The 115,343-nt window shown below is 64.7% G+C and carries 88 protein-coding genes and 1 pseudogene (2 of these 89 only partly in view); 59 read left to right on the plus strand and 30 right to left on the minus strand.

Annotated features, from left to right (window positions below):
• The 3 genes from ACFZAI_RS26565 to ACFZAI_RS26575 all read left to right on the plus strand — a co-directional run.
• On the plus strand, positions 1–322 hold the 3' portion of the coding sequence (locus ACFZAI_RS26565; protein ID WP_391570274.1) for a TetR/AcrR family transcriptional regulator. Its footprint begins 296 nt before the window's first position; only the last 322 of its 618 coding nucleotides appear in the window; its start codon lies beyond the left edge, outside the window; the stop codon is at positions 320–322.
• Positions 323–403: 81 nt separating this feature from the next.
• Positions 404–1,513 (plus strand): efflux RND transporter periplasmic adaptor subunit, encoded by a 1,110-nt coding sequence (locus ACFZAI_RS26570; protein ID WP_391569782.1) that lies wholly within the window; start codon positions 404–406, stop codon positions 1,511–1,513.
• The gene (locus tag ACFZAI_RS26575; protein WP_391569783.1) at positions 1,510–4,584 is read left to right on the plus strand and encodes an efflux RND transporter permease subunit; all 3,075 of its coding nucleotides are present in this window, start codon (positions 1,510–1,512) and stop codon (positions 4,582–4,584) included. The genes ACFZAI_RS26570 and ACFZAI_RS26575 overlap by 4 nt, the downstream gene beginning before the upstream one ends.
• A 41-nt stretch (positions 4,585–4,625) precedes the next feature.
• Here ACFZAI_RS26575 and ACFZAI_RS26580 read toward each other — a convergent pair whose 3' ends face one another.
• On the minus strand, positions 4,626–5,018 hold the full coding sequence (locus ACFZAI_RS26580) for a PRC-barrel domain-containing protein (protein ID WP_391569784.1): 393 nt from the start codon (positions 5,016–5,018) through the stop codon (positions 4,626–4,628).
• 219 nt (positions 5,019–5,237) lie between these two features.
• Here ACFZAI_RS26580 and ACFZAI_RS26585 point away from each other — a divergent pair, with 219 nt between their 5' ends.
• The 7 genes from ACFZAI_RS26585 (at position 5,238) to ACFZAI_RS26615 (ending at position 12,188) form a co-directional block, all read left to right on the plus strand.
• On the plus strand, positions 5,238–6,935 hold the full coding sequence (locus ACFZAI_RS26585) for a diguanylate cyclase (protein ID WP_391569785.1): 1,698 nt from the start codon (positions 5,238–5,240) through the stop codon (positions 6,933–6,935).
• Between the two features lie 283 nt (positions 6,936–7,218).
• Positions 7,219–7,968 (plus strand): transporter, encoded by a 750-nt coding sequence (locus tag ACFZAI_RS26590; protein ID WP_391569786.1) that lies wholly within the window; start codon positions 7,219–7,221, stop codon positions 7,966–7,968.
• 109 nt (positions 7,969–8,077) lie between these two features.
• Positions 8,078–8,599, plus strand: coding sequence for a YSC84-related protein (locus ACFZAI_RS26595; protein WP_391569787.1), 522 nt, complete (start codon positions 8,078–8,080; stop codon positions 8,597–8,599).
• 28 nt (positions 8,600–8,627) lie between these two features.
• A complete protein-coding gene (locus ACFZAI_RS26600) occupies positions 8,628–9,284 on the plus strand; it encodes a paraquat-inducible protein A (protein WP_391569788.1) in 657 nt (218 codons plus the stop codon).
• Between the two features lie 68 nt (positions 9,285–9,352).
• On the plus strand, positions 9,353–9,916 hold the full coding sequence (locus ACFZAI_RS26605; RefSeq protein WP_391569790.1) for a paraquat-inducible protein A: 564 nt from the start codon (positions 9,353–9,355) through the stop codon (positions 9,914–9,916).
• Positions 9,913–11,577, plus strand: a complete 1,665-nt coding sequence (locus ACFZAI_RS26610) for an intermembrane transport protein PqiB (RefSeq protein ID WP_391569792.1) — start codon at positions 9,913–9,915, stop codon at positions 11,575–11,577. The genes ACFZAI_RS26605 and ACFZAI_RS26610 overlap by 4 nt, the downstream gene beginning before the upstream one ends.
• Entirely contained in the window at positions 11,574–12,188 is a 615-nt protein-coding gene (locus tag ACFZAI_RS26615; protein WP_391569793.1) for a membrane integrity-associated transporter subunit PqiC, read from the plus strand. Before ACFZAI_RS26610 ends, ACFZAI_RS26615 begins: the two co-directional genes overlap by 4 nt.
• Before the next feature lie 45 nt (positions 12,189–12,233).
• On the opposite strand, the gene ACFZAI_RS26620 is transcribed toward ACFZAI_RS26615, so the two are convergent.
• Positions 12,234–13,127, minus strand: a complete 894-nt coding sequence (locus tag ACFZAI_RS26620) for a LysR family transcriptional regulator (RefSeq protein ID WP_391569794.1) — start codon at positions 13,125–13,127, stop codon at positions 12,234–12,236.
• A 143-nt stretch (positions 13,128–13,270) separates the two neighbouring features.
• On the opposite strand from ACFZAI_RS26620, the gene ACFZAI_RS26625 reads away from it, so the two are divergent.
• The 6 genes from ACFZAI_RS26625 to ACFZAI_RS26650 all read left to right on the plus strand — a co-directional run bounded on the left by ACFZAI_RS26625 (position 13,271) and on the right by ACFZAI_RS26650 (position 19,109).
• Complete coding sequence (locus ACFZAI_RS26625; RefSeq protein WP_391569795.1) at positions 13,271–14,206, plus strand: 3-hydroxyacyl-CoA dehydrogenase family protein; 936 nt, start codon at positions 13,271–13,273, stop codon at positions 14,204–14,206.
• A gap of 185 nt (positions 14,207–14,391) precedes the next feature.
• Positions 14,392–14,931 carry a TRAP transporter small permease gene (locus ACFZAI_RS26630; RefSeq protein ID WP_391569796.1) on the plus strand — a complete coding sequence of 180 codons (540 nt, stop codon included), beginning with the start codon at positions 14,392–14,394 and terminating at the stop codon, positions 14,929–14,931.
• Positions 14,928–16,199 (plus strand): TRAP transporter large permease, encoded by a 1,272-nt coding sequence (locus tag ACFZAI_RS26635; protein WP_391569797.1) that lies wholly within the window; start codon positions 14,928–14,930, stop codon positions 16,197–16,199. Before ACFZAI_RS26630 ends, ACFZAI_RS26635 begins: the two co-directional genes overlap by 4 nt.
• Positions 16,200–16,278: 79 nt before the next feature.
• A complete protein-coding gene (locus tag ACFZAI_RS26640) occupies positions 16,279–17,265 on the plus strand; it encodes a TRAP transporter substrate-binding protein (protein ID WP_391569798.1) in 987 nt (328 codons plus the stop codon).
• Positions 17,266–17,303: 38 nt separating this feature from the next.
• Positions 17,304–18,137 carry an NAD-dependent epimerase/dehydratase family protein gene (locus ACFZAI_RS26645; RefSeq protein WP_391569799.1) on the plus strand — a complete coding sequence of 278 codons (834 nt, stop codon included), beginning with the start codon at positions 17,304–17,306 and terminating at the stop codon, positions 18,135–18,137.
• A gap of 57 nt (positions 18,138–18,194) precedes the next feature.
• Positions 18,195–19,109 carry an SMP-30/gluconolactonase/LRE family protein gene (locus ACFZAI_RS26650; RefSeq protein WP_391569800.1) on the plus strand — a complete coding sequence of 305 codons (915 nt, stop codon included), beginning with the start codon at positions 18,195–18,197 and terminating at the stop codon, positions 19,107–19,109.
• A gap of 77 nt (positions 19,110–19,186) precedes the next feature.
• Here ACFZAI_RS26650 and ACFZAI_RS26655 read toward each other — a convergent pair whose 3' ends face one another.
• Together ACFZAI_RS26655 and ACFZAI_RS26660 are read right to left on the minus strand one after the other, a co-directional pair.
• Complete coding sequence (locus ACFZAI_RS26655; protein WP_391569801.1) at positions 19,187–19,555, minus strand: VOC family protein; 369 nt, start codon at positions 19,553–19,555, stop codon at positions 19,187–19,189.
• Between the two features lie 160 nt (positions 19,556–19,715).
• Entirely contained in the window at positions 19,716–20,246 is a 531-nt protein-coding gene (locus tag ACFZAI_RS26660; RefSeq protein ID WP_391569802.1) for a DUF2165 family protein, read from the minus strand.
• 156 nt (positions 20,247–20,402) lie between these two features.
• On the opposite strand from ACFZAI_RS26660, the gene ACFZAI_RS26665 reads away from it, so the two are divergent.
• A complete protein-coding gene (locus ACFZAI_RS26665) occupies positions 20,403–21,614 on the plus strand; it encodes a diguanylate phosphodiesterase (RefSeq protein WP_391569803.1) in 1,212 nt (403 codons plus the stop codon).
• A gap of 125 nt (positions 21,615–21,739) precedes the next feature.
• Here ACFZAI_RS26665 and ACFZAI_RS26670 read toward each other — a convergent pair whose 3' ends face one another.
• The 6 genes from ACFZAI_RS26670 to ACFZAI_RS26695 form a co-directional block, all read right to left on the minus strand.
• The gene (locus ACFZAI_RS26670; protein WP_391569804.1) at positions 21,740–23,737 is read right to left on the minus strand and encodes a phosphatase PAP2 family protein; all 1,998 of its coding nucleotides are present in this window, start codon (positions 23,735–23,737) and stop codon (positions 21,740–21,742) included.
• Between the two features lie 111 nt (positions 23,738–23,848).
• Complete coding sequence (gene msrA, locus ACFZAI_RS26675) at positions 23,849–24,541, minus strand: peptide-methionine (S)-S-oxide reductase MsrA (protein WP_391569805.1); 693 nt, start codon at positions 24,539–24,541, stop codon at positions 23,849–23,851.
• A 33-nt stretch (positions 24,542–24,574) separates the two neighbouring features.
• Positions 24,575–25,075 (minus strand): peptide-methionine (R)-S-oxide reductase MsrB, encoded by a 501-nt coding sequence (gene msrB, locus ACFZAI_RS26680; RefSeq protein ID WP_391569806.1) that lies wholly within the window; start codon positions 25,073–25,075, stop codon positions 24,575–24,577.
• 92 nt (positions 25,076–25,167) lie between these two features.
• Positions 25,168–25,524: a pentapeptide MXKDX repeat protein gene (locus ACFZAI_RS26685; RefSeq protein WP_391569807.1), complete on the minus strand. Its 357-nt coding sequence runs from the start codon at positions 25,522–25,524 to the stop codon at positions 25,168–25,170.
• Positions 25,525–25,565: 41 nt separating this feature from the next.
• Complete coding sequence (locus ACFZAI_RS26690; protein WP_391569808.1) at positions 25,566–26,357, minus strand: molybdopterin-binding protein; 792 nt, start codon at positions 26,355–26,357, stop codon at positions 25,566–25,568.
• Between the two features lie 10 nt (positions 26,358–26,367).
• On the minus strand, positions 26,368–27,000 hold the full coding sequence (locus ACFZAI_RS26695; protein ID WP_391569809.1) for a cytochrome b/b6 domain-containing protein: 633 nt from the start codon (positions 26,998–27,000) through the stop codon (positions 26,368–26,370).
• 150 nt (positions 27,001–27,150) lie between these two features.
• Here ACFZAI_RS26695 and ACFZAI_RS26700 point away from each other — a divergent pair, with 150 nt between their 5' ends.
• Positions 27,151–27,879 (plus strand): response regulator transcription factor, encoded by a 729-nt coding sequence (locus ACFZAI_RS26700; RefSeq protein WP_391569810.1) that lies wholly within the window; start codon positions 27,151–27,153, stop codon positions 27,877–27,879.
• Complete coding sequence (locus ACFZAI_RS26705; protein WP_391569811.1) at positions 27,876–29,348, plus strand: sensor histidine kinase; 1,473 nt, start codon at positions 27,876–27,878, stop codon at positions 29,346–29,348. Before ACFZAI_RS26700 ends, ACFZAI_RS26705 begins: the two co-directional genes overlap by 4 nt.
• Positions 29,349–29,401: 53 nt before the next feature.
• Here the strand turns inward: ACFZAI_RS26705 and ACFZAI_RS26710 are convergent, their stop codons facing one another.
• Both ACFZAI_RS26710 and ACFZAI_RS26715 read right to left on the minus strand, forming a co-directional pair.
• Positions 29,402–30,559 carry an NAD(P)H-dependent flavin oxidoreductase gene (locus ACFZAI_RS26710; protein WP_391569812.1) on the minus strand — a complete coding sequence of 386 codons (1,158 nt, stop codon included), beginning with the start codon at positions 30,557–30,559 and terminating at the stop codon, positions 29,402–29,404.
• A gap of 99 nt (positions 30,560–30,658) precedes the next feature.
• The gene (locus ACFZAI_RS26715; protein WP_391569813.1) at positions 30,659–31,387 is read right to left on the minus strand and encodes an IclR family transcriptional regulator; all 729 of its coding nucleotides are present in this window, start codon (positions 31,385–31,387) and stop codon (positions 30,659–30,661) included.
• Between the two features lie 179 nt (positions 31,388–31,566).
• On the opposite strand from ACFZAI_RS26715, the gene ACFZAI_RS26720 reads away from it, so the two are divergent.
• The 5 genes from ACFZAI_RS26720 (at position 31,567) to ACFZAI_RS26740 (ending at position 36,756) form a co-directional block, all read left to right on the plus strand.
• The gene (locus tag ACFZAI_RS26720) at positions 31,567–32,568 is read left to right on the plus strand and encodes a hydroxymethylglutaryl-CoA lyase (protein ID WP_391569814.1); all 1,002 of its coding nucleotides are present in this window, start codon (positions 31,567–31,569) and stop codon (positions 32,566–32,568) included.
• 1 nt (position 32,569) lies between these two features.
• Complete coding sequence (locus ACFZAI_RS26725) at positions 32,570–33,775, plus strand: CaiB/BaiF CoA transferase family protein (RefSeq protein WP_391569815.1); 1,206 nt, start codon at positions 32,570–32,572, stop codon at positions 33,773–33,775.
• The gene (locus ACFZAI_RS26730; protein WP_391569816.1) at positions 33,772–34,758 is read left to right on the plus strand and encodes a Bug family tripartite tricarboxylate transporter substrate binding protein; all 987 of its coding nucleotides are present in this window, start codon (positions 33,772–33,774) and stop codon (positions 34,756–34,758) included. The genes ACFZAI_RS26725 and ACFZAI_RS26730 overlap by 4 nt, the downstream gene beginning before the upstream one ends.
• Positions 34,759–34,820: 62 nt before the next feature.
• Positions 34,821–35,819, plus strand: a complete 999-nt coding sequence (locus ACFZAI_RS26735; protein ID WP_391569817.1) for a Bug family tripartite tricarboxylate transporter substrate binding protein — start codon at positions 34,821–34,823, stop codon at positions 35,817–35,819.
• A gap of 37 nt (positions 35,820–35,856) precedes the next feature.
• Positions 35,857–36,756, plus strand: a complete 900-nt coding sequence (locus ACFZAI_RS26740) for an SMP-30/gluconolactonase/LRE family protein (RefSeq protein ID WP_391569818.1) — start codon at positions 35,857–35,859, stop codon at positions 36,754–36,756.
• A 28-nt stretch (positions 36,757–36,784) separates the two neighbouring features.
• Here ACFZAI_RS26740 and ACFZAI_RS26745 read toward each other — a convergent pair whose 3' ends face one another.
• From ACFZAI_RS26745 to ACFZAI_RS26755, 3 genes are all read right to left on the minus strand, one after another.
• Positions 36,785–38,173: a tripartite tricarboxylate transporter permease gene (locus tag ACFZAI_RS26745; RefSeq protein ID WP_391569819.1), complete on the minus strand. Its 1,389-nt coding sequence runs from the start codon at positions 38,171–38,173 to the stop codon at positions 36,785–36,787.
• Positions 38,170–38,661 (minus strand): hypothetical protein, encoded by a 492-nt coding sequence (locus tag ACFZAI_RS26750; RefSeq protein ID WP_391569820.1) that lies wholly within the window; start codon positions 38,659–38,661, stop codon positions 38,170–38,172. Before ACFZAI_RS26750 ends, ACFZAI_RS26745 begins: the two co-directional genes overlap by 4 nt.
• Positions 38,662–38,753: 92 nt before the next feature.
• Positions 38,754–40,040, minus strand: coding sequence for a hydroxymethylglutaryl-CoA reductase, degradative (locus ACFZAI_RS26755; RefSeq protein WP_391570275.1), 1,287 nt, complete (start codon positions 40,038–40,040; stop codon positions 38,754–38,756).
• Between the two features lie 154 nt (positions 40,041–40,194).
• On the opposite strand from ACFZAI_RS26755, the gene ACFZAI_RS26760 reads away from it, so the two are divergent.
• Complete coding sequence (locus ACFZAI_RS26760) at positions 40,195–41,622, plus strand: PLP-dependent aminotransferase family protein (protein ID WP_391569821.1); 1,428 nt, start codon at positions 40,195–40,197, stop codon at positions 41,620–41,622.
• Between the two features lie 62 nt (positions 41,623–41,684).
• Here ACFZAI_RS26760 and ACFZAI_RS26765 read toward each other — a convergent pair whose 3' ends face one another.
• The 5 genes and pseudogenes from ACFZAI_RS26765 to ACFZAI_RS26785 form a co-directional block, all read right to left on the minus strand.
• On the minus strand, positions 41,685–42,485 hold the full coding sequence (locus tag ACFZAI_RS26765) for an anaerobic ribonucleoside-triphosphate reductase activating protein (RefSeq protein WP_391569822.1): 801 nt from the start codon (positions 42,483–42,485) through the stop codon (positions 41,685–41,687).
• On the minus strand, positions 42,451–42,636 hold the full coding sequence (gene nrdD / locus ACFZAI_RS26770) for an anaerobic ribonucleoside-triphosphate reductase (RefSeq protein WP_391569823.1): 186 nt from the start codon (positions 42,634–42,636) through the stop codon (positions 42,451–42,453). Before nrdD ends, ACFZAI_RS26765 begins: the two co-directional genes overlap by 35 nt.
• Positions 42,637–42,683: 47 nt before the next feature.
• Positions 42,684–44,408, minus strand: a pseudogene (locus ACFZAI_RS26775) (ribonucleoside triphosphate reductase); the annotation flags it as partial.
• A 174-nt stretch (positions 44,409–44,582) separates the two neighbouring features.
• Positions 44,583–44,927: a DUF3325 domain-containing protein gene (locus ACFZAI_RS26780; protein ID WP_391569824.1), complete on the minus strand. Its 345-nt coding sequence runs from the start codon at positions 44,925–44,927 to the stop codon at positions 44,583–44,585.
• 2 nt (positions 44,928–44,929) lie between these two features.
• Entirely contained in the window at positions 44,930–46,540 is a 1,611-nt protein-coding gene (locus ACFZAI_RS26785) for a PepSY-associated TM helix domain-containing protein (RefSeq protein ID WP_391569825.1), read from the minus strand.
• A 306-nt stretch (positions 46,541–46,846) separates the two neighbouring features.
• On the opposite strand from ACFZAI_RS26785, the gene ACFZAI_RS26790 reads away from it, so the two are divergent.
• The 5 genes from ACFZAI_RS26790 to ACFZAI_RS26810 all read left to right on the plus strand — a co-directional run bounded on the left by ACFZAI_RS26790 (position 46,847) and on the right by ACFZAI_RS26810 (position 54,070).
• Positions 46,847–47,461 carry a hypothetical protein gene (locus ACFZAI_RS26790; protein WP_391569826.1) on the plus strand — a complete coding sequence of 205 codons (615 nt, stop codon included), beginning with the start codon at positions 46,847–46,849 and terminating at the stop codon, positions 47,459–47,461.
• Between the two features lie 11 nt (positions 47,462–47,472).
• The gene (locus ACFZAI_RS26795) at positions 47,473–49,875 is read left to right on the plus strand and encodes a catalase (protein ID WP_391569827.1); all 2,403 of its coding nucleotides are present in this window, start codon (positions 47,473–47,475) and stop codon (positions 49,873–49,875) included.
• Between the two features lie 135 nt (positions 49,876–50,010).
• The gene (locus tag ACFZAI_RS26800; protein WP_391569828.1) at positions 50,011–50,538 is read left to right on the plus strand and encodes a sigma-70 family RNA polymerase sigma factor; all 528 of its coding nucleotides are present in this window, start codon (positions 50,011–50,013) and stop codon (positions 50,536–50,538) included.
• 6 nt (positions 50,539–50,544) lie between these two features.
• On the plus strand, positions 50,545–51,522 hold the full coding sequence (locus ACFZAI_RS26805; protein WP_391569829.1) for a FecR domain-containing protein: 978 nt from the start codon (positions 50,545–50,547) through the stop codon (positions 51,520–51,522).
• A 100-nt stretch (positions 51,523–51,622) separates the two neighbouring features.
• The gene (locus ACFZAI_RS26810) at positions 51,623–54,070 is read left to right on the plus strand and encodes a TonB-dependent siderophore receptor (RefSeq protein WP_391569830.1); all 2,448 of its coding nucleotides are present in this window, start codon (positions 51,623–51,625) and stop codon (positions 54,068–54,070) included.
• 42 nt (positions 54,071–54,112) lie between these two features.
• Here ACFZAI_RS26810 and ACFZAI_RS26815 read toward each other — a convergent pair whose 3' ends face one another.
• Complete coding sequence (locus tag ACFZAI_RS26815) at positions 54,113–55,093, minus strand: Bug family tripartite tricarboxylate transporter substrate binding protein (protein WP_391569831.1); 981 nt, start codon at positions 55,091–55,093, stop codon at positions 54,113–54,115.
• 42 nt (positions 55,094–55,135) lie between these two features.
• Positions 55,136–56,545, minus strand: a complete 1,410-nt coding sequence (locus ACFZAI_RS26820) for a M20 family metallopeptidase (RefSeq protein WP_391569832.1) — start codon at positions 56,543–56,545, stop codon at positions 55,136–55,138.
• A gap of 112 nt (positions 56,546–56,657) precedes the next feature.
• Here ACFZAI_RS26820 and ACFZAI_RS26825 point away from each other — a divergent pair, with 112 nt between their 5' ends.
• Positions 56,658–57,584, plus strand: a complete 927-nt coding sequence (locus ACFZAI_RS26825; protein WP_391569833.1) for a LysR family transcriptional regulator — start codon at positions 56,658–56,660, stop codon at positions 57,582–57,584.
• On the opposite strand, the gene ACFZAI_RS26830 is transcribed toward ACFZAI_RS26825, so the two are convergent.
• The 4 genes from ACFZAI_RS26830 to ACFZAI_RS26845 form a co-directional block, all read right to left on the minus strand.
• Positions 57,575–60,718, minus strand: coding sequence for a CheR family methyltransferase (locus tag ACFZAI_RS26830; protein ID WP_391569834.1), 3,144 nt, complete (start codon positions 60,716–60,718; stop codon positions 57,575–57,577). The two genes, ACFZAI_RS26825 and ACFZAI_RS26830, sit on opposite strands and share 10 nt — an antisense overlap.
• Before the next feature lie 301 nt (positions 60,719–61,019).
• Complete coding sequence (locus ACFZAI_RS26835; RefSeq protein WP_391569835.1) at positions 61,020–64,127, minus strand: efflux RND transporter permease subunit; 3,108 nt, start codon at positions 64,125–64,127, stop codon at positions 61,020–61,022.
• Positions 64,124–67,261, minus strand: coding sequence for a multidrug efflux RND transporter permease subunit (locus tag ACFZAI_RS26840; protein ID WP_391569836.1), 3,138 nt, complete (start codon positions 67,259–67,261; stop codon positions 64,124–64,126). Before ACFZAI_RS26840 ends, ACFZAI_RS26835 begins: the two co-directional genes overlap by 4 nt.
• Positions 67,262–67,281: 20 nt before the next feature.
• On the minus strand, positions 67,282–68,463 hold the full coding sequence (locus ACFZAI_RS26845; RefSeq protein WP_391569837.1) for an efflux RND transporter periplasmic adaptor subunit: 1,182 nt from the start codon (positions 68,461–68,463) through the stop codon (positions 67,282–67,284).
• Between the two features lie 150 nt (positions 68,464–68,613).
• Here ACFZAI_RS26845 and ACFZAI_RS26850 point away from each other — a divergent pair, with 150 nt between their 5' ends.
• Positions 68,614–69,561 carry a molecular chaperone DnaJ gene (locus ACFZAI_RS26850; protein WP_391569838.1) on the plus strand — a complete coding sequence of 316 codons (948 nt, stop codon included), beginning with the start codon at positions 68,614–68,616 and terminating at the stop codon, positions 69,559–69,561.
• A gap of 38 nt (positions 69,562–69,599) precedes the next feature.
• Here the strand turns inward: ACFZAI_RS26850 and ACFZAI_RS26855 are convergent, their stop codons facing one another.
• The gene (locus ACFZAI_RS26855; RefSeq protein WP_391569839.1) at positions 69,600–70,844 is read right to left on the minus strand and encodes an NnrS family protein; all 1,245 of its coding nucleotides are present in this window, start codon (positions 70,842–70,844) and stop codon (positions 69,600–69,602) included.
• Between the two features lie 248 nt (positions 70,845–71,092).
• Here ACFZAI_RS26855 and ACFZAI_RS26860 point away from each other — a divergent pair, with 248 nt between their 5' ends.
• The 20 genes from ACFZAI_RS26860 to ACFZAI_RS26955 all read left to right on the plus strand — a co-directional run bounded on the left by ACFZAI_RS26860 (position 71,093) and on the right by ACFZAI_RS26955 (position 104,211).
• The gene (locus ACFZAI_RS26860; RefSeq protein ID WP_391569841.1) at positions 71,093–72,355 is read left to right on the plus strand and encodes a nitrate/nitrite transporter; all 1,263 of its coding nucleotides are present in this window, start codon (positions 71,093–71,095) and stop codon (positions 72,353–72,355) included.
• A gap of 27 nt (positions 72,356–72,382) precedes the next feature.
• Positions 72,383–73,768, plus strand: coding sequence for a NarK family nitrate/nitrite MFS transporter (locus tag ACFZAI_RS26865; protein WP_391569842.1), 1,386 nt, complete (start codon positions 72,383–72,385; stop codon positions 73,766–73,768).
• Between the two features lie 136 nt (positions 73,769–73,904).
• Positions 73,905–77,666 (plus strand): nitrate reductase subunit alpha, encoded by a 3,762-nt coding sequence (locus ACFZAI_RS26870; RefSeq protein WP_391569843.1) that lies wholly within the window; start codon positions 73,905–73,907, stop codon positions 77,664–77,666.
• Positions 77,663–79,231 (plus strand): nitrate reductase subunit beta, encoded by a 1,569-nt coding sequence (gene narH / locus ACFZAI_RS26875; protein WP_391569844.1) that lies wholly within the window; start codon positions 77,663–77,665, stop codon positions 79,229–79,231. Before ACFZAI_RS26870 ends, narH begins: the two co-directional genes overlap by 4 nt.
• Before the next feature lie 14 nt (positions 79,232–79,245).
• Positions 79,246–79,893, plus strand: a complete 648-nt coding sequence (narJ, locus tag ACFZAI_RS26880) for a nitrate reductase molybdenum cofactor assembly chaperone (RefSeq protein ID WP_391569845.1) — start codon at positions 79,246–79,248, stop codon at positions 79,891–79,893.
• An 18-nt stretch (positions 79,894–79,911) separates the two neighbouring features.
• Positions 79,912–80,595: a respiratory nitrate reductase subunit gamma gene (gene narI / locus ACFZAI_RS26885; RefSeq protein WP_391569847.1), complete on the plus strand. Its 684-nt coding sequence runs from the start codon at positions 79,912–79,914 to the stop codon at positions 80,593–80,595.
• Between the two features lie 23 nt (positions 80,596–80,618).
• On the plus strand, positions 80,619–81,455 hold the full coding sequence (locus tag ACFZAI_RS26890; RefSeq protein ID WP_391569848.1) for a peptidylprolyl isomerase: 837 nt from the start codon (positions 80,619–80,621) through the stop codon (positions 81,453–81,455).
• A 131-nt stretch (positions 81,456–81,586) separates the two neighbouring features.
• Entirely contained in the window at positions 81,587–82,624 is a 1,038-nt protein-coding gene (gene moaA, locus ACFZAI_RS26895; RefSeq protein ID WP_391570277.1) for a GTP 3',8-cyclase MoaA, read from the plus strand.
• Position 82,625: 1 nt separating this feature from the next.
• Positions 82,626–83,285, plus strand: coding sequence for a carbonic anhydrase (locus ACFZAI_RS26900; RefSeq protein ID WP_391569849.1), 660 nt, complete (start codon positions 82,626–82,628; stop codon positions 83,283–83,285).
• Complete coding sequence (gene mobB, locus ACFZAI_RS26905; RefSeq protein ID WP_391569851.1) at positions 83,282–83,833, plus strand: molybdopterin-guanine dinucleotide biosynthesis protein B; 552 nt, start codon at positions 83,282–83,284, stop codon at positions 83,831–83,833. The genes ACFZAI_RS26900 and mobB overlap by 4 nt, the downstream gene beginning before the upstream one ends.
• 161 nt (positions 83,834–83,994) lie before the next feature.
• The gene (locus tag ACFZAI_RS26910; protein WP_391569852.1) at positions 83,995–85,932 is read left to right on the plus strand and encodes a type IV pili methyl-accepting chemotaxis transducer N-terminal domain-containing protein; all 1,938 of its coding nucleotides are present in this window, start codon (positions 83,995–83,997) and stop codon (positions 85,930–85,932) included.
• An 11-nt stretch (positions 85,933–85,943) separates the two neighbouring features.
• Positions 85,944–86,606: a response regulator gene (locus ACFZAI_RS26915; protein ID WP_391569854.1), complete on the plus strand. Its 663-nt coding sequence runs from the start codon at positions 85,944–85,946 to the stop codon at positions 86,604–86,606.
• 515 nt (positions 86,607–87,121) lie between these two features.
• Positions 87,122–97,696, plus strand: a complete 10,575-nt coding sequence (locus ACFZAI_RS26920; protein ID WP_391569855.1) for an ESPR-type extended signal peptide-containing protein — start codon at positions 87,122–87,124, stop codon at positions 97,694–97,696.
• Positions 97,697–97,780: 84 nt separating this feature from the next.
• Positions 97,781–98,245 (plus strand): DUF4019 domain-containing protein, encoded by a 465-nt coding sequence (locus tag ACFZAI_RS26925; RefSeq protein WP_391569856.1) that lies wholly within the window; start codon positions 97,781–97,783, stop codon positions 98,243–98,245.
• Between the two features lie 71 nt (positions 98,246–98,316).
• Positions 98,317–99,333 (plus strand): peptidase U32 family protein, encoded by a 1,017-nt coding sequence (locus ACFZAI_RS26930; protein ID WP_391569857.1) that lies wholly within the window; start codon positions 98,317–98,319, stop codon positions 99,331–99,333.
• Positions 99,324–100,241, plus strand: coding sequence for a U32 family peptidase (locus ACFZAI_RS26935; RefSeq protein WP_391569859.1), 918 nt, complete (start codon positions 99,324–99,326; stop codon positions 100,239–100,241). The genes ACFZAI_RS26930 and ACFZAI_RS26935 overlap by 10 nt, the downstream gene beginning before the upstream one ends.
• A complete protein-coding gene (locus ACFZAI_RS26940) occupies positions 100,238–100,657 on the plus strand; it encodes an SCP2 domain-containing protein (RefSeq protein ID WP_391569860.1) in 420 nt (139 codons plus the stop codon). Before ACFZAI_RS26935 ends, ACFZAI_RS26940 begins: the two co-directional genes overlap by 4 nt.
• Before the next feature lie 163 nt (positions 100,658–100,820).
• Positions 100,821–102,155 carry an MFS transporter gene (locus ACFZAI_RS26945; protein WP_391569861.1) on the plus strand — a complete coding sequence of 445 codons (1,335 nt, stop codon included), beginning with the start codon at positions 100,821–100,823 and terminating at the stop codon, positions 102,153–102,155.
• Positions 102,152–103,171 carry a histone deacetylase family protein gene (locus ACFZAI_RS26950; protein ID WP_391569862.1) on the plus strand — a complete coding sequence of 340 codons (1,020 nt, stop codon included), beginning with the start codon at positions 102,152–102,154 and terminating at the stop codon, positions 103,169–103,171. The genes ACFZAI_RS26945 and ACFZAI_RS26950 overlap by 4 nt, the downstream gene beginning before the upstream one ends.
• A 68-nt stretch (positions 103,172–103,239) precedes the next feature.
• Entirely contained in the window at positions 103,240–104,211 is a 972-nt protein-coding gene (locus ACFZAI_RS26955) for a LysR family transcriptional regulator (RefSeq protein WP_391569864.1), read from the plus strand.
• A gap of 178 nt (positions 104,212–104,389) precedes the next feature.
• Here the strand turns inward: ACFZAI_RS26955 and ACFZAI_RS26960 are convergent, their stop codons facing one another.
• Together ACFZAI_RS26960 and ACFZAI_RS26965 are read right to left on the minus strand one after the other, a co-directional pair.
• Complete coding sequence (locus ACFZAI_RS26960) at positions 104,390–106,561, minus strand: ABC transporter permease subunit (protein ID WP_391569865.1); 2,172 nt, start codon at positions 106,559–106,561, stop codon at positions 104,390–104,392.
• A 63-nt stretch (positions 106,562–106,624) separates the two neighbouring features.
• On the minus strand, positions 106,625–107,662 hold the full coding sequence (locus ACFZAI_RS26965; RefSeq protein ID WP_391569866.1) for an amino acid ABC transporter substrate-binding protein: 1,038 nt from the start codon (positions 107,660–107,662) through the stop codon (positions 106,625–106,627).
• 169 nt (positions 107,663–107,831) lie between these two features.
• Here ACFZAI_RS26965 and ACFZAI_RS26970 point away from each other — a divergent pair, with 169 nt between their 5' ends.
• Positions 107,832–108,971: an aminotransferase class V-fold PLP-dependent enzyme gene (locus tag ACFZAI_RS26970; RefSeq protein ID WP_391569867.1), complete on the plus strand. Its 1,140-nt coding sequence runs from the start codon at positions 107,832–107,834 to the stop codon at positions 108,969–108,971.
• 36 nt (positions 108,972–109,007) lie between these two features.
• Positions 109,008–110,303 carry an O-acetylhomoserine aminocarboxypropyltransferase/cysteine synthase family protein gene (locus ACFZAI_RS26975; RefSeq protein WP_391569868.1) on the plus strand — a complete coding sequence of 432 codons (1,296 nt, stop codon included), beginning with the start codon at positions 109,008–109,010 and terminating at the stop codon, positions 110,301–110,303.
• A gap of 73 nt (positions 110,304–110,376) precedes the next feature.
• On the opposite strand, the gene ACFZAI_RS26980 is transcribed toward ACFZAI_RS26975, so the two are convergent.
• Entirely contained in the window at positions 110,377–111,303 is a 927-nt protein-coding gene (locus tag ACFZAI_RS26980) for an AraC family transcriptional regulator (RefSeq protein WP_391569869.1), read from the minus strand.
• 222 nt (positions 111,304–111,525) lie between these two features.
• On the opposite strand from ACFZAI_RS26980, the gene ACFZAI_RS26985 reads away from it, so the two are divergent.
• The 5 genes in view from ACFZAI_RS26985 to ACFZAI_RS27005 are tightly spaced (at most 33 nt apart) and all read left to right on the plus strand, a layout consistent with a single transcriptional unit that may run on beyond the window.
• Positions 111,526–112,080, plus strand: a complete 555-nt coding sequence (locus ACFZAI_RS26985; RefSeq protein WP_054427708.1) for a carboxymuconolactone decarboxylase family protein — start codon at positions 111,526–111,528, stop codon at positions 112,078–112,080.
• A complete protein-coding gene (locus ACFZAI_RS26990) occupies positions 112,080–113,213 on the plus strand; it encodes an acyl-CoA dehydrogenase family protein (RefSeq protein WP_391570279.1) in 1,134 nt (377 codons plus the stop codon). The genes ACFZAI_RS26985 and ACFZAI_RS26990 overlap by 1 nt, the downstream gene beginning before the upstream one ends.
• Positions 113,210–114,007 (plus strand): ABC transporter ATP-binding protein, encoded by a 798-nt coding sequence (locus tag ACFZAI_RS26995; protein ID WP_391569870.1) that lies wholly within the window; start codon positions 113,210–113,212, stop codon positions 114,005–114,007. The genes ACFZAI_RS26990 and ACFZAI_RS26995 overlap by 4 nt, the downstream gene beginning before the upstream one ends.
• 33 nt (positions 114,008–114,040) lie before the next feature.
• Positions 114,041–115,231, plus strand: a complete 1,191-nt coding sequence (locus tag ACFZAI_RS27000; RefSeq protein ID WP_391569871.1) for an ABC transporter substrate-binding protein — start codon at positions 114,041–114,043, stop codon at positions 115,229–115,231.
• A protein-coding gene (locus ACFZAI_RS27005; protein ID WP_391569873.1) for an ABC transporter permease crosses the window boundary here: on the plus strand, positions 115,228–115,343 show its beginning. 724 nt of this gene lie beyond the right edge of the window; only the first 116 of its 840 coding nucleotides appear in the window; it begins with the start codon at positions 115,228–115,230; the stop codon falls past the right edge of the window. The genes ACFZAI_RS27000 and ACFZAI_RS27005 overlap by 4 nt, the downstream gene beginning before the upstream one ends.

The following is a 115,343-nucleotide window of genomic DNA, read 5'->3' on the forward strand; positions in this document are numbered from 1 at the left end:
TAAAGCCGTTGTGGAGGCGAGCCTGCGGCTGTTTTTCCGGGATCGCAAGCTCTACGAGATTGCAGCGTCTGCGGCCACCGAGAACTGGCAGTCGGCGGTTGCTTATGAAGACCGCATCCGCAAGCTGCTTCAAGACATCTTGCAGGAAGGGCGCCAGTCAGGCGATTTCGAGCGCAAAACCCCGCTGGACGAAACGTCGACGGCGATCTTCCTGGTCATGCGGCCGTACCTGAATCCGCTGATCTTGCAGCACAGCTTTGACTACACCGACGAAGCGCCTGCGCAACTGTCCAGCCTGATTCTTCGTAGCCTGTCGCCGTAAGAAATTTGGATAGTGACTGTTGACTAAGTTGGTCACTGGAACCAAAATGGGAGCCCTGTTCATTTCGTCGATGGGACTCCCATGCTCCGGCGCCTTTCTATTTCCACCGCCCTCTGCTCGCTGCCGCTTGTGCTGGCCGCGTGCGGTGATACCTCTCAAGCCGATCCGCGCACCGAAGCGCCGTTAGTACGGGTAGCCGTCGTTCAAGGGGCGGGGGCGGCGGAGCGCTCGTTCACGGGGGCCGTGGCGGCCCGGGTGCAGAGTGATTTGGGGTTTCGTGTCTCGGGCAAGGTGCTCGAACGGCTGGTCGATACGGGCCAAACCGTCAAACGCGGCCAGCCGCTGATGCGTATCGACCCGGTCGATTTGAAACTGGCCGCGCAAGCGCAGCAAGAAGCCGTGACGGCGGCGCGGGCACGGGCGCAGCAAACCGCCCAGGACGAACTTCGTTATCGCGATCTGCGGGGAACGGGCGCCATATCGGCCTCGGCCTACGACCAGATCAAAGCCGCGTCCGATTCCGCCAACGCGCAGCTCAAGGTGGCCCAAGCGCAGGCAGAAGTCGCCCGCAACGCGATGCGGTACACGGAGCTGTTGGCCGATGCGGACGGCGTCATCATCGACACGCTGGCCGAACCTGGCCAAGTGGTCAGCACCGGGCAGGTGGTGGTGCGCCTTGCGCATGCTGGCAGCCGCGAGGCCATTGTCCAGTTGCCGGAAACCCTGCGGCCCAGCGTCGGCTCCATCGGCCAGGCGACGCTTTTTGGCAAAGAGGGGTTGACGGCGCCGACGACGCTTCGGCAACTCTCTGACGCCGCAGACCGCCTGACCCGCACGTTCGAAGCCAGGTATGTGCTTGAAGGCGCGCTTGCCAACGCCCCGTTGGGAACGACCGTCACGATCCAGATATCGAATGGCGCTCCCGCTGCGCAAGGCGCGGTGCAGGTGCCCATGGGCGCCTTGTTCGATGCGGGCGCCAGCCCGGGGGTGTGGGCCATCACAGGCGAGCCTGCCAAAGTCACCTGGCGGCCCGTCACGGTGCAACGGCTGGAGGACGATAGCGCCCGGGTGACCGGCGAGCTCAAGCCAGGAGACAAGATCGTCGCGCTTGGCGCCCATCTGTTGCGCGAAGGCGAGTTGGTGCGGGTTGGGGGCCAGGCCACTGCCGCCGCTGCGGGAGCGCGTCCGTGAGCGAAGGCCGTTTCAACTTATCAGCGCTTGCCGTACGTGAACGCGCTGTCACGCTGTTTCTGATTTGCCTGATTTCGCTGGCGGGGCTTATTTCTTTCTTCAAACTGGGCCGGGCCGAAGACCCTGCGTTCACGGTCAAGGTGATGACCATCGTCACGGCCTGGCCGGGCGCCACGGCGCAAGAAATGCAGGATCAAGTCGCCGAAAAGATTGAAAAGCGCATGCAGGAATTGCGCTGGTATGAGCGCACCGAGACCTACACCAGGCCAGGGCTGGCATTCACGACGTTAACCCTGCTGGACAGCACGCCGCCGTCGGAAGTGCAGGAGCAGTTCTATCAGGCCCGCAAGAAGGTAGGGGACGAAGCCGGCAACCTTCCCCCAGGCGTGATCGGCCCCATGGTCAACGATGAATATTCAGACGTCACGTTTGCGCTGTTTGCGCTCAAGGCCAAGGGCGAGCCGCAACGCATGCTGGTACGCGAGGCCGAGACGATGCGCCAGCGGCTGCTGCACGTTGCCGGCGTGAAGAAAGTCAACATCATCGGCGAGCAGGCCGAACGCATCTATGTCGAGTTTTCGCATGAGCGGCTGGCCACATTGGGACTTAGTCCGCAAGATGTGTTTGCTGCGCTTAATAGCCAGAATGCCTTGACGCCTGCGGGCTCGGTGGAAACCAAAGGCCCGCAGATATTCATTCGGCTTGACGGCGCGTTCGACGAGCTGCAGAAGATCCGCGATACGCCGGTGATGGCCAATGGCCGCACGCTGAAACTGTCGGATATCGCTAACGTCGAACGCGGATATGAAGACCCGGCGACGTTCATGATTCGCAACGGTGGCGAACCCGCCTTGCTGTTGGGCATTGTCATGCGCGACGGGTGGAACGGATTGGATCTGGGCAAGGCGCTAGACCGTGAGGTAGGCGCCATCAATGCCGACATGCCGTTGGGAATGAGCCTGTCGAAGGTGACGGACCAGGCCGTGAACATCAGTTCGGCGGTCGACGAATTCATGGTCAAGTTCTTCGCCGCGCTGCTCGTGGTCATGCTGGTGTGCTTTGTCAGCATGGGGTGGCGCGTGGGGATTGTCGTCGCGGCCGCCGTGCCGCTGACGCTGGCGGCCGTTTTCATTGTGATGGCGGCAACGGGCAAGAACTTCGACCGCATTACGTTGGGTTCGCTGATCCTGGCGCTAGGTTTGCTGGTGGACGACGCCATCATCGCCATTGAAATGATGGTCGTGAAAATGGAGGAGGGCTTCAGCCGGCTGGCGGCCTCGGCCTATGCATGGAGCCATACTGCGGCGCCCATGCTGTCTGGAACGCTGGTCACTGCCGTAGGCTTCATGCCCAATGGTTTTGCTCCGTCAACCGCCGGGGAATACACCAGCAATATGTTTTGGATTGTCGGCATTGCGCTGATTGCATCCTGGGTGGTCGCGGTGGTGTTTACGCCATACTTGGGAGTCAAGCTGCTGCCCGAGATGAAAAAGGTGCAGGGCGGTCACGATGCGCTTTACAACACGCCGCGATACAACCGCTTTCGTCGCGTGCTTGCGCGCGTCATCGCCCGCAAATGGCTGGTCTCCGGGGCGGTGGTTGGGCTTTTCGTTGTATCGGTGCTGGGCATGGGTGTGGTGAAGAAGCAGTTCTTTCCGATTTCTGACCGCCCCGAAGTGCTGGTCGAGGTGCAGATGCCCTACGGCACATCCATCGCTCAGACCAGTGCCGCGGCCGCCAAGGTGGAAGCGTGGCTGGCTCAACAGGAAGAATCGAAGATCGTCACGGCCTACGTGGGCCAGGGGGCGCCCCGGTTCTATCTGGCCATGGGGCCGGAGCTGCCCGATCCTTCGTTCGCCAAGATCGTGATCCGTACGGAAAGCCAGGATGAGCGGGACGCACTGAAGATGCGCTTGCGCCAAGCCATTGCGGCGGGGCTCGCACCCGAGGCGCGCGTGCGTGTGACTCAACTCGTATTCGGTCCGTATTCGCCATTTCCGGTTGCCTATCGGGTGTCGGGTCCTGACGTCAATACGCTGCGTGGCATTGCGGCGCAAGTGCAGCAGGTGATGGCCGCCAGTCCGATGATGCGTACCGTGAACGCGGATTGGGGCGCGCGGACCCCCACCATGCACTTCACCTTGCAGCAAGACCGTTTGCAGGCGTTGGGCCTGACGTCCAGCGCGGTGGCGCAGCAGCTGCAATTCTTGTTAAGCGGGGTGACGGTGACCGCAGTCCGTGAAGACATCCGCTCGGTGCAGGTGGTGGCTCGCGCTGCCGGCGATATCCGGCTTGACCCGGCCAAAATCGCGGACTTCACCTTGGCGGGCGCCCATGGGCAGCGCGTGCCGTTGTCGCAAGTGGGGGTGGTTGATGTGCGCATGGAAGAACCGATCATGCGCCGCCGCGATCGCACGCCTACGATCACCGTGCGAGGCGATATTGCCGATGGCCTGCAACCGCCGGATGTGTCCGCTGCCATCACTCAGCAGCTACAGCCCATCATCGATAAACTGCCTGGCGGCTACCGCATTGAGCAGGCCGGGTCGATTGAAGAGTCGGGTAAAGCAACAAAAGCCATGCTGCCGCTGTTTCCCATCATGCTGGCGATCACCCTGATCATCATCATCTTTCAGGTGCGGTCGATTTCGGCAATGGTCATGGTGTTTCTGACCAGCCCGCTAGGCTTGATTGGCGTGGTGCCGACGTTGATTCTCTTTCAGCAGCCATTCGGCATCAATGCGCTGGTTGGCTTGGTGGCGCTGTCAGGCATTCTGATGCGCAACACCCTGATCCTGATTGGTCAGATTCACCACAACGAAGAAGAGGGCCTGGACCCCTTCCATGCGGTGGTCGAAGCCACGGTGCAGCGCGCCCGCCCGGTGGTCTTGACGGCGCTGGCGGCGATTCTGGCGTTCATTCCGCTGACGCATTCCGTCTTCTGGGGAACCCTGGCCTACACGCTGATTGGCGGCACGATGGCGGGAACCGTGCTGACGCTGGTGTTCCTGCCAGCCATGTACTCCATCTGGTTCAAAATCAGACCGGGCGGCGGCGCTGCGCCGCACTAGCCGCCCGATGGCCCATTAGCCCGATGGCCGCTTATCTCACCTTATTTCATGTACTTGAACTCGGGCAGCGCCTTCAGCGTGTCTTTGGTGGCCTCCGGCAGCACCAACTGATCGTCGGCGATCTGCATTTTTGACAAAGGCACCGTGACCAGATGATTGCCCAGCCCGAGTATGCCGCCCACTGAAAGCACGGCATACGGCACCCAGTCCGGGGGACCCAGGATCAGATCATCGACGGTGCCGATCTTTTCCTTATTGCTGTTGTAGACGGTGGAGCCGCTCATCTTCGATGCGCGGTATCCCGCGTCCACCTTGGCAACATCGACTCGGACTTCGGTGACCGACTGCGGCGCGCCCTGCGCCAGAGCGGCCGGCGCGGTTGAGAAGACGCCCAGCAGGACGGCCAAGCCTACCACTGCAGTTTTTTCGCTCATCGCGGATCTCCTGTGGGATGTTGCCTTTGGTCATTTGCTCAGCAAGCCTTGTGCCCAAGCTCACCAAGCCTTGTGCCCAAGCGCAGCGCCTGCCGGGGACAAGTGCGGCGTGGCGGCCACACCCTCCAAAAGGATGCAGTTCGGGCGCGAATCGTGACAAAATGTCAGCCACGTGCAGCCCGGCGGTACCGGTGCATGCCGTATTGATCAGGCCCTGAAATGCCCGCTACCGGTGATCCTTATCTACCCCTGACCCGAACCCCGGGCGATAGCGCGGACGGCGCGCCGGGTGAACCCGACGGCGCGCTTGCCCGGGTGGCGCGTCTGGCGCGGCGCTTGTTTAGCGTGGACATGGCCATCCTAGCCAGCACGGACGCCGACGCCGATGACGCCTGGCAGGCGGTGGACGGCGAGCCGCCCGAGGCCTCCCAACCCTGGTCCATCGAATGCCCGGTGCGCGCCGCCGATGGGCGGCTGTTGGGCGCTTTGCGGTTGCTGCATGGGCAAGCGCGCGAATTTACGGATGAAGACAGTCAGGCCTTGAAAGACCTGGCTGGCCTGGCGGCCACGGCGATTGCACATCGCCATGCGCCGTCCGGCGAGCGCGAGGGCGAAGACACCTGGCGCGAAGAGGCCCGAAAGTTGTCGCTGGCCATCGCGGGCAGTGGCACGGGCGTCTGGGACCGCAACGTGGTAACCGGCGAGATCCGCTATTCGCCCGGCTGGAAGGCCTTGCTTGGGTATTCCGAATCGGAACTGACCACGCGCATCGAGGACGCCTACACGCGCCTGCATCCTGACGACCTGGATTACGTGCGCGCCGTCATGCAAGACCATTTCGACGGCAAGACTGAAAGCTATGAAGTCGAGCACCGCATCCGTTGCAAGGACGGCAGCTACAAGTGGATTTGCAGCCGCGGCAAGGTGATCAGCCGGGACAGTGCGGGCAGGGCGCTGCGCATGATGGGCACGACCACCGACATCAGCGCGGTGCGGGCCATGTCTGACCGGCTCAAGCAGACGGCCGACCTAGTCGTCAACCTCACCGACGCCGTACCTGGCCTGGTCTTCCAATGCCGGCCGTTGCCCGAGGGCGGCTCGTTGTTTTCGTATGTCAGCGCTGGCATCTGGGACATGTTCGAGCTCACTGCCGACGACGTGCGCGCGAGCACCACGGCAATCGAACAGCGCATCCATCCCGAGGACCTGCCCGCCTATCGCACGTCGTTGCAGAAGGCGGCCGCCGCATTGACTCCGTGGCACCTGGAGTTCCGCGTCTGCCTGCCATTGCAGGGCGTGCGGTGGCGGCAGGGGGATGCCAGCCCGCGCCGCGATGCCGACAATCGCGTCGTGTGGCACGGGTTCGTCACGGACATCACCGACCGCAAGCGCGCCGAATTCGAACTGCGCGAGCTGGCCGCCACGGACGCGCTGACGACCTTGCCCAACCGCCGCCATTTCATGTCGCGCATCGCGGCGGAGCTTACGCGTATCAAGGGCGACGGCGGCCAGGGCTCGGCAGTGCTGATGTGCGACCTGGACCACTTCAAGCACATCAACGACACCTGGGGCCACGCCATCGGCGATGGGGTGCTCCAGCACTTTGCGAATACGTTGCGCGCCCAACTACGCGAAATAGATTTGGTGGGGCGCATCGGCGGCGAGGAGTTCGCCGTCGTGCTGCCCGATACCGACATCGAACACGCACATCTGTTCGCGCAAAACGTGCAACGTCAGATCGCCGATACGCCGTATTCATCGGGCGGGCGGTACATACCGCTGACGGTCAGCATCGGCATTTCCGCGCTGCACACGAAGGACGACGACGCAGAGCTGGCGCTCAGCCGCAGTGACCGCGCGCTGTATTACGCCAAGCAACGGGGGCGTAATCGGATTGAATCGGTGTCTGTCAGATAGAACAATCCGCCAGTCGCAGCGCAGCGAGCACCAAGAAAAAACGCGGAAGACCCGAAAGCGCGGAAGACCCGAAAACGCGGAAGACCCTTCATCGCAAGCGCGGTTTTGACCTTGCACAATCAGCTGGGCCACACACTCCTCATGTATGGCATCAAATGGCAAGCGTGCCGTGACACGTCTGTATAGAGTGCGGCGATCAGTCGTAGACGGACACGTGCGATGTCAGAAATCTTGAGGGAATATGCAATTTAGGTCTTTGGCGTGCTTTTGCGCAGCAGTTGGAATGTGCTCGATATCGAACGCCGAAGAGGTTGAGATCGCAAAGCAGCTCGCCAACCCGGTCGCCGCGCTGGTCAGCGTTCCATTTCAGTTTAATTACGATCGTGGCTATGGGTCTGCCGACGGCTACAAGGCCTACGTCAACATACAGCCCGTTATTCCGTTTTCGATAAGCGATTCCTGGAACGTGATTTCCCGGACGATCGTTCCTGTTGTCTCCCAACACAACGTGGCCGGTAAATCAGGCACGCAGTCAGGGCTGGGGGATATCACCCAGAGCTTCTTTTTTTCGCCAAAGAGTCCCACGTCGGATGGCCTTATCTGGGGAGCCGGGCCCGCTTTCTTGGTGCCTACCGCCACGGACTCGCTATTAGGGGCAAAAAAATGGGGCGCAGGGCCCTCTGCGGTCTTGTTGAAGCAAAAGGACAGTTTGACCTATGGGGTGTTGGCCAACCACATCTGGTCGCTGGCAGGGCAGAGTGACCGCAGAAACATCAGTGCCACCTTCCTGCAGCCTTTCTTCTCGTATACCAACAACAAGGCGTGGACGTTCGGGTTGGACACGGAGAGTTCATACGATTGGAAAGGGTCGCAGTGGAGTGTGCCGGTCAACCTGACTGTCTCCAAGGTCGTCAAAGTAGGCGCGCAGCCGGTGAGCTTCCAGGTTGGTGTGCGGTATTGGGCTGCCGCGCCTGAAAGTGGGCCCGATGGTTGGGGGCTTCGGGCCGGCGTGACTTTCCTGTTTCCAAAGTAAGGCGCGTCACAAGCGTCAATTCACTAAACCAGGGTATTCCAAGTTCATGGCAAGTCATAAAAATCTGAAATCTCTTCCGCAGCGGTTTGCGCCTTGCTTGCGGTCCGCCTTGTTCGTCTTCGCTTGCGTGCTGGTTCCGCCGAGCCTGGCCTTCGCCGATTCGGCACGTGCAATCCGCAACGACTCCGCCAATGCGCTGCAACACCTTTACGCGGTCGAGCCGAGCACGAAAGAACTGGGCGATAAAGCGGTGGCAGTCTTGGTTTTTCCCAAGATCTACAAAGCCGGCTTAGTGTTGGGCGGCGAGCATGGGCAAGGCGCGTTGTTCAAGGGTAAAGAGGCGGTGGGTTACTACGACATCTCCGCAGTGTCGTTGGGGCTTCAAGCCGGAGCCCAGACCTTTGGCTACGCGCTTTTCTTCATGAACCAGAAGTCGCTGAATTATCTGGAATCGAGCAATGGCTGGGCGCTGGGCAGTGGCCCCAGCGTGGTGGCGTGGGATAAATCCATCGCTTCCACCTTGTCCACCACGACCTTGTCACAGGAGGTCTTCGCCGTGCCGTTTGGCGCCCAAGGCTTGATGGCGGGTATGGGTCTTGAGGGTTCGAAGATTACCAGTATCACCCCCTGAGAGACTTCCCCAACACTGCGCAGTGACAATGCCCCGGTATGCCGCTAAAGAGATGAACATTTACCCACAGCTGGTGGCTTGCGAGCATTGCGACAGCGTGTACCGGCGTTGCACGCTGGCGGCAGGCGAGGTCGCGCGTTGCCGCCGATGCGACGCCGTCCTCGCGCGCGCCAACCCGCTGGATGTGGACCGATGGCTGGCATTGACCGTTACGACAGCGATCGTATTTCTGATCGCAAACGTTTGCCCCATCGTCCGCATCAGTCTGAATGGCATGCACCGGCAGGCAACGTTGTGGGAATTCGCATGGGCCCTGGCTCAAGGCAGCGTGGCGCCCCTTGCCATCGTTGCAGGCTTAGTGATGATCTTGGTGCCGCTGGCCCAGATCGTCTTGCTGTCATGGGTGCTGAGTTATGCGCGGGTTGGCCGTCGCGCACCGGGCTTTGCCCGGGCGCTGAGAACGCTTGCGTGCTTGCGTCCCTGGAGCATGGTCGAGGTGGCCATTTTTGGGATTCTGGTGGCGATCATCAAGCTGGTGAGTCTTGTGGAAGTCACGCTTGGCGCAGGCGTCTGGGCCACTGCCGCCCTGATGGTATTGCTCACTGTGATTGCTCACAGAGACCTGTCTGCCCTGTGGGATCAGACCGAAGAAGTATCCGCATTGCGGCGTGGCGGCGTAGCGTGAGCAGGCTGCCATTTGCAAGCGATTTGTCGGTAGTGGGCTGCCACACATGCGGCCTGGTTTGCGAACGCGTGGACACGCCCGGGCGAGAAGTTCAGTGCCCTCGCTGCGGCTCAACGCTACATCAACGGCGGCCCAACGGGTTGGCGCGCGCGTGGGCGCTGCTCGTGGCGGCCATCATCTGCTACATCCCGGCCAATGTGCTGCCTGTCATGTATTCCAGTCTGCTGGGCAGAGGCAGCAGCAGCACCATCATGGAGGGGGCCGTGGAGTTCTGGACGTCTGGCTCCTATGCCATCGCGTTCGTGATTTTCATCGCGAGCGTGGCGGTGCCTTGCGCGAAATTCCTGATTCTTGGGCTGTTGCTTGTGACCTCCCAGCGGCGTAGCCGATGGGCGACCCGTGAGCGCGCCAAGTTGTACCGCATCGTTGAGTTTGTGGGGTACTGGTCAATGCTGGATGTGCTGGTGGTGGCGGTGGTGGCTGCCTTGGTGCAATTCCAGGGGCTTACCGATATTTCGCCGCGTGTCGGCATCCTTTTCTTCGGCATGGTTGTGATTTTCACCATGCTTGCAGCCATGTCGTTCGACCCCAGACATATTTGGGATGGTGAAATCAATGGTGGTGATGAATGATTGAATCTTCCAAGGATCTCCACGGGCTTGACGCGCCTACGGTGATCCCTCGCAGAAAGTGGCGGATCTCGCTTGTCTGGCTGGTCCCTCTGATCGCCGCATTGATCGGCCTTTCCATGCTGGTGCAAACCTGGATCAGCGAAGGCCCGGTGATCACGATTACGTTTCATACCGCCGCCGGTTTGGAAGAGGGCAAGACCCTTGTGAAATACAAGGACGTGAATGTGGGCACCGTGACGGCAATCAACCTTAGCGAAGACGGTTCCCGTGTGGTGGCAACGGTGGCGCTGGATAAGGATGCGGCTAGCCTGGCGCGCGAAGACTCGCGGTTTTGGGTGGTGCGCCCGCGCATCGGCATCGATGGGGTTTCCGGCGTGGACACCTTGCTGTCGGGCGCATACATCGGTGTGGATCGGGGCCAATCGGCGGAACCTGCAAAAGCGTTCACTGGCCTGGAAAGTCCGCCCACGGTGATAGGCGACACGCCTGGCCGGTCGTTCATTCTGCATACCGAAGATCTTGGCTCGTTAGATGTCGGGTCTCCTGTCTACTACCGGCGCATTCAGGTTGGCCGCGTTGCGTCATACCAGTTGGGCGACGATGGCAAGGCGGTTGCGCTGCGGCTCTTCGTCAATGCGCCTTATGACCGCTTTGTGACCACGGCGACGCGTTTCTGGAACGCCAGCGGCGTGGATGTGTCGCTGGGCGCAGACGGATTCAAGCTGCAAACCCAGTCTATCGCCACCATTCTGGCGGGGGGCGTTTCTTTTGGCACGGCCTTAGGCATGACCGGTGAACCCGCTGAGGCGGATGCCACGTACGAACTGGCCAAGGATCAGCAGGCGGCGCTGGCGCCGCCTGACGGGCCATCGCAAACCGCTTATCTGGTCTTCGAGCAATCTCTGCGCGGGCTGGCCATTGGGGCGCCCGTGCAGTTCGACGGCATGGACCTGGGGAAGGTCATCTCGATCAAGCCGGATTACGATCCCGACAGGCGGCGCTTTCAATCCAAAGTCGGCATCGTGGTTTATCCGCAGCGGCTCAATGAAATCATGGAAAAAATGCCGCCGTCCGATGGGACCGAGGAAGACAGACTGGTACGCCTGCTGCAAGAAATGGTGGCCCACGGCTTGAGGGCGCAGGCCAGGACGGGAAATCTGCTGACCGGCCAGCTTTATATCGCCTTGGATTTCATACCGAACACGCCGAAGGTCGTATTCGATTCGCAACGACGTCCGATCACGCTGCCCACAGTCAGTGGCACGTTCGATCAATTGCAAGAGCGCGTCGCCAACATTGTGGGCAAGATTGACAAGATGCCCCTGGACAGCATCGCGCGCAATCTTGATGCGTCCTTCGCCAACTTGAATAAAGCGCTGCAGCAGGTGAACGGGCTTGTTTTGCCACAGGCCACGCAGACGCTGCGCCAGGCGCAACAAACCATAGGCGCCGCCCACGGCATGCTTGCCGAAGACGCGACGTTGCAGCAGAGCCTGGGACAGACCCTTCAGGAGATTCAGCGCGCCGCCCGTTCGGTGCGGACATTGACCGACCTGTTGAGCCGAAGCCCCGAGGCGCTGGTGCGAGGCCGCCCCAAGAACGCCCCGTTAGAGGCGTCCAGCACGCCGCCCGCAAGCACGATGGAGACGCTTCCGCGATGATCCGGTTTACTCGATTCAGCCTGCTTGTTCTGACCCTGGGCCTGGCGGCGTGCACCACGTCCGCGCCGGTGCGCTATTACACCTTGCTAAGCGCACAGGGGGATGTCCGGCCCCCGGAGGCGCCGGCGCGCTTCGTGTTCGAAGTGCTGCCTGTGACGGTGCCGGAGTATCTGAACCAGCCCCAGCTCGTCGTAAGACAAGACGACAGCGGCATGCTCGCCGTGCTGGATGACGAACGCTGGTTAGGGCCGTTGGACGAAGAGATACGCCATGCGCTGTCCGCGCAACTGGCCGATCGCCTGGGCGCCCAGGACGTTGCCGGCTTGTCGTGGCCAAGCGATGCGCAGGTGATCAAGGTGAAACTGCAAGTCCGCCGGTTGGACGCGTGGCCGGGACAGCGCGTGCAGCTTGAAGCGGGCTGGACCCTGAGGGATGCGCGTGACCCGGCCGGCGCTAGTCTTGTTTGCCAAGGACGCTTTGAGCAACCCGCCGCTGCGGGGTATCCCGCGCTAGTGCAAGCGCAGCAGCGCTTGATTGTTGCGTTGGCCCAGCAGGTGGGCCAGGACGCGACGGCGTGGATGGCGTCGCGCCACTCGAAATGTCGAAACTGAATTCAGGGGTCAGACTGCCTATTCCCCGAGGTTCAAGACAGCCCATCAATCCGCGCTTGCCGCTACGCGCAACGCGCTGATGAGCAACTCGGCGGGTCTGGATAGCGAGCGGCCCGACCGCCGCAAGATGCCGATGAATCGATACAGCGGGGGATCTTCGATCGAAATGCGCCGCAGGCGCGTGGTGTCTTCGCCTCGCACCACCAAGTCTGAAAGGATGGCCACCCCCAGCCCCTGCGCCGCCATCGCCGTGATGGTCGAGTTATAGACGGCCTCATAGGCCGCGGGCAGCGAGATCTTGTTCTTGTCGGCTGCGGCCTCAATGTGCATGCGGATGCTGCTTTCCCTGACCGGCAGAATTAGCGGCGGGCCGGCCAGGTCCTTGAACTTCACAGAATTCCGCTTCGTCCACGGGTAATCGGGCGCCACAAAGGCGCAGAAGCGGTCGGTCATCAACTTTTCCCAGACCAGTTCCGGATCGCGTTTAACCGGGCTGCCCACCCCAAAATCCACCTCGCCGTTTCGGATCATATAGGTCAGGCGAGCGGCCACGGTGTCTCGGATACGGACGGTAATGCGGGGATAGTCGCGATTCAGCCGATGAATCGCGCGGGGCAGCAGGCCCGCGGCCACTGACGGCAGGGCCGCCACCGTGACGGTGCCACGATCTGGATCGGTTGCCTCTCGGGCATGGGTGACCAGGTCTTCGATTTCGGCCACCAAGCGTTCGATGCGCGGGAACAGCTCCTGGCCATGCGGGGTCAACGTGACGTTTCTGCGATTGCGGTCGAACAGTTCCGTGCGCAAGTGCTTTTCAAGCTGCTGGATCTGGATGGTCAGCGCTGACTGAGAGATGTGCAGTTCGTAGGCGGCCCGGGTGAAATTTCCCAGGCGGGCGATCGCGAGGAAGGCGCGCAACTGCTTGAGATCACCCAGCATGACCGGTCTCCGTGTGGATACGCGAACTGACGAACTATTGATATTTTTGAAAACTCTATTCGTTTCTTTGAATTTTACCTATCGCTACCGGCTATGTAAATTGTGATGCAGCAGTTGACCAGGCACCTAACCAGGAACAAATGATGAGCAGCATCAAGAAAGTGGTGGTGGTGGGCGGTGGAACCATGGGATGCGCGGTTGCCGCCATGTTCAATGTGGCGGGGTGGCGCGTCCATGTTGTCGAACCGGATGCGGGGGCGCGGCTGGCCTTGCCCGGAAAAGTGGAGGCGGCCTCGCAGGCGTTGGGCGCCGATGGGCGTCAACCCCCGCCAGCCATTCATCGTGCGCTGATCGATGTGGACTGGGCCGGCGTCGACATCGTCATTGAATGCGTCTTCGAGGATCTCGCGCTCAAGCAGGCGGTGTTCGCCGAACTCGAAGCCCTGTGCCCAGCCCCGATTCCCTTGACCAGCAATTCATCGAGCTTTCCCATCAGCCAGATCGCACAAGGCTTGGCGACCCCGCGCCGGATGCTTGGACTGCACTTTTTCATGCCGGCCCATCTTGTGCCGGCGGTGGAGGTGGTTTGCAGCGAGGCCTCCGATGCATCAACCGCCGATGACGTCAGCGCCATCATGCGGGCAGTGGGAAAAAAGCCGATCCGCGTCAAGCGCGATATCCCGGGCTTTCTGGCCAACCGCATTCAGCATGCCTTGATGCGCGAGGCAATCGCCCTGGTCGAAGAGGGCTTCGCCTCGGCGCAAGACGTAGACGCTGCCGTGCGCTATGGGTTTGGTTTTCGGTACATCGCGGCCGGCCCGCTGCTGCAAAAAGATCTGGCGGGCATCGACATCCATTGCGCGGCGGCGACGACGATGTATCCGTACTTGCGCACCGACCAGGAGCCCAGCGCGTACATGCGCCAACTGGTCGCCAATGGCGACATCGGCGTGAAATCGCCGTCGTTGCGCGGCTTCTACCAATGGACGCCCGAGCAAGTGGCGGCCGAACAGAGACGATACGAAACAGCACTGCTGAAAGCCGCGCGAATTCTGTCGGACGAAGAGGTGGCTCACTGACACGCAATACCCAAGCAACACCCACGAAGCGCGGCATGCATAAACGCCGCCAACAATAAAAATCTGCAATGCAGTTCCCTGCCAAAACAAAGGGGAGAGGTGATGAGACAAGACAAGAAACACGGGGAGGCGCGATGAACGATCACTCTGCCTCCCACAGCACGTTCCGTTCGGTGCAACGAACCATGGAGTCCATCAACAACGCCGCAGAAAAGGTCGCCGGGCTTTTTCTTTTCGGCATGATCGTTGCCGTGTCCATTTCTGTTTTAGCCCGGCTGCTTTACACCTACACCGGCATCTCGGTTTCCACGCCATGGGCCGAAGAGCTTGCGCGGTTCCTGATGGTGGGAAGCGTCTTCATCGGCGGCGCGGTGGCCGCTTACCACCTGCGCTTGATCGGGGTCGACGTCTTCGCCAGCCTGGTCCCCGAGCGGATTGCCCGCTGGCTGCGGTTTGTGTCCCATTTGCTGACCCTGGCGCTGGCGGTCCTGCTGGTATGGAAATCCACGCGGCTGATTGAACTGGGCATGAAGCAATGGTCGCCCGCGATGGAAATGCCCATGGCCTATGTCTATGCATGTATGGCGATCGGCTGCCTGCTCATGTGTGCGAACACCCTCACCAATGCGGCCAAAGAGCTGCTGAACGTGGAATCGCCACAACGGGAATCGGCGGAAATGGAAGAGGCCATGGAAATCAAGAACAGTGTCGAGGGGGCAATATGATTCTGGTGCTTGGCTTGTCGTTTTTTCTGATCATGCTGATAGGCGCGCCCATCATGACCGCGCTGGGGCTGTCCGCGGCGATGGCATTGCAATCGGGTGACCGGTCGCTACTGATGGTGGTGCAGATGGCGTTTCAGGCGCTGGATTCATTCAGCCTGATGGCCGTGCCATTCTTCATTCTTGCGGGCCATCTGATGCAGTCGGGCGGCGTGGCGCGAAGGCTGGTTCAATTGGCCAATGCGTTCGTCGGCTGGATTCGAGGCGGCTTGGGCGCCGTCGCCGTGCTCACGTCCTTGCTGTTCGCCACGGTGTCCGGGTCGTCGTCGGCGACCACCGCGGCAATCGGCTCGGTGCTGATCCCCGAAATGGAGAAGAAGGGCTATCCGCGAGCCTTCGCCGCATCGATCGCAGCGTCGTCCGGGGAATTGGGGGCCATCATTCCGCCGTCCATTCCCATGGTGGTCTATGCGCTGACGGCCAATGTGTCGGTGGGCGCGCTGTTCATCGCGGGCATACTTCCGGGGCTCTTGATTGCCTTGTCGCTGATCCTGACGGTTTGCGTAATCGCCAGCGTCAAGGGCTTTGACGCCGTGCGTGTGATGAGCCTGAAGGACTGGACGACGGGCGTGCTGGTGGCGCTGCGGGACGCTATGTTGGCGCTGATGATGCCCGTCATTATTCTGGGCGGCATCTATGGCGGCTTGTTCACGCCTACCGAGGCATCCTGCGTTGCGGTGCTGTACGGCCTGGCGCTTGGGATGTTCGTCTACAAGGAAATCACGCTCAAGAATCTGCCCATCATCTTCGGCCGGGCCGCGGTGATGTCTGCAATCATCTTGCTGATCGTCGCGTTTGCCGCGGTGTTTGCCTACCTGCTGACCATCAACCAGGTGCCGCAGCGCGTTGCCGCCATGCTGGGTTCGGTGACCACCAACCCCATCGTTTTTCTGCTGCTGGTGAACATCATGTTGTTCGTCGTCGGCATGTTCATCGAAGCGCTGGCGGCAATCCTGATCATTGTGCCGATCCTGGCGCCCATCAGCGTGGCCTTTGGCATTGACCCGATCCATTTCGGCATGATCGTGATCACCAACTTGGCGGTGGGAATGGTGACGCCGCCCGTGGGTGTGAATCTGTTCGTGGTGTGCGAGGTGGCCCAGCTGAAGATGCATCAGTTGGCCCGATACCTGGTCCTCTTCCTGGCGGTGCTGGTCGTGGACATCCTGATCATCTCGTACGTGCCTGTTCTTAGTACGGCGTTTCTGTAGGCAGTCGCGCCGGGCCGCCGCCCGGCGCGAATTAAAAAAATCATAAATCTGGAAGTCACCCAGGAGACAAGACATGAGCATGCTCAAGAAGATCATTGGTACCGGCGCCATCAGCCTGGCGCTGCTGTCGGCGCCTAGTCATGCACTGAACATGGACGTGGGGCATACGCTGACCACAGACAGCCCGTTCCACGTCGGCACGCAAAAATTTGCCGACATCCTCAAAGAGAAATCGAACGGCAAGATCAACGTCACGGTGTTCCCGCATTCACAACTGGGCGGGGAATTGACCATGATTCAAGGCGCCGTGGCCGGCGCGACGGATCTGTTCGTTACCGGCCAACCAGCCCTGAACAATGTGGTGAAGGAATTTCTGGTTTTTGACACGCCGTTTCTGTTTGACAACGTCCAGCAAGCCAATGAAATTCTGGCCGGCCCCGTTGGCGACAAGTTCATGGCCATCCTTCCCAAGTACGGTCTCGTCGGCCTGGGCTGGTTTTCCGCCATTGAACGCAACGTCTTTGGCAACCGTGCCGTTAATTCCGCTGCTGACCTGAAGGGCATGAAAATCCGCGTCATCCAATCGCCGGGGTACGTTGAAAGCTACAAGACCCTGGGCGCACAGGCCACCCCGATGGCCTATTCCGAACTGTACTTGGCGCTACAGCAGAAAGTGATCGACGGCGGCGAGACCACGCCAGATCAATTCGTGTCTGACAAGTTCATCGAGGTGTCCAAGTACTTCAACATGACGCACATCAATATTCACCCGGCGCTGCTGGTCATGTCGAAGACGCGTTGGGATTCCCTTTCTGAGAGCGACCGCAAAATCGTTAAGGAGTCTGCCGATGAAGCCATGGCCTATGCCCGCGACTATTACAAGAAGGTCTACGACGACGGGATGAAGACCATGGCGGCAAAGGGCGTTACCGTTGTTTATCCGAGCGACATTGACTCCCTGGTGCAGGCGACCCGGCCCGTCGTGAAGAAGCTGGTGGGCGATGCGCCTGGCGGCCAGGCGCTTTATGACGCCGTAATCGAAGCCAAAGCCAATACCAAGAAATGATCCATCCCTCCGCCTAGCCGGAAAAGACAGGAAAATCGATGACGCATTTCAACCAACCTGAACACCTGCGGGTGCTGATCACGGGCGCGGCAGGGAACATCGGCAAATGCCTGCGCACGCATCTGCGCGGCCGCTATGCCTTGCTGCGCCTGGCCGACATCGCCGAACAGGAGCCCGCGCAAGCGGGCGAGGAAATCTGCAAGATCGATGTGCGCGACATCGATTCGGTCGCGCGTTGCATGGAAGGCATCGATTGCGTTGTGCACTTGGCCGGAATTCCCGGCGTGGACACGTGGGACAAAATTCTGCCGATGAATATCGACGGCTGCTACAACGTGTTCGAAGCCGCGCGCCGCCAACACGTGCCGCGTGTCATTTTTGCCAGTTCGAACCATGCCGTGGGCTACCACCGCAGGGAAAAATTTCTGGACAACACCGTGGAACCCCGGCCGGACTCGCTCTACGGGGTATCGAAAGTGTTTGGTGAAGCCCTGGGCAGGATGTATGCCGATAAATACGGCATGTCGGTGGCCTGCCTGCGCATCGGCACCTTCCGTACGCCCGACCGTCCGAGCGAAGCGCGCCAGCTTCTGACCTGGCTCAGCCACCGGGACATGGCGCAGTTGGCGCGCCGCTGCATCGAGCACGAGTCCTATCACTTCGTCGTGGTCTATGGCGCATCGAACAACCTGCGCAACCGGTGGGACAACTCCAACGTTAAATTCCTGGGGTACGCGCCGCAAGACGACTCCGAAGTGTTCGCCGCGGAAATACTTGCTCAGGACATACCCGAGGACCCCATCGCCGCCCAGTTTCATGGCGGCTTCTATTGCCCCATGGAGTTCGTCGGCACGACCGACCGCATTACGTGAAAGGCCCGTGTAGATATCGTTGCCGTCCACCCGCCATCAACCCGTTGCCAGGAAACCATGTACGCCGCACCGCCTGCCATTCAAGCCGAAGTCTTTGCCCGCCTGCCCGACATCTTCCGCAAGCCGGAAGGCACGTCCGAGTGGCATCGCTACCAGCCGGGCAATCAGCCACCCCATTCCCTGCTGGAGGGGCCATCGTTTGACGCGCAAGGGCGTCTGTATTGCGTGGATGTGCCGTGGGGCCGCGTGTTCCGGGTGGACACTCAGGGCGGCTTCGAATTGATCGCCGAGTACGACGGCGAGCCCAATGGCCTGAAGATCCACCGGGACGGGCGCATCTTCATTGCGGACTATGCGCGCGGCATCATGCAGCTTGATCCTGAAACGGGCAAGGTCACGCCTGTGCTTGAAAGGGTGCACCTTGAGCGTCTGAAGGCCGTGAACGACCTGGTGTTCGCGTCTAACGGCGATTTGTATTTCACCGACCAAGGGCTGACCGGCTGGCACGACCAGACGGGCCGGGTATTCCGGCGCCGGGCCGACGGCCGTGTCGATTGCCTGTTGGATAACATCCCCAGCCCCAACGGCCTGGTGCTGGACCCCAGCGAGTCGGTGCTTTATGTTGCCGTAACGCGGGCGAACGCCATCTGGCGCGTCCCGCTGACCCGCGAGGGTAATGTCACCAAAGTTGGCACCTTCATCCAGATGTCCGGCGGAGGCGGGCCTGACGGGCTGGCCATCGATGAAGACGGCAATCTGGCCGTGGCGCATGTGGGGCTGGGCGCGGTCTGGTTATTCAGCAACCGTGGCGAGCCCCTGTTGCGCATCAATTCGCCGCTCGGGGCATTGACGACCAATGTTGCGTTTGGCGGCGAAGACCGCAAAACGCTTTACATCACCGAGTCCGAGTCAGGGTCCATCCTGCGCGCCCCGATGCCCACTGCGGGCCGGGTCATGTATTCGGGGGTGTGAAGCGGGGCGGCGAATTGCAGTCTGACTGCCCCTGCTGAATTGCAGTCTGACTGCCCCTGCTGGCTCGCCATCGCCACTCAATTCTCTGGCTGATGGCACACCGCTTCCACGTTGTGGCCATCGGGGCCAAGGACGAATGCAGCGTAGTAGTTTGGGTGGTAGTGCGGGCGCAACCCCGGCGCGCCGTTATCTTTTCCGCCCGCGGCGATCGCGGCTTGGTAGAACGCGTCGACATCCGCGCGCGTGTGTGCGGCAATGGCAATGTGCAAGGGCGGCGTTACGGCAGAGGTGGCGTACAGCCACATTGACGGCTTGCCTTGCCGGCCCAAGCCGACGCTGTTGGGGCCCTCCATCGCCAGGCCCACGCCCAGAGGGGCCAGCGCCTGGAGAAAGAACTTGCGGCTTTCATCAATATCGCTAACGCCAAAACCCATGTGATCAAACATGACGCCTCTCCGTTGGGGACGGCGGGCTTGCCGTCCATGAACTTGGACCGCCATTATTTCGCGTTTTCGGTTTTGAAAAAGCGTTAGTCAGTCGATGCTTCGGTTCGCAAGCGATGGGTTGGATTGACCCGGCCCATGTCGTGACCAGGCCCCTGGCGTTTTACGGGATCAGATTCAAGCTTAAGAACGCAATGCCGGTCCAGAGCAGCAGGGCGACATGGGTCAGTTGCAGCGTGTCTTGGCGAATCCAGTATCCAAACCACAAGCCGGCAAGATGCATGGCGAAGAGGCAGGCAGACATGGCGGCTAGCGCGCCATTCAGCCACGGCCGCGCCAAGTGTAGATCCCCCTGAATCAACAACATGTAGCAGCCCGCCCAGGCCAGTGCGGCGCCTATTGTCTGGATCAACAGCAGCACACTAAGCGCCGCCCGATGCGCATAGGGCGCGGAAACGGCGCGGCTGAGCAAGGGCGTGGGAATGCGGGGCGGCTCTTTCAACGGCAACATGGCCATCGTTGCGCCGACGGCTGCGGCGGCCCCTACAAAATCGCGACGATTGTTCAGGGCGGCAAGCGTGAGCCAGAGCGCCAGACCGACAGCCTGAACGGACAGGAATAACCAAACGGCGGAAAAGGGAAGCAACGGCGGAATCAACAGGATGCTCTCTATTAAACAAGACTTGGCTTGCATAATAGGGGCGCGGCTTTTTTCTTACCCTAAAGCCCCCGTGCCGGCTGGGGGCATTTGGCTTCCGGTGCGAGGGCAACGCCGAGCAAGAGCGGACTTTTCCGGCCGTGATAGGCTTTTGCCGTAAAACCGATTCAATGGATGTGAGGGAGGACGCCCATGCTCTCGACCTTGATCTATCGCAGCCGCGCCGCAACGCCGCTTCAAGCGAATGATCTCAGCCGATTAATGCAGGACGCTCGACAACGGAATGCTGCGGCTTCAATTACGGGAATTTTGCTTTTCGATGGCGTGCATTTCGTGCAACTGCTGGAAGGCCCTCACGATGCCGTCGACGCACTGTTTGAAGTCATAAAACGCGATCGCCGGCACAGCAATGTGGTTCACCTTTTGCGGGATGAAGCGCCCGCGCGTCGATTCGATGGCGATGCGATGGCGTTGATCGACCTGCGAGACGGGGCGGATGAGCCCCGAAAGGCGATTCTCGCCAAGATGAAACTCAGGGCGCACCTTGCCAGCAGTGACGACCGGGTGATCAAGATCCTCTTGATGTACGCGAGCTCCAGCGGGATTGCACACATCGTCGAAGGCGATCCCGCATCAGATTGGACCTTCGCGCCAGTCGCTGACCCAAGCCATAGCGATGGTGAGCAACCGGCGCCCGGAAATCGCTATCAATTTGCGCTTCAGCCGATTGTCGATCCGATGCGGCGCAACATCACCTCGTTCGAATTTCTGATTCGCACGCCGTCCGGCGGATCGCCTGAGCAGCTTTTTTCATCGCTGCCCACTGATCTTCTTTATCAGACCGACCTTGAGTCCAAAGCGCTAGCCTTTGAACTGGCGCATCGGCTCGGTGAGCAACACATCAAGATTTCGGTCAACCTGTTCCCGATGTCGTTGATTGCCATCCCCAACGCCGTGGACTTGCTGGTGGATCAAATATTGGCAAGCGGCCTATCGCCCAGCCAGGTGTTCGTGGAGGTGACCGAGCAGGAGGCCATTTCGTGCTTAGGCTCGTTCAGAGGCGCCATCAAGCAATTGCGCAGTGCGGGCATCGGCGTGGCCATTGACGATTTCGGCGCGGGCTATGCCGGGCTGTCGCTGCTGGCGGAGTTTCAGCCAGACAAACTCAAGATCGACCGCAAGATCATTCAAGACATCCATACCGATGGGCCACGGCAAGCCATCGTGCTCGCCATCATCCAGGCCTGCAAGGCCATGGGCATTACGCCGGTAGCGGAAGGCGTTGAGTCAGTAGACGAGTGGTGCTGGCTGCAAGCCGCTGGCGTCGAGCGGTTTCAAGGCTATTTGTTCGCCAAGCCCGCCTTGAATCGCGTACCCGATATCTGGTGGCCGACGCATCGGTGACGGCCTCAGTGTGCCTGAGACGTACCGTCGTTCAATGCCAACTCAATGGGAGCAGCGAAAAAAATAGGCGAGGAAACCCTCGCCTATTTCTGACCCTATCCGGTCAAGAAAGGGGAAGCGCCGACTCAGCCAGCGGCGTCCAGACGAATTTGCACGCTGTTTGCGTTGTAGATCGCCGTTGCCTTGAAGCCCTTGACGGAGATGCCGGCAAACTGACCGTGCACCTTGTGTGCGCTCAACACGGTGATCGTCGAACCCGATACGGGCGAGTAGCCCGGGCGGAACTCGACGTTCAACTGGCCTGCCAGCGCGGCATCTGAACTCACGGCAAGTTGGCCGGCTTCATCATCGCCAATAAAGGCTTGCAGCGTGCCCGCTGAAGTCTGGGTATAGCTACCCTGGACCTGCACGGCTTCTTTTGCGTTCAGCGCCAGCACGCCTGCACTGATGTACACCGCGCCAGAGCCCAGCGCCTTGACCGAATCCGCGCGCAGCGTACCGGCCGCGACCACCGTGCCGCCGGTGTAGGCGTTCGCGCCAGCGACGGCCAAGGTGCCGGTGCCGCTCTTGGTCAGCTTTCCTGCTCCGCTGATGTCGTTGCGCCACACGTCCAACGCGTTAAAGCCCCCAAGGCTGGCGTTCATCGTGACATCCACGTCGCCATTAAACGCGCCATAGCCGTCTGCGGCCGCAAAAAGGTTCATGCGGCCAAAGCCTTCTGCATCGTCAAGAATGGGATAGCCAGAAGGCAATGCCGTGGTTTTCAGCACCACACGGCGTTGGTCATTGCTCAGGTACGGCAGACGGGTCTCCAGCAAGACCTCTGCACCCTTGGGCACGACGGCAGGCTTGCCCGTGTCGCCGATCTGCGTGAAGCTGAATGTCAGGCGGCGGCGATATTCGGCCTTGTTGGCGTCATGATCCGCAAACCGGTCCCGGGTGATGTCCTGCGAATGCGCAAACGCCAAGAACTGCTCGGGCGTACTGGCGCCTACTGCTGCCATGAGCGTTTGGCGGGCTTGCGCGTAAGCGACCGAACGAGTCCCTTCGCTAGCGGCAAAAATATTGCCTAGCGCTGAGGCTTGGCCAAGTATGCGGCCGCTCATGACATCCAGCGGCGAGTGCATGCCGGCAATGATTCGGCTCTCACCCAACTCAACGCCACGCGCTACGAGTTCCTGAAAGCGCTCCGGCACCAGGTAAGCCATGGCAATCGCGTTGCGCACCGATTCGGCGGTGTGGCCGCTAGGATAGCCGCCATCCGTGGGCGCGGTCAGGCTTTTGGCGGGCTCCAGCTCCGGCACGACTTGCACGCTACTGCTCCAGCGCCAAGGACGTGCATATTTGTAGAACCGCTTGCTCGGCTCTGTCGAAGCATTGTCGCCCATGCTCTGCACGAATGCGATGGCATCACCGAATGCGGGGTTCGCCGCACCCGCAACGCCCGTGTTGTTGCCGGTGTCGTCATACTTCACCGTGGTGGCGTCTGGGGGGACATCATTGATGCTGGTCGTCTGCTGGGCAGCCGCGCGCCATGCCGCCGTCAAAGGTCCCAAGCCGTCCGTGACGCTGTAATTTTTACCGCGGCGGTCATCCAGATACGCAGCCTTGGCCTGCTCGGGAGAGCGGCTGGCCGTCGTGCGAACAACAAAGTTGATGTTCTCATCGTGCACGGGTTTGTTCTTTACGCGTCCGTCAGTGGCGTCGCCGGGAATGCCGGTCCAGTCGGATGCGATGATGCCCGGAAAACCGTCTGCGCCGACGGCATTTACGCCAGCATCAACCAAACGCGTGCGGGGTTCCCAAATATCCAGAAAGCCGCCCAACACTCGAACGCCAGCGTTCGAGTCCAATGTCGCGTAGCGCGGATCGCCGCGTTGATTGGTATTGGCAAAGTCGACGAACGCAGGCGCATCAACGACCGGCGCGGTGTCAACTCGGCCGAGACCGGCGGGGGGAGAGGGAATGACATACGCAACTTCTCCGCCGCCGCTACCTGAGCCGGTGTCGTTGTCTCCGTCGTCGTCACCGCCGCAAGCGGACAGTGCGAGTACAACCGCCAACGACGTGACGCGCAGAGCGTAAATAGGGAGAGTTCGACGCAAGGATCGCGCTGAGTACATGAATATTTGCCATGTGGGTTAAAGAACGCAGCATGGTAAGGACCCATTGTTTAGTCGCGATGACATGTCCTCAAGTTCGAACGGGACGTCCCCCGTAGCGTTTATTCCCCGTTATCCGTTCACCAGCACCGGCTTATCCCGCCACTTATCCGGAAACGTTTTCGCCAGGTTTTCCACCTTCGGAATGTCGTTCACCACGATGTACATGCTGTTGGGATGGCGCACCAGATAGTCCTGGTGATAGCCCTCGGCCGGATAGAACGCTTGCAGCGGTTCCACCGTGGTGGCCAGCGCCTTGGGGTACACGCCGGTTTTGTTCAGCTGGGCGATGTACGCTTCGGCCACTTTGCGTTGGTCGTCGTTGGCGGGGAAGACTGCTGAGCGGTACTGCGTGCCGCTGTCGGGGCCTTGGCGGTTCAGCTGGGTGGGGTCATGCGCGACGGAAAAGTAGATTTGCAGCAGTTGACCGTAGCTGATCTGCTTGGGGTCGTAGGTGATTTCGACGGCTTCGGCGTGGCCGCTGCGGCCGCCGCTGACGGTGTCGTAGTTGGCGGTGTTTGCGTTGCCGCCTGCGTAGCCGGACACGGCGCCGGACACGCCCTTGACGTGTTGGAACACGGCTTGCACGCCCCAGAAGCAGCCGCCCGCGATCACGGCCTTTTGCTGGGCCGTGGCGTCAGCCGCCTGGTCAACGGCGGGCGGCGGAATGATGAAGGCGGACTCGGCGGCTTGCGTGGCGGCTGCGCCCAACAGGCCGGTGGCGGCGGCCAGGCTGGCGCAGAGTTTGCGGATCGTGAATGTCATGATGAGTCGGTCCTGAAAAGTCGCGTTTGGGGATCAGGCTTGCGGGGCGAATGTCATGGCCACGCCGTTCATGCAATAGCGCAGGCCGGTCGGGCGGGGGCCGTCGTCGAAGACGTGGCCCAAGTGGCCGCCGCAGTTGGCGCAGTGGACGGCGGTGCGGACCATGCCGAAGCTGCTGTCGCGGGTTTCGCCCACGGCGGCGGCCAGCGGTTGCCAGAAGCTGGGCCAGCCGGTGCCGCTATCGAATTTGGTGCTGGATGCAAACAGGCGCTGCTCGCAACCCGCGCATGAAAACGTGCCGGTGCGGTGTTCGTCGTTCAGCGGGCTGGTGTAGGGGCGTTCGGTGCCTTCGCGGCGCAGCACATCGAATTGTGCGGGCGTCAGGCGGGCGCGCCATTCGGCGTCGGTCAGCGTGTAGGGAAACGAGGCGGCCGCTTTGGGCGGCGCGCTGCGAGCGGCAAGCAAGGGGGCCATGCCGGCGGCCAGGGCCGCAACGCCGCCCAGGCTCAGGAAATGTCTGCGATTCAATGTCATGGCGGGGCTCCGTAAACGTGGCGGGGCGGGCGCGGGGCGGGCGAATGCAGCCCCCCGCGTGCCGGCGATTGTTCGGGCTGAAAGGCTCAGCCTTACTTCTTCATGTCGTCCTTGCCCATGCCGTCCTTCGACATGGAATCCTTCTTCATCCCATCGTGCGACATGCCATCCTTGGACATGCCGCCCTTGGACATCCCATCTTTGGACATCCCATCTTTGGACATCCCATCTTTGGACATCCCATCTTTGGCCATGCCATCCTTTGCCATGCCGTCCTTGGCCATCCCGTCCTTTGTCATTCCCCCCTTGGACATGCCGTCTTTCGACATGCTGTCCTTGGACATGGAGTCTTTCGACATGTTGTCTTTGCCCATGGTGTCGGCGGCATGAGCGGCCACGGCGCCAAAGGCCAGGCACAGGGAAAAAGCGGCGGTGGTAAGAGTCTTCATGATGCGTTCCTTTGAGGGAGAGGGACTATTGGAATTTCCACCTAGCTTCCGCCGAACCAGTTGTAGCCCTGGTCCTCCCAGTAACCGCCTGGGTAGGTGTTGGTGACAAAGATCGCCTGTATGTGCTTGGGGTTTTTGTAGCCAAGCTTGGTAGGCATGCGCAGCTTCATGGGGAAGCCGTACTCCGGGGGCAAGGTCTTGCCGTCATAGGTCAGCGCCAGAATCGTCTGCGGGTGCAGCGCGGTGGGCATGTCGATGCTGGTGTAGTAGTCGTCAGCGCACTTGAAGCCCACGTACTTGGCGGTCAGGTCGGCGCCCACGCGTTTCAGGAAGGTGGAGAAGGGCACACCGCCCCATTTGCCGATGGCGCTCCAGCCTTCCACGCAGATGTGGCGCGTGACCTGGTCGATCTGGGCCATGGCGCGCAATTCCTCCAGGCGCCATTGGCGCTTGTCGGCGACCATGCCAGTCACTTCCAGCCTGAACGATTCCTCGTCGACGTGGCGGACCTCGTCAATGCCGTAATAGGCGTTGAACGGAAACGGCCGCGTGATCATGGATTCGGGATAGGTCGGCGCGAGCTTGTTGGGGTCGAACAGCCAGCCCTGCACGCGGTCGTTAAAGCGCGACACGGTGGACAGCGCCTTTTCGACGTTTTCATCATCCGACAACGAGCAGCCCGACAGCATCGCCAGCCCGCCCAAGGTCAGGCTGTTGCGCAGGAAGCTGCGGCGCGACGGCTGTTCAACGCGCTTGGCCAACAGGTTTCTGGCTTCTTTCAGGATGGCCTCGCCATCCAGGCCCAACAGCGACAAACGTCTTTTCTGGCTCACGTCAGGCTCCTTATTTGCCGCGGATCATGGCGATCAGGCTGCGCGGCACCAGCGCCACCATCACCAGGTGCACGGCCACGAAGGCCACCAGCAGCGCCATCGCAAAGAAATGGATGCGGCGCGCAAATTCATAGCCGCCCAAGAGCTCGCGCAGCAGGTCGAACTGCACCGACTTCCACAGCACCAGGCCGGACAGCACCAGCACCACGATGTCGACGATGACAAACAGGTAGGCCAGCTTTTGCACCTGGTTGTAATGGCGCAGGTCGTTGTGCGAGAGCTTGCCGCGCAGCGCCGCGCCCAGGTCGGCGGCCACGCCACGGGGGCTGACGGGGAAAAATTTGCGGAACAGCCGGCCGGTGCCGATATTCAGGCCGAGATAAAGCAGGCCGTTGGCGAACAGCAGCCACATGCCGGCAAAGTGCCATTGCAGCGCGCCGCCCAGCCAGCCGCCCAGCGTGATGTCTTTGGGAAACGCGAAGTTGAAGAAGGGGGCGGCGTTATAAATACGCCAGCCGCTCATCACCATGATTACGACGGCCAGCGCGTTGATCCAATGCATCACCCGCAACCAGCCGGGGTGAATGACGCCGGCGGCGCGCGGGGCGGCCGGGGTATTGGGGGTTGCGGGGCTTGCCATCATGGCGGGTCTCCGGGGGGGTGTTTGCTTGTTGGAGCCATTCTTCCCCGGGGCCGATATCCAAGTCCTCACGCAAAGTTAAATTAATTGTGATAACTGCGCCGCCCAGGATTGGCGACAATGGCGGTACTGAACTGGCCCGAGCTCCCCCCCATGGATACGCCCCGACGCGTGCTGATTGTTGAAGACGATGCCCACATTGCCGAACTGCTGCGCTTGCACTTGCGCGACGAAGGCTATGCGGTGGAACACGCCGCCGATGGCATCGAGGGCATGCGGCGGCTGGAAGAGGGCAGCTGGGACGCGCTGGTGCTCGACCTGATGCTGCCCGGCATCGATGGCCTGGAAATCTGCAAGCGGGCGCGGGCCATGGCGCGCTACACCCCCATCATCATCACCAGCGCGCGGTCCAGCGAGGTGCATCGCATTCTGGGGCTGGAGCTAGGCGCGGACGATTACCTGGCCAAACCGTTTTCCATGCTGGAACTGGTGGCGCGGGTGCGCGCGCTGCTGCGCCGCAGCGATGCCGTGGAGCGCAACGCGCGCATCGACGCGGGCAGCCTCGCGGTGCATGGCGTGTCCATTGACCCCATCGCGCGCACGGTCGACATCGACGACCGCCGGCTGGACCTGACGCCGCGCGAGTTCGATCTGCTGCATTTCTTTGCGCGCCATCCCGACAAGGTGTTCTCGCGGATGGACTTGCTGAACCACGTGTGGGGCTATCAACACGAAGGCTATGAGCACACCGTCAACACCCACATCAACCGGCTGCGCACGAAGATCGAAGCCGACCCGTCCAACCCGCAGCGCATCCTGACCGTCTGGGGCAGGGGCTACAAGTTCGCGGCGGACCCGGGCGGCGCGGGAGCCGCAACATGAAACGCACGACATTGACCCAACGCTTGTCGGCGGTGTTTGCGCTGCTGTTGCTGGCGTGCTGCGGCGCGTCGGCGTGGTTGCAGATTGCCGCCAATTCGCGCTACGAGCAGGAAGTCGTGCAGCGCTTGTCCAGCGGGCTGGCGCAGCACATTGCCGGCACCACCGAACTGATGGACGCCAACGGCTGGAAGCCGGATGCCGTGCGCTCGCTTTTTGACATGCTGATGGCGGTGAACCCGGCGGTTGAGGTGTATCTGTTGTCAAACGACGGCCGCATCGTGGGTGACGCCGCGCCGGCGGGCCAGATCAAGCGCGATCGCGTGGATCTGGCGCCCATCAAACTGCTGTTGTCAGGCGGCATGCTGCCGATTGTGGGCGACGACCCGCGCAACGCGGATGCGAAAAAAGTCTTCAGCGCCGCACCGGTGCGCGTGGGCGGGCAGGACAAGGGCTATGTCTATGTGGTGCTGCAAGGCCAGGCGCACGACGCGTTGGCGATGGCGGTGTCGCGCAGTTCCGTGTTGCGCACCACGCTGTGGTCGATTGCACTGGTGGCCTTGTTGGGATTGGTGGCGGGCTTGACCGCGTTTGCGCTGATCACGCGGCCGTTGCGCGGGCTGACGCGGGCCGTCAAGGCGTTTGATGGCGATGACGGCCAGGCGCTGGCGGCATTGGAGCAACCGGGCGACGCGCAAGACAACAGCGGCGATGAAATCTCGTTGCTGCGGCGTAGCTTCGTGCAGATGGGCCGGCGCATTTCAGATCAATGGCGCGAACTGACGCGGCAGGATCAGCAGCGGCGCGATCTGGTGGCCAATATCTCGCACGACCTGCGCACGCCGTTGACGTCGTTGCACGGCTATCTGGAAACGTTGCGCCTGAAAGACGAGACGCTGGACGCGGGCGAACGCCGCCGGTATCTGGACATTGCACTGGCGCAAAGCCGCAAGGTGGGCCGGCTGGCGCAGGAATTGTTTGAGCTGGCGCGGCTGGAATCGGGGTTGGTGCGGCTGGAACCCGAGACGTTTTCACTGCCCGAGCTGGTGCAGGACGTGCTTCAGAAATTCGAACTGGCGGCCGAAGCGCGCCAGCAGCAACTGACCACCGACATCCCACAGGCTTTGCCGCTGGTGCGCGCGGATTTAGGCCTGATCGAACGGGTGCTGACGAACCTGCTGGACAACGCCATCCGGCACAGTCCGCCGGGCGGCCGGATCGAATTGCAGCTGGGGGTGGCGCAGAATCGTGTGCAGGTGCAGGTCAGTGATTCCGGCACGGGTATTCCGCCGGAATTGCGTAGCGGCCTGTTCACGCGCGCATCGGCGCTGAACCGGGGGCCGCGTGATGGCGGCGGTTTGGGGCTGGTGATTGTGCAGCGTATTTTGCAGCTGCATCAAAGCGAGATCCGGCTGGTGGAACGCCCCGAACCCGGCGCCGTGTTCCAGTTTGATCTGTCGGCGGCGCGCTAGCGCGGGGCGGTATCTGATCTAGCCGTCGATGTGGGCGGCTTGTAAGCCAGCCATCACGCCGCGGCGGGCATCTGGCCGTGCAGCAGATAGTCCATCAGCTCACGCACCGAACGCATTGCGTTGCCAAACGGCAGCTTCGATGCGCCGCGAAAGAACAGGCCGCGGCTGACTTCGCCGCGCAAGGCGGCGGCAAGCTTCAAGTCGATGCAGAATTGGCCGAAGCGTGACAGGCCATCGCGCAACCCGCATTGCGTCAGGCAGTCCATGCGCTGGCTGCAACGCCGGGGATCGCAGCGCGTGCCGGCTTGCAGTGTTTTTTCCTGGCGCAGATAGCGTGTCAGCCACGGCGTGGCCACAGCGCGCGCGGGCAGGCCCGCCACGCTGGTGAATTCCGCCAGCTCGGCCGGGTCGGCATCGATCAACACGCGCTTGAAATTCTCGTGCGCATCGCCTTCCTGCGTGACGGCGAACGCGGTGCCCACTTGCACGCCATCGGCGCCGTTGGCAAGCCAATGCCGCACCTGATCATGGCTGCCGACGCCGCCCGCCACGATCAGGCGAGGCGCGTCCTGGCCCAGTTGCAGCTCGTTGAACAAGGCATGGCATTCGGCCAGCACGCGCTTGAAATCGAAGCGTTCGTCGTGGATGTCATCCAGCCGCGCCGCGCCCAGATGGCCGCCCGCATAGCCGGGGTGTTCAATGACGACCGCATCGGCCATGCGGCCTTTTTTCATCCATTTCTTCAGCACGACGGCCACCCCACGCGCTTCCGACAGAATCGGCACCAGCGCCACCTTCGGAAAATCCGCCGTCATCTCGGGCAGATCCATCGGCAAGCCCGCACCCATCACGATGGCCTGTGCGCCGCTTTCGCACGCCTGGCGCACCAGCGCCGGGTGCCCGCGCACGGCCTTCATGACGTTCACGGCCACAAGACCCCGGCCTTCGGCCGTGTCCAGCGCGGCGCGGACTTCGCGGTCCAGCGCTTCCAGATTGACGCGGTCGATCAGATCGCGGTCATTGCATTTGTCGGTTTGCTCAAGCAAATCGGGGTGGTGATGGCGCAAATCGATGCTGGCGATGGTGCCCACCGCGTTCTGGCTGGCGACCGCGCCGGCCAGGCGATGAGCGGAAACGCCAACGCCCATGCCGCCCTGAACAATGGGCAGCAGGTCGCGTCCGGCGAGTTTGAGTGATTTGAACCACGTCATGATGAGTCTTTCCTCTGGTCAAGTGGACAGAGGCTAGAGCAAGGGGTGACGGGTCGCCTTGCGCAGGATCAAGCGGCGGGCAATGGCGCGGCGTGGCGTTCAGCCCACCCGGCCGGTCAAGCGCCGCGCGGCGTTCAGCACGTGGCTGAGGTGGTCGGGGTTGTAGCGGTGCGCGGGCGCGGTCAGTGTCACGGCCGCCCCGATGCCGCCGGACAGCAGGAATACCGGCGCGGAGATGCCCGCCACTTCGCTAAGCCGGTCGCCCATGGCGGCAAAGTAGCCGTCGTGGCGGATGCGCGCGTAAAGCGCCTGTTCGGGGCCGGGCGCATTGCCCAGGATGTCGTCATAGGCCGTCAGCACGCGTCCGCCACTGCCGCGTTCCAAGGGCAGCAGGTCGCCCGCGCGGATGTGGTCGCGCACCGGGTGCGGGGAATCGACGCGGTACAGGCACAGGCGCGCATCGCCCTGGCGCACGTGATACGCCGCGCTTTCTCCGGTGGCGGCGACCAATTCGCGCAGCACTGGCACGACGATGTGCTCTAGCGAAAACGACGCGGAATAGATGCCGTACAGGCGGGCCACTTCGGGCCCGAGCGCATAACGGCCATCGTCCAGCCGCTGAATCCATTGCGCGTGTTCCAGCGATGCCAGCAGACGCAGCACGGTGCTTTTGTACAGCCGCGTGCGTTCGGCCAGTTCCCCCAAAGACAACGTGCGGTCGGCAGGGGTGAAGACGGCCATCAGGCTCAAGGCGCGGTCAACAGCGGCCACGCCGCCTTGGGCGGCATCGGCATCGGCAACGGATTCGGTGGCGGCTTTACGCGGCATAGGGTTCCTTGGAAATGTGGCGGCAAGTTCCATCCTTCAGAACGGCAGCGCGCCATTGTAGGCATAGGCGGGGGCATCGCTCCCCCTAAATCTCGCTTGACAGCGATTTTTGCTTTGACGTTTAATTCTATAAGAAAGAACATCGTTCTATAAGATAGAATTTAAAGGAGACTCCCGCCATGGCGAATGCCGCCGCAAGCGACACCGATGTCCTGATCAGTGAAGTGGGCCCGCGCGACGGGCTGCAATCGGTGAAGGCCACGATGCCCACCGCTGACAAGTTCCGCTGGATCGATGCGCTGGCCGCCGCCGGCGTGCGCGAAATTGAAGTGGCGTCGTTTGTGCCGGCGCGCTTGTTGCCGCAGATGGCGGACGCGGCTGACGTCGTGGCCTATGCCGCGCGCATTCCCGGGGTGACGGTGATGGCGCTGGTGCCCAATCTTCGGGGCGCCGAGGCCGCGTTGCGGGCCGGCGCGCACAAGCTGACGATGCCCGTATCAGCCAGCCGCGCGCATTCGCTGGCCAACGTCAGGAAGACGCCGGAGGAGATGGTGGACACGGTGCGCGCCATTGCCGCGCTGCGTGATGACATTGCGCCCGGCGTGAAGCTCGAGGCCGGTATTTCCACCGCCTTCGGTTGCACGCTGCAAGGTGTGGTGCCGGAAGACGACGTGATTCGGCTCGCGGTGATGTGCGTGGAAGCCGGCGCGGATGAATCGGGCTTGTCGGACACCGTGGGGTACGCCAACCCCGCGCAGGTGCGCCGCCTGTTCCGGCGCCTGCGCAGCGAAATCGGGGCGAAGGCGGGCGCTGCGCACATGCACAACACACGTGGGCTGGGTTTGGCCAATTGCTTGGCGGCGTGGGACGAGGGCGTGCGCACGTTCGACAGTTCGCTGGGCGGGCTGGGCGGCTGCCCGTACGCCCCGGGCGCGTCCGGCAACGTCGTCACGGAAGACCTGGTCTTCATGTTCGAGGCCATGGGCGTGCGTACCGGCATCGACCTGGAAAAGATCATCGCGGCGCGTGCGCCGCTTGCCGCAGGCTTGCCGGGCGAGCCGTTGTACGGCATGACGCCTGACGCCGGCTTGCCCAAGGGCTATGCGCAACCGCGGCCGCAAGCCCAATCGCAACCCCAATCGCAAACCGACTCGCAAACTCACCGCCATCAAGGGGTATGACATGACCAGCCGTGCAACGTCCCGCCTTCCGTATGAAGGCATCCGCGTCGTTGAGTTCACCCATATGGTGATGGGGCCGACTTGCGGCATGTTGCTGGCGGACCTGGGGGCGGAAGTCATCAAGGTCGAACCCATCGGCGGCGACTCCACGCGCCGCCTGCTGGGCTCGGGCGCGGGGTTTTTCCCCATGTTCAACCGCAACAAGAAGAGCATTGCGCTGGACTTGAAACAGCCCGAAGGCGTTGAAGCCGCGCGCCGGCTGATCGACACCGCCGACGTCGTCAGCGAGAACTTCAAGTCGGGCGTCATGGACAAGCTGGGCCTGGGCTATGCGGCGCTGAAGGCGCGCAACCCCCGGCTGATCTACGTCAGCCACAAGGGTTTTCTGCCCGGCCCGTATGACAACCGCACCGCGCTGGACGAAGTGGTGCAGATGATGGGCGGGCTGGCCTATATGACAGGCAGGGCCGGTGACCCCTTGCGCGCCGGTTCCAGCGTGAACGACATCATGGGCGGCATGTTCGGGGCGATGGGCGCAATGGCGGCGCTGGCGCAGCGCGAGCACACGGGCGTGGGCGCCGAAGTGCAGGCCTCGCTGTTCGAGAACAACGTGTTCCTGGTGGGCCAGCACATGATGCAGTACGCGATGACGGGCCATGCGCCCGCGCCGATGCCCAGCCGCATATCCGCTTGGGCGGTGTACGACGTGTTCACGGTGAAGGAGGGCGAGCAGATCTTCCTGGCCGTCGTCAGCGACAAGCAGTGGGACATTTTCTGCCGGGCCTTCGGCTTGCAGGAATGGCTGGCGGACTCGCGGCTGAAGACCAACAACGACCGCGTGCAGGCGCGCGAGTGGCTGATGCCGCTGCTGCGTTCGCATCTGGCGGGCTACAGCGCGGCGGCGCTGGCCGCGCGCTTCGAAGAAGAAGGCTTGCCCTTTGCGCCCATCACGCGTCCCGAACAGCTGTTTGATGACCCGCATCTGAAAGCCACTGGCGGACTGGCGCCGATCACGCTGCCGGACGGACGCGAGAGCTTCGTGCCGCTGGCCCCCCTGACGCTGGACGGGCGGCAACCCCCCATCCGCTTGCAGCCGCCGGCTGTGGGCGAACACACCGACGCGCTCTTGCGGGCGGTCGGCTATCGCGACGACGAGATCGCAGCCTTGAAAGCAAGGCGCATAACAGAAGGAGACCCCTCATCATGATCACGCTGACCCGACGCTCGTTTTTGGGCGCCACACTTTGCGCGGCCGCGTTGCCGTTGCGGCTGCATGCCGCGTCCGCGTATCCAGACGGCCGGCCCATCCGGCTGATTGTTCCGTACACGCCGGGCGGCGGCACCGATTCGGTGGCGCGCGCGATTGCGGCCAAGATCACCGGGGCCGCCGGGTGGTCCGTGGTGGTGGAAAACCGCCCCGGCGCGGGCGGCAATATCGGCCTGGATACCGTGGCCAAGACGAAGCCCGATGGCTACATGCTGGGCCTGGGCCAAACGGCCAACCTGGCGATCAACCCGGCGCTGATGCCGAAGATGCCGTTCGATGCCGGTAAGGATTTCGCGGCGGTGGCCATGGTTGCATCGCTGCCGGTGGTGCTGGTCGTCAAGGCCAACGCGCGCTGGAACACGCTGGCCGATCTGGTCAAGGAAGCGCGCGCGCAGCCCGGCGCCATCAAGCAGGCGCTGGCCGGGTCGGGCACCGTGGGCCATCTGGCGGGCGAGCTGTTGGCGTATCAAGCCAAGTTTCAGGTGCTGAACGTGCCGTACCGCGGCGCGGCGCCCGCGTTGAACGACCTGTTGGGCGAGAACACCGACTACATGTTCGCCACGCCGCAGGCCGCGCAGGAAATGCTGAAAGGCAAGGTGCTGCGCCCCTTGGCCGTCACGTCCCGCGAACGCTTGTCGATCTTGCCCGACGTGCCGACCGTGTCGGAATCCGAGTTCGACGGCTTCGAAGCCGTCGACTGGAAGGCGCTGGTGGCCCCGGCCGGCACACCGGCCGAGATCATCGGCATGGTCAACGGCGTCGTGGAAAAAGTGCTGGCGGACCCGGCCACCATCGCCATGTTCACAGCGGAAGGCAGCAAGCCGATGGGCGGGTCGCCCCAGGCCGCGCAGCAATACATCCGGGACGAACAACAGAAGTGGGCGCGGCTGATCCGCGAAGCCAACATCCAGACGGCCGCTTGAGCGGCGCGCGCCGCGCGTTCGACTTCATGCGACGGCCCATCCACAGCAACGGAGACAACATCATGACATCGCTTTTCACGCGCGGTGGCGCCTTGCGCCGCGTGCTGCTTTCAGTTGCGGCGGCGCTGGCCTGCGTGCCCGCGCACGCGGCCGACGACGCCGCCAACTGGCCCAACAAACCTGTACGCCTGGTCGTTCCCTATTCCCCGGGCGGCACGACGGATTACGCCGCGCGGCAAGTCGCGCAGAAGCTGTCCGAGGCCACCGGTAAAACCTTCATTGTCGACAACAAGACCGGCGCGTCGGGCACCATCGCCACGCAGGAAGTGGTGCGGTCCGCGCCCGACGGCAGCACGTTCCTGGTCACGGACACCACGTATACGATGCTGCCGCTGCTGTTCTCAAAACTGCCTTGGGACTATCAGAACGACCTGATCCACGTCAGCGAAATCATCGAAACGCCCTTGGTGCTACTGGTGCCGGAGAAATCGCCGTTCAAGACGATGGACGCGCTGATCGCGCAGGCGCGCAAGGCGCCGGGCACGCTGAACTTCGGGTCGGGCGGGCAGGCCAGCTCAACGCACCTGGCCGCTGAAATGTTCAAGAGCGAAGCCAAGGTATCGCTGACGCACATTCCGTATCGCGGCGCGGGCGCGGCGTTGGCGGACTTGATGGCCGGGCAGATCGACCTCTTGATCACGGCTGCGCCCACCGCCATCCCGCCCGTGCAAGGCGGGCGGGTGCGCGCCTTGGCGGTTACCGGCGCGACCCGGCTGGCGGCCTTGCCGGAGGTGCCCACGTTCGCCGAGGCCGGTTTGCCGTCATACCAGGTGCTGAATTGGTTCGGATTGGCCGCGCCCAAAGGCACGCCGCAGGCCATCGTCAGCAAGATGAACCAGTTGGTGACGCAAGTGATGAGCGAGCCCGCCATGCAGGAAAATATGGCGCGCCAGGGCGCACGCCATCGGTCTTTGCCAGTGGCGCAATTTGGCGCTTATGTACAGGATCAGGTGGGCTTGTGGGCCGACGTGGGCAAGCGCGTGGGCATCAAGCCCGAGTAATCGAGATGGTGAAACGGGGAAACGGGGAGACAGCACGATGTGGAACCTGAACTTCACGCCGCCGGTGGTGGTCGAGGCGCGCGTCATTACCACGATGCCGGCCGCCTTGCGGCTGCCCCGGCGCAGCGCGTGGGCCGACGCCAACAAGGCGGGGCATGTGGTGGATTGCTTTCTGGAAGGTCCGGTATTCGGCGCCGACGGTGTGCTGTACGTGACGGACATTCCGCATGGCCGCATCCTTCGTGTCGATGGCGCCCGCGACTGGCGTGTCGTGGCGGAAACCGGCGGCTGGCCAAACGGCTTGGCGCGCCATCGCGACGGCAGTCTGTGGGTAGCCGATTACCGGTTTGGCATTTTGCGATGCGATCCGGAAAGCGGCCAGGTCGACACCGTGCTGGGCGAGCGCAACAGCGAATCCTTCAAGGGCGTGAATGATCTTGTGTTCGACCGCGCCGGCCGCTTGTACTTCACCGACCAGGGGCAGACAGGGCTGCACGATCCGCACGGCCGCGTGTATCGCTACGACCCGGACAGCGGCCGCCTGGACTTGCTATTGGCCAATGCGCCCAGCCCGAACGGCATCGCGCTGGACGCCCAGGAAAACGTGTTGTTCGTGGCGGTGACGCGCGCCAACCAGGTGTGGCGCGGCCCCTTGATGCGTGATGGCTCGCTTTCCAAGATGGGCGCGTTTCGCACGTTCTTCGGCACCAGCGGGCCCGATGGGCTGGCCAGCACGCCAACGGGCGGGCTGCTGGTGGCGCACGCCAGCCTGGGAGGGGTCTTCGTGCTGAACGCGGGCGGCGAAGTCACTCACTTTCTGAAGAGTCCCATCGCCGGCAGCACGGTGACCAACGTGGCGATACGCCCCGATGGCGGCGCCGTCGTGATGACGGAATCCGCAACCGGGGCGATTCTTGAAGCGCCGTTGCCGGCGTAACGGAACCGGCAACGACGCGATCACGTGCTCAGGCCATCAGCTTCACAATGGCCGGCACCGACAGCACCGCCGTGTAGTAGCCCATGAACTGCACGCCGGTGTTAAAGCCAAACAGGCGCGACAACAGGCCGCCGAACAGGCCCATCGTCAAAATCACGAGCAGGCCCAGGAACTGGCCTTCCCAGATGCTGATGACGATGATCAGCCCCACGAACGTAGCGATGATGGCTTCGTGGCTGACCTTGCGCGACACGAACAGCGCGGCGCGGCGTGCGTAGTTCATGGCGAAGGGGTAGGACACCACCGCGGCCAGCAGCACCGCCAACATGCCGTACCCCAGGAATTCCCAGTGGTTCAGCAAGTTGTGCAGGTTGTGCGTTTCGCCGGTGGCGGCATCCACCGTAAAGCGCGGCGGCGCGTTGAACAGCGGCGCGGCGGGGCCGGCGGCCACGGGGCTGAGCGGCAGACCGAACGCGATCAGCGGGATGAGCGCTTCGGCGATGTAGGTGGCTTCGGTGACGCCGTTGCGCGCCGACAGCACCGTCGTCAGCCGGTGATACGCGTGCTTGATGCGCGAGCCCACCAGCTCGCCCAGCACCACCGTCATGGCCACAGGGCTGAACACGAAGGTGGCGCTGGAGATGGCGGCGGTGGCCAGCGTCCAGCGGGTCTGCGTGCGGTCCATGACCTTGAGCGGGTTCGGGAAATAGCCCGACCAGCCCTTGACGTCAGGCGCCAGCGAGAACGTGCGGACCTTGTCGCGCATCATCTTCGCGCGGCCCATGGGCGAGATCACGGTGAACAAATCCGCAATCAGCGGCCCGATGGCGATGCCCAGGAAGTAGCTGATGCTGAGCTTGACGCCGTACTTGGCGGTCAGGCTTTGCAGCGCGATGATCACCACCACGAACGGCACCAGCAGCGCCACCGCGGCCCAGCGTCCGGCCGAAAAGTAGGCGATCAACACGGCGGCCGCCAGGAAGATCCACGGCGCGGACTTGGTGATGGCCGCGCCAAACGGCGCCAGCAGCACGGCGAACAGCACGGCCAGCGGCACCGCGACAAAGGCGGCGACGATGGCGCCCGACACCATCTTGCGCAGCGCGATGTGCGGCACGCCCAGCTTGCGCAACATATTCGCGTCTTGCAGCAAGGGTGTGGCCAGCGTGTCGCCAGGGATGCCAAGCAAGGCCGTTGGCACGGCGTGCGTCATGTGCTTGGCGACGGCGCCCGCGAGGAAGAACGTGAAGACGCCCGCAGGCGGCACGCCCAGCAGCACGACCAGCAAGGTCAGCGGCGCAAGCGTCGTTGTTTCGTCGGTGCCGGACACTAGGCCAATGGCTGCGAACACCACCGCGCCCAGCAGGCCCATGGCGGCGGCCACCATGATTTGTTCAAGCAGGATGGGGTCGCTCATGCCAGCGCCTCCTTGGATGCGCCTTGCGGCAGGGCGGTGGCAGTAGAGGTGGACGAGTCAGTCGCTTTGGCCGGGGGCTCGGTGAACAGATCGTACAGATCCAGTTCCTTCAGTTCACGCACCACGGCTTCCGGCAGATCCGCCAACGTGCCCAACCCGCCAGGTTGCTCGGCCAATTCAGCCAGCACTTCGGCGCGCCAGGCGGGGTCATGCGTGGACGTGTGTTCGATGACTTCGCGTTTGGGCGGGAACAGCCGCGCGCAGATCACGCCCGCAATCACGCAGCCGGCCAGCCCGGCCAGCATGGCGTAGGCGTGCGCCAGTTCGGGGGATGCGACCATGCCGCGCAGCCAGCGGCTAGCGGCGTAGAAGCCCGCCACGCTGATGGTGATGCCGATGCCGATGGCCCAGGCCAGCTGGCGCAGGTCTACGGTGTCGCTCCATACCTCGGCCAGGCGCCAGGACGGCGCCGGGGATTTTGGTTCCATGTCTCTCTCCGTTGAGTTGGGCGGCGCCGGCATTGCCGTGCGCCGCCTCTGTTCTTATGGGGGCATGCTTGGTGGCCTGTGCCGGCCGGGCGTTATCGCTTGCGCAATTCCTCCAGCAAGGCCAGCGCGCGGTCGGTGCGCACGTCCTTTTCTTCGGCCATGCGTTTGGCGACGGCGTCAATCTCGGCGCCCACGGCGCCTGCCACCAGCGCAATGTTGCGGGCGTGCAGCGCCATGTGGCCGCGTTGGATGCCTTCGGTGGCCAGGGCGCGCAGCGCGCCCAGATTCTGCGCCAAGCCGACGGCCACCGCCACTTCGCCCAGCTCTTGGGCGGAACGCACGTCCATGATCTTCAAGGCCACGCGCGCGAGCGGATGCGTCTTCGTGGCGCCACCGACCAGGCCCACAGGCATGGGCATTTCGATGGTGCCCACCAGCGCGCCCGAGGTGTCCTTTTCCCATTGCGTCAGCGACGTGTAGCGGCCCGAGCGGGCGGCGTAGGCGTGTGCGCCGGCTTCCACCGCGCGCCAGTCGTTGCCCGTGGCGACGATGACGGGGTCGATGCCGTTCATGATGCCTTTGTTGTGCGTCGCGGCGCGGTAGGGGTCGACGGCGGCGAAGGTGTAGGCGTCCAGCACGCCTTCGATGATCTCGGCGCCGCTGCGCTCCTTGGTATCCAGCACTTGCGGCGTCAAGCGCACGCGGGCGCGCGCCAGCCGCAGGTCGGCCAGGTTGGACAGAATGCGCAGGCGCACCGAGCCGCCCGTGATGGATTCCACCAGCGGCGCGACGGCTTCGGCCATGGTGTTGACGGTGTTGGCGCCCATGGCGTCGCGCACGTCCACGATCAGGTGCATCACGATCATCGGGCCGCGCGGCGTGTCAGGGAACACGTGGACTTCGATGTCCTGGCAGCCGCCGCCCAGCTCAATCAGCACTTTGTCGCGGCTGTTGGCCAGCGTCACGATGCGTTCGCGTTCGCGCAGCAGCGCCAGCCGCGCGCCCTGCGGGTCGGTCAGGCCCAGCACTTGCACCTGGGCGCGCATCAGCGGCCGGGTGCTCGAGGTTTCAAAGCCGCCGCATTCGCGCGCCAGCTTGGCCATGTACGACGCCGCGGCCACGACCGACGGTTCCTCTACCGCCATCGGCACCAGCACGTCACGGCCATTGACCTGGAAGTTGCCGGCCACGCCCAGCGGCAGCTCGAATGCGCCGATGACGTTTTCGATCATGCCGTCGGCGCGGTCCAGGCCCAGCGCGCCGGGCTGGGCCAGCAGTTGCCGGTCTTCGGGGGTAAGCGAGGCGGCGTCCGCAATGGCGGCCAGGCGTTGCGCAGGGGTCAGCGCGCGGAAATTGGGCAGGCGTGAATCGGCCACGATGGCAGGTCTCCGTATAAGAATGTGTGGCCAGATTCTAGGTAAACTGTACCGCCATTGAGAGGTACAGTTTGGGCAAACAGTACCATCGCACTGCACCAATTTTTACGCCCTGGCTGTCAGGCCCGACGGCGGCCCATCACGCAGAAAACTCGGCATGGACGAACTTAAACCCTCCGGCAATTCAGGCCCCCGGCCGCGCGCGGCCCCCATCGCGGAAAGCCTGGCCAAGCTGATTGGCCAGCAAATCGCCGACGGCGTTTACCGGCCGGGCGACAAGCTGCCGTCATTGCGCGAACTGTCTCAGTTGCATCGCTACGCCAAGAACACGGTGGTGGTGGCGTTTGAAATGCTGGTGGCGCGTGGGCTGGTGGAGCCGCGCCGGGGTTCCGGTTTCTTCGTGCTGGATGGCGACTTTGCGCGCAAGGCGGCCGACGAAGAACCCGGTCAACTGAGCCGCGCCATGGACATCGTCTGGCTGATGCGCGAACAGCTCAAGACCCAGCCCGACGCCGTGCAGGCAGGCGATGGCTTTCCGCCCGTGGAATGGCTGGCCGACATGCGCATGGACCGCTATCACCAGAAGGTGGTGCGTACCGGGCTGGGCGCCTTGTTCCGCTACGGCAGCCGGTTTGGCTACGCGCCGCTGCGGGAAAGCCTGGTGCGCAAGCTGGGCGATGTGGGCGTGAATGTGGCGCCGCGCCAGTTGGTGCTGACGCATGGTGCGAACGAAGCCATGGACCTGGTCATTCGCTATTTCGTGCCGCCGGGCGCCACCGTGCTGGTCGACAACCCCGGCTACTACCCGCTGTTTGGCAAGCTGAAGCTGGCGGGCGTGCGCATGCTGGGCGTGCCGCGCTTGTCAGATGGCCCGGACGTCGCCGCGCTTGAAGCGTTGTTGCAGCGCGAGAAGCCGCGCTTGTTTTTTACGCAGTCGTTGGCGCATAACCCGACGGGGTCGGATATCTCGCTGGCGAAGGCGTACAAGGTCTTGCAGCTGTCTGAACGCTACAACCTGATGATCGTGGAAAACGATGCGCTGGCGGATTTCAAACCGACGTCTGCCGTGCGGCTGTCGGCGTTGGACCAGCTGGAACGCACGATCTATATCGGCAGTTTTTCAAAATCGTTTTCAGCGGCGCTGCGCGTGGGGTTCATTGCCTGCAACGCGGCGTTGGCCAGTGACCTGGCCGACTTGAAGGCGTTGGTGCACGTCAGCAGTTCGGAATACTGCGAACGCATGGTCGACGTGATGCTGCGCGACGGCCATTACGAGCGTCATCTGGCGCGGCTGCGCCAACGCCTGGAAGCCGCGACCGGCCACGCCTTGCAGGTGCTGGACTCGCTGGGCGCTGAGGTGTTCGCGCGGCCGACCAGTTCGATGTACCTGTGGTCGGCGTTTCCGGGCGTGCCAGATTCGCTGACGCTGGCGGCCGACCTGATGCCCAAGAAAGTCATCATGGCGCCCGGCCGCGTGTTCAGCGTGGACCCGACCGCCGTGTCGCCCTGGTCGCGTTGCAATGTGGGGGCGATCGGGTCGCCGCGTTTCAAAGAGACGCTGGAAGCGGCGCTGGCGCGGCGATGATGCGGCGCGGCGGTGTCACTGCGGTGTGGCTGCGGTGTGGTTGATACCGCGTGCGCGGCGCGCTAGCGATACGCAAACGCGTCGAACCACTGCGCCATCTGCGCTTGCGCCTGGGTGCCAAGCGCGCGGGCTGGCGGCGCGCCGGGCGAGCTGCGCGCGCCTTGCACCGCAAAGCGCTTGACCCCGCGGCGCGCGAGTTCGCGGGCCAGGCCCAGCAGCCGCGTTTCGTTCAGCCAGTCCGGATGCCAGGTGATGCGGCATTCGAAATCCGTGCCGGCCGACAGCAGCTGCGTCAGGCAGGCGAGCGCCGGACGCTGGGAATCCCGGCGGCCGGTGATGTTGTCATAGCCTTCTGCATCGGCCTTGATGTCCAGCCCCACCCAATCCAGATGGCGCAGCACGTCGGCTAGCCGCAGCGGATAAATGCCCGCCGTGTGCAGGCCCACCCGATAGCCCATGCGCCGCACATCGCGAATCAATGACGGCAGGCGCGGCTCGCTTAGCGGCTCACCGCCCGAGAACACCACGGCATCCAGCAAGCCGCGCCGCGTTTCCAGAAAGGCCCGGGTCTCGCGCCAGTCGTAGCGGGCGGTGCGCGTTTGCAGTTCGGTGTTGTGGCAGTAATGGCATCGCCACGGGCAGCCCGAGATGAAGACGACGGCGGCCAGCTGGCCGGGCCAGTCCACCGTGGAAAAAGGAACCAGCCCGCCGATGGCCGGCGAATGCCGGGGCAGGGGCTGGGCAACAGGCTGGGGCGGCGCGGCGTAGGCCGGCCTGGCGGCCAGCCTGCGCGTACCGGCTTCAGCATTTGCGTGCAGGCTCGCGCCCTCAGGCGCGCTGCTCGACGAAGAAGCGGCGTTCATTGAATTCGCCTTGTTTACCGGTGTTGAAGGAAGAAACGGGGCGGTGGTAACCCATCACGCGGGTCCAGACTTCGCAGCGCACGCGCTGGCTGTCGTCGGGTTGCAGGGCGGGGGCGGCGATGGCCGCGACGGGGTCCGTCAAGGTTTGCATGGAGTGGCTCCTGAAAAGGCCGGGCGGGTCCCGGCGATTGATGCGCGCTAGGCCGTGGCGCAGCACGCGGTTTGCTTGGCCAAGAGTTCGGCGTCGCATTTGGGGCAGAACTCGTGGTGCCCGGCCAGATAGCCGTGGTTCGGGCAGATCGAGAACGTGGGCGTGACCGTGATGTAGGGCAGCCGGAAGTTAGACAGGGCGCGCCGCACCAGCTGCTTGCACGCGTCGGCCGACGATACGGCTTCGTTCATGTACAGATGCAGCACGGTGCCGCCCGTGTATTTGCTTTGCAGCGTTTCCTGCAATTGCAGCGCATGGAAGGGGTCGTCGGTATAGCCCACCGGCAACTGGCTGGAATTCGTGTAGTAGGGCTGCGCGCCGCTGCCTGCTTGCAGAATGCCGGGAAAGCGCTTTCGGTCTTCACGCGCGAAGCGGTACGTGGTGCCTTCGGCGGGCGTAGCTTCCAGGTTGTAGAGGTGACCCGTCTGCTCCTGGAATTCCGTCATGCGGTCGCGCACGCGATCCAGCAGCCGCACGGCCAGCGCATGGCCCGCAGGCGTGGTGATATCGTCGGCATCGTGGGTGAAGTTGCGGATCATCTCGTTGATGCCGTTCACGCCCAGCGTGCTGAAGTGATTGCGCAGCGTGCCCAGATAGCGGCGCGTGTAGGGGTAGAGGCCCTGGTCGATATAGCGCTGCACTACCTGGCGTTTGGTTTCCAGCACGTCGCGGCCCAGCGCCAACAGCGTGTCCAGTCGCGCCATCAGCCTGGCTTCATCCCCTTGGCACGTGTAGCCCAGCCGCGCGCAGTTCACCGTGACCACACCGACCGACCCCGTCTGCTCGGCTGACCCGAACAGGCCGTTGCCGCGCTTGAGCAGTTCGCGCAGGTCCAGTTGCAGGCGGCAGCACATGGAACGCACCATGTGCGGTTCCAGATCCGAATTCAGGAAGTTCTGAAAGTAGGGCAGGCCGTAGCGCGCCGTCATCTCGAACAAGCGGTCGGTGTTGGGATGGTCCCAGTTGAAATCCGGCGTGATGTTGTAGGTGGGAATGGGGAAGGTGAACACGCGCCCTTTGGCGTCGCCGGCCATCATCACTTCAATGTAGGCGCGGTTGATCATGTCCATTTCGGCTTGCAGGTCGCCGTAGGAAAACGGCATTTCTTCGCCGCCCACATAAGGCACTTGTTCCTTCAAGTCAGCAGGGCAGGTCCAGTCGAACGTCAGGTTGGTGAAGGGCGTTTGCGTGCCCCAGCGGCTAGGCACGTTCAGGTTGAAGATCAGTTCCTGCATGGCCTGCTTCACGTCGGCGTACGTCATGGCGTCCCGGCGGATGAAGGGCGCCATGTAGGTGTCGAACGAGCTGAACGCTTGCGCGCCCGCCCATTCGTTTTGCAGCGTGCCCAGGAAGTTGACGATCTGGCCGATGGCGGACGACATGTGTTTGGGCGGCGTGGATTCCACCTTGCCGGGAATGCCGTTGAAGCCTTCGGTCAAGAGTTGGCGCAGCGACCAGCCGGCGCAGTAGCCGCTGAGCATGTCCAGGTCATGGATATGGATGTCGCCGTCGCGATGCGCCTGGCCCGCTTCGGGCGTGAAGACGTTCGACAGCCAGTAGTTCGCAGTGACTTTCCCCGCCACGTTGAGGATCAGGCCGCCCAGGCTGTAGCCCTGATTCGCGTTGGCGTTGACGCGCCAGTCGCGCTGTTCCAGGTATTCCTCCATGGCGCTTTCCACGTCCACCAGCGTGTGGGGCAGTGAGCGGTTGAGGATGTGTGGGATAGGCATTTCGACACCATATGTTGTGGGGTGTGAAAACTCTACCACCACATATGGTGCTGTTAGCGCGCCGGCGGCACGCGATATCAGCTGGGGTTGATGCGGGTCAAACGGGCTGTGCGGGCCTGCGCAAAACGGGGTTCAGGGCGCGCCGCCCCGGCCCGGTCAGAATCCGATGGTGACGCCCGCCAGCGATATCGCCACGGCAATAGCGGCGGTGCCGGCTGCGGGGCGGGGCGCCCACGACAACATGCCCACCCACATCAGCGCGCCGGCCGACAGCCAGCCCAGCCATGCGACCACGCCCACCGTGTTGCCCCACAGGCCCACGCAAGGCAGAAGCGCCAGCGCCAGCAGCAGCACGCCGGCCCCGCGCAGCACGCGCGTGTGGCCGGTGGAGGGGTCGCGGCCCCAGACCTGGTCGTAATGGCGCGGCATGGCCAGGCTCAGGCAGGCCATGCCGGAGTAGGTCAGCAGCAAAGCCATCACTATGGCGAATACGTCGTTCATGGTCATGCCGCTGCCTCTTGGTTTGCGCGGGGTTTGCGCTGGGCGGGCGCGGACTGAGGCTTCTTCCACAAACGGATTGCCGCCCAGGCGGATAGTACGCCAAAGGCGACAGCGGTCAATTCAACGCCCGCGCTTTCCCAATCGCCGCGCGCGATCTGCGCAAAGGGGTGATCGCCCAACGTCACAAAGGACAGCACCGGCAGCAGCAGGCACAGCGCGGCCAACAGGCCCAACTGCGTGATCCAGGCCACGCGCGGGCGGCAAAGCCAGGCGTGCGCCAGCATCAGCGCCCACACGCCAAAGAAGCAACGCAGCTCCCACAACGCGCGGTGTTCCAACGCCACCGGCAGCAGCCGGTTCGCCCAGAAGAAGCCGATGCAGGCCACCGCCAGGCCAGCCAGCCCCGCCACATTCAAGCCTTCAAACAAGCGGTACATGCGCGCCGTGGCCGCGCCAAATTCTTGGCCCAGCTTGGCGCGCCGCTTCACCATGAACAGCACCGCGCCCGTGCCCATCATCGCGGCGCCCGCCAGCCCGCACAGGAAGTACAGCCACTTGACGCCAAAGCCGCCAAACTGCGCCATGTGCAGGTCGCCCATCACCTGGCGCGTCAAGGTGGCTGCGCCGCCATTGACGCCGCCCGGCGGGCGCATGCGAATCAGCTCGCCGGTCGCGCCCGAGAATTCGGCCATGCCGGTTGTGGCGCTGATGTTGTGGAAGGTGTCCTTGTCTTCGTTCCAGCCATAGACGGCGATGCGCATGGCGGCGTCTTCGGGGTTGTTGATGACGATGGCGCGCGCGGTTTGGCCGATCATTTTTTCCGCCTGGGCCACGATGGGTTCCAGCGCAGGCACCGCCAGGGGCTGGCCCGTGCGGGCAGGCTTTTCCTCGCCCTGCATTTCGGCCAGATACAAGCGGGTGGCCTCCATGCCGGCGCCGTAGTTCGCCACCACGGGGGCGGGCATCAGCTGGGCGCTGGAGATCACGATGCCGGTGTACGCAATCATGAACTGAAAGGGCAGCGTCAACACGGCCACCGCATTGTGCGCATCCAGCCAAGACCGCTGGCCCTTCTTTGCGCGAAACGTGAAGAAGTCTTTGAAGATGCGCTTGTGCGTGACGATGCCCGAGACCAACGCCACCAGCATCGCCATGGTGGCGAACGCCACGATCCATAAGCCGTAGCGGCTTTCGTGCAGCATGTAGTGGAAGTTCACGAAGTGCGTGCCGCCCATCGTGGCGCGGGCTTCGTCATCGTGATGATCGTCAAGCTCCGCGCCCGTGACGGGGTCCAGCTCGGCGTCCGCGTACATGCCGTTCTTGTCGAACCAATACACCGACAAGCCATTGTCGTGCCCACGATTGACGGGCCAGACCTCCCACATGCCGGCGCCCGCGTGGTGGCGCTGCATGTAATCGACGGCAAGCTCCAGGCGGCGCGCGCGGTCCACGGGCGCGCTTTCCTGTTGCGCGGCCAAGGCTTCGGCCGCGTGGTGTTCGGGCGTCATCCAGTGGGTGATGGGTTCAGCGAAGATCGCCAGCGACCCCGTCAGGAACACCGTGTAGAGCAGCCAGGAAAACCACAGGCCGGCCCAGGTGTGCAACCAGGCCATGGATAGGCGGAAACCGGATTTCAGAAAGAGCCTCTTTTGTTGGCGCCGCCGCGAGCCGGTCAGCGTTGGTTTTTATTGAGAATGGTTCTGATTCTAGTCGAAATGGGGTCACCGTTGCGATGCTAAGCATCGTGCGGCGTGGCGAGGGGGGCGGGAAGGTGGGCGGGGATCTGAACGCATATCAGCATCAGGCATGTAGGCGGACCGCGCAGTCAGGCATGGCGATTGCTGGAGGCGCGGGTTCTACTCAGCGGCTGTCCACGCAGCGCGCCGGGAGTGGAGCACGCGATAGAACGAGGAGCCCCCATGAAATCCAAAGCCGGAAAACCCAAGCAGATCCACGAACTGCTCTATCAGGCGCTTGAGACCGAGATCGGCGGCCTGTCGATCTACGAGACCGCGGTGTCCTGTGCGGTGAACGCAGACTTGAAGAAAGAGTGGAAGGATTACCTGGAAGAAACGCGCACGCACCACCGTGTGCTTTTGACCGTGTTTGAACAACTGGGACTTGACCCCGAGGCGAACTCGCCCGGCAGGGACGTGGTGCGTCACCTGGGCGAATCGCTGGTCAAGGCCATGAAGATGGCGATTAACGCCGGCGACCCCGACGCCGCGCAACTGGTCGCAACCGAATGCGTGGTGCTGGCCGAAACCAAGGACCACGCCAACTGGTCGCTGATCGGGCTGATTGCCGATCAGCAGACGGGCCGCGAAGCCAAGATTCTGAAGCAGGCGTATGACGCAGTTGCGGTCGACGAAGACCACCACCTGTATCACACGCAGGGCTGGTCGCGGGAATTGTGGATTGAGTCGCTGGGCCTGCCCGCCGTGCTGCCTCCGCCTGAAGAGGTGAAGCAGGTGGAGACGGCCATCGGTGCATCGCGAGCCGAGCAATCGCGCGAAAAAATGTTGAACCACTAGGAGAGAACGCCATGGCAAGCAAGAAACCCGAGAACAAAGGCGCGGCAGGAAAAGGCGCAGCTGGCGCGGTGGACACCGCCTATATGAATAGCGACAGCGGCCCCGCCGCCGGCCCCGCTGGCAAGCCCAGCCACCCCGCGCTGAAACGCGCCGCCGCCGTGGGCGCCACCGCAGGCGCCATTCCGCACAACGCCAACAAGGCCGCCGAGTACGGCGACGAGGCCGCGCGTTGCCCCTACACCGGTACGCACGTACCCGCAGCAGACCCGTCCGTGGGCGCCAGCTCCTTGTCGGAAACGCAGACCTCTGGCAAAACCGTTGACGCGGCGGCGCCCGGCGTCAATGCGGCGGATGGCCGCCTGTCGCGCGTGCGTTCGGACGCCAGTGAGCAACGGCTGACCACCAACCAGGGCGTGCCCATCAGCGACAACCAGCATTCGCTGAAAGCGGGCTTGCGCGGGCCGGCGCTGCTGAAAGATTTCATCCTGCGGGAAAAGATTACGCACTTCGACCACGAGCGCATTCCCGAGCGCATCGTGCACGCGCGCGGCTCCGCCGCGCACGGCTATTTCGAATGCTATGAACCGCTGACCGACCTGACCGCCGCCTCGCTCTTTGCCGAAAAGGGCAAGCGCACGCCGGTGTTCGTGCGCTTCTCGACGGTGGCAGGCGAACGCGGGTCGAAGGACACGGCGCGCGACGTGCGCGGTTTTGCCGTGAAGTTCTATACCGACGAGGGCAACTGGGATCTGGTGGGCAACAACATCCCCGTCTTCTTCATCCAGGACGCGATGAAGTTTCCGGACCTGGTGCATGCGGTGAAGGCCGAGCCGCACCATGGCATGCCGCAGGCGGCGTCGGCGCACGATACGTTCTGGGACTTTGTGTCGCTGATGCCGGAATCCACGCACATGCTGATGTGGGTGATGTCTGATCGCGGCATTCCGCGCAGCTACCGCATGATGCAGGGCTTTGGCGTCCATACCTTCCGCTTCGTCAACGCGCAGGGCGAATCGCGGCTGGTGAAGTTCCATTGGAACCCGGTGCTGGGCACGCATTCGCAAGTGTGGGACGAAGCCGTCAAGGTGTCGGGGGCCGACCCCGACTTCCACCGCCGCGACCTCTGGGAAGCCATCGACGGCGGCCACGGCCCCGAATGGGAATTGGGCGTGCAGGTCTTCACCGAGGAAGAGGCGGCGAAGTTCAGCTTCGACGTGCTGGACGCCACCAAGATCGTGCCCGAAGAACTGGTGCCGGTGCGGCCCATTGGCCGCATGGTGCTCGACCGCAACCCTGACAACTTCTTTGCCGAGACCGAGCAGGTGGCGTTCTGTACCGCGCACGTCGTGCCGGGCCTGGACTTCACGAACGACCCGCTGCTGGCCGGGCGCATCCATTCGTATGTGGACACGCAGATCTCGCGGCTGGGCGGCCCGAATTTTCACGAGATTCCCATCAACGCGCCGCTGGCGCCGGTGCATAACAACCAGCGTGATGGCATGCACCGCCAGGCCATCCACCGTGGGCGCGTGTCGTATGAACCGAATTCGCTGGGCGGCGGCTGCCCGTTCCAGGCGGGCATGGACGGCTTTGTCTCGTTCCCGGAACCCGAGACGGGCGACGAGCTGCGCGGCCATCCCGAGAAATTCGCCGAGCATTACAACCAGGCGACGCTGTTCTACAACAGCCAGACGGAATGGGAACAGCGCCACATCATCAACGCGTTTGCTTTTGAACTGAGCAAGCTGACGGTGCCGGCCATCCGGCAACGCATGGTGGCGTCGCTGCGCAATGTGTCGGATGACTTGGCGCAGGCCGTGGCCGACCAGTTGGGCATGCCTTTGCCCGAGCCCTTGCCCCGTGCGATGCCGACGCCGCCCAAGCCCGAAGTGGAAACGTCCCCGACGTTATCGCTGACGGCAAGGCCGGGGGACGGCGGCGTCGCCACGCGCAAGGTCGCCATTCTGGTGGCCGAAGGCGTGGATGGCCAGGCGGTATCGGCCGTGGCGCAAGCGCTGATCAAGGCGGGCGTGGTGGTGCGCTTGGTGGGGCAGCGGATTGGGCCGTTGCAAGCCGAAGACGGCAGCGCGCTGGACGCCGACGCGTCGCTGGACAACCATCCGTCCGGCCTGTTCGACGGCGCGGTGGTGCCGGGCGGCGACGCGGCGGCAAAGCGCTTGCAGGCCGATGGCCGGGCGCTGGAGTTCCTGCGCGACGCCTTCCGCCATGGCAAGACCTTGTTGGGCTTGGGGCAGGGCGCGCAGGTGTTCGGCGCGGCCGGCATTGCGCCGGACGAAGGCGATGCGGGCCTGTTGATGGGAGGCGGCGCGCCGGCAAAAAGCGCGGCCGCGTTCATCGAGGCGCTGGCCAAGCACCGGCACCCTGAACGCGAGACGACGCCGCCCGCGGTGTAAGGGCTTGGATTCACTTGCCGTGGCGGCCGCCACGGCAAGTGTCCGGCGCGCGGAGGGAGTTCTCCATTGCCCGCCATCATCAATAATGATTACAATTCCCATTTCCAAAAATCAGAAAGCGGTCGCGCTACGTCCATGTCGTCATCGGAATCCCTGGAGCACCGGGAGCTCGGTTTGCTCTATCGCGACCATCACGGCTGGCTGCGCGGCTGGCTGCTGCGCCGCCTGAGCGTGCCGGCCGAAGCGGCCGACCTGGCGCAAGACACGTTTTTGCGCCTGCTGGCATCGCCCGCGTCGCTGGCGCAACTGCAAGGCGTGCGCCAGCCGCGCAGCTTTCTGGCGACGGTAGCGCAACGCACGCTGGTGGATCACATCCGCCGCCAGGTACTTGAGCGCGCGTGGCTGGAAACGTTGGCCCAGCAGCCTGAAGCCACGGCCATGTCGCCCGAGACGCAGGCCATTCTGCTGGAAACCATCCGCGAAATAGACGCCATGCTGCATGGGCTGGGCGACAAGGTGCGGCGCGCGTTTTTGATGTCTCAATTGGAAGGCGCCAGCTACGCCGACATCGCCGCGCAATTGGGCGTGACGGTCAGCTCCGTTAAAAAATACATGGCGCGCGCAACAGAGCATTGCCTCGTCTACGCGCTGGAAAGGCAGTAGGCGGCCATGGCGAACCCGGCTATCTCCGCCGCCGCGCAATGGTATGCGCGCCTGTGCGCCGACGACGTCAGCGCGGCCGACGTAGCGGCGCACGGCCGCTGGCTGGCCGCCGACCCTGAACACGCGCGCGTCTGGCGCCAGGTTGAGCATCTGCGCGGCACGCTGGGCGCGGCGCCTGCGCGCCTGGCGGCCGATACGCTCAGCCGCGCCGACCGCCACTTTGCCCACCGCCGCGCGGCCTTGCGCAATGGCTTGGGCGCGGTGGCGTTGCTGGGCGCGGGCGGCGTGCTGGCGTGGCGCACGATGCCCGTCGAGCGGCTATGGGCCAACTACCTGGCCGAGTACGTGGCCGACTACCGTATGGGCGCAGGCGAGCGCCGCGAACTGTTGCTGGCCGATGGCACGCAGCTGTGGCTGGACAGCGCCAGCGCGGTGGACGTGGCCGTCGACGTGCGCGGCCGCCACATTACCGTTCACGCGGGCGAAATTCTGATCGATACCGAACACGCCGCGCGCGGCTTGCCGCCGCTGCGGGTAACCACTTTGCACGGCACGGTACGCCCGTTGGGTACCCGCTTCACCGTCAACCACCAGGATGCCGCGACCCACGTTGCGGTGCTGCGGCACGCCGTGGTGCTGGAACCCGCTGCGGGCGGCGCGCCGCTGACGCTGAACGCGGGCGAACAGGGCGTGCTGGGACCGGCCGGCGCGCGGGCCGAGGGCGCCATCACCGGCGAACCCGATGCGTGGACGCGCGGCCTGCTGATCGTCGACAACTGCCGCCTGGACGACTTCATCAGCCAGCTTGACCGCTACCGCCCCGGCCGCTTGAGCTGCGATGCGGCCGTGGCGGCATTGCGCGTGTCCGGCGCATTCCCCATTGATGACACCGACCAGGCGCTGGCCGCCGTGGAACGCGCGCTGCCGGTGCGCGTATCGCGCTTCACCCGCTACTACACCCGGGTCGTGGCCCGCGGCCGCTGAATTATTTTCATTTTTTTTCGTCAGGCATTGTCCTTTTTCCGATCTCGTCCGACTTAGCAGGGAATACGTCGGATTTGATTCACGGAAAACCTGAGCACTTATGCCTTTCACCCCACCCTCCCATTGCCCTCCGGGCGCGTTGGCGCCGATTGCGCGCGCCGTGTTCGTTGCGCTGATGGCGCTGTCCGCCGCGCCGCAGGCGCTTGCGCAACCCGCGCCCACGGCCGACGCCGCGCGCCGCTTTGACGTGCCGGCTGGCCCGCTGGGCCTGTCGCTTAGCCGCTTTGCCGCGCAGGCCGGCGTGGTGCTGTCGTTTGACGCGCAACTTACGCAGGGCAAGCAAAGCCCCGGCCTGCAAGGCGATTACGCCGTGGCCTCGGGCTTGGCGGCGATGCTGTCAGGCACGGGCCTGGAAGCCGTCAGCCAGGGCGGTAACAACTATGGCTTGCGCGTGGCGGGCGCGCAGACGCTGGCGCCGGTTGAGGTGCTGGGCTCGCGCGAACCTGGCCCCAGCGAAGGCACGGACTCGTACACGGTGGGCGTGTCGACCACGGCCACCAAGCTGCCGATGACGCTGCGCGAGACGCCGCAATCGGTATCGGTGATGACGCGCCAGCGCATCACGGACCAGGGGCTGAATACGCTGGAAGACGTGATCGCCAACACGCCGGGCCTGACGTTCAAGAAGAAGGGTTCCGCCGACGACAACGAAAAGGGCCTGTACGCGCGCGGCATGGAAGTCACCAACATGCAGGTGGACGGCGTGCCTGCGCATAAGGACTTCAATGCGCTGGGCCTGGACACCGCGCTGTATGACCGTATTGAAGTGGTGCGCGGCTCGACCGGCCTGCTCAGCGGCGCGGGCAATCCGGCCGCGTCCATCAACCTGGTGCGCAAGCGCCCCACGCGGGAATTCGAGGCGGGCGTTGGCGTTGCCGTGGGCTCTTGGGACTACAAGCGCACCGAGTTCGATCTGGGCAGCCCGCTGGACGAGTCGGGCAAGTTGCGGGGCCGGCTGGTTGGCGCGTGGCAGGAAGGCGGGTCGTTCATCGACCGCGTGAAGCAGGATTCGCAGATGCTGTACGGCGTGGTCGAAGCCGATCTGGCCGAACGCACGATGCTGACGCTGGGCGCGGAATACCAGCGCAAGAAGTGCACGGCTTGCTCGTACTTCGGCTTTCCCAGCGTGTACGCCGATGGCACCGAAACCGATTTTCCGCAGCGCTTCAATTCGGCCACCAACTGGAGCCGCCAGGAACGCACGCGCTACAACCTGTTTGCCACGCTGGACCATGAATTCGCGCCGTTATGGAAGGGCTCGCTGACCGTGTCGCGCACCAGCGACGACAACGACCGGACCTACGGCTGGTTCAGCAGCAACGGCTGGGCCAATCCGCAAACGGGGCAGGGCGCATCCGTGTGGGTGGCCAAGTGGCCCATTCCCAAAACGCAGAACGCCGTGGACGCGAGCTTGACGGGCGCCTTCGACGCCTTCGGCCGTCAGCACGATCTGGTGGTGGGCGTGAACGCATCGCGCACCCGGGGCGACTACGACATGTACCCCTTGTGGACGGCCCCGGGCTACAACCCGGCCATTCCCGATATCCGCCAATGGGACGGCGCCATGCCCGAGCCCGATTGGCAAACCACCGGCAAGCGCTACTACACCGAGAAGCAGTCGTCGATTTACGGCGCGCTGCGCTTGCGCCCGACGGATGCCTTGTCTTTGGTGCTGGGCTCGCGCGTGACGTGGTGGGACCAGCAGGCGTCCTACGCCTATAACGACGGCTCGTCTTACCCGGACGACATGCGCGAACAAGGCGTCTATACGCCGTACGCCGGCGTGGTCTATGACCTGAGCCGCGACGTGTCCGTCTACGCCAGCTACACCAGCATCTTCCAGCCGCAACAGGCGCAGACCGTGTCAGGCAGCGTGCTGGCGCCCATCAAGGGCAACACGGTGGAAGTCGGTGTGAAGTCGGCCTTCATGGACGGCCGTTTGAATGGCTCGCTGGCTGTGTTCCGCACGCGTCAGGACAACTACGCGATGCTGGACGGCGACATGCTGGCGCCCAATGGCGACAACGCCTACGTGGCGGCGGACGGCGCAGAGATGCGCGGCGTGGAAGCAGAGCTTAGCGGCGAGCTGACGCCGGGCTGGCAAATGCAGCTGTCCTACGCGTATGTGGACCGCCGTCTGCCGCAAGGCTTCATCACGCAAGTCGGTTTGCCGCGCCACGGCGTGAAGCTCTACACCACGTATCGGCTGCCGGGCGACCTGAGCGCGCTGACCGTGGGCGGCGGCGTGCGCTGGGAAAGCGGCAGCAGCTATGCCGCGCGCGGGCCGGGCCGGGTGATGTACGAATCGTCGCAAAGCAGCTACGCGCTGCTGGACCTGATGGCGCGCTACCAGTTCAACCGCCAATGGTCGGCCACGCTGAACCTGAACAACGTGCTGGACAAGAAGTACTACGCCAGCACGAACGTCTACAGCAATTACTACGGCGCACCGTTCTCCGCCATGCTGGGCGTGAGCTACAAGTATTGAAGCGTGAAACGCCGGGGCGGTTGGGCCGCCCCGGCGCCGCAATCAGTCCAGCTTGATGTCGGCGCGCTTGGCGACGTCGCCGAACGTGCGCACTTCTTTTGCGATCTGCGCCTGGAACGCCTGGCCGGGCAGGAACACGGGCTCCAGCGCCAGGTCAGTGACCGCCTTGCGCACTTGCGGGTCTTGCATGATTTTTTCGACCGCGCGGTTCAGCGTGTCGACAACCGGTGCGGGCGTGCGGGCCGGGGCCGCCAGCGCGTACCAGCCCACGAAAGACACCTCGGGAATGCCGGCTTCGGTAAAGGTCGGCACGTCGGGCAGTTGCGGTACGCGGTGCTCGCCCGTCACCGCCAGCGCACGCACCTTGCCCGCGCGCACTTGCGGCGCGGCGGACGATACGGTGTCCACGCCCAGCGCCACTTCTCCGCCGATCATCGCGGTGATGAGCTGCGCGCTGCCCTTGTAAGGCACCGGCGTCATCTTCGCGCCCACGGCTTCGGCGAACATTTCGCCCGCCAGGTGCGGCGCGGAACCCGGTCCGAACGTGCCGTACATTAGCCCGCCCTTGTCGCTTTGCTGTTTGGCCAGCGTGGCGGCCTGCTGCACGGTGGTGGCCGCCAGGCCGTTCTGCGCCAGCAGCACCACGGGCGCCATGGCGACGATGGCGATGTGTTCGTAGCTGTGCATGGGGTCGTAGGGCAGGGACGCCTTCAGCGCCGGCAGCACGGTGTACGTGGTGCTGCCCGACAGCAGCAGCGTGTATCCATCGGGCTGGGCGCGCGCCACGGCGTCCGCGCCGATCACGGTAGACGCGCCGGGGCGGTTTTCGACGATGACCGATTGCCCCAGGCTGCCCGACAGCTTGTTGGCCAGCAAGCGGGCCACGGCGTCGGTTGCGCCGCCCGGGGTGAACGGCACGACGATCTTGATCGGCTGTTCAGGATAGGCGGCGTGCGCATCGCCCGCATACGCGGCGACGGCAAGGTTGAACGCCATCACGGCGGCACAAAATCTAGCGGTCATTGCAACGCTCTCGGTCAGTCAGGGGAAATCGGATTGAAGGTGTCACGCGGCGGGGCGGGCGGAATCGCGCAGGGCGGCGCCCTGGTCGCCCAGGTCCCAGAACAGGCCGGCCATGATGGCCAGCCCTTCGCGCGCCACGCTGCCCAGCAAGTGTTCGTTGGGCGCATGCTGCGCGCAGGCCGGGTACGAATGCGGCACCCACAACGTGGGCAAGCCGAGCTGATCGGCAAAGATATCGTTGGGCAACGAGCCGCCCAGGTTGGGCAGCAGCGCGGGCCGCTTGCCGGTCGTGCGTTCCAGCGACGTTGCCGCCCAGCGCACCCAGGCGTTGTCGGGCGACAGGCGGGTCGCGCCCGCCTGCATGCCGATGCGCACTTGCACGTCTTCAAAGCCGGCTTGGTCCAGGTGCTTGCGCACATGGGTTTCCAGCGCGCGCCAGTCGGTGCCCACCACAAAACGCAGCTGACACCACGCTACGGCCTCGGGCGGAATGGCGTTGACGGGTTTGGCGGGGTCGCCCGCGCCAAACGTCAGCACGTCCAGGCTGTTCCAGCCGAAGACTTTTTCGGGCGCGCTCAGGCCGGGTTCGCCCCACCACGCATTGATCTCGGGGTCGTCCGCGCCGCCGCCCACTTCCAGGTCGGCCAGCGCGTTGGCGACCGCGCCGGGAATTTGGGGCGGGCGCAAGCCGGGAACGGTGATCCGGCCGTTGGCGTCCACCAAGGTGCCGATGGCGTGCATCAGGATGATGGCCGGGTTGGCCAGCAGGCCGCCCCAGTTGCCAGAGTGATAGCCGCGTTCGCGCGCCCGCAGCTTCAATTCAAAATTCACCGCACCGCGTGAACCCATGAACAAGGTGGGGCGTTCGGCGTTCAGGCGCGGGCCGTCGCTGGCGATGAACACATCGGCGGCCAAGGCGTCACGCTGCGCGTCGCAAAAGGCGGCAAGGCCGGGCGAGCCGGCTTCTTCACCGGTTTCGATCAGCCACGTGGTGTTGAAGCCCAGCTTGCCGTCGCGCGCCGCGATCACTTGCCGCAGGGCTTCCAGGTTGATCGTGTGCTGGCCCTTGTTGTCGGCCGTGCCGCGGCCGTACCAGCGGTCGCCCTCGACCTGCACGCGCCACGGGTCGCGCCCGGCTTCCCATTTGGCGGCGTTGCCGCGCACGACGTCGCCGTGGCCGTACATCAGCACGGTCGGCAGGCCGGCGCTTTCAACGCGGCGCGCGACCAGGATGGGCAGGTCGACGCCCGCCGGGTTGGCATGCACCTCACAGGAAAAGCCCAGTTCGGTCAGCAGCGGGATCAGGTCTTCATTCAGATAGGCGTGCTGCGCGGGGGCCTGTTCTGGCACTTCGCTTTCCGTGGCGTAAGCCACCCGCCGCGTCAGTGCGGCGAGCAGCGCGCCGCTGTCATAGGCTTCTACGGCTTGAAGAACGGCTTGTTCGCGATTCACTGCGGCTCTCTGGGTAGCAAAGGATGCACAAAGTTATTACGCTTCACGACATGCCACAATTAGATAATTAGCATCTTTGCATTGCCTTTAAGGCATGTCTTGGGGAGGCGTCATGATTTCTTTGGCCTTGCGGTACTTCCTGGAGGTTGCGCGCTGCGGCTCCATCGCCGGGGCGGCCAGCGCGCAGCACGTGGCGGCGTCCGCCGTCAGCCGGCAGATCGCCAAGCTGGAAGACAGCCTGGGCATCGTGCTGTTCGAGCGCCAGGCGCGCGGCATGGAACTCAGCGAAGCCGGCCGGCAACTGGCTGCTTATGCGAATGCGGCGGCGCTGGAGGCCGAACGCGTCACCACCGAGATCCGGCAGCGCGGACACTTGGGCGACGTCACCATCCGGCTGGCCTGTACGGAAGGGTTCGCGCACCGCTTTCTGCCGCTGAGCATGGCGGAATTCAAGCGCGTGCGGCCGGAAGCGCGCTTCCATCTGCATGTGGACCGCCCGGAAGAGGTGACGCGGCACATCCTGGAAGGCCTGTCGCAGATTGCGCTGCGCTACACCACGGCGCAGGACGACCGCCTGAAAACCGAACTGCTGACGCGCGCGCCAGTGTACGCGGTGATGTGCCGCGACCATCCCCTGGCGGGCCGGCGCAGCATCAATTTGCGCGAGCTGTCGGAATATCCATTATCCGTAGGCGACCACGGCACGACGGTGCGCCAGCTGTTCGATGCGGCGTGCGCAAACGCGGGGCTGCATATTGAACCGGCGTATGTGTCGAACCATTCGGCCGCCTTTCTGCCGATGCTGCCGGGCAGCCGGATCGTGGCGCTATCGGGCTATCTGACGTTGCTGGGCCACGGGGGCGGAGAAAAGCTCACGGGCGTGCCGTTCACGAACCCCGAGATGCGGCAGCGTAGCATTCAGATGCTGACCTTGCAGGGCAGAACATTGCCGGTGCTGGCGCGGGAATTCCTGGCCTTCATGGCCGAGCGCCTGACGGTGACGCCCCGCTCGCCGGAGGGGGGCGGCGGTCAGGGCTGAGCGTGATCGGCGGCGGGGTCGTCACAGGCCTCCAGCGGCATGTCGATCCGGCAAGTGATGCCATCCTGCCGGAACTCCATGGCGGTCTTGGCGCGCAGCGTAAACGCCAGCGCTTGTTCGATGAGCTCGCGGCCATAGCCGCGGTGCGAGGCATCCGGGGGCTCGGGCAAACCGGATTCCGTCCACACCACAATCAGGTGATCTTTTTCCTTGCCGTCGCGCTCGGTACGCCATTTGACGTCCAGCCGGCCCGCCTCATAGCGCAGCGCGCCGTATTTGATGGCGTTGGTGGCCAGTTCATGGATGGCCAGCGCCAGGGTCTGAATTCGTTCGGGGCTGATAAGCACCGCCGGCCCGTTCGTCGTGATCTGACGTTCGTTGCCCAGCGCGTCAAGTTCGCGGCGCAAGACGCCGCCGAACTCGATCTTTTCGCCGTTGGATTCGCTGAGCAGGCCCTGCACGCGGCCAAGCGCCGCCAGCCGGGTGTCAAAGCGTTGGAAGGGTTCGCCTTCGCCCAGCGTGCGCCGCGCCACGCTTTGCACCAGCGCCAGCAGATTGCGCGTGCGGTGTTGAAGCTCCGAGATCAGCACGCGGTGGCGTCGTTCGGCCCGGGTGATGAGGGTGATGTCGATAAAAGTCACGACCACGCCGTCGACCTGACTGTCGCTGCTGCGGTACGGCACCAGGCGCAGCAGATAGTGTTTGCCATCCAGCGTGCCGGCGATGCGGCGTTCAATGGGCTTGTAATGCGTGTAAACCTGCGCGATGTCGTTCGCGAACGAAGGCAGGTCAAAGCGGCTGGCCAGGTCGGTGATGGGGCGGCCGCAATCGCTGGGCAGGATGTTGAACACATCGCTGACGGCCGGCGTGAAGCTGCGGATGATCAGGTCGCGGTCCAGGAACAGGGTCGCGATGGCGGTGCTTTCAAAGAGGTTGTGCAGGTCGCTGTTGCTGCGGTCCAGCTCGTCGACCTTACCGTGCAGCTCGGCGTTGACCGTGTGCAATTCTTCGTTCAGCGATACCAATTCTTCCTTGGACGCTTCCAGCTCTTCATTGGTGGACTGGAATTCCTCGTTGACGGACACCAGTTCTTCGTTGGACGACTTCAATTCCTCAAGCGCGGTTTCGTACTCTTCGATCATGGATTGCAGCCGTTCGCGCGTGTCGCGCAGTTCCAGCTCAATCTGCTGCACCGCGCCTTCCTGCGTGAACTGGGTATGCGCCGCCACGGCTTCGGGGGGCAGGGAAGGCCCCTGATCGGTAAACAGAATCAGGAAGAGCGATTCGCCTTCCTTGTGGTCAGCCAGCGGCTCTACGGTCAACATCACCTGCTGAATGCGCCCGTCTTCGCCTTCGACGGAAACGTTTTCACGCATGACCGACAAGCCGGATTCGGCGGCTTCATTCAACAGGGTGCGCAGGTCCAGCCGCAGGCCTTTGCGCGCCAGGTTCAGCACCTGCCGCGTGGGCACGCCAGCGGCGGCTTCCAGGTATTTGCCGGTGCGGCCGGAGTAATAGACGATGTCGCCGGCGCGATCCACCAGCACATGCGGCGGGGCATGGCGCGCCAGGACCTGGGCGTCAACCGACATCCGCAACGCTGATGCACCCGCTTGCGTGCGGCGCTGGCCGGGGTGGGGCGTGTCCGATTTATGCATGGAAGGCAGCGTAAGAAAAGGTCGGGGCGGGACGCCGATATCAGTTCGGCGCTGAAAAATCCGGTGCTTCTTGTCTGCGGGCAGGAACAGGTCGCTGAATTGGCTGACGTTTTCCGACATGCCCAGGAACAGATAGCCGCCCGGACGCAGCGAATAATGGAAGGTCGGGATGACTTGCTTTTGGATGCCTGCGCCGAAATAAATCAGCAGGTTGCGGCACGACACCAGGTCGATGCGGGAAAAGGGCGGGTCGCGCAGCACGTTATGCGGCGAAAAAATGCAGAGGTCGCGCACCTGCTTGCGGACCGTGTAGGTGTCCCCATCGGCGATGAAAAAGCGGCGCCGCCGCTCGGGGGAAACGTCGTCCAGCAATGCGCCGGGGTAGCGGGCGGCGCGCGCCACGGCCAGGGCCCGGTCATCGATGTCGGTGGCGAACAGCTGCACGCGCGGCACCGTGCTCAGGGTGTCCATGTGTTCGCGCATCAAGATGGCCAGGGAATAGACCTCTTCACCCGTGGCGCAACCCGGTACCCAGACGCGCACCGTTTCCGTGGCGCCGCGGCCATCCAGCAATTGCGGAATGACCTGATTCTGCAACGCCGTGAAGGCCTCGGCATCGCGAAAGAAGTTGGTGACGCTGATCAACAGGTCGCGAAACAGCGCGCCCGATTCTTGTGGCTCTTGCTTCAGGAAATCGATATACGCGTTGATCGTCGGCAACTGATTGACGTTCATGCGCCGTTGCACCCGGCGCATGAATGTCTTGCTCTTGTAGCCGCTGAAATCGTGGCCGATGCGCGCGCGCAGCAACGCATAGATTTCGTTTTTGGCGGCCTCCAGCTGCTCGCGTTCCTGGCCTTGGACGCCTTCGCCGTTCAGGTCGTCCAGGTGGCTTAACCGCGCCGCGTAGGTGATCAGCTTGGCGCCCATTTGGTCAGCGGGCACGATGAAGTCCACCATGCCCGATGCAATGGCGCTGCCCGGCATTTCCGGGCTGCTGGGGCCGAATCCGTCCGGCGCCTGCGCAAGCGTCAGGCCGCCGTGTTCCTTGATGGCCTTGATGCCCAGGGTGCCATCGGAATCACCGCCCGAGAGCACGACACCCGCCGCAAACTCGCCCAAGTCCAGGGCCAGCGATGAGAAAAACAGGTCGATCGGGCGGGGGCCGCGTTGGTCGGCCGTGCGTTGCCGCAGCCGCAGGCGGCCTTCATGAATCGACATGACGGCGTCGGGGGGCAGCACGTACACGTGGTTGACCGCGACGGGCATGTCTTGTTCGGCGGTTTGTACAGTCAGCGACGTAAACCGCTGAATGACTTCCGGCAGATGGCTTTCGCGGGTGGCGCTCAGGTGAGTCAGCACCACAAACGCCAGCCCGGGCTCGGGAGCCAGGCCGCGAAAGAACCCTTCAAGCGCTTCGATACCGCCGGCGGAAGCGCCGATACCCACGATGGGAAATTCCGTCTGGAGGATCATGGTCTCTTTGGCCAGGTGGACCAGGCAAACAGCGTATAAGTCATCGGTGAATCAGGGGCGGGTAATCAATGCGCTAATCAAAGGACTCACTAAGAGGGAGACAGCGCAACGCGTGCGGGTTCCTTTTTATTGCGTTTGTAGTGGGAATACACGCAGCGACATTACCACGGACGCCCGTGAAATAGGGCGCCTCTGGCCCTTTCCTGCGGCCCTAGTGCGGCCCTAGTGCGGGCCCTAGTGCGGCCCTAGTGCGGCCCTAGTGCGGGCCGTAGTGCGATCAGGGGATTGAACGCCTGGCGGTTTACCCGGTTGCACCGCTGCGCACACCGCGCCATTTCAGCCGCAACCGCTCCAGCCCCAAATACACAATGGGTGTGGTGTATAGCGTCAGGAACTGGCTGATCATCAAGCCGCCGACGATGGCGATGCCCAGCGGGCGTCGCAGCTCGGACCCTTCGCCCATGCCCATCACCAGAGGCAAAGCGCCCAGCAAGCCTGCCAGATTTGTCATCACGATGGGGCGCAGCCGCAGCATCGCGGCGCGGTGAATGGCCTGTTCGGGCGTCAGCCCTTCACGCCGTTCCAGGCTGATCGCAAAGTCAATCATCAAGATGGCGTTCTTCATGACGATGCCGACAAGCAGGAACAGGCCCAACAGCGCAATCAGGGTGAACTCGATGTTGGCAAGGCGCAACGCCAGCAGCGCGCCGACGCCCGCAGAGGGCAATGTCGACAAAATCGTCAGGGGGTGCAGCGGGCTTTCATACAGCATGCCCAGCACCAGATAGATGGCGACCAGCACCGCCAGGATCAGCCAGGGCTGGTCTTGCAGGCTTTGCTGGAAGTTGCGGGCGTCGCCGCCCAGCCGCGTCTGGATGGTGGAGGGCACCATCAGCTTGGCCAGGGTGGCGTCGATGGCGGCCAACCCTTGCTCCAGCGACACGCCGGGCGCCAGCGAGAAGCCCACGCCCACGGCGGCAAACAGCCCGTCGTGGAAGACGCGGTCATTGACCAGCCCGTTGTCATACGTGGCGAACGCGGTCAGCGGCACGCGTGTGCCGTCGGCGGCCACGACGTACACCTGCTCCAGCACCTCGGGGTCTTCCGTGTAGCGGGGGTCCAGCTCCAGCACCACGCGGTACTGATTCATGGCGTCGTATAGCGTGGCGACCTGGCGCTGGCTGAATGAGTTGCTCAGCACGCTGCTGACGGTGTTCATGTCCACGCCCAGCCGTTGCGCCGCGCTGCGGTCGATGTTGATCACGACCTGCTGCGTGGCGCCGTCGCCTTCGGCGTCCACATCGCGCAGTTCGGGAATGTCTTGCATGGCCTTGGAAATCTTGCGCGACCATTGCCGCAGCGCCGGCACGTCGCTGGCCATGATGGCCAGTTCGTGGTCGCCGGAATTGCCGAAACCGCCGGGCATGCGCAAGTCCTGGTCCACGTTCAAAAAGAACATGCCGCCTGGCACGGCGGGCGCATTCGTGCGCAGCCAGTTGATGACGGCGGTGGACGATACGCCGCGTTCGGCCGCGGGTTTCAGCCGGATCAAAAACAAGGAATTGCTGATGCCCAGGCTGCCGCCGTTGTAGCCGATGACGTCCTGCACGGCCGGGTGCTTCAGCACCAGCTGGCGGTATTGATCAATCTTGGGCTGCATGACCTGGAACGAAAAACCGTCGTCGCCGCGTACGAAGCCCATCAGTTGCCCGGTGTCTTGCACCGGCAGGAAGCCCTTGGGCGCTTCGATATAGAGATAGACGTTCAAGCCGACGACGCCGGCCAGCAGCAACAAGGTCAGGCGCGCATGCCCCAGCACGCGCGTGAGGGACTTGCCGTACCAGGCGTGCGCGCGGCCGAAGGCGGCCTGCATGCGGGACGGGCGGGGCGGGTGAAGCGATGGGCCGGCGCCCGTTGCCGGCGTGGCGGGATGCCCCCCCGGCTTGAGCCAGCGCGCGCAGAGCGCGGGAATGATCGCCACCGAGACCACCAGCGAGACCACGGTGGCGGTCACCAGCGTGATCGAAAATTCGCGGAACAGCCGTTCGACCAGGCCGCCCATGAACAGGATGGACACGAACACGACGCTTAGCGCCAGCGTCATGGCGACCAGCGTGAAACCCACTTCGCGCACGCCGCGCAGGGCGGCCTGGCGGGGAGACAGGCCACGTTCGAGATGGCGCGAGATATTTTCCAGCACGACGATGGCGTCATCCACCACCAGGCCGGCCGCGACGATCAGCGCCATCAGCGACAGGTTGTTCAGCGAAAACCCAAACCCGTACATGACGGCGAAGGTGGCGATCAGGCACACCGGAATCGCGACGCTGGGAATCGCTGCCGCGCGCGCATTGCCCAGGAACAGCCACACCACCAGGATGACCAGCGCCGTCGCCAACGCCAGCGTGATGTGGGCTTCGCGCAGCGTGGCGTTGATGCCGGGCGAGCGGTCCAGCGCCACGGTCAGGTCCACGTCGGCGGGCATCAGCGCGCGCAAGCCGGGCAAGGCGTCGTTGATGGCGCCGATGGTTTCAATGATGTTGGCGCCGGTCTGGCGGCTGATGGTCAGCACGACGGCCGGGTTGTGATTGTGAAAGCCGCTGCTGTAGCGGTTTTCGACGGAATCGCTGACCTTGGCCACTTGCGCTAGCCGGATCACCGCGCCGTCTTCGTGGCGCACGATCAGGCTGTTGTAGTCATGCGCGGTGCGGGGCTGCTCGGGCGTGCCGACTTCCCAGCGCTGGCCGGCGGAATCCAGCTGGCCCAGGGGCCGCATTGGCGCGGCATTCGAAATGGCCTGGCGCACGTCGTCCAGCGCCACGCCGTAATGGGCCAGCGCGTTGGGGTTGACCTGCACGCGCACGGCGGGCAGCGAGCTGCCGCCCAGGGTCACTTCGCCTACGCCATTGATTTGCGACAGCTTTTGCGCCAACACGGTCGAACCCAGGTCATACAGCTGGCCGGCGGGGCGGGTGGCCGAACTGAGCGCCAGCGCCATGATGGGCGCTTGCGACGGGTTGACCTTGCGGTACGTGGGGTTGCCCGGCATGCCCGCCGGAAGCTCCGCGCGCGCCGCGTTGATGGCGGCTTGCACGTCGCGGGCGGCTTCGTTGATGTCGCGGTCCAGGTCGAACTGCAACTGCACGCGGGTGGCGCCCTGGTTGCTGGACGAGGTCATGGCGCTGACGCCTGCAATGCTGCCAAGCGCGCGTTCCAGCGGCGCGGCCACGGTGCTGGCCATACTTTCGGGGCTGGCGCCGGGCAATTCGGCGCGCACTTCAATGGTGGGGAAGTCGACCTGGGGCAGCGGCGACACGGGCAGCAGCCGCCACGCGACGGCGCCCAACAGCGTCAATGCGATAGCCAGGAAGATGCAGGCGACCGGGCGGTGCAGCAACGCCCGGATCATGCTTCAGACCCTTCAGACCGGTCAGACCCGTCAGACCCGTCAGACCCGTCAGCGCGGGGGGCGGAGGCTGCGCGGGGCGTAGGTTTAGCCGGGACGCGGCGGCGTTGCCCCAGCCGATGGAAGAACAAATACACCGCCGGCGTTGTGAACAGCGTCAACACCTGGCTGACCAGCAGCCCGCCCACCATGACCCAGCCCAGCGGCTGGCGCAGTTCCGCGCCCGAGCCAGTGGCCAGCATCAGCGGCAGCGCGCCGAACAGCGCGGCCAGCGTGGTCATCAGAATGGGGCGCAGGCGCAGCAGCGCCGCTTCGCGGATGGCGGCTTGCGGCGCCAGCCCGCGCGTGCGTTCGGCTTCCAGCGCGAAGTCCACCATCATGATGCCGTTCTTCTTCACCAGGCCGATCAGCAAAATAATGCCGATGACGGCAATGAGATCCAGCGGCCGGCCCGTGATCAGCAACGCCAGCAACGCACCCACGGTGGCCGACGGCAGCGTCGACAGAATGGTGATGGGGTGGATGGCGCTTTCATACAGCATGCCCAGCACCAGATACATGGTGACCACCGCGGCCAGCATCAGCCACAGCGTGTTCGACAACGACGCCTGAAACGCCGACGCCGCGCCTTGCAGGCGCAATTCCACGCTGGGCGGCATGGCGATGTCTTGCCGGGCGGCCTCAATGGCGGCGATGGCTTCACCCAGCGAACCGCCCGGCGGCAGGTTGAACGACAGGTTCACCGCCGGGAATTGCGACAGGTGGTTCACCGCCAGCGGCACGGCGCGTTCGCTGACGGTGGCCAACGCCGACAGCGGAATCGCCTGGCCGTCTTCGGTTTGCAGGTGGATGCGTTCCAGCGCGTCGGGGCTGACAGCCATCGACCGGTCCACTTCTAGCACCACCCGGTACTGGTTCGACTGCGTGAACAGCGTCGCCACCTGGCGTTGGCCGAAGGCGTTGTACAGCGTCTGCACCACGTCGTCCATCGTCACGCCCAGGCGGGCGGCGGTGTCGCGGGACACTTGCAGATAGGCTTGGCGGCCGTCGCCTTGCAGGTCGGACGACACATCGGCCAGCGCGGGCGACGCGGCCAGGCGCTGCGTGAGCGCGTGGCTCCATTGCGTCAGCAGCGCGCTGTCGGGCGAGGTCAGGGTGAACTGGAATTGGCCGCGGCTGACGCGGTCTTCAATGTTCAGCTCTTGCACCGGTTGCAGAAAGAGCGAAATGCCGTGAACCTCGCGGGCGCGCGCGTCCAGCCGCGCGATGACGTCCGCCAGCGGCGCGCTGCGTTCGCCCCAGGGCTTCAGGTTGATCAGCAGGCGGCCGGTGTTCAGCGTGGTGTTCATGCCGTCGATGCCGATAAAGGACGACAGGCTTGCGACGTCGGGGTCGGCCAATAGGCTCTCGGCCACCGCTTGCTGGCGGCGCGACATCGCGTCAAACGACGTGCTTTGAGAAGACTGCGTCACGCCTTGCAGCACGCCGCCGTCCTGCACCGGGAAAAACCCTTTCGGTACAGCCAGATAGAGCAGGCCGGTCAGCACCACGGTGCCTACCATCACCAGCAGCGTCAGGCGCTGGTGGCGCAGCGTCACGTCCAGCCAGCCGGCATAGCGCGCCTGGATGCGGTCAAGCAGGCCGGGGCGGGATGGCGAATGCGCGGGCAACAGGCGCGCGCACATCATGGGCGTGAGCGTCAGCGACACCGCCAGAGAAATCAGAATGGCCACGGCCAGCGTGATGGCGAATTCCCGGAACAGCCGGCCAACCACGTCTTCCATGAACAGCAGCGGAATCAGCACGGCGATCAGGGACAGCGTCAGCGACACCAGCGTGAAGCCGATCTGCCCCGCGCCCTTTAACGCCGCCGACATCGGGCTATGGCCCTGTTCGCGGTAACGGGCGATGTTCTCCAGCATGACGATGGCGTCGTCCACCACGAAACCCGCGCCGATGGTCAGCGCCATCAGCGTCAGGTTGTTGGTGGAGAAGCCGGCCAGGTGCATGAAGCCGAAGGTGCCGATCAAGGACAGCGGCACGGCCAGGCTGGGGATCAGCGTGGCGGGCAGGTTGCGCAGGAACAGAAACGTCACCAGCACCACCAAGCCCACGGCGAACACCAGTTCCCATTGCACGCCGCGCACCGATGCGCGAATGCTTTCGGTACGGTCGGTCAGAATGCGGACCTGGGCGGCGGCGGGCAGGCTGGCGGTCAGTTGCGGCAGCAGCGCCTTGACCTGGTCGGCCACCGCGATGACGTTGGCGCCCGGCTGGCGCTGGATGTTGACGAGCACGGCGGGCTGCTTGTCCACCCAGGCGGCCAGGTAGCGGTCTTCGGCGCCGTCCTCGACGGTGGCGACCTGGCCCAGCCGCACCGGCGCGCCATTTTTCCAGGCCACGATTAGTTCGCGGTATTCGTCGGCGCTTTGCAGCTGGTCGTTCGCGTCCATGATGACCGAGCGCACCGGGCCGTCGAAGCTGCCCTTGGGCTGGTTGGAGTTGGCCTTGCTGATGGTTTCCTGCACGTCAGACAGTTGCAGCCCGCGCGCGGCCAGCGCCATCGGGTTGACCTGCACGCGCACGGCGGGCCGCTGGCCGCCAGCCAGGCTCACCATGCCCACGCCCGACAGTTGCGACAGGCGCTGCGTCATGCGTGTGTCGACCAGGTCATAGACCTTGGGCAGCGGCAGGGAATCGGACGTGACCGCCAGCGTCAGGATCGGCACATCGGCGGGGTTGACCTTGCGGTAGACGGGCGGCGTCGGCAAATCGTTGGGCAGCAGCGACCCGCTGGCGCTGATGGCGGCCTGCACTTCCTGTTCGGCCACGCCCAGCGACACGTCCAAGGAAAATTGCAGCGTGATGACCGAGATGCCGCTGCCGCTGGTGGACGACATCTGCTTCAAGCCCGGTATCTGCCCGAAGCGCCGTTCCAGCGGCGCCGTCACCGCACGCGCCGTCACATTGGGGCTTGCGCCGGGATACGGCGTCGTGACCTGGATGATGGGGTAATCCACCTGCGGCAGCGCCGCCACCGGCAGCATGCGCCAGGCCAGAATGCCCGACAGCAGCAGGGCGATCATCAGGAAGGACGTCGCCACGGGGCGCAGGATGAAGGGGCGTGACAGGCTCATGCGCGGGTCAGGGTCAACGATCAGGTTAGGGATTCAACGATCTGCACGCCGCGGCCGTCATGCAGACGGTCCACGCCTTCGACCACGACGCGTTCGGTGGGGCCGAGCCCCGCTTCCACGACGACGCGGCCGGCGTTGGCAGGGCCAAGTTGCAGCACGCGGCGGGTGGCGCGCGTGTCTTCGCCAATGACGAACACGAACGCGCCTTCCGAGCCGTACTGCACGGCGGCGGTTGGAATGGTGACGGCGTTGTCCTGCTGCACCACGGCCAGCCGGATGTTTACGAACTGGTTCGGAAACAGCGACTCGTCGGCGTTATCGAAACGGGCGCGCAGGCGCACGGTGCCGCTGGCGGTTTGAATGCGATTGTCCAGCGCTTCCAGCGTGCCTTCGGCCAGCACGCGGCGGTCGTCGGCGTCCCAGGCTTCGACGCGCAGCACGGCGGTCTTGGCTTGCGCCCGGCGCAGGATGTCGAGCCGCGTTTCCGAAATGCTGAAGATCGCGGAAATGGGCACCGTCTGCACCAGCGTCGTCAGCCCGTCGGTGTCGCTCGCCCGCACATGGTTACCGGCGTCGACGCGGCGCAGCCCGATGCGGCCGTCATGCGGCGCCACGATGCGGGTATGGTCAAGCAGGCGCTGCGCATCGGCCACTTGGGCGCGGTTCAATTGGCGTTGCGCAAGGTAAGCGCGCACCTGGGTTTCCGCGGTGTCCAGTTGCTGCCCAGCCACCGCTTCCTGGCGCGCCAGCTTGCGGTAGCGTTCCAGGTCGGCTTGGGCGTTGTCCAGCAGGGCTTGCGTGCGCGCCAGTTCGCCTTCGGCGGCGGCCAGCGCGGTTTGATAGGGGCGGGCGTCGATCTCGGCCAGCAATTGGCCGCGCGTGACCGCCTGGCCTTCAGTGAAGTGCAGCCGCATCAATTCGCCATCCACCTGGCTGCGCACCACGACGTGCGCCAGCGGCGTGATGGTGCCCAGCGCATGCAGATCGCGTTGCAGCGGGCCGACGCGCGCCGTCGCCACGCTGACCGCCACGGGAATCTGCCCGTATTCGGGCGGGCGGGGAGGGGCGGGGCCTTTTTCCCGTGTCAGCCAGTACGCGGCCCCGATCAGCGCAGCCAGCAACAGCGTGGCGGCGATCAGGAACAAGCGCTTGCGTCTAGGAGGGTGGCCCGCAAAGGTGGGGTGAAACGGGGGCAGAGACATCTAGGCTGCCATTCCAGGGTGTTGCGGACAGCCGTGATTCTATATTAATAATAATGATTAGCGTTATTGATGACGATTTTCAAGAGGGGTTTGCGCGAATCGTTTAGAGTTGCGGCTAATTTCAATACCCGGTCAGCAAGGAGCAGGTCCATGGGCGAACATTCCCTAGAAAGTCCGCGTCAATATTTCGAACGTCTTCAGGCCCGGCTTGAGACGGAAAACGCCCGGTTGCAGCAGTGGGGCGCGGTGGAAGCCGAGTACCAGCGCAAATACACCGAAGGCCTGGTGCCGCTGGAAACCCAGTTGCAAGAACTGCGCATGAAGCTCGTGCTGTGCTTTGATCACGCGCACAAGAACATGGGCTTGTCCAAGGCCGAACGCGAATTCGTGTCCGAGCTCGTCACCGAGTTCTCGGAAGAATTGCTGCTGCTGGCGGCCAAGGGCGAATTGCCGGCCGGCTGCGACGCCGAGCGCCTGAAGACGCTGTACAAGAAGCACAGCGGCGCTGACTACGATGAGGCCGCCGCCGAAGAAACCGAAGACGCCAAGGCCGAGCTGATCGAAGCGCTGGAGCTGGACCGCGATACCGACCTGTCCACGTTCACGCCCGCACAATTGCTGCGCATCATCCAGGATCAGGCCGAAGACGACGAAGACGCGGAAGAACTCCTGGCCGTGGCGCGCGCCGCCACGCGCAGCACGACGCCCAACGCGGTGTTGTGGCAGGCGATGCAAGACGAAGAAGCTACGCGCCGCCAGCAAGGCACGACGGATCTGACGCCGGTGGGCGAGGTGGCCGACGACGGTCTGGCCAAGGCCAACGCCACGCTGGAAGCCCAGCTGGACGAAGTGCTGCATCAAGCCAGCTACGCCGAAGAAGGCTTCAAGCTGCGTTACGACCTGGACCCGTTCGCGTCGTTTGACCCCGAAACGGTGCTGGAAGACCTGGATGCCGACATCGAAGACATCCAGGAATACATCCGCGAACTGGAACACGAGGTGATGCAGTTTTCAGACCAGGCGCTGCTCAAAGCCTGGCTGAAGGCGATGAAGCGCGAAATCGCGGCGATTGAACGCCGCGAAGGCCGCGAAGGGTAATTCCTGCGCCTCGCCCCGCGCGGCGTGGCGCGCGCCGCTCAGGTCTGCCGGGCAACCGGCACGGCCCGCAACCCAGACGCCGCCGCAGGGGCGGCGTCTGCACGTGGGCGGATCATCAGCGGAAAGAAGCGCCACAGGTACAGGCCCAGCGCCAGCACCCAGGCGGCGGTGGACGCATGCAGCAAGCCGATGCTTGCCACGGTAGGCAGCAGGGCGGCCAATCGCAGGACGGCTGCGAGCAGCATCAGAACGTAGCTGGCGACCATGCTGCGGTCGGTGCGCAAGGGCCGGCCCAGATGGCCCAGCGCGGTGCGTGTCACCATGCCCAGGATCAATACCGAAAAGCCGGCGACCCCGATGGCATGCGCGGGCCAGGCGGCGCGGATGACATAGCCGCCCAAGTGCGCCGCGCCAACCAGCAGCCCGGCCGCCAGCCCGCCATACCCCGCATACAGAATCCACAGCAACGGCACGCGGCGCACGGCCCAGGGCTTCCACGACACCCATTGCACCACCGCGATGCCCCCGGTTGCGGCCAGGGCCAGCGCGGCAAGGCGCGGCTGGCCGGCCAGCAGGCAAACGATGGCGGCGATGCCCGTACCCAGTTGCCAGTGGCCGCTACGCGTATGCGGGGGAATGTCCAGCCCGGCCACCGCGCGCTTGGCGAAAAACGGAATGACGCGGCGGGCGATCAGCAAGGTCAGCACCGCCATGCACAGCAAGCCTGCATTGAAGTAGCGCATCAAGGCCAGGTAATCGCCCTGCACGGCGGCCCACAGATAGAGCGCGTTGGTGGCCGCCAGCCCCAGCAGCAGCACCGGCACGCCCGCGTTGCGCCGGTTGCGCGTGACCCACACGGCGCGGCCCAAGGCCGCCGCGCCCCACACGAAGAACGCCAGGTCCGCCACCAGTGCAATCAGGAATGCCGGACGCCCCGGCACCAGATACCCGGCGCGCGCCACCACCCACAACCCGCACAACGCGGCCAGCGCATTGCCGCGCAAGGGGTTCTTGCCCGTCCAGTTGGCGCCCGCCGTCAGCAAAAAACCCACGGCGATGGTGGCCACGAAGCCCCACAGCATTTCATGCGCGTGCCAGAACACGCCGCCCAGCAGGCCGGTGATGCGCCCGGGCGCATGCACCCATAGCCAGACAGATACCAGCGCCCAGAAGCAGCCGGCCAGGTACAGCGGGCGAAAGCCCATTTCGGTAAAGGCCTTCCATTGCGCACGGGGGCGGGGGGCGGGCGATTCGGGTTCTTCCAGAGTCAGCAGCGGGGGCATGGCGGTGTCTCGCCTTTAAAGGTGTATTTGCAATACATATTAATGCGGCGTAAGGCGGGCAGCCAGTGAAAAAGCTTGATCCTGCGCAAACGCGGGCGGGATGCCGGGGTGACTAGACACATTGGCAGGGCGCGGATGGTCAGCCGGCGAATGGTCGGGCGCGGGCGGCGTCCCTAGGCTAGCCACATGTCTTCGTGAGCAAAGCGAGAGTAACCATGACAGCAGCAACATCCCCGTCCGGCAGGCCGATGCGGGTTCTGATTTCCAGCACGTTCGCCTTCACCATCTGTTTTGCCGTGTGGATGATCTTCGCGGTGCTAGGCATTCCCATCAAAGCGCAGCTTGGTTTGTCCGAAACGCAGTTCGGCCTGTTGGCCGCCATGCCGGTCTTGACCGGTTCGCTGGTGCGCGTGCCGCTGGGCATCTGGACCGACCGCTACGGCGGCCGTCCGGTGTTCTTCATCCTGATGCTGTTGGCGGTGGTGCCGATCTGGCTGCTGTCTTACGCCACCGAGTATTGGCAGTTTCTGGTGCTGGCGCTGTTCGTCGGCCTGACGGGCGGCTCGTTCTCGGTCGGCACGCCCTACGTGGCGCGCTGGTTCCCGCGCAACAAGCAGGGCTTGGCCATGGGCGTGTTTGGCGCCGGCAACTCGGGCTCGGCCATCACCAAGTTCGTGGCGCCTGCCTTGATGGCGGCTGCCGGCGGCGCGTGGGTCATCGTGCCGCAGGTGTACGCCGTGGCGCTGCTGGTTACTGCCGTGCTGTTCTGGATGTTCTCGGCGTCCGACCCCGCGCACCGCGTCACGCAACGCGCCACCTTGTCGGCCCAGTTCGCCATGCTGAAAGACCCGCGCGTCTGGCGCTACTGCCAGTACTACTCGGTGGTGTTCGGCGGGTACGTGGCGTTGGCGCTGTGGATGACCAAGTACTACATCGGCGAATACGGTTTCGATATGAAGCTGGCCGCGCTGTTGGCCGCCTGCTTCTCGTTGCCGGGCGGCGTGTTGCGCGCGATGGGCGGCTGGATCTCAGACCGCTACGGCGCCTACAAGACGACGTGGTGGGTGATGTGGGTGTGCTGGGTGGCGTTCTTCCTCTTGAGCTACCCGCAAACGGAATTCACCGTCATGACGGCCAATGGCGCAAAGAGTTTTGGCATCGCGCTGGGCCCGGTCACCTTCACCGTGCTGCTGTTCGTGGTCGGCATCGCGATGGCGATTGGCAAGGCCTCGGTCTTCAAGTTCATCTCGGACGAGTTCAGCGACAACATCGGCGCCGTCTCCGGCATCGTGGGGCTGGCGGGCGGCTTGGGCGGATTCGTGCTGCCCATTCTGTTCGGCGTGCTGCTGGACCTGACCGGCGTGCGCTCCAGCGCCTTCATGTTGCTGTACGGCACGGTCTGCGTGTCGCTGATCTTCATGCACTTCAGTTTCCGGCCGGAAAGCACGGCGCATGGGCAGGCCAGTGCGGCCGCCGCCATTGCCGCCAACGCCCGTAAGCAGGCCGCCTGATCTCTCATTTTCTGCAAAGAGCCTTTCATGTCCACTCACGTTCTATCCCGTTGGGAGCCGGAAAACCCCGGCTTCTGGAAGCAGACCGGCGCGCGCATCGCCAACCGCAATCTCTGGATCTCGATACCCGCCTTGATGCTGGCGTTCAGCATCTGGATGTTGTGGAGCGTGGTCGTCGTCAACCTGGATCGCGCAGGCTTCATGCTGTCCAAAAACCAGCTGTTCTGGCTGACGGCGCTGCCCGCGCTGTCGGGCGCCACCTTGCGCATCTTCTATTCGTTTCTGGTGCCGGTGTTTGGCGGGCGCAAGTGGACGGCCATTTCCACGGCCTCGCTGCTGATTCCCGCCATCGGTATGGGCTTTGCCTTGCGTGACCCCACGACGTCGTTTCCCACCCTGCTGATCCTGGCCTTGCTGTGCGGCTTGGGCGGCGGCAACTTCAGTTCCAGCATGGCCAACATCAGCTTCTTTTTTCCGAAGGAAAAGAAGGGCTTGGCGACGGGGCTGAATGCCGGCATCGGCAATTTGGGCGTGTCGCTGGCGCAGTTCGTGGTGCCGGTCGTGATCTCGGTTGGCGTGTTCGGCGTGGCCGGTGGCGCGCCGCAGGCAATCACCGTCAACGGCGCGCAGCAGAACCTGTGGCTGCAGAACGCAGGCTTTATCTGGGTGCTTCCCATCGCCATCGCGGCGATTGCCGCGTGGTTCGGCATGAACGATATCGCCGATGCGCGGGCATCGTTCGCGGACCAGGCGGTGATCTTCAAGCGCAAGCACAACTGGCTGATGTGCTTGCTGTATGTGGGCACGTTCGGGTCGTTCATCGGCTTTTCGGCGGGCTTCGCCATGCTGACGAAGACGCTGTTTCCGCAGGTGGACCCGATGACGTACGCATTTCTGGGGCCGCTGGTCGGGTCGCTGACGCGTCCGCTGGGCGGCTGGGTGTCGGACAAGCTGGGCGGCGCGCGCGTCACGCTGTTCACCTTCGCCGGCATGATCGCCGCGGTGCTGGGCGTGGTGATGTTCCTGCCCGTGGCGGGCCAGGGCGGCGGCTTCAACGGCTTTCTGGCGATGTTCATCGTGCTGTTCGCGTTGACGGGCCTGGGCAACGGCTCCACGTTCCGCATGATTCCTGTGATCTTCCTGCGCGAACGCACGCAGGCCGCGCAAGGCAAGGGCGCGGCGGGCCAGAAGCAGGCCATGACGGAAGCGGCCAAGGAATCGGCCGCCGTGCTGGGCTTTTCGGGGGCGATTGGCGCGTATGGCGGCTTCTTCATTCCGCGCAGCTTCGGCACGTCGCTGGAAATGACGGGCGGCGTGCAGGCGGCGCTGTATTGCTTCATCGGCTTTTACGCGACCTGCATGCTGATTACGTGGTGGTACTACGCGCGCAGGAATGCGCCGGTGCCGTGCTGATACGGGTGACTAGTCACTCTGCCGCGCCCGGCCTATGCCACTGGCGAATGGCCGGGGGACGGACCAACGCCTACAGTGGTTTCAACGCATCGATCGCAGTACGCGCCGTTCAAACCGGCGTTCTTGGAGAAACACAATGAGTCATTTTCTGGACCGGCTGAAGTTCATGTCGCGGGTGAAATCCACCTTTGCCGATGGCCATGGCGAAACGGTCAACGAAGACCGCAAGTGGGAAAACGCCTATCGCTCGCGCTGGCAGCATGACAAGGTGGTGCGGTCCACGCACGGCGTGAACTGCACCGGGTCGTGTTCGTGGAAGGTTTACGTCAAGAACGGCTTGATCACGTGGGAAACGCAGCAGACCGACTACCCGCGCACGCGGCCCGATCTGCCCAACCACGAGCCGCGCGGCTGTCCGCGTGGCGCGTCATACAGCTGGTACGTGTATTCGGCGCAGCGCGTGAAGTACCCGATGATCCGGGGCCGCCTGATGGAGATGTGGCGCGACGCCCGCAAGACGATGGACCCCATCGCCGCCTGGGAATGGATCAGCCAGAACCCCGAACGCGCCAAGCGCTACAAGTCGGTACGCGGCCTGGGCGGCTTCGTCCGCGCTGACTGGGACACGGCAACCGAAATCATCGCCGCCGCCAACGCGCTGACCATCAAGAAATTCGGCCCCGACCGCGTGATAGGCTTCTCGCCGATTCCGGCCATGTCCATGGTCAGCTACGCCGCCGGCGCGCGCTACCTGAGCTTGCTGGGCGGCGCTTGCCTGAGCTTCTACGACTGGTATTGCGACCTGCCGCCCGCCAGCCCGCAAATCTGGGGCGAGCAAACCGACGTGCCGGAATCGGCCGACTGGTACAACTCGACCTACCTGATGGTGTGGGGCTCGAACGTGCCGCAGACCCGCACGCCCGACGCCCACTTCTACACCGAAGTCCGCTACAAGGGCACAAAGACCGTCGCCGTCTCCAGCGACTTCGGCGAAATGGTCAAGTTTGGCGACATCTGGCTGGCGCCCAAGCAAGGCACGGACGCCGCGCTGGCCATGGCCATGGGCCATGTGATCCTGAAAGAATTCCACCTTTCGGCCAACCCGTCGCCGTACTTCCAGGATTACGTGCGGCGCTACACCGACATGCCGATGCTGGTCTTGCTGAAAGAACGCGACGGCTTCCATGCGCCAGACCACTTCCTGCGCGCCTCGCACCTGGACGGCGCGTTGGGCGAACAGAACAACCCCGACTGGAAGACGCTGGTGCTGGACGCCCACACCGGCGACCTGGTTGCGCCCAACGGCAGCATCGGCTTTCGCTGGGGCGAGGGCGCGGTCAATGGCGGCGAAAAGGTCGGCCGCTGGAACCTGGAATCCAGGAACGGCGGCGATGGCCGCGAGATCGAACCCACGCTCAGCCTGCTGGGCCAGAACAGTGAAACCGTAGCCGTCGGCTTTCCGTACTTTGGCAGCGAACACGACGAACTGCTGGTGCGCAACGTGCCGGCCCGCCGCATTCGGCTGGCCGACGGCGCCGAGGCGCTGGTCGCCACCGTGTATGACCTGCAAATGGCCAACTACGGCCTGGACCGGGGCCTGGGCGGCGGCAACGTTGCGACGTCGTTCGACGACGACGTGCCTTACACGCCGGCCTGGCAGGAAAAGCACACTGGCGTGCCGCGCGCGCAGGTGATCCAGGTGGCGCGCGAATTCGCGCAGAACGCGCACGACACCGAAGGCAAGTCGATGGTGATTGTGGGCGCCGGCCTGAATCACTGGTATCACATGGACATGATCTACCGCGGCATCATCAACATGCTGATGATGTGCGGCTGCGTAGGGAAAAGCGGCGGCGGCTGGGCGCATTACGTGGGCCAGGAAAAGCTGCGCCCGCAATTCGGCTGGGCGCCGCTGGCGTTTGCGTCAGACTGGGTGCGCCCGCCGCGCCAGATGAACGGAACGTCGTTCTTCTACGCGCACACGAGCCAGTGGCGCCATGAAAAGCTCAACGTGCAGGAAGTGCTTGGCCCCACCGCCGACCGCGCCAAGTACGGCGACCTGAGCATGATCGACCTGAACGCGCGCGCCGAACGCATGGGCTGGCTGCCGTCGGCCCCGCAACTGCGCACCAATCCGCTGGATCTCGTCGCCCAGGCCGATGCCGCAGGCAAGGACCCCATCGCGCATGCGGTGGAACAGCTCAAGTCCGGCGCACTGAAGATGTCTTGCGAAGACCCGGACGACCCCGCCAACTTCCCGCGCAATATGTTCGTGTGGCGCTCCAACATTCTGGGTTCCAGCGGCAAGGGCCACGAATACTTCCTGAAGTACCTGCTGGGCACGCAAAACGCCGTGTTCGGCGACGAAGCCGCGGCCATCAAACCCACGGAAGTGACGTATCAGGAAGACGCCGCCGAAGGCAAGCTCGACCTGCTGACCGTGCTGGACTTCCGCATGAGCACCACTTGCCTGTACGGCGACATTGTGCTGCCGACAGCCACCTGGTACGAAAAAGACGATCTGAACACGTCCGACATGCACCCCTTCATTCACCCGCTGAGCGAAGCCGTGCAGCCGCTGTGGGAAAGCAAGACCGACTGGGAAATCTACAAGCTGCTGGCCAAGAAGTTCAGCGAGATCGGCGGCCCGTACCTGGGCAAGCGCCGCGATCTGGTGCTGACTCCGCTGATGCACGACACCCCCGGGGAACTGGGGCAGGCGTTTGAGCCGCGCGACTGGAAGCTGGGCGAATGCGATCTGGTGCCGGGCAAGACCGCGCCGTCGATGACGGTGGTCGAGCGCGACTACAACGACATCTACCGCAAGTTCACCTCGGTTGGCCCCTTGCTGGACAAGCTGGGCAACGGCGGCAAGGGCATCAACTGGAACACCGAGCACGAAGTGCACGAGCTGGCCGGCATCAACGAAAGCGTCGGGGAAGCGGGCATCAGCCAAGGCCGCCCGCGCCTGGACACCGCCATTGACGCCGCCGAGATGATTCTGACCTTTGCGCCCGAGACCAACGGCCATGTATCGGTCAAGGCCTGGGAAGCGCTGGGCAAGATCACGGGGCGCGACCACACCCACCTGGCCGTGGGCCGCGAGCACGACAAGATCCGCTTTCGCGACATCCAGGCGCAGCCGCGCAAGATCATTTCCGCGCCGACGTGGTCGGGCCTGGAAAGTGAAGAGGTCAGCTACAACGCGGGCTACACCAACGTGCATGAGCTGATCCCATGGCGCACGCTGACCGGCCGCCAGCAGTTCTATCAGGACCACCGCTGGATGCTGGATTTTGGCGAAGGCTCTTGCGTGTACAAGCCCGCTATCGACACCAAGACGGTGGCGCCGATGCTGGGCAAGTATCCCAATGGCGAGAAGGAACTGGTGCTGAATTGGCTGACGCCGCACCAGAAGTGGGGCATCCACAGCACCTACTCGGACAACCTGCGCATGCTGACGTTAAGCCGCGGCGGCCCCCATGTGTGGGTGTCGGAAACCGAAGCCAGGCAGGCCGGGCTGGTCGACAACGACTGGGTCGAAGTGTTCAACGTGAACGGCACGCTGACCGCGCGCGTCGTCGTCAGCCAGCGCGTGCCGGTCGGCATGTGCCTGATGTACCACGCGCAGGAAAAGATCGTGAACGTGCCGGGCGCCGAAACCAGCGGCAAGCGCGGCGGCATCCATAACTCGGTCACGCGCACCGTGCTCAAACCCACGCACATGATCGGCGGTTACGCGCAGCAGGCTTACGGCTTTAACTACTACGGCACCGTCGGCGCCAACCGCGATGAATTCGTGGTGCTGCGCAAGATGAATAAGGTGGACTGGCTGGAAGGCCCGCTGGTTGAAGACCCCGCCATGCAAGCAACGCAACAAGAAGAGAAGCAATCATGAGGATACGCGCCCAAATCGGCATGGTGCTGAACCTGGACAAGTGCATCGGCTGCCACACATGTTCGGTTACCTGCAAGAACGTCTGGACCAGTCGCGACGGCGTCGAGTACGCCTGGTTCAACAACGTGGAAACCAAGCCCGGCATCGGCTACCCCAAGGAATGGGAGAACCAGGACAAGTGGAAGGGCGGCTGGAAGCGCACCGCCGCCGGCAAGCTGGAACCGCGCCAGGGCGGCAAGCTGCGCATCCTGGCCAACCTGTTCGCCAACCCGAACCTGCCGGCCATTGACGACTACTACGAACCTTTTACCTTCGACTACGAGCATCTGCAGAACGCGCCGTTGTCGCAGACCCCGCCCACCGCGCGCCCGGTGTCGGTGCTGACGGGCAAGAAGATGGACAAGATCCATTGGGGGCCGAACTGGGAAGACGACCTGGGCGGCGAATTCAGCGCCCGCAGCCGCGACGCGCTGTTTGAAGGCGTACAGAAAGAGATGTACTCGACGTTCGAGAACACCTTCATGATGTACCTGCCGCGCCTGTGCGAACACTGCCTTAACCCGGCCTGTGTCGCCAGCTGCCCGTCGGGCTCCATCTACAAGCGCGAAGACGATGGCATCGTGCTGGTCGACCAGGACAAGTGCCGCGGCTGGCGCATGTGCATCTCGGGTTGCCCGTACAAGAAGATCTACTACAACTGGAGCAGCGGCAAGGCCGAGAAGTGCACCTTCTGCTATCCGCGCATCGAAGCCGGCCAGCCCACCGTGTGCTCGGAAACCTGCGTGGGCCGCATCCGCTATCTGGGCGTCATGCTGTATGACGCCGACCAGATCGAACGCGCCGCCGCCGTCGCCAGCGAACAGGATCTGTACGAATCGCAGCTGGACCTGTTCCTGGACCCGCATTCGCCCGAGGTGATCGCCGCCGCGCGCGAGCAGGGCATACCGGAATCGTGGCTGGAGGCGGCGCGCCAGTCGCCCGTCTACAAGATGGCCGTGCAATGGCGCGTGGCGTTCCCGCTGCACCCGGAATACCGCACCTTGCCGATGGTCTGGTACATCCCGCCGCTGTCGCCCATTCAAACCGCCGCCGAGGCCGGCCAGATGCCGCAACGCACCGTGGGCAAGAGCGCCATGATTCCTGACGTATCCAGCCTGCGCATTCCCGTGCGCTATCTGGCCAACCTGCTCACGGCGGGCAAGGAAGCGCCCGTCTTGCAAGCGCTGGAACGCATGCTGGCCATGCGCGCCTTCAAGCGTTCGGAAACTGTGCACGGCGAACGCGACACCGAGCTGCTCAAGCAAGTGGGGCTGTCCGAAGAGACGGTGCAGGACATGTACAAGATCATGGCCATCGCCAACTACGAAGACCGCTTCGTGGTGCCCAGCAGCCACAAGGAAATTGTCGAAGACAGCTTCAACGAGAAGGGCAGCTGCGGCTTCACGTTTGGCAACGGCTGCTCGGGCGGCGTGTCGGAAGGCACTTTGTTCGGCCGCAAGCCTCAGGGCAGCGAGATCTTCATCGAGATGCCGAAGTCCCGCAAAAAGGCCGAGCTGGCCCGCTAGAAGAGGAGAATTCCATGACGCTGTATCGCTTGCTTTCCGCCTTGTTGAGCTACCCCGAGCCTGAACTGCTGGACGCGCTGGGCGACGTCGAGGCCGCCTTGGCCGCCTATCCGGACGCCGAGGAAACCCTGCAACCGCTCGTTGCCTACCTGGCCACGAACGGCCTGATCACCGTGCAGGAAAACTACGTCGCCACCTTCGACCGCAACCGCTCGCATTCGCTGCACCTGTTTGAACACGTGCACGGCGAAAGCCGCGACCGCGGCCAGGCCATGGTCGACCTGCTGGACACCTACCGCCAGCACGGTTTTGAGCCGGCTGTGTCGGAACTGCCCGACCACGTGCCGCTGTTCCTGGAGTTCCTGGGCGTGATCGAACCTGCCCAGGCGCAGGACCTGCTGGACGAGGCCATCCATGTACTGGCCGCAATCGGCTCGCGCCTGGCGCGGGGCGGCAGCCCTTATGCCGCCATCTTCGCGGTGCTGCGCGCGCAGTCGCGGGTGATTCCGCGCGAACAAACCGAAGCCCCCGTGCGCGACATGGACGAGGCCATGGAAACCTTCGGCGTCAGCGCCGACGGCGTGGAGCCGCTGCTGCGTCCGTTCGCGGGCGATGGCGCGCAAGCCGTGCGCTTCTATCCCCGGGCGCCCGCCACCCATTAATGCTCAGGACGACGCATCATGAACTCCCTGAATCAGTTCCTTTTCGGCATCTATCCCTATATTGCGTTAACGGTTTTCCTGTTGGGCAGCCTGGCGCGCTTCGAGCGCGAGCAATACACCTGGAAGACCGACAGCTCGCAGCTGCTGCATCGCGGCCAGTTGCGGCTGGGCAATATCCTGTTCCACATCGGCATCCTGGGTTTGTTCTTCGGCCACCTGGCCGGGCTGCTGACGCCCGTTGTGGTGTGGGACACGCTGGGCGTCTCGCACACGCTCAAGCAAACGGTCGCCATGGTGGCGGGCGGCGTCATGGGCGGCATCTGCCTGGTGGGCCTCTTGATCCTGATCCACCGCCGCCTGACCGACCCGCGCATCGCGCGCACCACGCGCCCGGGCGACAAGCTGCTGCTGTTGTGGATCTTGATCACCTTGCTGCTGGGCCTGTCCACTATTGTGCTGTCGGCCGGCCACATGGATGGCGAAATGATGGTGCGCCTGATGACGTGGGCGCAGCACATCGTGACGTTCCAGGGCGACGCCGCCAGCCACATCGCCGACGTGCCGCTGCTGTTCAAGGCGCACCTGTTCATGGGGCTGACGCTGTTTGTGATCTTCCCGTTTACGCGGCTGGTGCACGTCTGGAGCGGATTCGCCTCGGTGGCGTATCTGGGCCGCGCCTGGCAACTCGTGCGTCCGCGCTAACCCCTGTACACCGGGAGACAAACATGCCTGTCATCGTCAATGGCGTCGAACTGAACGACGCCGATCTGGAACATGAACTGCCGCTGCATGCAGAGGCCAGCAACCCGATGCGCCACGCCATCACTGCGCTGGTGCTGCGCCGGGTGTTGCTGGACGAAGCGCGCCGGCTTGGGGTGCAGCCGGCGTTGTCGAGCGACGCGCAAGGCGCGCAAGGCGCGCAAAACCGGCAAGGCGCGCAAAACCCGAGCGAGGTGGGGGATAACGAAGACGCCATCATCACCGCCTTGCTGGCGCGCCAGGCCGCCGCGCCCGTGGCGGATGACGCCGCCTGCCGCCGCTTCTATCACGCCAACCCGCAGCGCTTCATGGTGGGCGAGCTGGTGGAAGCGGATCACATCCTGTTCCAGGTGACCCCCGACGTCAATCTGGACATGCTGCGTGCGCACGCCAACACCGTGCTGCAAGCGCTGATGGAAGACCCGTCGCGCTTCGCCCAGGTGGCGCGCGAACAATCCAACTGCCCCTCGGCGGCGGTGGGCGGCAACCTGGGCCAGTTGGGCCGGGGCGATACCGTCCCAGAATTCGAACGCGCGGTGTTCGCGCTACCTTCGGGCGGCCTGTTGCCGCAGTTGCTGCAAACGCGGCACGGCCTGCACATCGTGCGTGTCACGCGCCGCATCGAAGGGCGCATGCTGCCTTACGAACTCGTGGCCCAACAGATCGCCATGGCGCTGTCCAGCATGAGCCGCGACACCGCGTGGCGCCAGTACACCAAACTGCTGGTCGAACAGGCCGACGTGCAGGGTATCGACCTGGAAAGCAGTGAGGCGGATCGCGTTGTGGGCGGGAGGGCAGCGTGAGGGACGAACCGAAGGTCGGACCGAAGGACGGGCTTAAGGGTGGGTCGAAGGGCGGGCTGAAGGGTGGGTCGAAGTACGGACCGAAGGACGGCCCGAAGGACGAGTCGAAGGACGGGCCTGCGTCACGCTCGTTGCTCGATGGATACGGCCGCCGCATCGACTACTTGCGCGTGTCGGTCACCGACCGCTGCGACCTGCGCTGCACCTACTGCATGCCGAAGGATTTCAAGGGCTTCGAAACGCCCGCCAACTGGCTCTCGCACGCCGAGATGGCGCGCGTGATCAGCCTGTTTGTCGGCCTGGGCGTCAGCAAGGTGCGCCTGACGGGCGGTGAACCCTTGCTGCGCCGGGGCCTGCCCGAGCTGGCCGGGGCGATAGCCACGATGCCAGGGGTCATGGACCTGTCGGTATCGACCAACGGCACGCAGCTCGCGCGCCATGCGGCCGCGCTGCGGGCGGCGGGCGTGACGCGCTTGAACATCAGCCTGGACACGCTGGACGCGGACGCCTTCAGTCAAATCACCGGGCGCGATTGCCTGGCCGATGTGCTGGCTGGGCTGGCTGCCGCGCGGGTTGCGGGCTTTGCACCCATCAAGCTCAACAGCGTGGTGCACGCCGCGACGCCGCGCGCGCAGGTGCGTCGCCTGCTGGACTACGCCATCGCGCAGGGCTTCGTGCTGCGCCTGATCGAACCCATGCCGATGGGCAGTTGTGGCCAAAGCCTGCGGCATACGGACTTGAACGCGCTGGGCGCCACGCTGGCGGCCGAAGCGGGATTGGTGCCGGCGATGCCGGGGGCGGCATCGGGGGCGGCATCGGGGGCGGCGTCGGGGGCGGTGTCGGCGTCGGCGGCCCGATCCCACGCCGGCTCCGGCCCCGCGCGCTACTGGACCACCGGGCATGGCGCGCCGGTGCTGGGCGTCATCACGCCCATGTCGCGCCATTTTTGCGCCGCCTGCAACCGGGTGCGGCTGGGCGTGGATGGCACCTTGTACCTGTGCCTTGGCCAGGAAGAAAAGGTGCCGCTGGGCCGCATGCTGCGCGCCGGCGCGAGCGACGCGGCGCTGACCCAAGCCATCCAGGCGGGTATCGCCGCCAAGCCTGAACGGCACGATTTCGTCAGCCAGCCCGAGCGCATTGTCCGCTACATGGCGCAAACGGGGGGCTGAGATGCGAGACATCGAACGCTTCGTCGACGGCTTTCAGCGCTTTCAGCAGCAGTACTACGAATCCGCGCCCGCGCTGTACCGCAACCTGCGCGACGGCCAGCACCCCAGCACCTTGCTGATCGGCTGCTGCGATTCCCGCGTAGACCCCGCCATGCTGCTGGGCTGCGACCCCGGCGACATCTTCGCCGTGCGTAACGTGGCCAATCTGGTGCCGCCCGCCCGCGCCGACCGGGGCCTGCAAGGCGTGTTGGCGGCCATTCAATTCGCCGTGGAGCAGTTGCAGGTCAGCCGCATCATCGTGCTGGGCCATGCGCACTGCGGCGGTATTCGCGCCCTGATGGAACACCGCACCCGCAGCGATGGGGAAACCGATTACCTGGAACGCTGGATGGATATCGCCGAACCCGCCCGCCAACGCGTGCTGAGCCAAATGCCAGAGGCCACCGACGCCGAACGCCGCCGGGCCTGCGAGCAGGCATCCATCTTGATTTCGCTGCGCAATCTGGACGAACTGCCCTTCGTGCGCCGCGCGGTAGAGGCGGGCAGCCTGACGCTGCATGGCTGGTATTTCGACCTGGTGGCAGGCGCTTTGCTGGCATACTCGCCGCGGGCGGACGCGTTCTTGCCCATCGTCTGTCCCTTGTTTTCGGAGCATGCATGAGCGCAGTGTTCGGTATCGCCGGCCGGTCCGGCAGCGGCAAAACCACCTTGATCGAGGCCATGCTGCCTTTGTTGGCCGCGCGCGGCTTGCGCGTAAGCGTCATCAAGCACAGCCACCACGATTTTCAGATGGAGCCGCCCGGCAAGGACAGCGCGCGCTTTCGGTTGGCGGGCGCGCAGGAAGTGATGGTGGCCTCGCCGTACCGGTATGCCATCGTGCATGAATTGCGCAATGCGCCAGAACCGACGCTTGCCGAACAAGTGGCGCGCTTGTCGCCGGCCGATCTGGTGCTGGTGGAAGGCTTCAAGCAAGCCGCCATCCCGCGCATCGAGGTCTACCGCCCGGCGCTGGGCAAACCGCCTCTGCATACGGAAGACGGCAGTTTTCTGGCGGTTGTCACCGACGCGCCGCTGGACATCGCTTTGCCCTGCCTGCCGCTGAACGACCCGGCGCAGGTTGCGGACTTTGTCTGCCGCACGCTGGGGGTGGGGCAGGGGCAGGGGTTAGGGCGGAGTCCGGCGGAAGCGCCCAGCCAGACCCTGCGCTGAAGGCGAATACACTAGCAACCGCATCCCATCGCACCGCATCGCACCCCATCGCATCCCATCGCACCGCATCCCATCGCACCGCACCGCACCGCATCGCAGCCCATCGCATCGCATCGCATTCCATTGCACTGCACAGCATCGCATCGTAAGCATTGATCGTCATGACGTCCTCATCAACCCGCCCCGCCGACGACGGCCTGCCATCACCCTGGCACCGGCTGTCCACGCGCATCATCGCCAGCTCGCTGGCGGCGCTGGTGGTCGTGCTGTCGATGATCAGCTGGACGTTATGGCTGTCGTGGCAATTGGAAGGCGCGGGCGCCGCCATCAACGACACCGGCAGCCTGCGCATGCGCGCCAACCGGGTCGCCGTTGAACTGATGCGTCCGCAAGCGGGCCGCGCGGTGCGCACGAACGAACAGGTCGCCGTCATGGACGAGACCATCTCCCGTCTGGCGCGCGGCAATCCCGCCCGCCCGCTGTTCATCCCCAACGACGACACGATCCGCGCGCAATGGCGCGACGTGGCCAATTACTGGCACGACGTCATGAAGCCGGCCGCGCAAGCCGCGCTGGCCCAACCGGACGCCGCCACCTATCTTCAGACCCTGCCTGAATTCGTGTCGCGGGCGGACACGCTGGTGCGGATGATCGAACAGGACAATGCCGGCAAGACCACCATGCTGCGCCTGTCCCAAGGCGTGCTGGCCGCAATTGCCAGCGCCGGCACGCTGGCGATGATCTATCTGCTGTACCTGTGGATCATCGCGCCCGTGCTGCGCTTGCGCGATGGTCTGCAACGGATGGGCGACCGCGACTTCAGCACGCGGCTGCCGGTCGATAGCCAGGATGAATTCGGCGTGCTGGCGCGCGGCTACAACCGCATGGCCGACGAACTGCAAGACCTGTACACCAGCCTGGAACAGCGGGTAGAGCAGAAGACGGCGCAACTGGCCGCGCAGAACCGCGACATCGGCGCGCTGTACGACATGGCGGCGTTCTTGAATCAGCCCAACGACATTGAAGCCATGTGCGACGGCTTCCTGCGCCGCGTCATGCTGCAATTCGACGCCGAAGGCGGCAGCATCCGCGCGCTGGACCCGAACAATGAAAAGCTCAATCTGGTGGTGTCGGTGGGCCTGTCGGACGAACTGGTCGAATCCGAACACTGCATGAAAGTGGACGACTGCTATTGCGGCGTGGCCACGCGCCAGGCGGGCGTCATCGTCATTCAGGACTTCCGGCATACGCCGCCGGACAGGGACTTGAACTGCGTGCGCGACGGGTTCGCCAGCGTGGCCGTGTTCCGTATCGTGACGCGCGACGAAGTGCTGGGGTCGTATTCGCTGCATTTCCGCCAGCAACGCCGCTTGGCCCCGTCTGATTCGCAGTTGCTGGAAACGCTGGGCCAGCATCTGGGCGTGGCGCTGGACAACCGCCGCCTGAGCGCCCAGGCCCGCCAACTTGCCGTGGTGCAGGAACGCGGGCTGGTGGCGCAAGGGCTGCACGATAGCCTGGCGCAGGGCCTGAACTTCCTGAACCTGCAATTGCAAATGCTGGACGCGGCCGTCAAGCGTGGCGACGACGCCGAGGTCACCGAGATTCTGCCGCTGCTGCGCACGGGGGTCGACGAAAGCTATCAAGACGTGCGCGAACTGCTGACGAACTTTCGCAGCAAGCTGGGTCAGGGGGATCTGCAAGCCGCCATTGAAAGCACCGTTGACCGCTTCCGCCGCCAGACCGGCATCGATACCGAATTGCATTTCGGCCACGGCCAAGGCGCGCCGCTGCCGCCCGAGCAGCAGCTGCAAGTGCTGTTCATCCTGCAAGAGGCGCTATCCAATGTGCGCAAGCACTCCGAAGCCAGCCATGTGCAGGTAGCGGTTGGCAATGACCGCGACTTCACCTTGCTGATCACCGACGACGGCCAGGGTTATGACCCCGCCGACGTCGCCGCCCGGGGCGAAGCGCACGTAGGCCTGCACATCATGCACGAACGCGCCGCCCGCATGCGCGCCGTGATAAAAATCGAATCACAACCCGGCGCGGGCACCCGCGTCGCGCTGACCTTGCCCGGCAGTGAACGCCAGGCCGCCTGACCCGAACGACCATGCCCATTCGTATTCTGCTTATCGACGACCACACGCTGTTTCGCTCCGGCGTGCGCCTGCTGCTGCAACGCCAACCCGATTTCGAGGTGGTGGCCGAAGCGGGGGATGGGGTGGAAGGCATCAAGCGCGCCAAGGAACTCAAGCCTGATGTTGTGCTGCTGGACTTGAACCTGCCCGGCTTGTCGGGGCTGGAAACGTTGCAATTACTGACGCAGGACTTGCCTACTTGCGCCGTCATCATCCTGACGGTGTCGGAAGAGGCCGACGAGCTGGGCCAGGCCCTGCGCGATGGCGCGCGCGGCTACCTGGTCAAGAACATTGATGCGGACGTGCTGACGTCCGCCATCCGCCGCGCCGCGGCGGGGGAATCCGTCATTGCTGAAAGCATGACGGCCAAACTGGTGGAGCAATTCCGGGGCCAGGCCACGCTGGCGGCGCAGGCGCCGGGGCAGGCCGAACGCCACCGATTGACCGCAAGAGAAACGCAGATCGTTCAATGCCTGGCGCGCGGCGCTAGCAATAAGGTCATTGCGCGAGAACTCGACGTCAGCGAAAGCACGGTAAAGATACATGTGCAGAACGTGCTGAAAAAACTCAATCTGACGAGCCGCGTTCAGGTGGCGGTGTATGCCGTGGAGCACGGCTTGCATACCGAGGAATAGCGCTGCTGCGCATTCGATGGTGACAGTACCGACAGATTCCGACTAAGACAAAGATGGCGATGATTACGAGCCAACATTCAATATTGGTCGTCTGAATTCTGTCATTTCTGATATTCCTTGTTTTAGCGCCGCATACCACCAACGCCTTTCAGGCATCTACCGCAAGCCCATCAGTCAGCGCGTACTGATTGATGGGCGTTGACGCGTCAAACCCAGTCTCCATACCGCTTTCCACGTTGCTCCCTGCGCTGATGCCTGGCGTGGCGCTGGCGTTCGCCCGCGCGCGGGCCACCGCGCCAGCTGCCTATGGATTCAATTCAGTTATCTGATTAATCAAACGATATTTATATCGGGTTGCAGGTGATTGCTACACAACACAAGTCGGCCTTGGTGCGCTCACTAGGATTTCGCCCATCAATCTGGGAATTGGTTCGAAACAAAACTCTGATTCTTATTAATTGAATCGGCTTTGAACGAAGCCTGCGGGTGGCGAAGTTCGTCAATGGAGAGTGGCCGTGAACAAGATCTATAGCCTTGTGTGGAGCGAAATGGCGGGTGCCTGGGTGGCCGTGTCTGAATTGACGAAAACCCGAGGCAAGTCCAACCGGGCCTCGCGCCTGTCGGTGTTGCGCCGTGCGGGAATCGCAGCGCCCGTGATGGTGGCGGCGGCTATGGCGGGCCCGGTCTGGGCAGGCACCGCCATTCAAGGCACGGTGATCAGCACCACGACGACAGGCGGCGCAACGCCGGCCACGGCGGATGCAAACTCCATTGCCATCGGCGCCGCGTTGGGAGCCACGGCGTCGAACGTCAGTGTGGCGGTGGGCGACATGTCTATTGCCACCGGGTCGAATTCCGTTGCGGTCGGACGGTCGGCCAACGTGACCGGCAGCACGGCGACGGGCGTGGGGGCGCTGGTCGTGGCCAGCGGCACCAGCGCCACGGCGCTGGGGGCAGGCGCCAGCGGCACGGGCAACAACTCGGTCGCGCTGGGCGCGGCGGCCAATGCGTCCGCGGGCGGGGCGACGGCGGTGGGGCAAGGCACCGCGGCGGGCGGGACCGGTTCGGTGGCCTTGGGTTTCGGTGCGGCGTCGGCGGGCAACAGCGCGTTGGCGCTGGGTCAATCCGCCAGCGCTTCCGCCAACAACGCCGTGTCCATCGGCGTAGGCACGACGGCCAGCGCAGTGGGCGCGGTGTCGTTGGGGGCGTCGGCGGATGCCATGGGCGCCTCGGCCTTCGCCGGCGGGGTCAACGCGCAGGCCTTCAACCAGAACGCATTGGCGCTGGGAACCGGCGCCATCGCGGGGGCGGCCGTGGGTACGCCAACCAACGACACGGCTTTGGGCAACAGCGCTCAAGCCACAGGCAGCAGCTCGCTGGCGGTGGGCAACAGCACCCGCGCCTCGGCGCTGGGCGCGATCGCACTGGGGGGCAACACGAGTAGCGGCGCCAACGCTGCGGCCACCAACAGCATCGCCATCGGCGGACAGTCGTCGGTGAGCGCTTTGGCGACGTCCGGTATCGCGATTGGACGCGGGGCGCAAGCAACGGGCGTATTTGGCATTGCCGTGGGCGACGGCGTGGCGTCGAACGGAACCGGACAGAACGTGGCGATAGGCTCGTCAGGCACGGCGGCCAATAGCGGCACCGCCGCAGGGGCGGCCGTCGCCATCGGGCGCCAACAGAACGCGTCCGGGGACGGCGCGGTCGCTATCGGCGACCCCAACACCGCAACGGGTACCGGCGCGGTTGCCGTGGGCGCTAACAACAGCGCAACGGCGACGGGAGCGCTCGCCGTGGGCAGCGGCAACATGGCGGCGACCCCGGGGGCCATTGCGTTGGGATCGTCGTCACAGGCAGTTGGCGGCAGCGGCGCGTTTGGCGCGGGCCTGTCGTCGACGGCATCCGGGCGCGGCGCGGTAGCCATCGGCAACACCAACCCGGCCACCGGACAGGGCGCTGTCGCCATCGGCGACCTGAACACGGCCACCGGCCTGGCGTCCATCGCCCTGGGTTCCGGTTCCGCCGCCACCGCGGGCAGCACGATTGCGATGGGCTTCCAAGCCAGCGCGACCGCGGGGCAAGCCACCGCCATTGGCTACCAAGGCACGGCCAGCGGCGCCAATTCGGTCATGCTCGGTTATCTGGGCAATGCCGGCGGGGCGAGCTCGGTGGCGATCGGCCCGCAATCCAAAACCGTGGGGTCGTCGTCGATTGCGATTGGCGATCAGGCGGTGGCGATGGCGACGCAAGACACGTTCATCGGATATTTGACGGGTAGCGGCGCCAATGCAAGCGGCGGCAACAACACCGCCATCGGCGCACAGTCGGGCGTGTTGATCGCGGGGCAGTACAACACCGCAATCGGAAGAAGTTCGGGCCAGAACGTCAGTGGCAACTTCAACGTGGCGGGCGGGTATCTGGCGGGCAACAACACGGGGGTGGACGGCACGGTGGCATTGGGCTATCTGGCTTCGGCCAACGTGGCGAACTCGGTGGCGCTGGGCAGCGGCACAAGCACGAGCGCCTTGCTCACGCTCACAAGCGCCGGAACGACCGCCTACAGCAGCAGCACCATCAACGGCAATACCTACAACTACTTGGGCGGCCAGGGGGCGCCCACGGGTGTCGTCAGTGTGGGCAGCCTGGGCACCAGCCGCCGGATTCAGGGGGTGGCGACAGGCCTGCTCGGGCCGAACAGCACGGACGCGGTCAACGGGTCTCAGCTCTACGCCGTGGCGCAACAGGTATCGGCGTCGGCGCCTGCGCCGACGAACTACTTCAACGCCAACTCCACCGATACCGGCGTGGGCAGCAACACCCGCGCCAACTCGGGCTCGACGGGCGCCGACGCCATCGCCGTTGGTGGCAGCGCCAGCGCCACGGGTATCAACGACACCGCCATCGGCAAGACGGCGGCGGCCTCGGGCGGCGGCGCCATTGCGCTGGGCGCCGCGACGCAAGCGTCGGCCGCCAACGCCATCGCGTTGGGCAATGGCGCGACGTCGGGCGTTGCGGGCGGCATCGCCTTGGGCGCGGGCGCAGCGGGCTTGGCCAACGTGGCGACAAGCGGCGTGGTGTCGCCCAGCACGGCAGGCCCCATTACCGGCATCGCGTTCAACAACACGTCGAACATGGCCGCGGGGGCGGTCTCGGTAGGAACGTCCAGCGCCAAGCGCCAGATCAAGAACGTCGCCGACGGCTCGGATGCCAACGATGTGGTGACGGTGCAGCAGATGTCGGCGGTGGCTAGCGCCGCGAACTCGGGCATCAACAATCTGGGCACGAGCATGGCCAGCAACCTGGGCGGCGGCGCGGCCTACAACAGCGCCACGGGTTCGGTCAGCGCGCCCAGCTACACCATTCAAGGCACCACCTACACCAACGTTGGCACGGCATTGGCGGGCGCGAACACGGCGTTGAGCAATCTGGCGACGGGCAAGATCGGCCCCTTTGTGTCGGACAACAGCGTGACGACGGTGCAAGCGGTATCGTCGGGCGCGAACGCCGCGGCGGGTGGGTTTGGCGCGTCGGCCACGGGGGCGGCGTCGACAGTTGTGGGCAATCAGTCTACGGACAGTGGGGTCGCGAGCTCCACGGTGCTGGGGCAAGGCGCGTCGGTCACCTCCGGCCTCACCGGGTCCAACGTGGTGTTGGGACGCGCGTCCGCGGCAACGGTGGGGTCGCAGGCCGGCTATACGGGATTCGGGCTGGCGGCGGCGCAAAGCTCGGGCGGTGAAGTGTCGGTGGGTACGGCGGCCAGCCGCCGCAAGATCACCAACGTGGCGGCGGGCAGCGCGTTGACGGACGCCGTGAACGTGGCGCAGTTGAGCGGCGCGGCGTCGAACCTGGGCGCGAGCATCGCCACAAACCTGGGCGGCGGCGCGGCCTATGGGGCCGCGGCCGGCACAGTCAGCGCGCCCGCCTATACGATTCAAGGCACGGCGTATTCCAACGTCGGCACGGCGTTGGCGGGCGCCAACACGGCGTTGAGCAATCTGGTGACGGGCAAGACCGGCCCCTTCGTGTCGGACAACAGCGTCACGGCGGTGCAAGCGGTGGCGTCGGGCGCGAACGCCGCGGCGGGTGGCTTTGGCGCGTCGGCCACGGGCGCGGCGTCGACCATTGTGGGCAACCTGGCCTCGGACAATGGCGTCGCCAATTCGACGGTGTTGGGGCAGGGAGCGTCCGTGGCCACGGGGCTGGCGGGCGCTAACGTGGCGTTGGGCCAAGGGTCTTCGGCCTCAATCGGCGCGCAAGCGGGCTATACCGCGTTTGGTCTGCCGGCGGCGCAGACGTCCGGGGGCGAAGTGTCAGTGGGCTCGGGCGTCCGGCTGCGCAAGATCACCAACGTGGCGGCCGGCAGCGCGTTGACCGATGCGGTGAACGTGGCGCAGTTGAGCGGCGCGGCGTCCAATCTGGGGTCGAGCATCGCGGCCTCTTTGGGCGGCGGCGCGGCCTACAGCGCCGCGGCTGGCACGGTCAGCGCACCCAGCTACACGATCCAAGGCACGGCCTACACGAACGTGGGCGCGGCCTTGGGCGGCGCGAACACCGCGCTGACCAACCTGATGTCGGGCGATGCCGGCCCCTTTGTGTCGGACAACAGCGTCACCGCAACGCAGGCGGCAGCTTCAGGCGCCAACGCCAGCGCGGGCGGCTTTGGCGCGTCGGCCACCGGTGCGGCCTCCGCCGTGGTGGGCAACCAGGCCACGGACAATGCCGTGGCCAATTCGACGGTGTTGGGCCAAGGGGCGTCGATTGCCACCGGCTTGTCGGGCGCCAACGTGGCGCTGGGCCAAGGCGCGTTGGCGGCCTCGGGGGCGCAGGCGGGCTACACCGCCTTCGGCCTGGGTGTGGCGCAGAGCTCGGCGGGCGAGGTGTCCGTTGGCACGGCGGCCAGCCGCCGCAAGATTACTAACGTGGCGGCCGGCAGCGCGCTGACCGATGCGGTGAACGTGGCGCAGTTGAGCGGCGCGGCGTCGAACCTGGGGTCGAGCATCGCGGCCTCTTTGGGCGGCGGCGCGGCCTACAGCGCCGCGGCTGGCACGGTCAGCGCGCCCAGCTACACGATCCAAGGCACGGCGTACTCCAACGTGGGCGCGGCCTTGGGCGGCGCGAACACCGCGCTTACCAACTTGATGTCGGGCGATGCCGGTCCCTTTGTGTCGGACAACAGCGTCACCGCGACGCAGGCGGTCGCGTCCGCCGCCAACGCCAGCGCAGGCGGCTTCGGTGCGTCGGCCACCGGTGCGGCATCGGCCGTGGTGGGCAACCAGGCCACGGACAATGGGGTCGCCAACTCGACGGTGTTAGGCCAGGGGGCGCGCGTATCGGCCGGCGTGCCGGGGTCTAACGTGGCGTTGGGCCAAGGCGCCAATGCGAACACGGGGTCGCAGACGGGCTACACCGCATTCGGTCTGGCGGCCGCACAGACCTCGGCGGGAGAGGTGTCGGTAGGCACGGGAGCCAACCGCCGCAAGATCACCAACGTGGCGGCGGGCAGCGCGTCAAACGACGCCGTCAACGTAGCGCAGCTGAGCGGCGCGGCGTCCAACCTGGGGTCGAGCATCGCGACCACGCTGGGCGGCGGCGCGGCCTATAACGCGTTGGCTGGCGCCGTCAGCGCGCCGGGCTACACCATTCAAGGCACGAACTATGCCAACGTCGGCGCGGCATTCGCTGGCACGAACGCCGCCATCACTAATTTGCTGGCGGGCGATATCGGCCCGTTCGTGTCCGACAACAGCGTCACCGCCGCGCAAGCGGTTGCGTCCGGCGCGGATGCCAGCGCAGGCGGTTTCGGTGCATCGGCGGCGGGGGCGGCGTCAACCGTCGTGGGGAATCAGGCCACCGACAACGCGGTCGCCAATTCCACGGTGTTGGGCCAAGGCGCGCAGATTGCGACCGGCGTGTCCGGCTCCAACATCGCGCTGGGCCAAGGGTCCGTCGCCGCGTCCGGCGCACAGGCGGGCTACACCGCGTTTGGCTTGGGCGCGGCGCAGACATCCGCGGGCGAAGTGTCGGTTGGCACGGCGGCCAGCCGCCGCAAGATCACCAACGTGGCGGCTGGCAGCGCGCTGACCGATGCGGTGAACGTGGCGCAGCTGAGCGGCGCGGCGTCCAACCTGGGATCAAGCATCGCCACCAGCCTGGGGGGCGGCGCCAGCTACAGCGCCGTGGCCGGTACGGTGAGCGCACCCAGCTACAGCATTCAAGGCACGACGTACGCCAACGTCGGCGCCGCATTGGGGGGCGCGGACACCGCCATCACCCATTTGATGTCGGGTGATACCGGTCCGTTTGTGTCGGACAACAGCGTCACGGCGATGCAGCCGGTGGCATCCGGCGCAAACGCCAGCGCGGGCGGCTTTGGCGCGTCGGCCACCGGGGCGGACGCGACGGTGATCGGCAACCAGGCGACCGACAACGGCGTGGCGGGCTCGTCGATATTGGGACGCGGCGCATCGGTCGCGGCGGGGTTGTTGGGGTCTAACGTTGTGTTGGGGCAAGACTCCGCCGCCCTGGTGGGCGCCGAGACAGGCTACATCGGCTTTGGCCTGTCGGCCGGGCAGACCTCTGGCGGCGAAGTGTCTGTTGGCACGGCGGCCAACCGCCGCAAGATCACCAACGTGGCGGCCGGCAGCGCCTTGTCCGACGCGGTCAACGTTGCGCAACTGAGCGGCGCGGCGTCCAACCTGGGCACCAGTCTGGCCACCAGCCTGGGCGGCGGCGCGAGTTACAACGCTGGCACCGGCCAGATTGCTGCTCCGAGCTACAGCGTTCAAGGCGGCGCGTACAGCAGCATCGGCGGCGCGTTGAGCCAGCTGGATGCCGCCGTGTCAGGCATCAGCACCGGCAAGGCAGGCCCCTTTGTGTCGAACAGCACGGTCACGGCCACGCAGCCGGTGGCGTCGGGCGTCAACGCGACGGCAGGCGGCTTTGGCGCGTCGGCCACCGGCGATGGCTCGACCGTGGTGGGCAACCAGGCCACAGACAACGGGGTGCTGAACTCGGTTGTGCTGGGTGAAGGCGCAATGATCGCGGCGGGCCTGACGGGCGAGAACGTGGCGCTGGGCCAAGGCACGGTAGCGGCCGTGGGCGCGCAGACGGGCTACACCGCCATCGGCCTGTCCGCCGCGCAAAGCTCCAGCGGCGAAGTGTCCATCGGGGCTGCTGGCACGGAGCGCAAGCTCACGAACCTTGCGGCGGGCAGCGCGGCGACGGATGCGGTCAACGTCAGCCAGTTGAGCGGAGTCGCCAACGCGGCAACGACCGGCTTGAGCGCCTTGGGCGCCAGCGTGGCGTCTAACTTGGGGGGCGGATCGGCGTACGACCCCGCCACCGGCGCCGTCACCGCGCCCAGCTATGGCGTGCAAGGCAATACCTATTCGAACCTGGGTAGCGCGATTGGCGGGCTGGATACGGCGGTGACGGGCATCAGCAGCGCATTGACGAGCATCAGCAGCGGCAAGACCGGGCCGTTCGTGTCGGATAACAGCGTGACCGCCGTGCAGGCGGTGGCGTCGGGTGCAGATGCATCGGCAGGCGGCTTCGGCGCGTCGGCGACGGGTGCGGCGTCGACCGTTGTCGGTAACCAAGCCACCGACAACGGCGTTGCGAATTCGACGTTGCTGGGCCAAGGCGCGATGATCACGGCGGGTTTGACCGGTTCAAACGTGGCGTTGGGTCAAGCGTCAAGCGCAGCAGTTGGATCAGAGACCGGCTACACCGCCATTGGCTTGTCCGCATCGCAAAATTCCAGCGGCGAAGTATCCATCGGCTCGGCGGGTTTGGAGCGCAAGCTTACGAACCTGGCCGCGGGAAGTGCAGCAACGGACGCCGTCAACGTAGGCCAACTGACGGGCGTCGCCAACGCGGCAACGGCCGGTCTGAGCGCCTTGGGTGCAAGCGTGGCATCGAACCTGGGCGGAGGATCGACCTTCGACCCGACAACCGGCGCCGTCACCGCACCCAGCTATGGCGTGCAAGGCAATACCTATTCGAACCTGGGTAGCGCCATCGGGGGCTTGGACACGGCAGTAACCAGCGTCAATAACGCCGTGACCAGCATCAACAGCGCGGTAACCACCATCAGCAGCGGCAAGGGCGGCCCGTTCGTGTCGGACAGCAGCGTCACCGCGATACAGGCGGTGGCGTCTGGAGCCGATAGCGCGGCGGGAGGCTTCGGCGCGTCGGCAAGCGGGGTGGCGTCCACTGTCGTGGGCAACCAAGCCACGGACAACGGCGTCGCGAATTCGACGGTACTGGGCCAAGGCGCAAGCATCGCGGCTGGTCTTACCGGGGCGAACGTAGTGCTGGGCCAAGGTTCTACCGCAGTGATCGGCGCGGAAGCTGGCTACACCGCCATTGGCCTGACGGCAGCACAAAGCTCCAGCGGAGAAGTGTCGATCGGCGCGGCCGGCGCGCCGCGCAAGCTCACGAATGTGGCCGCGGGCAGCGCGGCGACGGATGCGGTCAACGTCAGCCAGTTGACGGGAGTCGCGAACGCCGCGACCACCGGCTTGAGCGCCTTGGGGGCTAGCGTGGCGGCGAACCTGGGTGGCGGATCGACCTACGATCCCGCATCCGGCGCCGTGACCGCGCCCAGCTATACCGTGCAGGGCAACACCTATAGCAGTCTGGGCAATGCCATCGGCGGGCTGGATACGCTGGTTTCCAACATCAGCAGCGGCCGGGCGGGGCCATTCGTGGCCGACGCCACGGTGACGTCCGCGCAACCTGTGGCGTCGGGCGCGAACAGTGCGGCCGGCGGCTTTGGGGCGCTGGCGACGGGGGCAGGCTCGCTGTCGCTGGGCAATCAAGCCAGCGACAACGGGGTGGCGAACTCCACGGTGCTGGGCCAGGGCGCCACAATCACGGCCGGGCTGACGGGCGCTAACGTGGCGTTGGGCCAGGGGTCTGTCGTTGCCGTGGGGGCGCAGACGGCCTACGTCGCCTTCGGCTTGGCCGGCACCATCAGCTCGGCAGGCGAAGTGTCGGTAGGATCTGCGGGCAATCTGCGCAAACTGACGAATCTGGCGCCGGGCAGCAATCTGACGGACGCGGTGAACGTGCGGCAACTGACGCAGGTGAGCACCCGAATTGGACAAGTCGGCACCGATGCCTTGATGTGGGACCCCACGGCCAATGGCGGCGTCGGTGCGTACTCGGCCGCGCACGGAAGCATTGGCGGCCCCAGCATCATCACGCGGGTGGCGCCGGGCGTGCTTGCCGCCAGCAGCTGGGACGCGGTGAATGGTTCGCAGCTGTACGCCACCAATCAGACCGTGACCCAGCTTGCGACCATGGTCAGCAGCTTTACCAGCACCACTGACCCGGTCGTCAATGGCCAGGGCGTTCGATACGAGCGCACCAACGATACCGGCTTGACGCAGACGGACGCGTTTGCAACGGGGCAAGGCGCCACCGCCATCGGCTACAACGCCAGGGCAAGCGGCGCGGGCAGCCTGGCGCTAGGCGAGTCGACGCAGGTGACGGTGGATGGCGGCATTGCGATCGGGCAGGGGTCCATTTCTGATCGGGTGTCCGTCACCCGCGCGGTGACGCCGGGGGCCTTTTCGGTGGGCGCGCCAGGCTTGTTGCGCCAGGTCATCAACGTGGCGGACGGCACGCAAGCGCAAGACGCCGTGACGCTGCGCCAGTTGCAGGGCGCAATCGCTTCGGTGACTGTGACGCCCATCCAGTACTTCCACGCCGACAGCACCAAGGCGGATGCGCTGGCGGTGGGCGCGGATGCCATCGCGGTGGGGCCGGAAGCGGTCGTCAATGGTGACGCCGGCATTGGGATGGGGCTGGCCGCGGAAGTGGACAGCACGGCGGCCAACGGCATTGCGATCGGATCGTCCGCCCGATCGTCCCTGGGTTCCGCCATCGCCTTGGGCGCATCGGCGCTGGCCAGCGGCGCGCAGTCGATGGCGCTGGGCGCAAATGCGGGGGCCAGCGGCGACAACAGCGTCGCGCTGGGTTCCACCGCCGCCGCCACCGGCGACAACAGCCTGGCGCTGGGCGCAGGCGCCCAGGCGCAACAGGCGGGCGACGTGGCGCTGGGCGCGGGGGCAGTGGCCAACACGGGCGCCGCACCGGCCTACACCGGCAAATACTCGGGCGTGTCCAACACGATTGCAGGCACGGTGTCGGTGGGCGCTACGGGTGCGGAACGCACCATCAGCCACGTCGCCGATGCGCAGAATGCGACAGACGCCGTGAACCTGCGCCAATTGGACGGCGCGGTGGCGCAGGCCAACCTCTATACCGACCAGCAGATTGCGACGGTCAATCGCGGATTGACGCAAGGCGGCAGCGGCATGTTCCAGGTCAATCAGACCAGCGCCACGCCTGCGCCCACCGCTACGGGCGCGGACTCGACCGCGGGCGGCGCGGGGGCGGTGGCGTCGGGGGCAGGCAGCACGGCGCTGGGCAATGACGCGGAATCCCGAGGCGCCAACTCCGTCGCGCTGGGGGCGGGCAGTTCTGACGCGGGCCGGGACAATGTGGTGTCGGTCGGCGCGGCGGGCAAGGAACGGCAAGTGACCAACGTCGCGGCCGGCACGGCCCAGACGGATGCCGTCAACGTGCAGCAGTTGAACGCGTCCCGGCAAGGGACGGTGCAGTACGCCACCACGCCCGGCACCAACGCGGTGGACTACTCCCAGATCACGCTGGGTAATGGCGGCGGGCCGGTCACGCTGAGCAATGTGGCAGACGGGGTGCAGAACCACGACGCCGTCAACGTGCAGCAACTGAACGCGGGCTTGAGCGGCGCGGTACAGCAGTCCAACGCGTACGCCGACGGCAAGTTCCAGAACCTGCGCAACGATATGGACCGCTACCGGCGCGACGCGGCGGGCGGCACCGCCACGGCGATGGCGGTGGCGGGCTTGGCGCAGGCCTATCTGCCAGGGCGCGGCATGTTCTCTATTGCGGGCAGCACGTACGACGGCCAGCAAGGCTTTGCGATGGGCTTGTCAACGGTGTCGGGCAACGGCAAGTGGGTCTACAAGATGTCCGGTTCCACCAACACGCGCGGCACGTTCGGCGCGGTGGTCGGGGCAGGTTTTCAGTGGTGAAGGCGCGGCAGTTGGCAAGGCGTTGCCCTTGCCAGCCAGCCTGTTCCCGTCAGTGCGGTGCTTTTCTTTTTATTGCGAGGACTTATGCAACAGACGAACATGATCTCTCGTGGCGTGCGCGCCAGCCTTTTGTGCAGCGCCATGGCGTTGGCCGCGCCGGCGCTGGCGGCTGACCCGTCGTTGGACAGCGCGGTGTCGGCCGCCCGGCAATGGGCGTCGATGTCGGACTCAGGGGCGACCGACAAAATGTGGGGCGCCAGCAGCGACATCATGAAGCAGCGCATCGACAAACAGGGTTGGGCCGATTATCTAAGCCAGGTGCGCACCGAAGTCGGCCGCTATACCGGGCGTGAATGGGTGCAGGTGGTGCGCGTGACGGACCCGGTGGATCTGCCGCAAGGGCAATACGTGAACGTCATCTTCACCACCCAGTTCCTCAACATGCCCGCGACCGAAACGGTGTCGATGGTGGCGAACAAGAACCGCTGGGTGCCCATGGGCTATGTGGTGCGCAAGATTGCCGCCAACGCGCAGCCGGCCATGCAGTAAGGCGCGCGCGTCAGCCGCAAGGTTGATCTGTGACAAGGTCCGGCCGATGGCCGGACTCTAGACTGCCAGGCATGGAAACACCTTCCCATCCCCTGGAATTGGTGGCGCCAGCGGGCAGCCTTGCCGCGCTGGCCGCCGCCCTGGACGCAGGCGCCGATACGGTCTATCTGGGCTTGCGCAACGCCACGAACGCCCGCAACTTCGCCGGGCTGAATTTTTCGGAAAGCGATATCCGCAAGGGCGTCGAGCTGGCGCATCAACGCGGCCGGCAGGTGCTGTTCGCCATCAACACCTTTGTGCAAGCGGGCAGGGGCCAGGAATGGCGCGCGGCGGTGGACGCTGCGCATGACCTGGGCGCAGACGCCGTCATCATGGCCGATGCGGGCTTGCTGGCCTATGCCAGCGACCGTTACCCCGATCTGCGCCTGCATCTGTCTGTGCAAGGGTCGGCCACCCACACCGACGCCATCGAACTCATGAAAGAGCAGTTCGGCATCCGCCGTGTGGTGTTGCCGCGCGTGTTGACGCTGGCGGAGATTGCGCGCATTTGCGCCAACGTCAGCGTTGAAGTCGAAGTCTTCGGGTTTGGCAGCCTGTGCGTCATGGCCGAAGGCCGGTGCCTGCTGTCGTCCTACGCCACGGGCGATTCCCCCAACAACAAAGGCGTCTGTTCACCCGCCCACGCCGTGCGATGGGTGGAAACGCAGGGCAGGATGGACGCGCGCCTATCCGGCATTCTGATTGATCGATACGAGCCGGGCGAGCCTGCCGCCTATCCCACATTGTGCAAAGGCCGCTTCGAAGTTGAAGGGCGCGCCGACCATGCGCTGGAAGAACCCACCAGCCTGAACGCCATCGGCCTGTTGCCACGCCTGGCAGAGATGGGGGTGACGGCCATCAAGATAGAAGGGCGGCAGCGCAGCCCCGCTTATGTGGCGCAAGTGGTGTCCACGTTGCGGGCGGCGTTGGACAGCGCGCACGCCGACGCCGCGCGTTTTTCTCCGCTGCCCAAGTGGAACGCCTTGCTGGCGCGCCACGCGGAAGGTTCCCAAGTCACGCAAGGCGCATTCGAACGGCCATGGAAATAGATCGCAACCCCACCCTTGAACGCAACACCTTCCAGATTGCGGTTGGCCCGCTGCTGTATTACTGGCCCCGCCAACGCACGCTGGATTTCTATGCCGAACTGGCCGACAGCGCCGCCGACATCCTGTATGTAGGCGAAACGGTGTGCAGCCGCCGCCACGAATTGCGCGCGGCCGATTGGCTGGACCTGGCGCGGGACTTGCGCGCCACTGGCAAGACGGTGGTGCTGTCGGGGCGCACGCTGATCGAAACAGGCGCGGAAGCGCTGGCGTTAAAGAAACTGTGCGCGCAGGAAGACTTCATGATCGAAGCAGGTGAAGTGGGCGCGTTGCGGCATTTGGGCGGGCGGCCCTTTGTGGCGGGGCCACACGTCAATGCGTATCACGGCGGCACCCTGCAATGGCTGGCCAGCCTGGGCGCAATACGCTTTGTGGCGCCGCTGGAAATGGATGGCCAGACGCTTGCCCGGCTGCTGGAAGAACGCCCGGTGGGGCTGGCCGCCGAAGTATTGGTGTGGGGGCGCATGGCGCTGGCGTTTTCGGCGCGCTGCTTTACCGCGCGGCATTTCCGCTTGAAGAAGGACGAGTGCGGATTCCGGTGCATTGAACACCCGGATGGGCTCGACATGCGGACACGCGAATCCAATGAATTTCTCAGCATCAACGGCATCCAGGTGCAATCGGCCGCCTGTCTGGACTTGCTGGCGCAGGCGCGCGAGCTCGCCAGCATGGGGGTGGAGGTCATGCGGGTGAATCCGCAGTCGGCAGGAACGCTGGACGCCATTGCCGCGCTGGACGCGATCCGCGCGGGCGGGGCGCCCGGGGCGGTGACGCCGCCCGCAGGGATGGGGCGTTGCAATGGCTACTACTACGGCCGCTCGGGCATCGCACTGCTGGAGACGGCGGCATGAGCGTCGCGATGGGGTTTTCGGGTCTGCTGGCAAAGGTGGGGCGGCGCCTGCCTACGCCGTTCGTATCGATGCACTTCGTGGCCGGGCTGGAGTTGGCGCGCCGCTTCAAATGGCTGTCGCCGCCGCCCGAACTGGAAGGCCGCAGCTTCGCCATCACCATCGAAGACCTTGGGCTGCGCAGCGGTTTCGAGATGCGCGGCGGCGCGTTTCGGCCGCTGTGGAACCGCGCGCCCGCCGAGCTGGAACTGGGCGCAACGATGGCGGACCTGCTGAGCTTGATGCGCGCCGACACCGATGCGGACACTCTGTTTTTTCAACGGCGCCTGCGCATTTCGGGCGACACCGAATTGGGGCTCATCGTCAAGAATTGGCTGGACGCCGCCCCGCGCCCCGCGTGGCTGAAGCCTGCGGGGTAAGGCCCGGCACACGTCCCCCGTGGCACGCGCGCGCCAAAGCACCAAGGGTTTCCCCTCATTAGCCAAACGAATTTAGCGGATAAGAAATAAGAATTTTTCTTATGGTTGGGGCAGGGCTATAACGATCATCTGCTAGACCTCAACTACGTTAAGAGAGATAAACATGAGGGGAAAACCCGTGACGGGCCACCAGCCGGTGCGCGCGTCGACCGCCGCTTTTGTCGGCACGATGATCGAGTGGTACGACTTCTACATCTACGCGACGGCAGCCGCGCTGGTGTTTGGCAAACTCTTCTTCCCATCGGCCACCGGCTTTTACGGCACCTTGGCCGCCTTTGGCACGTTTGCGGTGGGCTTCTTCGCCCGGCCGCTGGGCGGCGCCATCTTCGGCCATATCGGCGACAAGATCGGCCGCAAGAAATCGTTGGTGATCACCTTGGTGATGATGGGCACCGTCACCGTCTTGATCGGCCTGTTGCCCACCCACGCGTCCATCGGCGTTTGGGCGCCGGTGCTGCTGATCCTGCTGCGCATCGTGCAGGGGATTGCGGTGGGCGGCGAATGGGGCGGGGCGGTGCTGATGGCGGGCGAGCATTCGCCGGACCAAAGTAAGCGCACGTTCTTTGCGTCGTTCGCGCAACTGGGCAGCCCGGCTGGCTTGATCCTGTCGATGCTGATGTTCAAGCTGGTGACGGGCCTGGACGACGAAGCGTTCCTGAGCTGGGGCTGGCGCGTGCCGTTCCTGTTCTCGGCGGTGCTGCTGGTGGTGGGCTTCGTGATTCGCTTGAGCGTCAACGAATCGCCAGACTTCATCGCTGAAAAGGCGGCGCAGGCCAAACGTGCCAACCCCGCCAAACCCGCCCAGGCCCCGCTTGCGCAAGTGCTGCGCGGCGCGCCCCGTCTGCTGGCGCTGGCGGTGGGCGCCAACGTGCTGGGCATTGCCGGCTTCTACTTCACCAATACGTTCATGATCGCGTACACCACGCAGTACGTGGGCTTGAACCGGGCGGTGATTCTGGATTGCCTGCTGGTCGTGTCGATCATGCAGTTCTTCATCACGCCGCTTGCGGCCTACATCGCCAGCCGCGTCGGTAACCTGCGGTTCCTGGGCGCGATGGCGTTTGTGTCCATCTTCACGCCCTACGCGATGTTCAACCTGGTCGACCAGGGCTCGCTTTCCAGTATTACGCTGGGGGTCGGCGTGGCGGTACTCTTCATGGGCGCCTATTACGCGGTCATCGCGGGCTATGTCAGCGACAGCTTTCCGACCGGCATCCGCTATACGGGCATCTCGATGGCCTATCAGTTGTCGGGCGCCATCTTCGGCGGTTTGACGCCCTTGCTTGGCACCGTGCTGGCGGAGAATTTCAAAGGGCAGTGGTGGCCGCTGGCGCTGCTGTTCTCGGCGATTTCGTTGCTTTCCCTGATTTCCGTTCTGCTGCTGGGCAATGCTGGCCAGCGCACCGAGCAATTTCACCTGAAGGATCAGCAAGCATGAAGGCATTTTTTCACGACGACCAGAAGCTGCATCATCCGCAAACCTATTTTTCGCGCGGCAAGATGCGCACGCCGCAAGAAGTGCCGGCGCGTCTGGATGGCCTGGTGCAGGCGGCCCGCAAGCTGGGCTTTGACGTGCAGACGCCTGCCGACCACGGGGGCGGCGCTATTTCGGCCGTGCATTCGCTGGACTATCTGCGCTTTCTGCAAAGCGCCCATGACGACTGGATGAAACTGCCGGGCGATTGGGGCGGCGAGGTCGTGTCGAATGTGTTCGTGCGCGAACCTAACGCCTTGCGCGGCGTGCTGGCCAAGGCCGGGCGCTATCTGGCGGATGGCAGCTGCCCGGTCGGCCCGAACACGTGGCAGTCGGCATATTGGTCGGCGCAATGCGCGGTGGCGGGTGCCGAAGCGCTGCTGGCGGGCGACCGCCACGCTTACGCACTGTGCCGTCCGCCCGGCCATCATGCGCGCCGCGACGCCGCGGGCGGCTTCTGCTACCTGAACAATGCGGCCATCGCCGCGCAGCACTTGACGTCGCGCTTTCCGCGCGTGGCGATCCTGGACACCGACATGCACCACGGCCAGGGCATCCAGGAAATTTTCTACGAGCGCAGCGACGTGCTCTACGTGTCGATCCATGGCGATCCCGAAAACTTCTACCCTGTCGTTGCAGGCTTTGAAGATGAGCGCGGCGCGGGCGACGGCTACGGCTACAACATCAACCTGCCCATGCCGCACGGCTCGCCGGAATCCGTGTTCTTCGACCGGCTGACTCAGGCGCGCCAGGCCATTGACCTGTTCCAGCCGGATGCGCTGGTGCTGTCCTTGGGCTTCGACATTTTCGAGAAAGATCCGCAAGCCATGGTCAGCGTGACGGAAGACGGCTTCGAGCGCCTGGGGCGGGCGGTGGGCGGCATGCGTTTGCCGACCTTGATTGTGCAAGAGGGTGGCTACTATATTGACGGCCTGGAATCCAACGCGTCGCGGTTTTTCGCGGGGCTGACCGGCGCTTGACTCTTGGGGCGGCGGCCGGCTGGGCGTGGATACACATCCCTTTCCCGCCGCCTTTTCTCACCCCGCCCATGTCACAGCCTGCCTGCCGTACCCCCTCAACGCTGTCGCTGGCGCCCGAACGCATGGACTGGAACCTGCTGCGCACGTTCATGTTTGTGGTGCAGGAACGCGGGGTGGGCAGGGCGGCGCAGGCGCTGCACCTGAGCCAGCCCGCTGTCAGCCAGGCGCTCAAGCGGCTAGAGGACGCGGTGGGCGGCATGCTGCTGCACCGGCGCAATGGCGAGTTCCGGCTGACGGGTTTGGGCGATGAAATCTACGCCATCGCGCGCGACATGTACGGCACCATGGCCCGCATTGAAAACGCCGCCACGCAAGACAAGGCCGAAGTCGCCGGCACGTTGCGGCTGCTGGTAATGAGCAAGGTGCAAAGCCCGGCTTACGATGATTTCCTGGCGCAGTTTCATCGCCGCTATCCCAAGATTGAATTCCATATCGACGTGCTGCCCAGCGCCGCCATTCTGGACGCGCTGGCCAAGCGCGTGCCAGCGCTGGGCATCTGCCTGTGCCGCAAGCCGGTGCAAGGGCTGGAACGCCGGCTCTTTCTTCGGCATCACTATGCGGTGGTCTGTGGCCGGCACCATCCGCTCTTTGCGAAGCAACGCATCAGCATCGAAGACCTGATGGACCAGAACTTCGTGTGCTTCGCCAGCGACCAGATTGGCGACACCTTGTCTCCGCTGACCATCTTCCGCGACCAGCAGGGCTTCACCGGGCGCATCGTTGGCACGTCGCCCAACATCGAAGAGGTGCGGCGCATGGTGGTGGCGGGCATCGGGCTGAGCTTTCTGCCCGAGCACTTGATTCGCCAGGACGTCATGAGCGGCGAACTGCGGCGCTTGCCGCCGGCCGAATCCGTGGCCGAGATCGACGTGTTTCTGACCTGGCACAAGCAGCGCAAACTGACGGCGGTGGAAGGCGCGTATCTGGCCGCCTTCGACCGCTTCCTGGCCCGCACGCCGCTGGACTCGCGGGCGGGCTGACAAGCGGTAATGGCATCAGAGAGCCACCATGACGACAGACACCGGCAAGGCAACGGGCGCGGACGCCAGCGCGTCCGACAAGATCGACGCCCGCATCCAGGAATTGGACGATTGGCGCGGCAAGACGCTGGCGCACGTGCGAAAGCTTATTAAGCAGGCGGTGCCTGATTTTCCCCGGCTACCCGCCTCGCGTTTCCATGCGGCGGGCCACGCGCGTCAACGCCAGGCTCGCCGCGAAGTACAGCAGCGCCACGGCCAGATAGACCTCGACGTGATAGGGCCGCCAGTCCGTGCCGGCCACCACCGCCTTGGCCGCGCCCAGCACGTCGAACACGCCGATGATGCTGACTAGCGACGTGTCTTTCACCGCGCCCACGAACACGCCCAGCGCGGCGGGCGCGGCGATGCGGCGCGCTTGCGGCCAGATGACGGTGGCGTAGGCGGTGGCGGGACGCATGCCCAAGGCGCGCGCCGCCATCATCTGGCCCGGGGGAATGGCTTGCAGCGCGCCGCGCAACACTTCAGCCAGCAGGCAGGCGGTGTGCAAGGTCAGCGCGGCCAGCGCCATGCTGAACTTGGACACGCCGCCGCCCAGCAACATCGGCAATACGAACGACGCGAACAGCAGCTGCGTGACCAGCGGCACGCCGCGCACCGCTTCGATCAGGCCGGCGGCAGCCAGCGACCCTGCACGGCTGCTTGAGCGCCGCAGCAGCGCCAGCGCAAAGGCCAGCGGCACGGCGGCGGCCAGCGCGGCAATGGCCAGAATCAGCGTGACGAGCAGGCCGCCCCAACGTTGCGGACCGATCAGCGCGCCGCCCCAGGGCCAGCCCGTCAAGGCGGCCGCCACTACCGCCATCAACACCATCAGCAAGCCTGCACGCGCCTGGGCGGGCAGCCGGCGCGCGCCAAGCGTCAACGCGATGCCCGCCAGCAACGCCGCGCAGGCGATGAGCGCCGGGCCACGGTCGGCCTCGGCCATGGTGCCGAAGAACAGCAGCGGCAGGTTTTCTCCGACGGCGGCCCAGCACGCGCCCGCCGCGTCGGCGCAAGCGGCGGGGCCGCCTTGCCACACCGCGTGCAGCACGGCCCAGTCCAACAACGCCCACGCGGCGGCGGCCAGCAGCAGCGCCAACACGGTGGACGCCAGCTTGCCGCGCCAAGGATGCCGTGGGCCATCGGCCGCATTCCACAACGGCCGGTCGCCCAGCCGCGCGCCATGCGTGTCGCCGGGGCCGTGGCGCGTGTTGCGCGCATTCCAGGCAGACAGCCCGCCGCCCAACATCAGCGCTAAGGTCAGATACACCGCCACCGCTACCGCAATGCCTTCCAGCGCCAGCCCGGTTTGCGTGATGGCGGTGTTGATGACCGCCATCAGTTCCTGATAGCCAATGGCGATGGCTAATGTGCTGTTCTTCACCAGTGACAGGCACTGGTTGGCATAAGGCGGAAGCGCCACGCGGGCAGCGTACGGGGCGATCACCAGCCGCAGCACGGCGCGCGGCGCCAGGCCCATGGCTTGGCCGGCTTCAACCAGGCCGATTGGCACGGCGCGCACCGCGGCGCGCACGATGTCGGCGATGTAGGCGGCATGAAAGACGACCAGGCCGATCAGCAACGCCGCGAATTCGATGCTGGGCTGCCAGCCGCCTTGCAAACCCAGGCCACGCTTGACGGGCAGATCAATGTGCAGGTCGATATGCAGGGCGGGCAGCAACATCCAGGCCAGCGCAGCGGCGGCTAGCGATGCGTAAATGGCCAGGTTGCCAACGCGGCGTCGTGCGCGCCAGCCGATCATCAGCGCCACCCCCAACACGGCGGCATAGGGCAGCCACCCTTGCAGGGCAGGCAAGGCCAAGCCGCGATTGGACAGCAGCACGGACGGCAACGGTTGCCACGCCTGGCGCACGTCAGGCAGGCGCAGCAGCAGGCCGTACCAGACGAACAGCTGCAACAGCACGGGCGTATTGCGCAGCGGCGCAATGATGACGGCGGCGCAGCGGGCGGCCAGCGGGTGCGACGACAAGCGCATCAGCCCCAGCGCTATGCCCAAGAGCGTCGCCAGCGGAATGGCCACAGCGGCCACCGTCAGCGTATTGACCAGACCCGCCGCCATCGACATCCAATACGGGTCATCGGGTGTGACGTCCAGCAGGCTTTCCGAAATGCGAAAGCCCGCTGGCTGGAAGAGAAATCCGAATCCGCCCTGGATGCCGCGTGCAGTCTGCACGGATTCAATGTGCAGCAACAGCGTGGCGGCCATGCCGCCCAGCGCCAGCATCCAGACAATTGAGGGCAGCCAGCGGCGCAGCAGCGACGGGGCGGGCAGGGGAAGGGAAAGAGCAGTCATGGTGGATCGTGCCAATGCAAAAGGCGGGCCATTGGCCCGCCTGCCGCGTTCAGGAAGTCACGCTCATTGGAAGGGGGGCGAATACAGCAGGCCGCCCTTGTTCCATTGCGCGTTCAAGCCACGGTCAAGCTTCAGCGGCGTGGCGGCGCCCAGGTTGCGGTCCCAGACTTCGCCGTAGTTGCCCACGGCTTTGATGGCGTTCTTCGCCCAGCTTTCATCCAGGCCGAAACTTTTGCCGACGCCGGGGTCCACGCCCAACAGGCGGCGCACTTGGGCGTCGGTGCTTTGCGCCTGGCTGTCGGCGTTCTTCGACGTGATGCCCAGTTCTTCGGCCGCCACCAGCGCGTTCACCGTCCACCGCACAATCGACGCCCAGTTGGGGTCGTCCTGCCGCACGAAGGGGCCTAGCGGCGACTTGTTGATGCGTTCAGGCAAGATGACAAAGTCGTCCGGCTTCGCGGCACGCGCGGCGCGGCTGGCGGCCAGCGTCGATGCATCGGACAAGTACACGTCGCAGCGGCCGGCGTAGAAGGCTTGTTCCAGTTCCACCAGATTCTCGATCACCACCGGGCGGTACGTGAGCTTGTTCTTCTTGAAGTAGTCGACCAGGTTCTGCTCGTTGACTGTGCCAGGCTGCACGCAGACTTGCGCGCCATCCAGTTCGGCCGCGCTTTTCACGCCCAGTTTGCGCGGCACCAGAAAGCCCTGTCCGTCATAGAACACGATGCCGGCGGACGTAATGCCCAGCCCGGCGTCGCGGCTCGAGGTGATGGTGGTGTTGCGGTTCAACACGTCGATCTCGCCAGACTGCAAGGCGGGAAAGCGTTGCTGCGAGCTCAGCGGCACGAAGCGCGTTTTCTCAGCGTCGCCCAACACCGCGGCGGCCAGCGCGCGGCAGAGGTCGGCGTCCAGGCCCGTCCAGCGGCCTTGTTTATCGGCAATCGACAAGCCGGCCGAACCTTGGCTCACGCCGCACACGAGTTCGCCGCGTTTCTTGATGGTGTCGACCGTGCCGGCTTGCGCGGCGCCTGCTGTCAGTGCGCCCGCAATCGCCAACGCTGTGGCCACGCCAGCCGTCTTTAGTAGAGGATTCAATCGCATGCCGTTCCCGTATTGTCTGTATGCAAGAAAGGCATGAATTCTAGGGGCGCGCAGGCGTTCGCAGAGCGACTATATGGTCATATGAATATAAGAACTAAGCCTTATCCAGATGCACGTCATATACCTAGAATTCCGCCATACCAAGTTGGAATCACAGAGAAGGTTGCGCATGAGCTGGCAGGACGAATTCAGGCAGTTGTTTCCCATCACGCGTGACAAGGCCTACGCCAATATCGCCTACACCAGCCCGCTGTCGCCGAAGGTGGCGGACGCGGTGGCGCACTTCTTTGACGGCATCACTTACGCCCGCAGCGACAAGCCGCAATGGCTGCGCGATGCCGACGCCTTGCGTGTGCGCCTGGCCCGGTTGATTGGCGGCGAGGCGCGCCGCCTGGCCTTCACCAAAAACACCACCGAAGGCTTGAACACCGTGGCGCAAGGCCTGGCCTGGCAAGACGGCGACAACCTGATCGTGGATGACCAGGAACACCCCACCAACGCCTTGCCCTGGCTGAACCTGCGCCGTCGCGGCGTGCAGGTGCGCGTGGCCCAGGCGAAGTCGCATCGCTACACGGTGGATGATCTGTGGCAGCACGTGGATGCGCGCACGCGTTTGATCGCGGTGTCGTGGGTGCAGTACGGCACCGGTTTGCGTACCGACATCGCCGAGCTCGGCCGCCGTTGCGCGGAGCGTGGCATCTGGCTGATCGTGGATGGTATCCAGGGCGCGGGCTTGCTGCGCGCCAAGGTCGATGAATGGAAGGTAGATGCGTTTGCCTGCGGCGCGCACAAGGGCATGCTCGGCCCCTTGGGCGTGGGCCTGTTGCATGTGTCGGCGAAGCTGCTGGACGCGCTGGACCCTTTATACGTGGGGCCGTCTGGCATTACCACCTTGGACAAGTCCGGCCTGCAATGGCAGGTGGGCGTGTCGGATGCCGGGGACGCGCGCCGGCTGGAGACGGGCAACCTGAACTATCCTGGCATCGCCGGCTGGGCGGGCGCGCTGAGCTTGATCGAAGGCGCGCAGCCGGATCGTATCGAACCCTGGGTGCTGGAATTGTCGCAAGCGCTAAGTGATGGCTTGCGCGCGCAGGGCGTCCAGGTGGTGTCGCCGCCTGACGCTGAATTGCGCAGCACCACCACCGCCGTGCGCGTGGCGGACCCCGCCGCCGCGTTGGCGCACCTGACCCGCGAAGGCGTGGTGGCCAGCGTAGTGGAGTATGGTTACGTGCGCCTGTCCGTCGGCGCCTATAACAATCACGCAGATATCGAACGCATCCTGCGCGCCGCGCGCGCCTTGGCCGTTTGAGTCGCCATATCAAATTCGTATTTTCTGGAGAGACACATGACTGAACCGAAGAAGCCCAACTGGCGCCTGGAAACCGTGGCCGTGCATGGCGGCTACCGCCCCGATCCCACGACCCGCGCCGTGGCCGTACCCATCTATCAAACCGTGGCCTATGCGTTCGACGATACGCAGCACGGCGCGGATCTTTTCGACCTGAAGGTGCCGGGCAACATCTACACCCGCATCATGAACCCCACGACCGACGTGCTGGAGCAGCGCGTGGCGGCCCTGGAAGGCGGCATCGCCGCGCTGGCGCTGGCCTCGGGCCAGGCCGCCGTCACCTACGCCATCCTGACCATTGCCGAAGCGGGCGACAACATCGTGTCTTCCAGCACGCTGTACGGCGGCACCTACAACTTGTTCGCGCACACGCTGCCGCAATACGGCATCACCACGCGCTTTGCCAACCCCAGCGACCTGGCCGCATTCGAAGCGCAGATTGATGACCGCACCAAGGCCATCTTCGCGGAATCGGTGGGCAACCCCTTGGGCAACATCACCGACATCGCCGCGTTGGCCGACATCGCGCACCGCCATGGCTTGCCGCTGATTGTCGACAACACCGTGCCGTCGCCGTACCTGCTGCGCCCGATCGAACACGGTGCGGATATCGTCGTGCAGTCGCTGACCAAGTACCTGGGCGGCCACGGCACGAGCCTGGGCGGCGCCATCATTGATTCGGGCAAGTTCCCGTGGGCCGAACACAAGGCGCGCTTCAAGCGCCTGAACGAACCGGACGTCAGCTACCACGGCGTGGTCTACACCGAAGCTTTTGGCCCGGCCGCCTACATTGGCCGCGCGCGTGTGGTGCCGCTGCGCAACACGGGCGCGGCGATCTCGCCGTTCAACTCGTTCCAGATTCTGCAAGGCATCGAAACGCTGGCGCTGCGCGTGGACCGCATTGTTGAAAACGCCCTCAAGGTCGCCACGTTCCTGCGCGAGCATCCGAAGGTGGAATGGGTCAACTACGCGGGCCTGTCGGACCACCCCGATCACGCCCTGGCGCAGAAGTACCTGGGCGGCAAGGTGCCGGGCCTGTTCACGTTCGGCGTGAAGGGCGGCCGCGACGCGGGTGCGCGCTTCCAGGACGCGCTGCAACTGTTCACGCGACTGGTCAACATCGGTGATTCGAAGTCGCTGGCCACGCACCCGGCGTCCACCACGCACCGCCAGTTGAACCCGGAAGAACTGCAAAAGGCCGGCGTGCGCGAAGAGACGGTGCGCTTGTCGATTGGTATTGAACACATCGACGATTTGATTGCCGACCTGGAACAGGCATTGGCGCAGGTTTAAGGCATGACGCAGGTGCTGGCCAACGACAACGCCAAGGCCAACGCCAACGCCAAGGTCAACGCCAGCACCTCCGTTAGCGCTTGCGCAAGGCCGAGGGCGCCACGCCCTCGGTGCGCTGAAACACCCGGCTGAACGCGGCTTGCGACTGATAGCCCACGCGTTCAGCCGCATCCTGTATTCCCATCCCCTGGCTGAGAAGACGGCGCGCGACCCGCATGCGCAGCAATTGCAGCAGCTGCGCGGGCGTGGTGCCGCTTTGCAGTGTGAAGCGCCGGTGGAAGGTGGCTTTGGACATATGCAGGCGGTCGGCCATGTCCTGCATGCTCCAGGGCGCGGCGGGGTCGGCCAGAATGGCTTGCAGCAGGCTCGCCATGGCGGGGTCGCGCGCCAGCACGAACAGGCCATAGGCCTGGCGGTCGTGCAGCGCCAGGTGGCGCAGCATGAAGAAGATCAGCAGATCGGTCAGCCGTTCCAGCACCACAGGTGAACCACCCGGGGGGTGCGAGGTTTCGGCCAGAATCAAATCGAACACGCCGCGCGCGGTGCGAAAGCGTTCGTCGTCGGCGCGCAGCACCAGGTAGTCGGGCAGGGTGTCGGCCAGCAAATCGGCCAGGCCCGGCCGGAATTGAAAGAAGCCGCAAGCCAGCCCCGTGCTGTCTGCTTGCCGCGGCAATAGTGGCTCCATCGGGCGGCACAGCGCCGTGCCGGGCGCCGGGGCGTCTAGCGGCGTCAACGCGTGCGGGATGTCGCGCAGAAAGAAAATGCCGTCGCCCGCGGCGAGCGTCAGCGCGTCCTGTTCCATGCCGTGGGCATCCAGCAGCGCCACGCGGCAGCGGCCATGCAGGATCAGATGAAAGCTGGCACGCGCCCGCCCGCTGGTGCTGGCGGACCAATTGCCGCAATACTGCCCCAAGTGATACAAGCTGGACTGCACTTCCAGGCTGGACAACAGCAGCGCATCGACAGCGGCTTGATCGGTGTGGGGAGCGTCGTTGGACAAGATAGGTGAGCCGGGCTTGAGCGGTGAACGTGAACTGATCGGGTCCGATGACCGTAGCAGTTTGCGAGCATGATGGCGGACGGAACGCGGGTGGTAATTCTGGTTATAAGCGAATAGCTGAAAGTCGATAAGATCGAGCATCAAGTTGCGATCTTCGCGCATTGTCGCTTGTGGCCGGCCGCCCGCACAATATGGTTTTCAACGATACCCCGGGAGATCTTCATGGCCCGTTTGCCCGTCCATACCGCGCAAAGCGCTCCCGAACCCACGCGCGCTGCGCTGGCCGCTGCGGAGCAGGGCGCCGGATACCTGTCGAACCTGCTGGGGGTGCTGGCCAACGCGCCGGTGGCGCTTGAGGCCTATCAGACGCTGTCGCAGCTTAACGCGCGCGCCGGGCTTACCTTGCAGGAACGCGAAGTGGTGCAACTGGTGGCGGGCACGCGCCACGGCTGCACGTTCTGCGTGGCGGGGCACACGGCCATTGCGCGCAACAAGGCGCGGCTGTCGCCTGAAGTGATTGAGGCGTTGCGTGCTCAAGGCGTGTTGCCGGATGAACGCCTGCAAGCGCTGGCGGCCTTTACCGAAGCGGTGATCCTGACGCGTGGCCGTGTCACGGACGACACGCTGCAAGCCTTGCGCGATGCCGGCTACACGGACGGCAACGCGTTGGAAGTGATCGTGGGCGTGGGGCTGGCCACGATCTGCAATTTTGGCAATAACCTGGCGCAGACGCCGTTGAACGATCAGCTGCGCGACTACGCCTGGAGCGGCGCGTGATGACGGCGCAAGCGCTGCACACCGACGCGCCATGGCGCTTGCCGCAGGATCTGGCGGCATGGCTCACCCAGCATGCCGACGCCTTGGACGATGGCAGCCAGGACGCGGCCACCGTGCTGCCCAAGCTGGCGGCTGCCGGCGTGTTCCGCATTGGCGTGCCGCAGGCGCTGGGCGGCCAGCCCGGCACCGACATCGGCGACGCTATCGAAGCGGTATCGCAAGTGGCCGAACACTCGGTCGCCAGCGCCTTTGTGGCGTGGGGCCAGCGGGTCTTTATTGAATACCTGTTGCGCAGCCCGAACACGGCGCTTGCCCAGCGCTGGCTTACTCCGCTGCTGACGGGCGAACAAGCCGGAGCCACGGCGCTGTCGAATGCGATGAAGTTCCTGAGCGGCATTGAATCGCTGCAAATCAGTGCGCGGGAATCCGATGGCCACTGGGTGCTGGATGGCCGCATGCCGTGGGTCACCAATCTGCGGCCGCAGGGCTTTTTGGTGGCGGCCGCCGTCACTGCGCCCGACGGCACGCCCGCCGTGGTGGCGCTGCCGCACGATATTACGGGGCTTACGCGCAGCCCGGATCTTTCCTTGATGGCCTTGCAGTCCAGCAATACCGCCGCGCTGGAAGTGCAGGGCGTGCGCATCGGGCCGGAATGGCTGATCCACGCCGACGCCCGGCAGTATTTGCCCGGCGCGCGTCCGGCGTTCGCGGGGCTGCAATGCGGCTTGTCCATCGGGCTGGCGCGGCGCGCGTTGCAAGCCGCCGCGCAAACCGGGCAGGGCCAGGCGTCGCGCGGCATTTTGGGCGAGCCCCTGGCCGCGTTGCGGGCGCACGTGGAAGCGTTAAGCGCCAGCTTGATCGCCGGGGTGCGCAGCGCACGCTTCGTCACCGAGCCGTGGGCCTTGTTTGAAATTCGCATTGCGTTGGCCGATGCCGCGCATCAAGCGGTGCAACTGGAGCTGCAAGCCAGCGGCGGCGCGGCCTATCTAAAACCGGCAGGCGCGAGCTTCGCCCGGCGTTGGCGAGAGGCGGCGTTCCTGCCCATCGTCACCCCCAGCCTCGTGCAACTGAAAACCGAGCTGGCCAAACGGCAGGCCAAGCTGGCCGCCGAGGCGGCGGGAGCCACCGCATGACGGCAGGCGCGCCGCCGGTGTTGCAAGCGCGCGGCCTGGCCTTGCGCTATCCGGCTGCGCCGGCGCCGGTCTTTCAAGACGTGGACCTGGACTTGGCGCGCGGCGAAGTCGTGGCGGTGCTGGGCGCAAGCGGCGCGGGCAAGTCCAGCCTGCTGCGCGTGCTGGCAGGCTTGCAGTCCGCCACGGCGGGCTCGCTGCGCATGGAAGGCGCGCCGCTGAACGGCGTGCACCCGCGCGTGGCCGTGGCGTTTCAGGACCCCAGCCTGTTGCCCTGGCTGTCGCTGGAACGCAATGTGGCGTTCGGGCTGGACTTCAAGCATCAGCCCGCGCTGACGGACGCGCAGCGCCGGGCGCGCGTGGATCAGGCCATCGATGAAGTCGGCTTGTTGCATGCGCGGCATCTGCGCCCGGCGCAATTGTCGGGCGGCATGGCGCAACGCACGGCCTTGGCCCGCTGCCTGGCGCGCCAGCCGTCGGTGCTGCTGCTGGACGAACCCTTCGGCGCACTGGACGAAGTCACCCGCAGCGACATGCAGGTGCTGCTGCGCAAAGTGGTTGCCGACTTCAACACCGCCGCCGTGCTGATCACCCACGATATCGACGAAGCCCTGGTGCTGGCTGACCGCATCGTGCTGCTGGGCGGCGCGCCCGGCCGCATCCTGGGCACGTGGCAGGTGGACCTGCCGCATCCGCGCGCCGACCTGCTGTCTGAAATGGGCGCGCTGCGCCTGGAAATCCTGACCCGTCTGCGCAGCGCGCTGCGGGCCGGGCGTATTGACGCCGTGCCGGCATGACCGGTTCGCCTTCCCCAAGCAAGGAGCTTATTGATGTGCCTGGAACACATGTCGCGTCGCGACTGGTTGAAACTCTCGGCCCTACTGACGGCAGGTGGCGCGGCGTCTTTGCTGTCGGCGTTCAACGCCCGTGCGCAAACCGACCCGGACGCGACCGTGCGCATCGGCTATCTGCCCATCACCGACGCCGCGCCCTTGCTGGTGGCGCATAACAACGGCTTGTTCGACAAGGCGGGCGTCAAGGCCGAAAAGCCGACGTTGCTGCGCAGTTGGGCGCAGGTGATCGAAGCCTTTATTTCGGGGCAGGTCAACGTGGTGCACTTATTGTCGCCCATGACCGTGTGGGCGCGGTTTGGCAGCAAGGTGCCGGCCAAGGTGGTGGCGTGGAACCACGTCGGCGGATCGGGCCTGACCGTGGCGCCCGCCATCAACAGCGTCAAGGAACTGGGCGGCAAGACGGTCGCCATTCCGTTTTGGTATTCCATCCATAACGTCATGCTGCAATATCTGCTGCGCGAAAACGGCTTGACGCCGGTGGCGCGCAAGGACGGCACGGTGGGCGCCAACGAGGTCAACCTGATCGTCATGGCGCCCGCCGACATGCCGCCCGCGTTGGCGCAGAACCGCATCGCGGGCTACATCGTGGCGGAACCCTTCAATGCCGTCGCCGAAACGCTGGGCGTGGGCAAGGTGCTGCGCTTTACCGGCGACGTCTGGCGCAATCACGCGTGCTGCGTCGTGTTCATGCATGAACGCGACTTGGAACAGCGCCCGGAGTGGTCGCAGAAAGTGGTGAACGCCATCGTGCAGGCGCAACTGTGGATACGCGACAACCGCGCCGAGACCGCGCAGCTGCTGTCCAAAGAGGGCATCAACCGCTATACGCCGCATGCGTTGCCCGCGCTGTCCAAGGTGCTGGCGCCGCCCGTGTCCGACCGCGAGCAGTACCTGGCCAGCGGCGCCATCCGCCATGCCGATTGGGACGAACGCCGCATCGACTTCCAGCCCTATCCGTTTCCCAGCTACACCGAAGAATTGGTGCGCCGCCTGCGTGACACGCTGATCGAGGCTGACCGGGGTTTCCTGGCCGACCTGGACCCGGCGCGCGCCGCAAGCGAGCTGGTGGACGACCGCTACGTGAAGCGTGCGATTGAATCCGTGGGCGGCCTGAGCCGCTTCGGTTTCCCCAACGCCTACAGCCGGACTGAAATGGTGCAGGCGTGACGGCACGGGAGTCGGTGGCGGCAACGCCCGCAGGCGGACAGGCGGCGCCATCCGCGAAGGCGACGAATCGCGCGCGTGCCACGGGCTTGAGCCTGGGCGCGCGTTGCGCGTT

Source organism: Achromobacter sp. NPDC008082, assembly GCF_042957345.1.
GTDB lineage: Bacteria > Pseudomonadota > Gammaproteobacteria > Burkholderiales > Burkholderiaceae_B > Achromobacter > Achromobacter kerstersii_A.

What these genes read in the sequence shown, in the direction of transcription:
- ACFZAI_RS26845 (WP_391569837.1), bottom strand. Translation starts at nt 68,463, where the DNA reads ATGTCTCTGCCCCCGTTTCACCCCACCTTTGCGGGCCACCCTCCTAGA.
- ACFZAI_RS26785 (WP_391569825.1), bottom strand. Translation starts at nt 46,540, where the DNA reads ATGGCCTGGTTGCACACCTGGGCCGGCCTGTGGTTTTCCTGGCTGCTC.
- ACFZAI_RS26840 (WP_391569836.1), bottom strand. Translation starts at nt 67,261, where the DNA reads ATGAGCCTGTCACGCCCCTTCATCCTGCGCCCCGTGGCGACGTCCTTC.
- ACFZAI_RS26570 (WP_391569782.1), top strand. Translation starts at nt 404, where the DNA reads ATGCTCCGGCGCCTTTCTATTTCCACCGCCCTCTGCTCGCTGCCGCTT.
- ACFZAI_RS26805 (WP_391569829.1), top strand. Translation starts at nt 50,545, where the DNA reads ATGGCGAACCCGGCTATCTCCGCCGCCGCGCAATGGTATGCGCGCCTG.
- ACFZAI_RS26810 (WP_391569830.1), top strand. Translation starts at nt 51,623, where the DNA reads ATGCCTTTCACCCCACCCTCCCATTGCCCTCCGGGCGCGTTGGCGCCG.
- ACFZAI_RS26725 (WP_391569815.1), top strand. Translation starts at nt 32,570, where the DNA reads ATGACCAGCCGTGCAACGTCCCGCCTTCCGTATGAAGGCATCCGCGTC.
- ACFZAI_RS26780 (WP_391569824.1), bottom strand. Translation starts at nt 44,927, where the DNA reads ATGAACGACGTATTCGCCATAGTGATGGCTTTGCTGCTGACCTACTCC.
- ACFZAI_RS26635 (WP_391569797.1), top strand. Translation starts at nt 14,928, where the DNA reads ATGATTCTGGTGCTTGGCTTGTCGTTTTTTCTGATCATGCTGATAGGC.
- ACFZAI_RS26670 (WP_391569804.1), bottom strand. Translation starts at nt 23,737, where the DNA reads ATGTACTCAGCGCGATCCTTGCGTCGAACTCTCCCTATTTACGCTCTG.
- ACFZAI_RS26795 (WP_391569827.1), top strand. Translation starts at nt 47,473, where the DNA reads ATGGCAAGCAAGAAACCCGAGAACAAAGGCGCGGCAGGAAAAGGCGCA.
- ACFZAI_RS26740 (WP_391569818.1), top strand. Translation starts at nt 35,857, where the DNA reads ATGTGGAACCTGAACTTCACGCCGCCGGTGGTGGTCGAGGCGCGCGTC.
- ACFZAI_RS26705 (WP_391569811.1), top strand. Translation starts at nt 27,876, where the DNA reads ATGAAACGCACGACATTGACCCAACGCTTGTCGGCGGTGTTTGCGCTG.
- ACFZAI_RS26935 (WP_391569859.1), top strand. Translation starts at nt 99,324, where the DNA reads ATGGAAATAGATCGCAACCCCACCCTTGAACGCAACACCTTCCAGATT.
- ACFZAI_RS26695 (WP_391569809.1), bottom strand. Translation starts at nt 27,000, where the DNA reads ATGATGGCAAGCCCCGCAACCCCCAATACCCCGGCCGCCCCGCGCGCC.
- msrB (WP_391569806.1), bottom strand. Translation starts at nt 25,075, where the DNA reads ATGACATTGAATCGCAGACATTTCCTGAGCCTGGGCGGCGTTGCGGCC.
- ACFZAI_RS26970 (WP_391569867.1), top strand. Translation starts at nt 107,832, where the DNA reads ATGAGCTGGCAGGACGAATTCAGGCAGTTGTTTCCCATCACGCGTGAC.
- ACFZAI_RS26645 (WP_391569799.1), top strand. Translation starts at nt 17,304, where the DNA reads ATGACGCATTTCAACCAACCTGAACACCTGCGGGTGCTGATCACGGGC.
- ACFZAI_RS26800 (WP_391569828.1), top strand. Translation starts at nt 50,011, where the DNA reads ATGTCGTCATCGGAATCCCTGGAGCACCGGGAGCTCGGTTTGCTCTAT.
- ACFZAI_RS26665 (WP_391569803.1), top strand. Translation starts at nt 20,403, where the DNA reads ATGCTCTCGACCTTGATCTATCGCAGCCGCGCCGCAACGCCGCTTCAA.
- ACFZAI_RS26945 (WP_391569861.1), top strand. Translation starts at nt 100,821, where the DNA reads ATGAGGGGAAAACCCGTGACGGGCCACCAGCCGGTGCGCGCGTCGACC.
- ACFZAI_RS26870 (WP_391569843.1), top strand. Translation starts at nt 73,905, where the DNA reads ATGAGTCATTTTCTGGACCGGCTGAAGTTCATGTCGCGGGTGAAATCC.
- ACFZAI_RS26860 (WP_391569841.1), top strand. Translation starts at nt 71,093, where the DNA reads ATGCGGGTTCTGATTTCCAGCACGTTCGCCTTCACCATCTGTTTTGCC.
- ACFZAI_RS26975 (WP_391569868.1), top strand. Translation starts at nt 109,008, where the DNA reads ATGACTGAACCGAAGAAGCCCAACTGGCGCCTGGAAACCGTGGCCGTG.
- ACFZAI_RS26750 (WP_391569820.1), bottom strand. Translation starts at nt 38,661, where the DNA reads ATGGAACCAAAATCCCCGGCGCCGTCCTGGCGCCTGGCCGAGGTATGG.
- ACFZAI_RS26700 (WP_391569810.1), top strand. Translation starts at nt 27,151, where the DNA reads ATGGATACGCCCCGACGCGTGCTGATTGTTGAAGACGATGCCCACATT.
- ACFZAI_RS26745 (WP_391569819.1), bottom strand. Translation starts at nt 38,173, where the DNA reads ATGAGCGACCCCATCCTGCTTGAACAAATCATGGTGGCCGCCGCCATG.
- ACFZAI_RS26965 (WP_391569866.1), bottom strand. Translation starts at nt 107,662, where the DNA reads ATGCGATTGAATCCTCTACTAAAGACGGCTGGCGTGGCCACAGCGTTG.
- ACFZAI_RS26985 (WP_054427708.1), top strand. Translation starts at nt 111,526, where the DNA reads ATGGCCCGTTTGCCCGTCCATACCGCGCAAAGCGCTCCCGAACCCACG.
- ACFZAI_RS26950 (WP_391569862.1), top strand. Translation starts at nt 102,152, where the DNA reads ATGAAGGCATTTTTTCACGACGACCAGAAGCTGCATCATCCGCAAACC.
- ACFZAI_RS26655 (WP_391569801.1), bottom strand. Translation starts at nt 19,555, where the DNA reads ATGTTTGATCACATGGGTTTTGGCGTTAGCGATATTGATGAAAGCCGC.
- ACFZAI_RS26815 (WP_391569831.1), bottom strand. Translation starts at nt 55,093, where the DNA reads ATGACCGCTAGATTTTGTGCCGCCGTGATGGCGTTCAACCTTGCCGTC.
- ACFZAI_RS26650 (WP_391569800.1), top strand. Translation starts at nt 18,195, where the DNA reads ATGTACGCCGCACCGCCTGCCATTCAAGCCGAAGTCTTTGCCCGCCTG.
- ACFZAI_RS26850 (WP_391569838.1), top strand. Translation starts at nt 68,614, where the DNA reads ATGGGCGAACATTCCCTAGAAAGTCCGCGTCAATATTTCGAACGTCTT.
- ACFZAI_RS26735 (WP_391569817.1), top strand. Translation starts at nt 34,821, where the DNA reads ATGACATCGCTTTTCACGCGCGGTGGCGCCTTGCGCCGCGTGCTGCTT.
- ACFZAI_RS26660 (WP_391569802.1), bottom strand. Translation starts at nt 20,246, where the DNA reads ATGCAAGCCAAGTCTTGTTTAATAGAGAGCATCCTGTTGATTCCGCCG.
- ACFZAI_RS26955 (WP_391569864.1), top strand. Translation starts at nt 103,240, where the DNA reads ATGTCACAGCCTGCCTGCCGTACCCCCTCAACGCTGTCGCTGGCGCCC.
- mobB (WP_391569851.1), top strand. Translation starts at nt 83,282, where the DNA reads ATGAGCGCAGTGTTCGGTATCGCCGGCCGGTCCGGCAGCGGCAAAACC.
- ACFZAI_RS26930 (WP_391569857.1), top strand. Translation starts at nt 98,317, where the DNA reads ATGGAAACACCTTCCCATCCCCTGGAATTGGTGGCGCCAGCGGGCAGC.
- ACFZAI_RS26590 (WP_391569786.1), top strand. Translation starts at nt 7,219, where the DNA reads ATGTGCTCGATATCGAACGCCGAAGAGGTTGAGATCGCAAAGCAGCTC.
- ACFZAI_RS26855 (WP_391569839.1), bottom strand. Translation starts at nt 70,844, where the DNA reads ATGCCCCCGCTGCTGACTCTGGAAGAACCCGAATCGCCCGCCCCCCGC.
- ACFZAI_RS26790 (WP_391569826.1), top strand. Translation starts at nt 46,847, where the DNA reads ATGAAATCCAAAGCCGGAAAACCCAAGCAGATCCACGAACTGCTCTAT.
- ACFZAI_RS26620 (WP_391569794.1), bottom strand. Translation starts at nt 13,127, where the DNA reads ATGCTGGGTGATCTCAAGCAGTTGCGCGCCTTCCTCGCGATCGCCCGC.
- ACFZAI_RS26990 (WP_391570279.1), top strand. Translation starts at nt 112,080, where the DNA reads ATGACGGCGCAAGCGCTGCACACCGACGCGCCATGGCGCTTGCCGCAG.
- ACFZAI_RS26610 (WP_391569792.1), top strand. Translation starts at nt 9,913, where the DNA reads ATGATTGAATCTTCCAAGGATCTCCACGGGCTTGACGCGCCTACGGTG.
- ACFZAI_RS26830 (WP_391569834.1), bottom strand. Translation starts at nt 60,718, where the DNA reads ATGATCCTCCAGACGGAATTTCCCATCGTGGGTATCGGCGCTTCCGCC.
- ACFZAI_RS26835 (WP_391569835.1), bottom strand. Translation starts at nt 64,127, where the DNA reads ATGATCCGGGCGTTGCTGCACCGCCCGGTCGCCTGCATCTTCCTGGCT.
- msrA (WP_391569805.1), bottom strand. Translation starts at nt 24,541, where the DNA reads ATGACATTCACGATCCGCAAACTCTGCGCCAGCCTGGCCGCCGCCACC.
- ACFZAI_RS26995 (WP_391569870.1), top strand. Translation starts at nt 113,210, where the DNA reads ATGACGGCAGGCGCGCCGCCGGTGTTGCAAGCGCGCGGCCTGGCCTTG.
- ACFZAI_RS27000 (WP_391569871.1), top strand. Translation starts at nt 114,041, where the DNA reads ATGTGCCTGGAACACATGTCGCGTCGCGACTGGTTGAAACTCTCGGCC.
- ACFZAI_RS26890 (WP_391569848.1), top strand. Translation starts at nt 80,619, where the DNA reads ATGCCTGTCATCGTCAATGGCGTCGAACTGAACGACGCCGATCTGGAA.
- ACFZAI_RS26625 (WP_391569795.1), top strand. Translation starts at nt 13,271, where the DNA reads ATGAGCAGCATCAAGAAAGTGGTGGTGGTGGGCGGTGGAACCATGGGA.
- ACFZAI_RS26685 (WP_391569807.1), bottom strand. Translation starts at nt 25,524, where the DNA reads ATGAAGACTCTTACCACCGCCGCTTTTTCCCTGTGCCTGGCCTTTGGC.
- ACFZAI_RS26760 (WP_391569821.1), top strand. Translation starts at nt 40,195, where the DNA reads ATGGACGAACTTAAACCCTCCGGCAATTCAGGCCCCCGGCCGCGCGCG.
- ACFZAI_RS26960 (WP_391569865.1), bottom strand. Translation starts at nt 106,561, where the DNA reads ATGACTGCTCTTTCCCTTCCCCTGCCCGCCCCGTCGCTGCTGCGCCGC.
- ACFZAI_RS26580 (WP_391569784.1), bottom strand. Translation starts at nt 5,018, where the DNA reads ATGAGCGAAAAAACTGCAGTGGTAGGCTTGGCCGTCCTGCTGGGCGTC.
- ACFZAI_RS26825 (WP_391569833.1), top strand. Translation starts at nt 56,658, where the DNA reads ATGATTTCTTTGGCCTTGCGGTACTTCCTGGAGGTTGCGCGCTGCGGC.
- ACFZAI_RS26765 (WP_391569822.1), bottom strand. Translation starts at nt 42,485, where the DNA reads ATGAACGCCGCTTCTTCGTCGAGCAGCGCGCCTGAGGGCGCGAGCCTG.
- ACFZAI_RS26630 (WP_391569796.1), top strand. Translation starts at nt 14,392, where the DNA reads ATGGAGTCCATCAACAACGCCGCAGAAAAGGTCGCCGGGCTTTTTCTT.
- ACFZAI_RS26640 (WP_391569798.1), top strand. Translation starts at nt 16,279, where the DNA reads ATGCTCAAGAAGATCATTGGTACCGGCGCCATCAGCCTGGCGCTGCTG.
- ACFZAI_RS26910 (WP_391569852.1), top strand. Translation starts at nt 83,995, where the DNA reads ATGACGTCCTCATCAACCCGCCCCGCCGACGACGGCCTGCCATCACCC.
- ACFZAI_RS26900 (WP_391569849.1), top strand. Translation starts at nt 82,626, where the DNA reads ATGCGAGACATCGAACGCTTCGTCGACGGCTTTCAGCGCTTTCAGCAG.
- ACFZAI_RS26720 (WP_391569814.1), top strand. Translation starts at nt 31,567, where the DNA reads ATGGCGAATGCCGCCGCAAGCGACACCGATGTCCTGATCAGTGAAGTG.
- narJ (WP_391569845.1), top strand. Translation starts at nt 79,246, where the DNA reads ATGACGCTGTATCGCTTGCTTTCCGCCTTGTTGAGCTACCCCGAGCCT.
- ACFZAI_RS26615 (WP_391569793.1), top strand. Translation starts at nt 11,574, where the DNA reads ATGATCCGGTTTACTCGATTCAGCCTGCTTGTTCTGACCCTGGGCCTG.
- ACFZAI_RS26915 (WP_391569854.1), top strand. Translation starts at nt 85,944, where the DNA reads ATGCCCATTCGTATTCTGCTTATCGACGACCACACGCTGTTTCGCTCC.
- ACFZAI_RS26715 (WP_391569813.1), bottom strand. Translation starts at nt 31,387, where the DNA reads ATGCCGCGTAAAGCCGCCACCGAATCCGTTGCCGATGCCGATGCCGCC.
- nrdD (WP_391569823.1), bottom strand. Translation starts at nt 42,636, where the DNA reads ATGCAAACCTTGACGGACCCCGTCGCGGCCATCGCCGCCCCCGCCCTG.
- ACFZAI_RS26710 (WP_391569812.1), bottom strand. Translation starts at nt 30,559, where the DNA reads ATGACGTGGTTCAAATCACTCAAACTCGCCGGACGCGACCTGCTGCCC.
- ACFZAI_RS26730 (WP_391569816.1), top strand. Translation starts at nt 33,772, where the DNA reads ATGATCACGCTGACCCGACGCTCGTTTTTGGGCGCCACACTTTGCGCG.
- narH (WP_391569844.1), top strand. Translation starts at nt 77,663, where the DNA reads ATGAGGATACGCGCCCAAATCGGCATGGTGCTGAACCTGGACAAGTGC.
- ACFZAI_RS26865 (WP_391569842.1), top strand. Translation starts at nt 72,383, where the DNA reads ATGTCCACTCACGTTCTATCCCGTTGGGAGCCGGAAAACCCCGGCTTC.
- ACFZAI_RS26940 (WP_391569860.1), top strand. Translation starts at nt 100,238, where the DNA reads ATGAGCGTCGCGATGGGGTTTTCGGGTCTGCTGGCAAAGGTGGGGCGG.
- ACFZAI_RS26600 (WP_391569788.1), top strand. Translation starts at nt 8,628, where the DNA reads ATGCCCCGGTATGCCGCTAAAGAGATGAACATTTACCCACAGCTGGTG.
- ACFZAI_RS26925 (WP_391569856.1), top strand. Translation starts at nt 97,781, where the DNA reads ATGCAACAGACGAACATGATCTCTCGTGGCGTGCGCGCCAGCCTTTTG.
- narI (WP_391569847.1), top strand. Translation starts at nt 79,912, where the DNA reads ATGAACTCCCTGAATCAGTTCCTTTTCGGCATCTATCCCTATATTGCG.
- ACFZAI_RS26585 (WP_391569785.1), top strand. Translation starts at nt 5,238, where the DNA reads ATGCCCGCTACCGGTGATCCTTATCTACCCCTGACCCGAACCCCGGGC.